The sequence below is a fragment of the Variovorax sp. RO1 genome (assembly GCF_002849325.1).
GTDB lineage: Bacteria > Pseudomonadota > Gammaproteobacteria > Burkholderiales > Burkholderiaceae_C > Variovorax.
This window is the reverse complement of the sequence record NZ_PKMT01000001.1, coordinates 1-113,524: the sequence shown is the minus strand read 5'-3', so window position 1 is coordinate 113,524 and position 113,524 is coordinate 1. Positions and strand designations below refer to the sequence as shown.

96 protein-coding genes and 1 pseudogene (1 of these 97 cut by a window edge) are annotated in these 113,524 nt (G+C 69.2%); 45 read left to right on the top strand and 52 right to left on the bottom strand.

Annotated elements, in window-relative coordinates; translation table 11 throughout:
- The 4 genes from tssK to phnD (CY658_RS00475) all read right to left on the bottom strand — a co-directional run.
- A protein-coding gene (tssK, locus tag CY658_RS00490; protein ID WP_062481388.1) for a type VI secretion system baseplate subunit TssK crosses the window boundary here: on the bottom strand, positions 1-34 show its start. Its footprint begins 1,298 nt before the window's first position; only the first 34 of its 1,332 coding nucleotides appear in the window; it begins with the start codon at positions 32-34; its stop codon lies beyond the left edge, outside the window.
- A 278-nt stretch (positions 35-312) separates the two neighbouring features.
- A complete protein-coding gene (locus CY658_RS00485; RefSeq protein ID WP_180838812.1) occupies positions 313-690 on the bottom strand; it encodes a DUF2628 domain-containing protein in 378 nt (125 codons plus the stop codon).
- A 263-nt stretch (positions 691-953) separates the two neighbouring features.
- Positions 954-1,967, bottom strand: coding sequence for a phosphate/phosphite/phosphonate ABC transporter substrate-binding protein (gene phnD / locus CY658_RS00480; RefSeq protein ID WP_101490151.1), 1,014 nt, complete (start codon positions 1,965-1,967; stop codon positions 954-956).
- Between the two features lie 11 nt (positions 1,968-1,978).
- Positions 1,979-3,019, bottom strand: coding sequence for a phosphate/phosphite/phosphonate ABC transporter substrate-binding protein (gene phnD, locus CY658_RS00475; protein WP_101488396.1), 1,041 nt, complete (start codon positions 3,017-3,019; stop codon positions 1,979-1,981).
- Positions 3,020-3,183: 164 nt separating this feature from the next.
- On the opposite strand from phnD (CY658_RS00475), the gene CY658_RS00470 reads away from it, so the two are divergent.
- The 4 genes from CY658_RS00470 to CY658_RS00455 all read left to right on the top strand — a co-directional run bounded on the left by CY658_RS00470 (position 3,184) and on the right by CY658_RS00455 (position 9,097).
- The gene (locus CY658_RS00470; RefSeq protein ID WP_101490150.1) at positions 3,184-5,088 is read left to right on the top strand and encodes an ATP-binding response regulator; all 1,905 of its coding nucleotides are present in this window, start codon (positions 3,184-3,186) and stop codon (positions 5,086-5,088) included.
- Positions 5,089-5,315: 227 nt separating this feature from the next.
- Positions 5,316-6,326: an ABC transporter substrate binding protein gene (locus CY658_RS00465; RefSeq protein ID WP_257884586.1), complete on the top strand. Its 1,011-nt coding sequence runs from the start codon at positions 5,316-5,318 to the stop codon at positions 6,324-6,326.
- Positions 6,323-8,311: a hybrid sensor histidine kinase/response regulator gene (locus CY658_RS00460; protein WP_257884585.1), complete on the top strand. Its 1,989-nt coding sequence runs from the start codon at positions 6,323-6,325 to the stop codon at positions 8,309-8,311. The genes CY658_RS00465 and CY658_RS00460 overlap by 4 nt, the downstream gene beginning before the upstream one ends.
- 6 nt (positions 8,312-8,317) lie before the next feature.
- The gene (locus CY658_RS00455) at positions 8,318-9,097 is read left to right on the top strand and encodes a hypothetical protein (protein ID WP_101488394.1); all 780 of its coding nucleotides are present in this window, start codon (positions 8,318-8,320) and stop codon (positions 9,095-9,097) included.
- Here CY658_RS00455 and CY658_RS00450 read toward each other — a convergent pair.
- The gene (locus tag CY658_RS00450) at positions 9,055-10,797 is read right to left on the bottom strand and encodes a glycosyltransferase family 2 protein (RefSeq protein WP_257884821.1); all 1,743 of its coding nucleotides are present in this window, start codon (positions 10,795-10,797) and stop codon (positions 9,055-9,057) included. The two genes, CY658_RS00455 and CY658_RS00450, sit on opposite strands and share 43 nt — an antisense overlap.
- A 47-nt stretch (positions 10,798-10,844) precedes the next feature.
- Here CY658_RS00450 and CY658_RS00445 point away from each other — a divergent pair, with 47 nt between their 5' ends.
- Positions 10,845-11,708 (top strand): glycosyltransferase family 25 protein, encoded by an 864-nt coding sequence (locus CY658_RS00445; RefSeq protein WP_180838811.1) that lies wholly within the window; start codon positions 10,845-10,847, stop codon positions 11,706-11,708.
- 13 nt (positions 11,709-11,721) lie between these two features.
- Here CY658_RS00445 and CY658_RS00440 read toward each other — a convergent pair whose 3' ends face one another.
- The 6 genes from CY658_RS00440 to CY658_RS00420 all read right to left on the bottom strand — a co-directional run bounded on the left by CY658_RS00440 (position 11,722) and on the right by CY658_RS00420 (position 24,833).
- Positions 11,722-17,193 (bottom strand): beta strand repeat-containing protein, encoded by a 5,472-nt coding sequence (locus tag CY658_RS00440; protein WP_101488391.1) that lies wholly within the window; start codon positions 17,191-17,193, stop codon positions 11,722-11,724.
- A 2-nt stretch (positions 17,194-17,195) separates the two neighbouring features.
- The gene (locus CY658_RS00435; protein ID WP_257884584.1) at positions 17,196-18,917 is read right to left on the bottom strand and encodes a ShlB/FhaC/HecB family hemolysin secretion/activation protein; all 1,722 of its coding nucleotides are present in this window, start codon (positions 18,915-18,917) and stop codon (positions 17,196-17,198) included.
- A 41-nt stretch (positions 18,918-18,958) separates the two neighbouring features.
- Positions 18,959-20,950, bottom strand: a complete 1,992-nt coding sequence (locus tag CY658_RS00430; RefSeq protein WP_257884583.1) for a CHAT domain-containing protein — start codon at positions 20,948-20,950, stop codon at positions 18,959-18,961.
- Positions 20,951-21,299: 349 nt separating this feature from the next.
- Positions 21,300-23,489 carry a catalase gene (locus tag CY658_RS00425; protein WP_101488388.1) on the bottom strand — a complete coding sequence of 730 codons (2,190 nt, stop codon included), beginning with the start codon at positions 23,487-23,489 and terminating at the stop codon, positions 21,300-21,302.
- 29 nt (positions 23,490-23,518) lie between these two features.
- The gene (locus tag CY658_RS32630; RefSeq protein WP_180838810.1) at positions 23,519-23,677 is read right to left on the bottom strand and encodes a hypothetical protein; all 159 of its coding nucleotides are present in this window, start codon (positions 23,675-23,677) and stop codon (positions 23,519-23,521) included.
- Positions 23,678-23,834: 157 nt separating this feature from the next.
- Positions 23,835-24,833, bottom strand: coding sequence for a succinylglutamate desuccinylase/aspartoacylase family protein (locus tag CY658_RS00420; protein WP_101488387.1), 999 nt, complete (start codon positions 24,831-24,833; stop codon positions 23,835-23,837).
- A 163-nt stretch (positions 24,834-24,996) separates the two neighbouring features.
- On the opposite strand from CY658_RS00420, the gene CY658_RS00415 reads away from it, so the two are divergent.
- Positions 24,997-25,230: a hypothetical protein gene (locus tag CY658_RS00415; RefSeq protein ID WP_180838809.1), complete on the top strand. Its 234-nt coding sequence runs from the start codon at positions 24,997-24,999 to the stop codon at positions 25,228-25,230.
- Here CY658_RS00415 and rpe read toward each other — a convergent pair.
- On the bottom strand, positions 25,220-25,915 hold the full coding sequence (gene rpe / locus CY658_RS00410) for a ribulose-phosphate 3-epimerase (RefSeq protein WP_101488386.1): 696 nt from the start codon (positions 25,913-25,915) through the stop codon (positions 25,220-25,222). The two genes, CY658_RS00415 and rpe, sit on opposite strands and share 11 nt — an antisense overlap.
- 60 nt (positions 25,916-25,975) lie before the next feature.
- Between rpe and apaG the strand changes: the two genes are divergently transcribed.
- The 4 genes from apaG to CY658_RS00390 are packed head-to-tail and all read left to right on the top strand — an operon-like array spanning position 25,976 to position 30,859.
- Positions 25,976-26,371, top strand: coding sequence for a Co2+/Mg2+ efflux protein ApaG (gene apaG, locus CY658_RS00405; RefSeq protein ID WP_101490148.1), 396 nt, complete (start codon positions 25,976-25,978; stop codon positions 26,369-26,371).
- Positions 26,372-26,403: 32 nt separating this feature from the next.
- Positions 26,404-28,377 carry a site-specific recombinase gene (locus CY658_RS00400; RefSeq protein WP_101488385.1) on the top strand — a complete coding sequence of 658 codons (1,974 nt, stop codon included), beginning with the start codon at positions 26,404-26,406 and terminating at the stop codon, positions 28,375-28,377.
- The gene (locus CY658_RS00395) at positions 28,374-29,645 is read left to right on the top strand and encodes a cation:proton antiporter (RefSeq protein ID WP_101488384.1); all 1,272 of its coding nucleotides are present in this window, start codon (positions 28,374-28,376) and stop codon (positions 29,643-29,645) included. The genes CY658_RS00400 and CY658_RS00395 overlap by 4 nt, the downstream gene beginning before the upstream one ends.
- Positions 29,642-30,859 (top strand): YbdK family carboxylate-amine ligase, encoded by a 1,218-nt coding sequence (locus tag CY658_RS00390; protein ID WP_101488383.1) that lies wholly within the window; start codon positions 29,642-29,644, stop codon positions 30,857-30,859. The genes CY658_RS00395 and CY658_RS00390 overlap by 4 nt, the downstream gene beginning before the upstream one ends.
- Before the next feature lie 9 nt (positions 30,860-30,868).
- Here CY658_RS00390 and CY658_RS00385 read toward each other — a convergent pair whose 3' ends face one another.
- Positions 30,869-31,846, bottom strand: coding sequence for a GlxA family transcriptional regulator (locus CY658_RS00385; RefSeq protein WP_101488382.1), 978 nt, complete (start codon positions 31,844-31,846; stop codon positions 30,869-30,871).
- A 108-nt stretch (positions 31,847-31,954) separates the two neighbouring features.
- Between CY658_RS00385 and CY658_RS00380 the strand changes: the two genes are divergently transcribed.
- On the top strand, positions 31,955-32,584 hold the full coding sequence (locus CY658_RS00380) for an isochorismatase family protein (RefSeq protein WP_101488381.1): 630 nt from the start codon (positions 31,955-31,957) through the stop codon (positions 32,582-32,584).
- A 13-nt stretch (positions 32,585-32,597) separates the two neighbouring features.
- On the opposite strand, the gene CY658_RS00375 is transcribed toward CY658_RS00380, so the two are convergent.
- The gene (locus tag CY658_RS00375; protein WP_101490147.1) at positions 32,598-33,383 is read right to left on the bottom strand and encodes an SGNH/GDSL hydrolase family protein; all 786 of its coding nucleotides are present in this window, start codon (positions 33,381-33,383) and stop codon (positions 32,598-32,600) included.
- 86 nt (positions 33,384-33,469) lie between these two features.
- Positions 33,470-34,615 (bottom strand): helix-turn-helix transcriptional regulator, encoded by a 1,146-nt coding sequence (locus CY658_RS00370; protein WP_101488380.1) that lies wholly within the window; start codon positions 34,613-34,615, stop codon positions 33,470-33,472.
- A gap of 138 nt (positions 34,616-34,753) precedes the next feature.
- On the opposite strand from CY658_RS00370, the gene thiL reads away from it, so the two are divergent.
- Positions 34,754-35,710: a thiamine-phosphate kinase gene (gene thiL, locus CY658_RS00365; protein ID WP_101488379.1), complete on the top strand. Its 957-nt coding sequence runs from the start codon at positions 34,754-34,756 to the stop codon at positions 35,708-35,710.
- Here thiL and CY658_RS00360 read toward each other — a convergent pair whose 3' ends face one another.
- Positions 35,711-36,376, bottom strand: a complete 666-nt coding sequence (locus tag CY658_RS00360) for a DUF3053 family protein (protein ID WP_225617116.1) — start codon at positions 36,374-36,376, stop codon at positions 35,711-35,713.
- A gap of 126 nt (positions 36,377-36,502) precedes the next feature.
- Positions 36,503-37,402, bottom strand: a complete 900-nt coding sequence (locus tag CY658_RS00355) for a LysR family transcriptional regulator (RefSeq protein WP_101488377.1) — start codon at positions 37,400-37,402, stop codon at positions 36,503-36,505.
- A gap of 99 nt (positions 37,403-37,501) precedes the next feature.
- Between CY658_RS00355 and CY658_RS00350 the strand changes: the two genes are divergently transcribed.
- Both CY658_RS00350 and CY658_RS00345 read left to right on the top strand, forming a co-directional pair.
- Positions 37,502-38,521, top strand: a complete 1,020-nt coding sequence (locus tag CY658_RS00350) for a Bug family tripartite tricarboxylate transporter substrate binding protein (protein ID WP_101488376.1) — start codon at positions 37,502-37,504, stop codon at positions 38,519-38,521.
- Positions 38,522-38,546: 25 nt separating this feature from the next.
- Complete coding sequence (locus CY658_RS00345) at positions 38,547-40,259, top strand: FAD-dependent oxidoreductase (RefSeq protein ID WP_219589566.1); 1,713 nt, start codon at positions 38,547-38,549, stop codon at positions 40,257-40,259.
- Here CY658_RS00345 and CY658_RS00340 read toward each other — a convergent pair.
- A complete protein-coding gene (locus tag CY658_RS00340; RefSeq protein ID WP_101488375.1) occupies positions 40,256-41,722 on the bottom strand; it encodes an MFS transporter in 1,467 nt (488 codons plus the stop codon). The two genes, CY658_RS00345 and CY658_RS00340, sit on opposite strands and share 4 nt — an antisense overlap.
- Before the next feature lie 162 nt (positions 41,723-41,884).
- Between CY658_RS00340 and CY658_RS00335 the strand changes: the two genes are divergently transcribed.
- Genes CY658_RS00335 through CY658_RS00320 form a run of 4 tightly spaced genes read left to right on the top strand, consistent with a single transcriptional unit; the run spans position 41,885 to position 43,821 of the window.
- A complete protein-coding gene (locus tag CY658_RS00335; protein WP_374221073.1) occupies positions 41,885-42,439 on the top strand; it encodes a phosphatidylglycerophosphatase A family protein in 555 nt (184 codons plus the stop codon).
- Between the two features lie 5 nt (positions 42,440-42,444).
- Positions 42,445-42,960, top strand: coding sequence for a CinA family protein (locus CY658_RS00330; protein WP_257884580.1), 516 nt, complete (start codon positions 42,445-42,447; stop codon positions 42,958-42,960).
- A 46-nt stretch (positions 42,961-43,006) separates the two neighbouring features.
- Positions 43,007-43,504 (top strand): nuclear transport factor 2 family protein, encoded by a 498-nt coding sequence (locus tag CY658_RS00325; RefSeq protein WP_101488373.1) that lies wholly within the window; start codon positions 43,007-43,009, stop codon positions 43,502-43,504.
- Positions 43,501-43,821 carry a GNAT family N-acetyltransferase gene (locus CY658_RS00320; RefSeq protein ID WP_101488372.1) on the top strand — a complete coding sequence of 107 codons (321 nt, stop codon included), beginning with the start codon at positions 43,501-43,503 and terminating at the stop codon, positions 43,819-43,821. The genes CY658_RS00325 and CY658_RS00320 overlap by 4 nt, the downstream gene beginning before the upstream one ends.
- Here the strand turns inward: CY658_RS00320 and CY658_RS00315 are convergent.
- Both CY658_RS00315 and CY658_RS00310 read right to left on the bottom strand, forming a co-directional pair.
- Positions 43,811-44,998 (bottom strand): MFS transporter, encoded by a 1,188-nt coding sequence (locus CY658_RS00315; RefSeq protein ID WP_101490144.1) that lies wholly within the window; start codon positions 44,996-44,998, stop codon positions 43,811-43,813. The genes CY658_RS00320 and CY658_RS00315 overlap by 11 nt on opposite strands.
- 94 nt (positions 44,999-45,092) lie before the next feature.
- Positions 45,093-45,887: a YecA/YgfB family protein gene (locus CY658_RS00310; protein ID WP_101490143.1), complete on the bottom strand. Its 795-nt coding sequence runs from the start codon at positions 45,885-45,887 to the stop codon at positions 45,093-45,095.
- Positions 45,888-45,956: 69 nt separating this feature from the next.
- Between CY658_RS00310 and CY658_RS00305 the strand changes: the two genes are divergently transcribed.
- Complete coding sequence (locus CY658_RS00305; protein WP_101488371.1) at positions 45,957-47,657, top strand: FMN-binding glutamate synthase family protein; 1,701 nt, start codon at positions 45,957-45,959, stop codon at positions 47,655-47,657.
- Entirely contained in the window at positions 47,654-48,568 is a 915-nt protein-coding gene (locus tag CY658_RS00300) for a hypothetical protein (RefSeq protein WP_101488370.1), read from the top strand. Before CY658_RS00305 ends, CY658_RS00300 begins: the two co-directional genes overlap by 4 nt.
- 16 nt (positions 48,569-48,584) lie before the next feature.
- Here the strand turns inward: CY658_RS00300 and CY658_RS00295 are convergent, their stop codons facing one another.
- Complete coding sequence (locus tag CY658_RS00295; protein WP_101488369.1) at positions 48,585-49,010, bottom strand: PIN domain-containing protein; 426 nt, start codon at positions 49,008-49,010, stop codon at positions 48,585-48,587.
- 54 nt (positions 49,011-49,064) lie between these two features.
- Entirely contained in the window at positions 49,065-49,964 is a 900-nt protein-coding gene (locus tag CY658_RS00290) for a LysR family transcriptional regulator (protein WP_101488368.1), read from the bottom strand.
- A 112-nt stretch (positions 49,965-50,076) separates the two neighbouring features.
- On the opposite strand from CY658_RS00290, the gene CY658_RS00285 reads away from it, so the two are divergent.
- Both CY658_RS00285 and CY658_RS00280 read left to right on the top strand, forming a co-directional pair.
- Positions 50,077-51,009, top strand: a complete 933-nt coding sequence (locus tag CY658_RS00285; RefSeq protein WP_101488367.1) for a DMT family transporter — start codon at positions 50,077-50,079, stop codon at positions 51,007-51,009.
- A 14-nt stretch (positions 51,010-51,023) separates the two neighbouring features.
- On the top strand, positions 51,024-51,338 hold the full coding sequence (locus CY658_RS00280) for a DMT family transporter (protein ID WP_101488366.1): 315 nt from the start codon (positions 51,024-51,026) through the stop codon (positions 51,336-51,338).
- Between the two features lies 1 nt (position 51,339).
- On the opposite strand, the gene CY658_RS00275 is transcribed toward CY658_RS00280, so the two are convergent.
- Positions 51,340-52,593 (bottom strand): THUMP domain-containing class I SAM-dependent RNA methyltransferase, encoded by a 1,254-nt coding sequence (locus tag CY658_RS00275; protein ID WP_101488365.1) that lies wholly within the window; start codon positions 52,591-52,593, stop codon positions 51,340-51,342.
- Between the two features lie 81 nt (positions 52,594-52,674).
- Here CY658_RS00275 and CY658_RS00270 point away from each other — a divergent pair, with 81 nt between their 5' ends.
- From CY658_RS00270 to CY658_RS00250, 5 genes are all read left to right on the top strand, one after another.
- Positions 52,675-54,492, top strand: coding sequence for an ATP-binding response regulator (locus CY658_RS00270; RefSeq protein ID WP_101488364.1), 1,818 nt, complete (start codon positions 52,675-52,677; stop codon positions 54,490-54,492).
- Positions 54,493-54,579: 87 nt separating this feature from the next.
- On the top strand, positions 54,580-55,191 hold the full coding sequence (locus tag CY658_RS00265) for a cytochrome b (RefSeq protein WP_257884573.1): 612 nt from the start codon (positions 54,580-54,582) through the stop codon (positions 55,189-55,191).
- Positions 55,188-55,766, top strand: a complete 579-nt coding sequence (locus tag CY658_RS00260) for a YceI family protein (protein WP_180838807.1) — start codon at positions 55,188-55,190, stop codon at positions 55,764-55,766. The genes CY658_RS00265 and CY658_RS00260 overlap by 4 nt, the downstream gene beginning before the upstream one ends.
- Before the next feature lie 38 nt (positions 55,767-55,804).
- Positions 55,805-56,440, top strand: coding sequence for a YceI family protein (locus CY658_RS00255; RefSeq protein WP_101488362.1), 636 nt, complete (start codon positions 55,805-55,807; stop codon positions 56,438-56,440).
- Positions 56,441-56,462: 22 nt separating this feature from the next.
- Entirely contained in the window at positions 56,463-57,107 is a 645-nt protein-coding gene (locus CY658_RS00250; protein ID WP_101488361.1) for a LysE family translocator, read from the top strand.
- A 12-nt stretch (positions 57,108-57,119) separates the two neighbouring features.
- Here CY658_RS00250 and CY658_RS00245 read toward each other — a convergent pair whose 3' ends face one another.
- The 7 genes from CY658_RS00245 to argS all read right to left on the bottom strand — a co-directional run bounded on the left by CY658_RS00245 (position 57,120) and on the right by argS (position 65,415).
- Positions 57,120-58,736: a phospholipase D family protein gene (locus tag CY658_RS00245; RefSeq protein WP_101488360.1), complete on the bottom strand. Its 1,617-nt coding sequence runs from the start codon at positions 58,734-58,736 to the stop codon at positions 57,120-57,122.
- A gap of 10 nt (positions 58,737-58,746) precedes the next feature.
- A complete protein-coding gene (rpoN, locus tag CY658_RS00240; RefSeq protein ID WP_101488359.1) occupies positions 58,747-60,339 on the bottom strand; it encodes an RNA polymerase factor sigma-54 in 1,593 nt (530 codons plus the stop codon).
- Positions 60,340-60,493: 154 nt separating this feature from the next.
- Positions 60,494-61,291: an LPS export ABC transporter ATP-binding protein gene (gene lptB, locus CY658_RS00235; protein WP_101488358.1), complete on the bottom strand. Its 798-nt coding sequence runs from the start codon at positions 61,289-61,291 to the stop codon at positions 60,494-60,496.
- On the bottom strand, positions 61,288-62,010 hold the full coding sequence (gene lptA, locus CY658_RS00230) for a lipopolysaccharide transport periplasmic protein LptA (RefSeq protein WP_101490141.1): 723 nt from the start codon (positions 62,008-62,010) through the stop codon (positions 61,288-61,290). Before lptA ends, lptB begins: the two co-directional genes overlap by 4 nt.
- Before the next feature lie 129 nt (positions 62,011-62,139).
- The gene (locus CY658_RS00225; RefSeq protein WP_101488357.1) at positions 62,140-62,784 is read right to left on the bottom strand and encodes a thiol:disulfide interchange protein DsbA/DsbL; all 645 of its coding nucleotides are present in this window, start codon (positions 62,782-62,784) and stop codon (positions 62,140-62,142) included.
- 163 nt (positions 62,785-62,947) lie between these two features.
- The gene (locus tag CY658_RS00220) at positions 62,948-63,715 is read right to left on the bottom strand and encodes an SPOR domain-containing protein (protein WP_101488356.1); all 768 of its coding nucleotides are present in this window, start codon (positions 63,713-63,715) and stop codon (positions 62,948-62,950) included.
- 14 nt (positions 63,716-63,729) lie between these two features.
- Entirely contained in the window at positions 63,730-65,415 is a 1,686-nt protein-coding gene (argS, locus tag CY658_RS00215; protein ID WP_101488355.1) for an arginine--tRNA ligase, read from the bottom strand.
- Positions 65,416-65,547: 132 nt separating this feature from the next.
- On the opposite strand from argS, the gene CY658_RS00210 reads away from it, so the two are divergent.
- Positions 65,548-65,913: a hypothetical protein gene (locus CY658_RS00210; protein WP_101488354.1), complete on the top strand. Its 366-nt coding sequence runs from the start codon at positions 65,548-65,550 to the stop codon at positions 65,911-65,913.
- A gap of 87 nt (positions 65,914-66,000) precedes the next feature.
- Here the strand turns inward: CY658_RS00210 and CY658_RS00205 are convergent, their stop codons facing one another.
- The 4 genes from CY658_RS00205 to CY658_RS00190 all read right to left on the bottom strand — a co-directional run bounded on the left by CY658_RS00205 (position 66,001) and on the right by CY658_RS00190 (position 69,604).
- Positions 66,001-66,453 carry a DUF2214 family protein gene (locus tag CY658_RS00205; RefSeq protein ID WP_101488353.1) on the bottom strand — a complete coding sequence of 151 codons (453 nt, stop codon included), beginning with the start codon at positions 66,451-66,453 and terminating at the stop codon, positions 66,001-66,003.
- Positions 66,454-66,517: 64 nt separating this feature from the next.
- The gene (locus CY658_RS00200) at positions 66,518-67,444 is read right to left on the bottom strand and encodes a LysR family transcriptional regulator (RefSeq protein ID WP_101488352.1); all 927 of its coding nucleotides are present in this window, start codon (positions 67,442-67,444) and stop codon (positions 66,518-66,520) included.
- A 41-nt stretch (positions 67,445-67,485) separates the two neighbouring features.
- Positions 67,486-68,676, bottom strand: a complete 1,191-nt coding sequence (locus tag CY658_RS00195) for a CaiB/BaiF CoA transferase family protein (RefSeq protein ID WP_101488351.1) — start codon at positions 68,674-68,676, stop codon at positions 67,486-67,488.
- Entirely contained in the window at positions 68,669-69,604 is a 936-nt protein-coding gene (locus tag CY658_RS00190; protein WP_101488350.1) for a hydroxymethylglutaryl-CoA lyase, read from the bottom strand. Before CY658_RS00190 ends, CY658_RS00195 begins: the two co-directional genes overlap by 8 nt.
- Positions 69,605-69,693: 89 nt before the next feature.
- Between CY658_RS00190 and CY658_RS00185 the strand changes: the two genes are divergently transcribed.
- Positions 69,694-70,434, top strand: coding sequence for an IclR family transcriptional regulator (locus CY658_RS00185; protein WP_101488349.1), 741 nt, complete (start codon positions 69,694-69,696; stop codon positions 70,432-70,434).
- Between the two features lie 76 nt (positions 70,435-70,510).
- Here CY658_RS00185 and hisC read toward each other — a convergent pair.
- Positions 70,511-71,494, bottom strand: a pseudogene (hisC, locus tag CY658_RS00180) (histidinol-phosphate transaminase); the annotation flags it as partial.
- Positions 71,495-71,789: 295 nt separating this feature from the next.
- Here hisC and CY658_RS00175 point away from each other — a divergent pair.
- Both CY658_RS00175 and CY658_RS00170 read left to right on the top strand, forming a co-directional pair.
- Positions 71,790-73,973, top strand: a complete 2,184-nt coding sequence (locus tag CY658_RS00175; protein WP_101488347.1) for a malate synthase G — start codon at positions 71,790-71,792, stop codon at positions 73,971-73,973.
- Positions 73,974-74,125: 152 nt separating this feature from the next.
- Entirely contained in the window at positions 74,126-75,406 is a 1,281-nt protein-coding gene (locus tag CY658_RS00170) for an MFS transporter (protein WP_101488346.1), read from the top strand.
- Positions 75,407-75,436: 30 nt separating this feature from the next.
- Here the strand turns inward: CY658_RS00170 and CY658_RS00165 are convergent, their stop codons facing one another.
- The 4 genes from CY658_RS00165 to CY658_RS00150 form a co-directional block, all read right to left on the bottom strand.
- Complete coding sequence (locus CY658_RS00165; protein ID WP_257884571.1) at positions 75,437-76,669, bottom strand: PDDEXK nuclease domain-containing protein; 1,233 nt, start codon at positions 76,667-76,669, stop codon at positions 75,437-75,439.
- Positions 76,670-76,717: 48 nt separating this feature from the next.
- On the bottom strand, positions 76,718-77,158 hold the full coding sequence (locus tag CY658_RS00160) for an EamA family transporter (RefSeq protein ID WP_101488344.1): 441 nt from the start codon (positions 77,156-77,158) through the stop codon (positions 76,718-76,720).
- A gap of 65 nt (positions 77,159-77,223) precedes the next feature.
- The gene (locus CY658_RS00155; RefSeq protein WP_101488343.1) at positions 77,224-78,006 is read right to left on the bottom strand and encodes a hypothetical protein; all 783 of its coding nucleotides are present in this window, start codon (positions 78,004-78,006) and stop codon (positions 77,224-77,226) included.
- On the bottom strand, positions 77,999-78,226 hold the full coding sequence (locus CY658_RS00150; RefSeq protein ID WP_062479749.1) for a hypothetical protein: 228 nt from the start codon (positions 78,224-78,226) through the stop codon (positions 77,999-78,001). The genes CY658_RS00155 and CY658_RS00150 overlap by 8 nt, the downstream gene beginning before the upstream one ends.
- 421 nt (positions 78,227-78,647) lie before the next feature.
- On the opposite strand from CY658_RS00150, the gene CY658_RS00145 reads away from it, so the two are divergent.
- Positions 78,648-79,217, top strand: coding sequence for a fasciclin domain-containing protein (locus CY658_RS00145; protein ID WP_101488342.1), 570 nt, complete (start codon positions 78,648-78,650; stop codon positions 79,215-79,217).
- A 25-nt stretch (positions 79,218-79,242) separates the two neighbouring features.
- Here the strand turns inward: CY658_RS00145 and CY658_RS00140 are convergent, their stop codons facing one another.
- Positions 79,243-80,169 (bottom strand): LysR substrate-binding domain-containing protein, encoded by a 927-nt coding sequence (locus CY658_RS00140; RefSeq protein ID WP_101488341.1) that lies wholly within the window; start codon positions 80,167-80,169, stop codon positions 79,243-79,245.
- Positions 80,170-80,251: 82 nt separating this feature from the next.
- Between CY658_RS00140 and CY658_RS00135 the strand changes: the two genes are divergently transcribed.
- Positions 80,252-80,608, top strand: coding sequence for a DUF2917 domain-containing protein (locus CY658_RS00135; RefSeq protein ID WP_101488340.1), 357 nt, complete (start codon positions 80,252-80,254; stop codon positions 80,606-80,608).
- 143 nt (positions 80,609-80,751) lie between these two features.
- Here CY658_RS00135 and CY658_RS00130 read toward each other — a convergent pair whose 3' ends face one another.
- Entirely contained in the window at positions 80,752-81,654 is a 903-nt protein-coding gene (locus CY658_RS00130; RefSeq protein ID WP_101488339.1) for a DUF4261 domain-containing protein, read from the bottom strand.
- 227 nt (positions 81,655-81,881) lie between these two features.
- Here CY658_RS00130 and CY658_RS00125 point away from each other — a divergent pair, with 227 nt between their 5' ends.
- Both CY658_RS00125 and CY658_RS00120 read left to right on the top strand, forming a co-directional pair.
- The gene (locus CY658_RS00125; protein WP_101488338.1) at positions 81,882-83,144 is read left to right on the top strand and encodes a 6-phosphofructokinase; all 1,263 of its coding nucleotides are present in this window, start codon (positions 81,882-81,884) and stop codon (positions 83,142-83,144) included.
- A complete protein-coding gene (locus CY658_RS00120; protein WP_101488337.1) occupies positions 83,141-83,359 on the top strand; it encodes a cysteine-rich CWC family protein in 219 nt (72 codons plus the stop codon). Before CY658_RS00125 ends, CY658_RS00120 begins: the two co-directional genes overlap by 4 nt.
- Here the strand turns inward: CY658_RS00120 and CY658_RS00115 are convergent.
- Positions 83,350-84,693: a zinc-binding metallopeptidase family protein gene (locus CY658_RS00115; protein WP_101488336.1), complete on the bottom strand. Its 1,344-nt coding sequence runs from the start codon at positions 84,691-84,693 to the stop codon at positions 83,350-83,352. The genes CY658_RS00120 and CY658_RS00115 overlap by 10 nt on opposite strands.
- 139 nt (positions 84,694-84,832) lie before the next feature.
- Here CY658_RS00115 and CY658_RS00110 point away from each other — a divergent pair, with 139 nt between their 5' ends.
- Together CY658_RS00110 and CY658_RS00105 are read left to right on the top strand one after the other, a co-directional pair.
- Complete coding sequence (locus CY658_RS00110) at positions 84,833-86,323, top strand: DHA2 family efflux MFS transporter permease subunit (protein WP_101488335.1); 1,491 nt, start codon at positions 84,833-84,835, stop codon at positions 86,321-86,323.
- A gap of 71 nt (positions 86,324-86,394) precedes the next feature.
- Positions 86,395-87,546, top strand: a complete 1,152-nt coding sequence (locus CY658_RS00105) for an ABC transporter substrate-binding protein (protein ID WP_101488334.1) — start codon at positions 86,395-86,397, stop codon at positions 87,544-87,546.
- Positions 87,547-87,558: 12 nt separating this feature from the next.
- Here CY658_RS00105 and CY658_RS00100 read toward each other — a convergent pair whose 3' ends face one another.
- Positions 87,559-87,978 carry a hypothetical protein gene (locus CY658_RS00100; RefSeq protein ID WP_101488333.1) on the bottom strand — a complete coding sequence of 140 codons (420 nt, stop codon included), beginning with the start codon at positions 87,976-87,978 and terminating at the stop codon, positions 87,559-87,561.
- 163 nt (positions 87,979-88,141) lie between these two features.
- On the opposite strand from CY658_RS00100, the gene CY658_RS00095 reads away from it, so the two are divergent.
- The 6 genes from CY658_RS00095 (at position 88,142) to CY658_RS00070 (ending at position 95,590) form a co-directional block, all read left to right on the top strand.
- A complete protein-coding gene (locus CY658_RS00095; RefSeq protein WP_101488332.1) occupies positions 88,142-89,599 on the top strand; it encodes an amidase in 1,458 nt (485 codons plus the stop codon).
- A 59-nt stretch (positions 89,600-89,658) separates the two neighbouring features.
- Positions 89,659-90,642 carry a Bug family tripartite tricarboxylate transporter substrate binding protein gene (locus CY658_RS00090; protein ID WP_101488331.1) on the top strand — a complete coding sequence of 328 codons (984 nt, stop codon included), beginning with the start codon at positions 89,659-89,661 and terminating at the stop codon, positions 90,640-90,642.
- Between the two features lie 15 nt (positions 90,643-90,657).
- Positions 90,658-91,770: a class II histone deacetylase gene (locus CY658_RS00085; protein WP_101490140.1), complete on the top strand. Its 1,113-nt coding sequence runs from the start codon at positions 90,658-90,660 to the stop codon at positions 91,768-91,770.
- 67 nt (positions 91,771-91,837) lie between these two features.
- On the top strand, positions 91,838-92,470 hold the full coding sequence (locus tag CY658_RS00080; RefSeq protein ID WP_101488330.1) for a CHAP domain-containing protein: 633 nt from the start codon (positions 91,838-91,840) through the stop codon (positions 92,468-92,470).
- Between the two features lie 20 nt (positions 92,471-92,490).
- Positions 92,491-93,258, top strand: coding sequence for a class II glutamine amidotransferase (locus tag CY658_RS00075; protein ID WP_056584331.1), 768 nt, complete (start codon positions 92,491-92,493; stop codon positions 93,256-93,258).
- A 115-nt stretch (positions 93,259-93,373) separates the two neighbouring features.
- Positions 93,374-95,590 (top strand): TonB-dependent receptor, encoded by a 2,217-nt coding sequence (locus CY658_RS00070; RefSeq protein WP_101488329.1) that lies wholly within the window; start codon positions 93,374-93,376, stop codon positions 95,588-95,590.
- Here the strand turns inward: CY658_RS00070 and gshB are convergent, their stop codons facing one another.
- The 9 genes from gshB to CY658_RS00025 all read right to left on the bottom strand — a co-directional run bounded on the left by gshB (position 95,591) and on the right by CY658_RS00025 (position 108,616).
- The gene (gene gshB / locus CY658_RS00065; RefSeq protein ID WP_101488328.1) at positions 95,591-96,544 is read right to left on the bottom strand and encodes a glutathione synthase; all 954 of its coding nucleotides are present in this window, start codon (positions 96,542-96,544) and stop codon (positions 95,591-95,593) included. It lies immediately after the preceding gene.
- Positions 96,544-97,830, bottom strand: a complete 1,287-nt coding sequence (locus CY658_RS00060) for a benzoate/H(+) symporter BenE family transporter (RefSeq protein ID WP_101488327.1) — start codon at positions 97,828-97,830, stop codon at positions 96,544-96,546. The genes gshB and CY658_RS00060 overlap by 1 nt, the downstream gene beginning before the upstream one ends.
- Before the next feature lie 41 nt (positions 97,831-97,871).
- Positions 97,872-99,740, bottom strand: a complete 1,869-nt coding sequence (locus CY658_RS00055) for a potassium transporter Kup (RefSeq protein WP_101490139.1) — start codon at positions 99,738-99,740, stop codon at positions 97,872-97,874.
- A gap of 155 nt (positions 99,741-99,895) precedes the next feature.
- Complete coding sequence (gene gshA, locus CY658_RS00050; RefSeq protein ID WP_101488326.1) at positions 99,896-101,212, bottom strand: glutamate--cysteine ligase; 1,317 nt, start codon at positions 101,210-101,212, stop codon at positions 99,896-99,898.
- A gap of 185 nt (positions 101,213-101,397) precedes the next feature.
- Entirely contained in the window at positions 101,398-102,690 is a 1,293-nt protein-coding gene (locus tag CY658_RS00045; protein ID WP_101488325.1) for a glutamate-5-semialdehyde dehydrogenase, read from the bottom strand.
- 75 nt (positions 102,691-102,765) lie between these two features.
- Positions 102,766-103,836 carry a DNA polymerase III subunit delta gene (gene holA, locus CY658_RS00040; protein ID WP_101488324.1) on the bottom strand — a complete coding sequence of 357 codons (1,071 nt, stop codon included), beginning with the start codon at positions 103,834-103,836 and terminating at the stop codon, positions 102,766-102,768.
- Between the two features lie 20 nt (positions 103,837-103,856).
- Positions 103,857-104,378, bottom strand: a complete 522-nt coding sequence (locus tag CY658_RS00035; RefSeq protein ID WP_101488323.1) for an LPS-assembly lipoprotein LptE — start codon at positions 104,376-104,378, stop codon at positions 103,857-103,859.
- A gap of 35 nt (positions 104,379-104,413) precedes the next feature.
- Positions 104,414-107,044 (bottom strand): leucine--tRNA ligase, encoded by a 2,631-nt coding sequence (gene leuS / locus CY658_RS00030; protein WP_101488322.1) that lies wholly within the window; start codon positions 107,042-107,044, stop codon positions 104,414-104,416.
- 87 nt (positions 107,045-107,131) lie between these two features.
- Positions 107,132-108,616, bottom strand: a complete 1,485-nt coding sequence (locus tag CY658_RS00025; protein ID WP_101488321.1) for a flavin-containing monooxygenase — start codon at positions 108,614-108,616, stop codon at positions 107,132-107,134.
- A gap of 130 nt (positions 108,617-108,746) precedes the next feature.
- On the opposite strand from CY658_RS00025, the gene CY658_RS00020 reads away from it, so the two are divergent.
- The gene (locus CY658_RS00020; RefSeq protein ID WP_101488320.1) at positions 108,747-110,408 is read left to right on the top strand and encodes an alpha-amylase family glycosyl hydrolase; all 1,662 of its coding nucleotides are present in this window, start codon (positions 108,747-108,749) and stop codon (positions 110,406-110,408) included.
- A 5-nt stretch (positions 110,409-110,413) separates the two neighbouring features.
- A complete protein-coding gene (glgB, locus tag CY658_RS00015) occupies positions 110,414-112,597 on the top strand; it encodes a 1,4-alpha-glucan branching protein GlgB (protein WP_101488319.1) in 2,184 nt (727 codons plus the stop codon).
- The last annotated feature ends 927 nt before the right edge of the window (positions 112,598-113,524 follow it).

Genomic DNA, 113,524 nt, shown 5'->3' with positions numbered 1-113,524 from the left:
CCTCGCTCCAGACCACTTTGGTTCGCCAACTCATCCGCACTCCGTCTACGGCAAGGGTGCCGGGAAGTAAGAAGAAACACGAAGTTTCCGGCGCGGGGGGCGGGAGGCAAATCCGCCTTAAGGCCTAGCTAATGGCCTAGGTGGCGGATGCGAGGTACGGCGAAGGGAGTAGACAGAAATTCGGAGAAAGCCAACCGGGTTGGCTTTCTCCGCGGTCTGGTCAGCCGCGAAGCGCGCGGGCCAGAGGCGTCCCGGCTTCGAGAACGCGCTCGTGGATCGACAGCGCGGCCTCTGGATTGGAGGCTGTGCTTTTCAGCGCATCCCGGGTTTCGTTGCCGCCGTCGCACGCCCCTGAATCAACGCCATCTCTACATTGGCGGCTTGCACCACCGCGATCTCCTCGTAGCCCTTGCGAATCTGTTGTCCCACGCGCAAGGCGTTGCCACCGATGCCGAACCCCACTGACACGATGAGAGAGAACACATTGATCACCCCACTCGCAGCCTCCGTTCCGATGGCGTCTTCTGCGAAGACGATGAGCGTCACCACGCCCAGAAAGCCCAGTCCCACCCACCACATGCGGTGGTAGAGAGCCCAAAAGGCCCCGAAGAAAAAAGCTGGCCAACTCCATCCGTCCTTGATGGCCTGCACACTGCCGAGGGGGTCCTTGAATATCTTGTAGGTCTTCATTGCATAACTGCCTTCCCGATAGAGATCGTTGTTGTCAGATGTGGGCTCTCGCCCCATCCTCTCTCCGGCGAGAAGCGGGCAACGTACAAAGCCGTTCGCAAGAACGCCTTCGACAGCAGCAGCCTTCACACGGAAAGAGGTCGCGCAGTGTGGAAGCCACCACGCGTTTGCATTGACAACAATGGTCGCCCGCCGCGACCTGTGTTCAGAAACCCGCGTAAAGCGAGCGATTTGTCATGGGCACGGCCTGCGCTGGCCGTGCCTCAGCGGGATGCGCTCGACGCCTTCAGCGCCTCCACCTGCGCCGCATACGCCTTCTCGATCCGCTGCAACCGCTGCTCGCGCGCCGCATCGTTGACCCACGCGGCCGACAGCGCCCGCTGCCGACCCAGCTGGTACTCGAGCTTGGCTTCCGGCAACAGCGCACTGTCGTCCGCCGCGACATACCCGTACGCTGCGCGCAGATCCTTCAACACTTCACGCTCGGCGTCCGCACGCGTCCCTTTGCCTTTGCCATAGCCGACCAGAAAGGCCTGCAGCTTCGCCTGGAACTCCGGCGGGTAATCGCGCCGCACCACCATCGGTGCGCCAGGCGGCGGCTCTGATTCCCAGATCACCTGCAGCCGCGCGGCCTCGACCGGGAACTGATCGCGGAAGCGCTCGAAGTCGGTGGTGTTGTTGGTGGCGACATCGGCGTCGCCATTCGCCACGGCCAGTGCGGTGGCCTGGTGCGTGCCGACGAACTCGCTGCGAAAGCGCGTTTCCATCTCGATCTGGTTCGGCAAAAAAAGCTGGCTCTGCGGCACGACGAAGCCGGTGACCGATCGGCTGTCGCCGCGTGCGAGCCGCCAGCGTTCGGGCTGGGCCAGCAGGCCTTCGAGCGTGTTGAGTGGCCCGACTTTGCGCGCGAGCAGCACGGCGCGGTGCTCGGGCATGCCGTCGCGCCGCGCGATCTGCGCCACCACCTTCATGCGCCGCTGCATGACGGCGTCGAGCGCCATCTTGGCGGAGAGAAAAGCCATGTCGATCTCGTCGCGGCCGATGGCACGGTCGAGCTCTTCGTACGACGGCACCGAGTACGCACTGACGGGCAGGCCCAGCGCGCGGCTCATGTCGGCCATGAGCGGTGTCCACAGCGCGCGCGACTCGACAGTGCCGCCCAGCGGCAGCACGCCGAAGCGCACTTCCTTGATCGCCGGCGTGCCCTTTGCGGAGGGCGCCGGCTGCGCGCCCGCCGGCCACGGCGCCATCAGCGACGACACGGCCAGCGCGAGCATGGTGCGGCGGTTCAAGGGCTCACATCCTTCAGCACGGCAAGCTGGTCGGCGTAGCCGTTCTCCAGCCGCTGCAGCCGCGCCTGCCGCGCCGCATCGTTGACCCACTGAGCGCTCTTCGCGTTCTGCAGCGCGAGCTGATAAGCCAGCTTGGCGGCGGGCAGCAGCGACGTGTTGTTGGCGGCGACAAAACCCGCGAGGTCGTGCAGCGACTTGAGCACCACGCGCTCGGCGTCGCCGCGCGGTCCCTTGCCGCGGCCGTAGGCGACCAGAAAAGCCTGCACGCGCAGACGCAGCTCGGGCGGGTATTCGCGGCGCACGACGATCTGCGCGTGCGGAATCAGCTCCGACTCCCACAGCACCTGCAGCCGCTGCGCCTCGGCCGGAAAACGCAGCTTGAAGCGCTCGAAATCGGCCGAGTTGTTGGTGGCCACGTCGGCCTCGTTGTTGGCCACGGCCAGTGCGTTGGCCTGGTGGGTGCCGACGGCCTCGCTGAGGAAGCGCGTCTCCATGACGATGTGGTTCGGCAAGAAGAACTGCAGCTGCGGCACGATGAAGCCCGACACCGACTGCCGCTCGCCGCGCGCGATGCGCCAGCGCTCGGGCTGGTCGATCAGTTCCTTCAAGGTGTTGAAGGGCGGCGCCTTGCGCGCGAGCAGCAGCCCGCGGTAGCCGGGCAGGCCGTCGTGCCGCACGACCTGGGCCACGACCTTCATGCGCTGCTGGGTGACGGCATCGAGCGCCATCTTTCCCGAGAGGAACGCCATGTCGACTTCGCCGCGCTGGATGGCCTGCTCCAGCGCTTCGTACGAATTGACCGAGAGCACGCTCACCGGCCGCTGGATGGCGCGGCTGAGTTCGGCCAGCAACGGGTCCCAGTCGCTGCGCGACTCGAAGGCACCGCCCAGCGGCAGGATGCCGAAGCGCACGGGCGCGTCCGCCGCCGGAGGGGCCTGCGCGGCCGCCAGCAGCGGCAACAGCCCCACGGCCAGGGCCAGGGCGGCACGGCGGCCGGTGTCGAGGAAATTGCCGAAACGACGCAAGAAGGCGTGCATGGGAGGAGCGGAAGACACGGGGCCCGCGGCGAGCCGGCGGGGTCTGACATGGGCGACGCGGACGCCATTACATCCCAAATGCGAGTCTTTCTCGTGATGTTTTTCCGGTCTTCCCTGTTCGAGGCCACGGCCCTAAGCTCGCCCCCCATGTGCTCAAGGCCTTCATGAACTGGAACTTCCGCCTCCTGCGCGGGCTGGCCCGCCTCACCTTCGCCCAGCAGTTGATCCTGCTGGCGCTGCTGCCGGCCACGGCCGCCACGCTGGTGGCCATTGCGGTGCTCACGCGCCAGCACCTGGGCAACCTGACCGAGCTGATGCGCGCCAACGCGCAGACCGTCGCCCTGCAGGTGGCCACGGTGGCGCAGGCGCCGCTGTCGCGCATGGACCGCCGCGCGCTGGCGCGCACCGCGCAGACAGGCACCTACCAGCCGCACGTGCAGCAGGTGCAGATCTGGACCGAAGACGGCGAGATCGTCGCCAACTCCGAAACCGTCGACCGCCGCCGCGGCGAGGGCCTGCAGGTGGTGGTGCCGATCGTCAGCGACGACGGCCGGCACACCGGCAAGGTGATGGTCGAGATCGGCCTCGATGCGGTGCGCAGCGCGCGCCGCGCGGTGTGGCTCAACGTGGCGCTGGTGCTGGCCGTGAGCCTGCTGGGCGTGGGGCTGGCGGGCTGGTGGGCGGCACGGCGCATCAGCGAGCCGATCCGCGCACTGGGCGAGGCGGTCGATCGGCTCGGCGCGGGCGAGGCCGCGAGCGTGGCCATCGAAGGCACCTCGGAGGTGCGCCACCTGCAGCACGGCTTCAACCAGGCGGCGCGCGCGCTCGCCGAGAGCCACCGGCTGCTGCAAAGCCGCATCAACGAGGCCACGGCCGAGCTGGCGCGCAAGAACCAGCTGCTCGAAGTGGCCAGCCAGGCCAAGACGCGGCTGCTGGCCGCCGCCAGCCACGACCTGCGCCAGCCGCTGCATGCGCTCACGCTGTTCTCCGACGGGCTGGCCAACGGCGAGACCGACCCGGTGAAACTGCAGCGCATCGGCCACATCCGCGAGTGCGTCGATTCACTCGACCGGCTGTTCTCGGAACTGCTCAACCTGTCGCAGCTCGACGCCGGCGTGCTGCAGCCGCAGTGGGCCGACTTTCCGCTCGACCGCCTGTTCGACGAGATCAGCCGCAACTTCCGCCCCGTGGCCGAGCAGCAGGGCCTGCGGCTGGTGGTGCGCAAGACCGAGCTGTGGGTGCGCTGCGACTACGTGATGCTCTCGCGCATCCTGAACAACCTGGTGTCGAACTCGCTGCGCCACACGGTCGAGGGCGGCGTGCTGATCGGTGCGCGCGCACGCGGCAAGGGCGTGCGCATCGACGTGGTCGACACCGGCGTGGGCATTGCCGCGCAGCACCAGGCGCGGGTGTTCGAAGAGTTCTACCAGGTCGAGCCGGCCAGCCGCAGCAACGTGCCCGGCGGCGCGCGCGGCATGGGCCTGGGGCTGGCCACGGTGCAGCGGCTGGCCGAGCTGCTGAACACGCGCGTCGAACTCAGCTCGCGCCTGCACAAGGGCACCTGCGTGCGCGTGCAGGTGCGCGCCGCGCCCGCTGCGCTGCCGGCGGCGGTGGCACCGACGCCCACGCTCGCCACAACCGTCGACGACAACAGCGACAGCCTCGCAGACCTGCGCATCCTCGTGATCGACGACGAGCGCACGATCCTCGAAGGCCTGAGCGTGGTGCTCGGCAACTGGGGCGCCACGGTGCTGGCCGCGCAGACGCGGGCCGAGGCGCTGGCGCTGGCCGACGGCTGGGACACGCCGCCCGACGTGGTGGTGAGCGACCTGCTGCTGCAGGGCGGCGACAACGGCCTCGATGTGATCGCCGCGCTCGAGCGCCACCCCAACGGCATCGGCCCCGGCACCGCGCGCCTGCTGGTGACCGGCGAGACCAAGCCCGACCGCCTGCGCGAGGTGGCCGCCGCCGGCATCGCCGTGCTCTACAAGCCGGTGTCGCCGCGCGTGCTGCGCCAGGCGATCCAGGCACAGCGCGCCGCCGCGCTGACGATGGCCGCAGGCCTCTGACAGAGGTACCTTCCCGGTAGGCGCCGGGTAGTGCGTCGGACATAGACCAAGCAGCCGCTGCGGTGTGATCTTCCTCACACGCGCAGGCCGTCGCGCATGCGGGCATAAGCCCTCCGCCTTATCGCGGGAAACAGGGCGCGTCCTTACATTGGACCATTGCCCCTCGCTGCACAAAGCAGTCCATGTCCGTCGCTGAGAACCTCCCCATTCCGCTTTTCTTCGGAAGAGTGCACCGCGCTGTCCACGCCCTGCTGGCCTGCGGCCTCGTGCTGTGCTTTGCCGCCGCGCCGCGCGTTGCATCGGCGGCCACGCTGACGGTGCTCGTCGGCGACGACCAGGCCGCGTCGGCGGAGTTCGTGCAGCAACTGCGCACTGACCAGTCGGCCGCCGGCAAATTCGAACTCGTGCGCATCGGGCCCGGCGCCACGGCTGCGGAGCCCGTCAGCACCGACACCGAGCCTGCGGCCAACACCGGCGTGCGCACGCGCAGCCTGCGCACCGCCGGCGATGCGGGCCTCACCGTCGCAGTGGGCACCGCCGCCGCGCGCGCCGCCCTCGAGCGTCCCAGTGCGGAGCCGCTGGTGCTCGCGATGCTGAGCCGGCTCGACTACGAGACCCTGAAGGCCGCCAGCCCGGCCGCCCTGCGGCGCGGCGACCGGCGCGTGGGCGTGCTGCTGCGCGACCCGGCCATGGCCGACCAGCTCGCGCTGGTGAACGCCGTGCTGCCGCAGAAGCGCCGCCTGGGCGTCATCGCGACGCCCGAATCCGAACCGCTGGTGCGCGAGCTGCAGCGCGCCGCGCAGAACGCCAACCCGCCCTGGGACCTGCAGGTCGAGATCGCGCCCGACGCCCGTTCGCTGGCCGCCGCGCTGCGCGCCCTCGTGCCGCGCAGCGATGCCCTCATGGTGCTGCCCGACCTGATCGGCGACAGCCAGGCCGCCACGCTCTCGGTGCTGCGTGCCGGCGCCAGCGCGGGCCTGCCGGTGTTCGGCGCCAGCGAGGGGCTGGTGCGCTCGGGCGGCCTGGCGGCGGCGGTCTCCACGCCCGGCCAGCTGGCCCAGCAGGCGCGCCAGCTCGGGCAGAAGATGGCCAGCGCCAGCGCCGCCGGCAACAGCGGTCCGCTGGTGGAGGCGGCCACGCCGGCCACCGTGCGCATCAACGCGACCGTGGCACGCGGGCTCGGCCTGCGTCCGCCGGAGGAACGGGAGCTCACCGAACGACTCGCAGCCCCGCGATGAGCACCACGCCGGTCCCCCCGAGCCCGCTGTCCCACCCGACGGCGGCGGGAGCGGCCACGGCGACCGAATCGTCACCGCCTCCCCCGCCACCGGCCACCACGTCGCTCGTCGTGCGCGGCAACCTGCAGCGCGACCTGTTCCGCCTGGGCGTCGTGCCCTGCGCGGCGGTGGCGCTGGCGCTCACCGGCTGGTTCACGCACAACCGGCTGCAGACGCTCGAAGCCGCCTTCGATGCCGAGGGCCAGGCGGTCGCCAGGCAGGTGGCGGCGATGTCCGACCTGAGCCTTTATGCGGGCGACCTGCCGGCGCTGCAGAACGTGGCCTCGGCGGCACTGCGCGGCGGACAGGTGACGCGCGTCGAAATCAGCAACAGCGCGGGCGTGTACGTCACGGCCGGGCCGAAGAACGAATCGCTCGCGCAGCTGCGCATGTTCAGCGCGCCCGTCACCTTGCGCGAAGCCTCGCGCGCCAGCGCCTTCGCGCCAGCCGGCTCCACCACCGCAGGCGACACGCCCATCGGGCTGGTGCAGACCTTCCGCGACACCACCGCCTACACGCACGAGCGCAGCCGCTCGCTCATCGCCGGCATCGGCATTGCGCTGGTCGCGTTGCTGGCGGCCTGGGCGTCGGTGCGCCACATGGCACGCACCGTGGCGCGGCCGCTGCGGCGCGTGTCGCGCACGGTGGCGGCGCTGGAGGCCGGGCACTTCGAGGTGCGCTGCGGCGTGGTCGAAGGCGGCACGCGCGGCACGCACGAGCTGGCCGTGCTCGCGCACGACATCGACCGCCTCGCCGAGCGCCTGCAATACAACCGCCAGGTCAGCGAAGAACGCGTGCGCAACGCCACCGCCGTCGCGCTGCAGCGCATGGCCGAGGCCGAGCAGGCCGCGCTGTCGCGCGCGCGCTTCCTGGCCGCCGCGAGCCACGACCTGCGCCAGCCGCTGCATGCCATGGGCCTCTTCATCGACGGCCTGCTGCCCAGCGCCACCGACGCGCAGCGCCCCGCCGTGCTGCGGCTGCAGGAGAGCACCGGCTTCATGGGCGTGCTGCTCGACGACCTGCTCGAAATTTCGCGGCTCGACGCGCAGGTGCTCACGCCCGCCATCACCCGCGTCTCGCTGGCCGCGCTGTTCGATCAGCTCGATGCGCAGCACGCCCCCGCCGCCAGTGCCGCGCAGGTACGGTTGCACTGGCGCGACCGCGGACTGGCGGTGCGCAGCGACGCGGCGATGGTGCAGCGCATCGTCGGCAACCTGGTGGCCAACGCGCTGCGCCACGCGCCCGAGGGCGGCACCGTGCTGGTGGCCGCGCGGCGCAGCCGGGCCGGCGTGCGCATCGAGGTGCGCGACAACGGCGTGGGCATCGCGCCCATCCACCAGGGCCGCATCTTCGAAGAGTTCTACCAGGTGGCCAACACCGAGCGCGACCGCCGCCGCGGCTTCGGTCTGGGCCTGGCGATCTGCGCGCGCATCGCCACGCTGCTCGGCACCCGCATCACCGTGCGCTCGGCATTGCAGGCCGGCAGCACCTTCGCGTTCACGCTGCCCCCTGCGCGCAAGGCCGACCTCGCGCCGCCCGAGCCCGCACCGGTCGCACTCGCGCCGCTCGCGGGCCTGCGCTGCCTCGTGGTGGACGACGACCCCGCCATCCTCGACGGCACGCACGCGCTGCTCACGCAATGGGGCTGCGAGGTCGAATGCGTCACCACCGGCGCCGAAGCGCTGGCGCGGCTGGGCACCGGCGACATCGTCTACGACGCCGTGCTGTGCGACCTGCAACTGGCCGGCGACGCCGACGGCGTGGAGGTGATCGATGCCGCCCGCCGCCTGCAGCCCGATGCGCTCGCCGTGCTGGTCTCGGGCGCCACCGGGCCCGAGGTGCTGCAGCGGCTGCGCCACGGCGGCGTGACGCTGTTGACCAAACCGGTGGCGCCAGCCAAGCTGCGCGCACTGCTCACCACGCGACGCCACGCGCCCGGCGCCTGAACCTGCATGCCCACTGCCATCGACCTGAAAGACATCCGCCCCTTCGTCGCCACGCCCTGCCACAGCGGCGCGGTCGGCACCGAGTGCGTGCGCAGCCTGCTCGGCCTCGTCAACCTCGCGTGGACCCACGGCTTCGCGATGCAGACGCGCTTTCTCGACGGCGACAGCCTCGTCACGCGCGCCCGCAACCGGCTGGCCGCCGAGTTCCTGGCCGACACGCGCTGGACGCACCTGTTCTGGATCGACGCCGACATCGGCTTCGAGCCCGAGGCCGCGCTGCGGCTGCTGGGCGCGGGGCGCGACGTGGTGGCCGGCGTGTACCCGCACAAGAGCGACGGTTGGCCCGACGGCGGCCTGCGCGCACCGCTGCCGGCCGGCGCCACGCGCGCGGACTTCGAGGCGCTGCATGCGGCGTTTCCGGTCAATGTGAATGACGCGGCCGCGCGTGTCGACGCCGACGGCTTTCTCGAAGTGCTCGATGCGCCCACCGGCTTCATGCTGATCGCGCGCCATGTGCTCGAGCAGATGGCGCAGGCGCTGCCCGAGCTGCGCTACACGCCCGACCGCATGGACGACCCGGCCGTCGCTGCGCGGCCGCACTACCGCTTCTTCGACGTGTTCGCCGAACCGGGCAACGGGCGCTACCTCAGCGAGGACTACGGCTTCTGCCGCCGCTGGCAGTCGATCGGCGGACGCGTGCACGTCGACACGCGCTCGCAGCTGTCGCACCAGGGCCTGCGCACCTACCGCGGCGACTTCGCGAGAACGCTGGGGTTGGGCGGCTGAGCCGGCTGCAGGTCGGGCGGCAAGGTGTTGCGGTCGTAGTCACGGTCGGGCGCGATGCGCATCAGCTGCAGGCGCGGTCCTTCTTCCGCAAGGTAGTCGTAGCCGATGGCCTGGAACTGTCGCGCCGGATCGAGCCGCGTGTACAGGTCGCGCCGCGCCACGCGGTCCGCGTGCCGGATGCTCTTCAGGTGGTAGAGCCGGTAGCGGCTGTAGAACATCGGGCCGTGGCGCTGCGCATCGTCGGGCAGCCACGTACCGTGCAGTTCCGAACTCAGTTCAAACGCGATCTGCTGCGGCAGCCGGAACAGCCGCGCGCGCGACTTGCGTCCCCACGGGCCGTCGATGCGCCAGGCATCGGCCGAGTTCCAGAGCTCGCAGGACACGAGCGACAGGCTCGCGAGCTGGTGGTCAGGCAGCGAATCGACAGTGGCATGCAGGTGACGCAGGAACAGCTGTTCGTAGCGCTCGTCGGCATCGCACACCAGCACCCAGCCAGCACCATGGCGACGTGCGGCTTCGAGCAGGCGGCGCTTGTTCTCGTTCTCGTGCCAGACGTGCGCGCCGTCGTCGCGCGGCGGGTTCGACAGCAGCTCCAGCAGCATCGGATCACGCCGCAGGATCTCGGCGGTGCCATCGGTCGAGCCGTCGTCGAGCGCGACGATGCCGTCCACGTGGCCGCGCAGGTGGTCGAGGCATCCGGGCAGGTAGCGCGCTTCGTTGCGCACCTGCAGCACGCAGACGATGCGCAGCCGCGACGTGAGACGCGGCGCGATCGGCGGGTTCGCGCACGACGGGCAATAGAAGGCGCTGGCTTCGTGGTGCAGCAGGCGCGCGCAAACCTCGCACTGGCGGCGCGATCCCATCGGCACCACGGGTGCGTTGGCCAGCCAGGTCGGGGCTTCGGCGGGCCATGTGCTGGTGCCGTCGTCGCGCGCAATGCGATGGAAGTCGCGGCCCCATTCGGCATTGCCCGCGCGCGCCTCATGCGGCGTACTTCTGATCCAGTCGACGTCGCGGTCGAACTGCTCGCCGCCCGTGCGTGTTTCGTCCGACAGGTGCAGCAGGTGCGCGCCCGGACAGGCCAGCAGCTGCCAGCCCGCCATCTCGAGACGCACGCGCAGGTTGTCGTCGTCGCCGCCCCACTCCTCGAACGATTCGTCGTAGCCGTGCACCGCATCGAAGGCCTCTCGCGCGCAGCACAGCGAACCGTAGAAGGTCTGCAGCAGCAGCTCGGGCGGCACCTCGCGCGCGAAGGCGGCGTCGAGCGTGTCCGTGAGTTCATCGAAGCGCGCGAAGCCGACGCGGCCCACCGCCACGCCGCGCGCATGCCCCATCGCCGCTTGCAGCAGCAGGGCCGGCGCATCGCCCACATAGGCGGACTCCGGCGAATGGACCAGCACGAAGCGCCCCGCGCTGCAGCGCACACCGGCGTTGATGGCCTTGCACGGCGGACGCCATGCGTGCGCGATGTCGTTCACGAGCACCTTCCAGCGGATCTGCGGAATGCGTTCGATCAGCGCCAGCACGCCGGCTTCCTCGCCGGGCTCGTCGAGCGCGAGCACGACCTCGATGCCCGGTCGCGCCCAATACCCGGCATTCATCGGCAGCACACGCTTGAACTCGGCCAGCTTGCGGTAGAAAGGGAGCACGACGCTGAGCCAAGGGCGGCCCGTGTCATTCTCCTGGTCGCCCGACGTCATGCTGTTCACTGCATCGCTCCTTCAGCGATGAAGCACCGGAGATGCCCATGCAAGGCTGCTACATCAACCTCGAGCGAAGCACCGATCGCCGCGCCGCGATGGACGCGCAGTTGCAGCGGCTCGGGCTGACGGGTGTCCGGCGCCTGGCCGCCATCGATGCGCAAACGCTCGCGCCCGGCAGCGCGCCGATCACGCCCGGCGAGCGCGCCTGCTTCCTCTCGCACACCGAAGCCCTCACCCGCGCGAACCCCGGCGAGGCGCTGCTGGTGCTCGAAGACGACGCGCAGCTCAGCGAGGCTTTGCCGGCCGTGCTGCGCAGCGGCGCGCTCGCGCAGCTCGACGCCGAGGGCTGCGACATCGCGTTTCTCGAATGCCAGCCCGTGACCTCGACGCAGCACCTGCTCGCGCTCTGGCACAGCCTGCAACGACGTCTGCCGCAAGGAAGCGATGCGCCGCGTCACGCGCTGACAGGCATCGACTTCCTCGACGCGCGCACGCTCTACAACTGGGGCGCGGTCGCCTACCTCGTGACACCGAAGGGCCTGCGCGTGCTGCCCGCGTTGCTGGAGGAGGCGCTCGCGAGCGGGCCGTTGCAACCGTACGACCTGACGCTGGGCAGCTTCCTGCGCGACGGCCGCCTGCAAGGCACGGTGCTCTCGCCCTTCCTCGCCACGCCGGCATGGGGCAGCCATGCCGACAGCACCCTCGGCAGTCCTGCGGAATCGGCGGCGCACGATGTGCTGGGGGGCGCGCTGCGGCGCTTGTTCTTCGCCGGTCCGCTCGACGGCCTCGATGCGCAGGTCGCACCGTGGCGGCACGCACCGCTCACCGACGACCCGCAGCTGCAGCTGCTCGCGGACCTGATGGCGCAGCTCTTCGTGCTCACGGCCCGCGATCACGCGCCGCGCTGACACGCCGGCCTTCTTAAAAGTCCGAACAGCCGTTGCGCCGCTCGGTGTTCACGCAGCTCAGCAGGTTGGGTCGCGAACGCACGCGCGACCATTCGCGCGCCAGCACGTCGGCGCCCTGCTGCGCGCGGTCGCCGTCGAGCGGGCCGGTGGCCAGGCAGATCGGCGCCTGGCCGATGTTCCTGTCGTACAGGTACGAGGTCAGCGGCTCGCGCACCACGTCCACCGACGGCAGCAACGGCAGGCCGCTCACGCGCAACTGGCCCGGCACCACGCGCACCGCGTAGCCCTCGGCCGAGGTGAAGGTGCCGTTGATCGGGTACAAGCCCGTCGGGCTGCCCGGCAGCGCTGCAGAGAACATCGAGCCGCTGAAGCCCGCGCCGGTGTCGCCGAGGATCAGGCCCGTGAGGCTGTAGATGAAGAACGGGTTGGGCGCCCCCACCGTGCGCGAGGCGTCGGCGATCACCACGGTGGCCGTCGGCTGCTGCGCGTAGATGAAGTGGTTGTCGCCCGGCGTCACGGTCACGGTGCACAGGCCCAGGTAGGCGCAGTGATAGAAGTTGGGCAGCGGGCCCGAGCCGGCCAGGCCGCCGCGCGTTTCGCCGATCCAGGTGTCGGCCCACACGCGCCACAGCGCGCCCGAGATGCCGAAGCCGCCCGGGTTCTGCAAGCGCGCCGCCGCCACGAGGTCGGTGCCGCTGGTGCTGCTGACGGGCGCGCCGAGCGTGAGGTCGCCGCTCAGCGTGCGCACGAACACGGTGTTCGCGGCCATCGAATCGGCCGAGGTCACCTGCGGCAGGTTGCCCGCCGCATCGAAGCCCGTGACCGACACCGGCCCGATCGTGACCGCGTTGGCGTCCACGTAGGCAAAGCCGCCGGCCGCGCCGCCGCCGACCGTGGCCACGTCGTTGGCCGGGTTGCGCAAATCGACGCTGCCGTTGCGCGAGCGCGCGAGCAGCGCACCCGCGGTGATCGTGCCGGCGCCCGACTGGCTCACATTGCCGGCCGACAGCAGCCCCAGCGTTGCGGCCGAGACCGGCGCATTGAGCGCAATGCCGCCGCCACCGCCTTCGTTCTGCAGGGTGAGTGCGCCCGAGGTCGAGAGCGCGCCCGCCACCGTGATGTTCGCGGCATGCGTGGTGCTGCCCGCGACGATGGTCGGCGCCGACAGCTGCGCAAACTCCGCGCCCGACACCGAGAAGCCGTTGACCGTCGGGCCGCCCAGCACGATGGGCGTGGCCGTGTCGTCCGATGTGGTCATGTTCACATCGACCCCGCCCGGGCGCAGGTCGATGGTGCCGGCCGCGACGACCGGCGCTTCGATCACGATCGAATCGCCGCTGCCGTCGTTGCTCGCGCGCAGCAGCACGTTGCCGCTGCTGCGGATGCCGGGCAGCGCGCCCGGCGCGGTCGGCGCGCCGCCGGCCTGCAGCACGACGCCGCGCCCGCCGTTCTGCGACCGGCCCGTGACCTCGATGTTGCCGCCGCCGGTGGTGACGAGCTGCGCGCCGTCTTCCAGCCGCACGCCGCTGTCTTCGGTGGCGCCCGGCGCCGAGGGGTCGTTGTTGAAGTTGTAGCCGCGCAGCGTGATGTCGCCGCTGCCGGTGGTGATGCTGCTGCCGCCGTTGATGAGCACGCCGTGCGCCGCCGCGAAGGTTGACGAGGCCTGGCGCCGCGCCACGCCCTGCACCGTGACGTCGCCACTGGTGGTGCTGATGGTGCTCGGCCCGATCTGGCCACTGGTGATGACCACGCCGCTGTCCCACGTGGTCGAGGTGCCGCGGATGTCCACGTTGCCGGTGGCGCTGGCGATGCGCGCGCCCTGCAACAGCACGTCGCCGCCTTCGATGCGCACGTTGCCGCCCGCGCCCGCGTCGCTCTGGCCGACGCGCGTGTCGACCTGCACGTCCTGCGTGAGGATCACGGTGCCGGTGGGCGCGCCGGGCTGGCCGCTGAGCAGCGACACGTTGCCGCCGTCGGTGATGACCTGCCCGCCGTTCAGCCGGATGAAGCCGCTGCCGGGCGTGCCCGTGCCCACCGCGTTCATGGTCACGCTGCCGCCCTGCGTGAGGATGTTGCCCCCGAAGTCGATGAAGCCGCTGTTGCCCGAAGGCGTGCCGTCGGGGTTGACGCCCGCGTTGAGCACCACGTTCAGGTCGTCGCCGCCGGTCGCGCGGATGGTGGTGCCCGTGGTTCGCGTCTGGATGCCGCTGGCGGCGTCCAACTGGAGCGTGAGCGGCCCCTTCGAGCCGGTGTAGTTGATGTCTACATCGGGTTCGAGCGTGATGACACCGCTGCCGCCCGTGCCGGTCCCGGTGGAGATCCGCACGCTGGTGCCGCCGTTGAGCGCGGTGTTGATGTCGCCGTCCTCGATGGTGGAGTTGGCGAGCGCGTCGTATGGGTTGGTGGGCAGCGTGCCGCCGGTCGTGCCGTGGCTGATGGTGAGGTCGAAGGGGTCGATGAACCACTGGCCCGCCGTACCCACAGTCGCTGAGGCATCGACGCGTGCTCCGCGCAGGTCGAAGCGCCCGGCCGAGGTCTCGATGCGTCCACCGTTGCCACCGGCCGTGCCGCCGCGTGCCGACAGCTGGCCGTAGGCGCGCAGCGTCTCGGTCGCCACCACCTTCACGCTGCCGCCGTTGCCCGTGCCCGCACCGGCGTTGGCTTCGAGGCTGGTGTTCTTTCCGATGGCGATGGCGTTGCTGGCCGCGATGTCGATGCTGCCGCCGCCGGTCGCGCCGCTGGCATCGAGGCGCGCCACCGCGGGCGAGCCGTCGAAATTCGTGGCGCCGTCGATGAGCACGTTGCGTCCTTGCACCGAGATGCTGCCGCCCTTGCCGCTGTCGCTGGCCACCGAGGCCAGCGTGCCGACGTTGGTGCCCACGCCGGAGAAGGAGGTGACCAGGCGCATCGAGATGTCGGTGCCCTGGGCGTCGATGGCGATGGTGCCGCCGCTGGTGCGCAGCGCCATGGGCCGGTCGGCGTCGGTGGTGACGGCCACGCCGTAGGTGGGCGTGGTCGAGGGCGTGATGATGATGTCGGGGCTGCCGAGCGTGGCGCTGAAGCCTTCGCTGCCCGCACGGCCGATCACGTCGATGCGCCCGCCCGCGCCGGCCGAGACCTCACCCCGGATGGCGACGCCGTTGCCGCCGCCGGCCGACATGTTCCCCGCCGCAAAGCCCGTGTCGGTGCGCAGGCCGTCGAGGTTGGCGCCCTGGCCTTCGATGCGCACGTTGCGCTCGCTGGCCACGGTGGCGTCGTCGATGACGACCGCCGTGCTGGCGCCCACGGCAGCCCCGCCGATGTTGGAGGTCCAGGTCGGGCCCTGGCCCTTGATGCCGATGTCGCCCACGGACTTCAGCACCGCGCCGCTGCCGATGGCCACGCCGCTGCGCCCGTAGCCCGCGAGGCCGTCGAGCTGCAGGCCGCCGGCGCCGGCTTCGACCGTGCCGCCCGTGATCGACACGCCGTTGCTGCCGCGGAAGATGAAGTCGCTGTTGTTCTGGTCGTCGATCCAGGTGCGGCCCTGGCCGCGCATCGTCACGCGGCCGTCCCCGCCGGTCGTGACCTTGCTGCCCGTCAGCGTCACGCCGTCGCGCCACACGTAGGCGCCGGTGTCACCGCCGAGCGGGACGATGCCGCCGATGGCGCGGCCGTTCTGCGCGTCGCCCTGCCCGAAGAAGCGCACGTCGCCGCCGTTGGCTGCGATGGTGGCGCCGGTCAGCACGATGGCGCCGGCGTAGTCGCTCTCGGCGGAAGGGTTGCCGCTGGCGTTGTTGATGTTCTTCGCGTTGGTGGCGATGAGGCCGGTGGAATCGGCGTTGAAGTCGACATGCAGCGCGCCTTGTTGCGATGTGATGGCCGAGCCCTCGTTCATCACGATGCCGCCGGCCGAATCGACGCGCAACCGCGCTGTGCCGCCTTCGCTCTTGATGACCTGCACACCGGGCGCAAAGGTCACGCCCGCGCCAAGGCCGGTGCGCCCGCTCGCCAGCGTCACGTCGGTGCCGCGGCCCAGCGTGTCGCCGACGCTGCCGGCGCTCACAGAGCCGCCGGTGAAGGCCGGCAATTTGCTGTCGTACACCGGCACGTTGCCGGCCTCGACGATGCCAAGGTCCGACTGCTTCGCGCTCACCGTCCAGCTGCCGTTGGCGCCGCCTTGCGCGCCGCCGCCCGCGTCGACGCGCACGGTCTGCACGCGCACCGCATCGGCCTCGTTCGAAATCGCACCGCCCTTGCCAGCACCCGCGCCACGTGCGGTCATCTCGCCGTAGGCCTGCAGCCGCGACTCACGCTCGGGCGCCGCGTCGGCCTCGCCCACCAGGGCCTGGCCCTTGGCGCTGGCCGTGGTGATGGTGCCGCCCGCGCCCTCGGTGGTGGCGTCGGCGCGCAGCACCGAGGTGGACGACAGCGCCACGTCGTAGCCATGCACCGACACGTTGCCGCCGCCGGCCTGGCCGCTGGCATCGATCACCGCGCGCTGGTCGCCGCCGCCCGTACCTTCGATGCGCACCTGCCCGGCCGCGATGCGGATGTTCCCGCCGCGCTGGCCCGCGCCCGCGCCGGTGGCATCGAGCAGGCCGCCGTTCATCTCGATGCGGTTGTCGCGGCCCGCGCCGAGCACGATCTCGCCGTTGACGTTCTCCAGCGTGCGCGCGCGCACCGTGCCCGACTGGTTCACCACCAGCTCGCCCGCCGTGTTGGAGCTGCCGACGAGCATCACGCGCCCGCCATCGGCCTGCAAGGTGGCGCCCGCGGCGTTCACCACCTTGGCACTGGTGGCCATGGCGTCGGCCGCGACCACGAGGTTGGTGAGGCCGTCGTTGCCCAGGTCGAAACTGATCTTGCGGCCCGAGGCCAGTGCGACGGTGCTGCGGTTGGCGGTGATGCTGCCGGTGTTGGTCACCTCGGCGCCCATCAGCACCACGGGGCCGCCGACGGCGGTGAGCACACCGGCGTTGCTTACGGCTTTGGTGTTGCCGTCGGGCCGTTCGAAAGTGAGCTGGGTGCTGCCTTCGAGGAAGGCGTTGTCGAGGGTGCTCAGGGCCAGCGTGGAAGCCACGAGGCCGCCCACGTTGACCTGTGCGCCCTGACTGAACACCACGCCGTTCGGGTTGACGAGGAACACGCGCCCGTTGGCCGTGAGCTGGCCGGCGATGGTCGAGAGCTCGTTGCCCATCACGCGGTTGAGCAGGATGCTGGACGCGCCCATCGACTGGTTGATGTTGACCGCGTCCTTGGCGCCGATGGAGAAGGCGTTCCAGTTGATGATCGCGCGCAGCGACGCCTGCGAGATCGCCAGCGCCTGTCCGCCCAGCGGCGATGCGGTGGTCGAACCCGCCACGCCCACGCTGCCCTGCGTGGTGTAGCCGCCCGGTCCGAAGCTCGGCAGGATGGTCTGGGCCAGCGCCGGCGCCAGGCCCATGCAGGCGATAGCAAGCGCCAGCGGGCGCAGCGTCGGCCGGGGTTGGAAGTTGCGTGGCTTCATGGTCAGAACGCCTTTTGCAGCTGCACGTACAGCCGCGGATTGCGCCCGCCGCCGTCGGTCTGCGCGGGCGGTGTGCCGGCGCGCCAGGCGAGCGTGGCGTTGATCGAGAAGTTGCCCGGGCGCGACCAGCTCAGTCCGATGCCGTAGCCGCGCAGGCTGTGGGAGTTCTCGCCGTCGAAGGGCGAGGGATGGCGCGCGATCTTTCCGCGTGCCGCGTCGTAGAACAGGTAAGGCGTGATCTCGTCGGTGGCGGCCCAGCGGTATTCGAAGGTGCCGATCAGGCCCTCGTCCACCAGCAGTTCGCCCGAGGGGTAGGCGCGCACCGCGCGCGCGCCGCCGAGCGCGAGCTTTTCGGAGGCGTCGAGGTTCTTGCTGGCCCACTGGCCGCCGACCGAGAAGTACAGCGAGTGGCGCGGCACGATGGACTGCAGGCGCGACACCTGGAAGCTCAGCTTGGTGAAGCCGCCTTCGGTGTGGCGCCCGCCGAACTGCTGGTCGGACTGGAAACTTTGCGGATCGCGGATCGACAGGTCGCCGTGGTACAGCGTGCCCGAGCTGGCCCAGTAGCCGCCGCCCAGCACCTCGTCGCGCCGCTCCCAGGCCCAGCCGATGCCGAAGCCCTGCACGCGTTTCTTTGCCGTGAAGTCGACGCCGCGCAGCTCGTCGGTGAGGTCTTTCACGTCGGCCGTGAGGCGCAGGAACAGGTTCTGCTGGCGCTGGCGGATCAGCGGGTAGTTGAGCGACACGTCGAGCACATCGGCGCGGCCGCGCGCGTCGAGGTCGACGAACTGGCCGCCCAGGTCGTAGCTCACGCGCGAGATGCCGATGCCGCCGCGCAGGCCGCTGGTGCCCAGCGGCGCCTCGTACGACACGCGGCCGTACTGCAGCGCATTGCTGTTGGACAGCAGCACGCGTGCGTCGAGGTTGTCGCCGATGCCGAAGGGGCTGAGCCAGCGCGCCGTGCCGCCCACGCGGTAGCGCCCCGCCTCCTTGGTGCCGTGGTTGTCGGCCTCGGCCGAGAAGGCCCAGCGCGAGCCGGCCTCGACCTCGACCGACAGGTCGGTGGTGCCGGCCTGCGCGCCTTCCTGCAGGCTCGACGACACCTTGAGGCCGGGCTGGTCCGACAGCAGCAGCATCGCGCGCTCGTAGGCCGGTGCGTTCACGGCCTCGCCCGGCTGCAGCGCCGCCAGGAAGCCGCGCACGCGCGCCTCGCTGATCGGCGCCTCGGGCGCGACCAGCACCTCGACCTTGCCGAGCCGGCCTTCGATGATGCTGATCTCGACGACGCCGTCGCGCACGGTCTGCACCGGCACCACGGCCTGCGCGAGAAAGTAGCCGCGCTCCTTGTAGCGCGTGGTGATCGCCTGCGCGAGCCCTTCGAGGTCGCCGAGCGTGACGTCGCGGCCGATGTACGGCGCGGTGATCGTTTGCAGCTCGTCGTTGCTCAGCGCCTTCACGCCGTTCAGGCGCAGGTCGGTGAGCTTGAAGCTGCCCGCGCCCGCGGCAGACCGGGGCGGTGCGGGCAGGGTTTGCGGGGCGACGGCGCCGGGGGCCTGTGCGACGGGGCGGTCGCAGCTGCCGCAGGGGTCCTTGGTGGGAAGCAGCGTGGTGGCTTCCTGCGCATGGGCGCGGGGCATGGCGATCCACAGCGTGGCACCGACGAGGGCAGTTGCTGCGATGGCGATCGGCGTCGGCCGGGGACGAAGGCGGATCGCAGGGGCCATGGCAGTGCTTCTTTGCAAGAGGGAGCGTGGCGAAGACATGGTCAGCTCCCGACAGTAAGACGCCAGTTGCCGATCAGGTTGAACGGCGCCCAGAAGAAGGGGTGGGACATCTTGGGGTCCTTCAGCACGGCCAGTTGTCCGGCCTGCATGGCCTTCTGGATGTCGCGACCCTTGGCGAGCTCGCCGTAGAGCGTGCCCATGAGCACGGCGGTGGCGTCGTCCGACACGGGCCACAGCGAGGCGATGAGGCTGGAGCTGCCGGCCGAGAGGAACGAACGCGTGAAGCCCAGCACCTCGTCGCCCTGCGCGATGCGCCCCAGGCCCGACTCGCAGGCCGACAGCGTGACCAGCGCCGTGCCTTCCATCGGCATCGCGAGGATCTCGTGCGCTTCGAGAAAGTTCTGCTTGCCGCCTTCGTTGGCCAGCAGGATGCGCGAGTACAGCGGATCGACCTCGTCGGCCTCGGCATGCGCCGCCACGTGCATCAGCGGCGAGCGCGAGGCCACGTCGCGGAACTGCGTCTTGGTGGCGGCGGCGCCCATGTACACCGTGTTGCGCGGGAAGAGTTGTGCGAGCTGCTTCACCTCGGTCTCGGCGCCGGGCAGGTCGTACTTGTCCTCGATGCGCGGATTGCCGAAGGCCACCAGCGACGCGTTCACGCGCGGCGTGCGCTGCGCCAGCTGCACCGCGATGCTGATCGACGGCGCCACCGACACCGGGTGCGTCTCGATGAGGTAGCGGCCGTCCAGGCGCAGCGCCTGGAACGGCAGGTAGTGCAGCGGCCCGTGCGGCACCACCACCACGCGCTGCCCCGGCACCAGGCCCAGCGGCCCGAGCAGCGCGGCGCCCAGCTTGTCGGCGTTGGCGATGGCGGCGCGGCGGCCACGCACGATCGAGTTGCGGAAGGTCTCGACGAGCTCGGTGAGCTCCTCGCGCTTCACCCCGATGCGCTTCTCGGTGATGCTGTCCGGGCCCACGACCCAGACCATCAGGCGGTCGGGCAGCGCGTGGAACTGCACCACGCGCTCGTCGGCTGCCAGCGTGCGCTGCAACGCGGCCACGCCGACCATGCCGGCCGACGACTCGCTGAGCTTCGCGCGGCCACGCACCGCATCGAGCAGCGCGCGCGAGCGGCTGTGCTCGCTGACCTCGAAGGCCCGCGTCGGATCGCCCGCTTCGCTGTACACCGCCACGCCGCGTTCGAACACCGACTGCAGGTCGGAGAACAGGCCCATCTTCACTTCTTCGCTGCGAAAGCGCGCGCGCACCTGGTCGACGTCGGCCAGCGCGCGGCCCGCGGCGTCGGCCGCGGCCTGCTTCTGGCCCAGCGCGAGTTCGCTGCGCGCCACGCCGTCCCAGGCCCAGAGCCGGTAGTAGGCGGTGTCGGTGCCGACCTGGCGCGTGGTGAGCGCGCGGTACTTGTCGCGTGCCTCGGCCGGCTTGTTCTCGGCCAGCAGCAGGCGGGCGCGCGTGCGTTCGAGCTGCGCGGCCAGCGGCGCTTCGCGCGGCTCGGCCATGCCGCCGAGCACCTGGCGTGCGCGCGCCGCGTCACCCGATTCGATGAGCGCGTTGACGAGCGACGCCTGCACCAGCGGCGCATAGCGCGGCGAGCTGTTGGCCAAGGCCTCGTCGTAGCTCAGCACCGCGCCGGCAAAGTCGCCGCGCCGCGTGCGCACGTCGCCGATCACTTTCTGTACCGGGCCGACCACCAGCTTCGGGTCGCGCGCGGTGTGGCGCAGCGCTTCGCGCGCGAACTCCTCGGCCTTCTCGAGCTGGCCCGAGTAGCTGTAGACGATCGCCAGGTCGCGGTTGGCCACCGCGCGCAGGTTCGGGTCGCTGGTGGCGTTGGCCAGATGCAGCGCCTTGCTCGCGGCGCGCACGCTCTGGCGGAACTCGCCCGCCTCGGCCAATGCGACCGCCTGGCTGCAGTACTGATAGCCCGAGAGCTTGACCGCGTCCTGCCCGTAGAGCACCGCGCCTTCGCTGGTCAGCGCCAGCAGCGTGTCGGTGTCCGCAAGACGCGCCTGCGCCATCCGGTCGGCCGCCGCCTCGGCATTCGGGCCGCCCGCTGAAGCAGCAGGAGCCGCAGGTGGTGCTGGCGCGGGTCGTTGCGCCAGGGCTGAAGGACCGCCGGGGCCCAGTAGCAAGACACCCACCAGGCCGACCGCACCGGCAAGACCGGCACGGCGACGCGCCGGATGCGTACATCCCCATCTCGAAAACCACGCCATTGAACCCCCTCGACCCATGCACTCGCTGCCGCGAACGCTCGACGCCGCGGGAGTGCGCGCCGTTCAGGCCTCGAGGGAAAGTCTAGGAGCGGGTGTTCACCTCGCCTATTCGCAAGACGGTCTAGCGCGAATGGCGTAGAGCCTGTTCACGCTAGGCCGGCACGCTGTCGATGTTCAGCCGGTCCCAATGCCGGTGCTTCGCGATCGCCGCAATGAAATCCTGCGCGATCTGGGTCGCCGCCGTGGCGTCGCCCAGGTTGGTGACAGGCGTTTCGGCCACCACCACGCCGGCCGGTGCCTCGCCCTCGGGCGTGACGCCGAGCGATGCCAGCAACTGCACGCCCTCGCCCACCACACAGATCGCCTTGCAGTGCTTGTACGCCTCGAGCACAAAGTGCACGGCATCGCCCTGCGCCGCAAGCGCAGCCGCACCTTCAGCACCCGCCGGCACGAGCACGGCGTCGAACATCACCGAGGCGGTGTTCGTGAAGGTCATGTCGATGTCGATCTGGCGTTTGGACGCACTGGCCACGGTGCCGAGCTTGGGGCCCACCACCTTGCACTGCGCGCCCGCCTGTTCGAGCGCATCGCGGATCGGCTTGAGTGAGGCCGAGTCGACGCCGTCCGCCACGAGGATCGCGACCTTGCGCGTGCGCACGACGCCGTCGGCGCTGCCGTCGCTCATGCGCAGCGCGGGCGATTCGTCGATGGGCAGTTCGATGCGGTGCTCGCGAAAGCCCGCGTACCCCGCCGCGGCCTTCGCATCGGGCTCGCCGATGCCCAGCGGCTCGGCCACGCGGCGTGCGAGTTTTTCGTCGACGTGCGCAAGGTTGTCGACCATGCGCTGGCGGATGGCGGGCACTTCGAGCTTCGAGAGTTCGAAGCGGAAGGCCGCAACGATGTGTTCCTTCTCGGCCGTGCTCTGGCTGTTGAAGAACAGGCGCGCCTGCGTGAAGTGGTCGTCGAACGACGGGCTGCGGCGCCGCACCTTGGGCGACTCGATCTCTTCGGGGAACGACTGGAAGCCGTGGCTGCCGCCGTCGACGCGGAACTCGGTGCCGCTGCCCAGGGTGTTGGGTTCGTAGGCGACCTGGCCGCGCGCGATGGTCTGGCGGTGCATGCCGTCGCGCTGCATGTTGTGGAACGGGCACACGGCCTTGTTGATCGGCAGCTCGTGGAAGTTGGCACCGCCCAGCCGCGAGATCTGCGTGTCGGTGTAGCTGAACAGGCGGCCCTGCAGCAGCGGGTCGTTGCTGAAGTCGATGCCGGGCACGACGTGGCCCGGATGAAACGCCACCTGCTCGGTCTCGGCGAAGAAGTTGTCGGGGTTGCGGTTGAGCACCAGCTTTCCGATGCGCTGCACGGGCACCATCTCTTCGGGGATGAGCTTGGTGGGGTCGAGCAGGTCGAAGCCCAGCGACTCGGCCTTGTCGGGCGCGATGAGCTGCACACCGAGTTCCCATTCGGGAAAGTGGCCCTGCTCGATGGCCTCCCAGAGGTCGCGGCGGTGAAAGTCGGGGTCCTTGCCGGCGATCTTCTGTGCCTCGTCCCACACGAGGCCGTGCACGCCGAGCTTGGGCTTCCAGTGGAACTTCACGAAGTGGCTCTCGCCGCGCGCGTTCACGAAGCGGAAGGTGTGGACGCCGAAGCCTTCCATCATGCGAAGGCTGCGCGGAAGGGCGCGGTCGCTCATGGCCCACATCAGCATGTGGGTGCTCTCGGGCATGAGCGAGGCGAAGTCCCAGAAGGTGTCGTGCGCGCTCGCGGCCTGCGGCATCTCGTGGTGCGGCTCGGGCTTCACGGCGTGGATGAGGTCGGGGAACTTCATCGCGTCCTGGATGAAGAACACCGGGATGTTGTTGCCCACGAGGTCGTAGTTGCCCTCGCGCGTGTAGAACTTGACGGCAAAGCCGCGCACGTCGCGCACGGTGTCGGCCGAGCCGCGCGAGCCGGCCACGGTGGAGAAGCGCACGAACACGGGCGTTTTGGCATCGGGGTCTTGCAGGAAGTCGGCGCAGGTGTACTGCGACATCGACTGGTAGACCTGAAAGTAGCCGTGCGCCGCCGAGCCGCGCGCATGCACGGCGCGCTCGGGAATGCGCTCGTGGTCGAAGTGCGTGATCTTCTCGCGCAGGATGAAGTCTTCGAGCAGCGTCGGCCCGCGCACACCCGCCTTGAGCGAGTTGTGGTTGTCGGGAATCTGCAGGCCCTGGTTGGTCGTCAGGTGCGTGGGATGCTCGGTGGTGAAACCGTCGAGCTGCAGCTGCTTGGCGTTGGCGCCGTCTCCGGCCTTGGCGGTGCTGGCGCGGCGGCCGGCGGCGGCCTTGTTCTGGGGGGACATCGGGGTTCTGGGCATCGATGCGGGCCGGCTCAGCCGACCTCGTTGCTGTTGCCGCTGCCGATGAAGATGTCGAGCACGTTCACCACGGCGATCAGGCCGATGCAGGCGGTCACGGCGGCCACCGCCCAGATCAGGATGTCGTCGTCCCAGGTGCCCATGAGCGAATCGAACAGTGCTGAGATTTCCATGGTGTCTTCCCTCCGAGAAAAGCGGGGCCGCATGCCGGCGAATCCGCAAAAGGGAAGCTTAGGGGCGGCCCGGCGCGCGGGCCGTAGTGGGCGCCCCTCCCCGTCTGTGGGAGAAGGTGGGCGTCCCCGGTAGGAGGGCGCCGACAGCGCCGAGGCTTCAGAGGCCCGGGTCGAGCACGCGCTCGCTGGGCCTCGCGAAGTAGAACCACTCGGCGCCCGGCAGCGCCATGGCGTTCGGGAACACGATGAAGCCGTCTTCGGGCGCGCTGACCAGCGTGCCGTCGTGCCGCATGCCGACGGGTTCGCCACGCTGCACGGCATCGAAGGTGGCCCAGTCGCGCACGAAGCTGTCGTCTTCGTGCAGGCGGTCGGTCACGCTCGCCAGGCGCAGCAGTTGGGGCGGTTGCGCAGGCGCGCCCGACAGGCCCGGCGGCAGCGCCGCCATGCCCAGCAGCGCGAGCGTGCGGCGAATGGCGCGCCACGCCACCTCGGGCGCCTGCGGGTCCTGGTGCTGGCCGCATTCGAGCGTGACGCCGTAGCCGCCGCAGCTGCGGATGTATTCGTTGGTGCCGCGGCCGAAGTCGATGGCGGCCTCGTCGACCGCCGCGCCGCGCTGCGCGAGGCCGGCGGCGTAGATGTCGAGCCAGCCCTCGACGACGATGGGCGTGCCGATGTGCAGCGCGAGCCGGCCTTCTTCCTGCGCGCGCGCAAAGGGTTCGAGGGGGCCGCTGTTGTCGCGAGGACCGATCATGGCGAAGGCCTCGCCCTCGCTCTGGAAGGAATGCAGGTCGAGCAGCACGTCGTGGCGCGCGATGACGGGCGCCAGCCGGTTGGTGATGCGGGCTTCGTAGTCGGCGGGCGTGTCGCTCGGGCGGAACAGGCGGTTGAGGTTGCGCTGCCCCTCGCGCTGCAGGCGGCGGCGCGCGAGCGGGTTGGCCACGGGCACGAGGGTGAGTTCGCCGCACAGCAATTGCAGCGCGCCGCTGTCGAATTCGGCCAGCACACGCGCGATGCCCTCGGTGCCGCAGGTCTCGTCGCCATGCACGCCGCCGATCACGAGCAAGCGCGGGCCTGGGCCCGGGTTCAGCGACGCGAACGTGTGCAGGCGCAGGCTGTCGGTGGCGGTCGCGGCGTCGTCGAAAAGGGCGTTGGACATGCGGGCGATTATGCGGAGGCGACTCCCGCCGCGCAAAAGACAAAACCCCGGGATGGAGCGAGCGCGCAGCGCGAACCTACAGCCGCGCCCTGGCCTGTCCTACCGCCCTCTCGCGGGGCACCGCGCAAGCTGGCGCCAGACCCGAACTTTGAAGGAGCACACGATGGCCCAGCCGCCGCGCAAGGACAAGAAGGACACCACCCGCGTCGAAAAGGACGGCGAGCCGGCGCCGCGCCTGCCGCACGAGCGCGACCAGTCGTCGGACAGCCAGGTGATGCAGGACGGCCAGCCGCCCGAAAAGGGCCGGCGCGGCTACGAGGACGTGGAACGCGGCGTGGTCGACACCGACCGCGGGCTGACGCCCGAGCGCACCGCCGACGGCAAGGTCAGACCTTGACCGTCGCCAGCTGCTGGCGCATGTCGCGGATCACCGCGCCGTAGTCCTTGGCGTTGAAGATCGCGCTGCCCGCCACGAAGGTGTCGGCGCCGGCCGAGGCCACGCGCGCGATGTTGTCGGCCTTGATGCCGCCGTCCACTTCGAGGCGGATGTCGCGCCCGCTCTGCGCGATGCGCTTGCGCGCCTGCTCGATCTTGCGCAGCGCCGAGTCGATGAAGCTCTGGCCGCCGAAGCCGGGGTTCACGCTCATGATGAGGATGAGGTCGATGTCGTCGATGGCCCAGTCGAGCGCTTCCAGGCCCAGCCCCGGGTTGAACACCAGCCCGGGCTTGCAGCCCGCGGCCCGGATGGCCTGGATGCTGCGGTGCGTGTGGGGCGATGCGTCGGGGTGGAAGCTGATGTAGTCAGCGCCCGCTTGCGCAAAAGACGCGGCCAGCGCGTCGACGGGCTGCACCATGAGGTGCACGTCGATCGGCACGGGCGTGCCGTCGGCGGTCTTGGCGTAGGGCTTGAGGGCCTGGCAGATCATGGGGCCGAAGGTCAGATTCGGCACGTAATGGTTGTCCATCACGTCGAAGTGGATCCAGTCGGCGCCGGCCGCGATCACGTCGGTCAGTTCCTGGCCGAGGTGCGCGAAGTCGGCGGAAAGAATGGAGGGCGCAATGCGGAACGGGGTGCTGCTCATAACCCCGGATTCTCGCAGCCGATGGAAATCCGAGGAAAGGCCTCCGTTACCATGCGCCCCATGTCACACAGCCCCTTCAGCGTACAGGTCGAACCGCGTTACCTGGCCGACCAGTCCTCGCCCAAGGACAACGTCTACACCTTCTCCTACACGATCACCATCACCAATGTGGGCACGGTGGGCGCGCAATTGATCGCGCGCCACTGGCTCATCAACGACGCCTCGGGCCATCCGCAGGAGGTCAAGGGCCTCGGCGTGATCGGCCAGCAGCCGCTGCTGGCGCCCGGCGAGTCGTTCCGCTACACCAGCGGCTGCCGCCTGCAGGCCGCCAGCGGCACGATGCACGGCAGCTTCTTCGTGGTGACCGAGGAAGGCGAGCGCTTCGACGTGCCCGTGCCCATGTTCGTGCTCGAAGCCGACATTGGCGGTGCCCCGGTCTCCCGCGTGCTGCACTGAGCGCACGGCCCTTCCCTTTTCTACGCTCCCCCATGGCTGCCGCATCGCGCGACTTGCAGGGGCTGCTTGCCGGCCTCGACCCCACGGCCGATGTGGCGCAGCGCCACATCTGGCTCATCAACCTCTTCGACTGGCTGCGCGGCGACCGTGCCTCGCCGCAGGCGGCCATCGGCCGTGTGCAACTGCTGCTCGACGCCGTCGAGGCACGCCCCGAGCTGTGCGAACGGCTGCGCGCCTGGTGGCGCGCGTTCACGCAGGCGGTCGACCTCACGGCGCTGCTGGCCGACTATGGCTTTGCGCCGCGCACCGCCTTCCTGAGCGAGTTCGGCGAGCGCATGCGCCGCAAGATATTGCCGGGCACGCCCGAGACCACCGACGCCTCGGACCTGTTCCGGCTGGTGCTGCCGGGCGTGTTCGACGCCGGCTGGATCGCGCTGCTCGACGACACCCAGCTCGCGCGCATCGGCGCGCTGCTGGCCGACGCCGCGCCCGCGCACGACGGCTCGCCGCGCTGGCGTCACACGGTGATGGACGCCGTCACCTACTGCTGCAGCCAGGTGGTGGCGACGGGGTTTTCGCCCGAGCTGCGGCTGCGCATCAGCCCCGAAGCGGGCGAGGCGCGCCCTTTTCATGCGCTCATGTCCGACCTCGACGCACTGCGCGAGCAGATGTTTGTGCAGCCGCGCAATGAAGACGCCCTGCAGGCGGCCTTCGTAGCGTTTCGCGACCGGCTCGACGCCTGCCGCTCCAGCGCCTCGTCGGTCTACACGCACCTGGAGGACAACGGCATCTCGGTCGGCCTGGTGTTCCGGCTGCGCCAACTGCGCGAGCGCGTGCTGCGCATCCGCGAGCTGCTCGACTGCCTGATATCGCCCGTGCCCGGGCCGAGCATGGCGCGGCTGGTCGGCAAGCTGGTGCTGGCGGGCGGGGAGCGCAACAGCATCCGCGCGCTGATCGCCTCCAACTCGTCGATGCTCGCGGCCAAGGTGACCGAGCGCAGCGCCGAGACCGGCGAGCACTACATCACCCGCGACCGCCGCAGCTACCTGCAGATGATCAAGCAGGCCGCTGGCGGCGGCGCCTTCACGGCGCTGACGGTGCTGGCCAAGTTCGGCATCTACGCGCTGGCACTGTCGGCCTTCTGGAGCGGGCTGGCCTCGGGCCTCATGTATGCGGCCAGCTTCGTCGCGATCCAGCTGCTGCACCTCACGCTGGCCACCAAGCAGCCGGCCATGACCGCGCCCGCCATGGCGGCGCGGCTGCGCGACATCAAGTCGGACGGGGCCGTGGACCAGTTCGTCGACGAAGTGGCCAACCTCGTGCGCTCGCAGGTGGCGGCCGTGCTGGGCAACGTGCTGCTGGTGGTGCCGGCGGTGGGCCTGCTGGTGTGGGGCTGCCAGGCCGCGCTGGGCCGGCCGCTGCTCGACGCGGCCCATGCCGCGGCCACGCTGCACGGGCTGTCGCTGCTGGGACCGACCGTGCTTTTTGCGGCATTCACCGGCATCCTGCTGTTTTCGTCCAGCATCATCGCCGGATGGACAGAAAACGCCTTTGTCCTGCATCGCCTGGACTCCGCCATGCGTTACAACCCTCGCATCGGCGCCTTTCTCGGTGCCGCCCGGGCCCGTCGCTGGGCCGCCTTCATGCGCACACACATCTCAGGCTTCGCCTCCAACATCTCGCTGGGACTCATGCTCGGACTGCTGCCTGCGTTCGCGAGCTTCTTCGGGCTCGGGCTGGATGTGCGCCATGTCACGCTGTCGGCCGGCCAGATTGCGGCCGCGGCAGCATCCATCGGGTTGCCGGCACTGCACCAGCCGGCCCTGTGGTGGGCGGTTGCGGCGATCCCGGTGATCGGCGCGCTCAATGTGAGCGTGAGTTTTTATTTCGCTTTCCGGCTGGCGCTGCGCGCGCACAGCGTGAGCCTCGGTGACCGCGCCCGCATCCGCAGCGCGATCTGGGCCCGCTGGCGCAGCCGGCCGGTGAGCTTCTTCCTGCCTACATGAACCTGACCGAATTCATCGCCGAACTCCAGGGCTTCTGGGCCGAATGGGCGCGCCCCTCGGCCGGCCTGCCCACCGTGCTCTGGGCCCTTCTGGTGGCCGTCGCCGCCGCCTCCGGTCACCTGGTGCAGCGCTACCTGGGAATGCCGAAGGTCATCGGCTATTCGGTGGTGGGCGCGGTGGTGGGTTTTGCGGGCTTCGAGGGCGCGATCTGGCCGCTGCGCGGCATCAGCCTGTTCCTGCTGGAGCTGGGTGCGGCCGTGGTGCTGTTCGAGGCAGGCGGGCGGTTGCCGCTGCGCTGGTTCCGCCACAACCCGATGGTGCTGGTGCAGAGCCTGCTCGAAGCGACGCTGACCTACTTCGGCGTGTACTGGATCTTGATTCTTCTGGGCCTGCCCGACCCGGTGGCCAACCCCATCGCGCTGATGGCGATCGTCGCCTCACCGGCCGTGCTCAGCCGCGTGATCATGGACACCCGCGCCGCCGGCCCGGTGACCGAGCGCGCCATGACGCTGGCCACGCTCAACACTTTCTACGCGCTCACGCTGGGCTATGCGCAGGCCGGCCTGATCGAGCGCGCGCCGCAGTCGCTGATGCTCAAGCTCTACCCGGTGGCGGTGGTGCTCGGCATGTCGTTCGTGGTCGGCGCGATCATGGCGCTGGCGCTGCGCTCGGCGCTGCGCGTGATGAGCCCGAACAGCGAGAACACGTCGATCCTGCTGCTGGCGATCATCGCGGCGGGCGCGGCGCTCACGGCCCACATCGGCGGCTCTGCGCCGCTGGCGGCGCTCATCGGTGGCGTGCTGCTCAAGACGCTCAACCCCAAGCCCTGGGCCTGGCAACGCCAGCTCGGCACCGCCTCCTCGCTGCTCACCATGCTGATGTTCGTGCTGGTGTCGATGGTCGCGGCCCAGGCCGACTGGACCCTGCCCGTGGCCAGCGTCGTGCTGGCCGTGATCGGCGTGCGCCTGGTCACCAAGATCTCGGGCGTGGCCATTGCCAACCCGGGCAGCGGCGCCAGCTGGAAGCAGGCCTTCTGGGTCGGCTGCGCGATGACGCCGCTGTCGTCGATCGCCCTGCTGATCGCCTCCAATTTCGCATCGGCCTCGCCGCTCCTGGGCACCATGATCACGCAGGTCGCCCTGCCCTCGATTCTGCTGATGGAAGTGCTGGGCGCCGTGCTCGCCACCGTGGCGATCCACGCCGTGGGCGAGAGTTCGGTCCCCTGGACGCCGCAGGCCTTCAGCACCACGGAAGACACGCAGCGATGAGCAGCAACAGCAACTCCACCCTTCCCCCGATCGATCCGGACAGCGACGACGTGCGCTCCGCGCCGCTGCCCGCCGATCCGGCGAGCCGCGCCGTCAAGCTCGAGCCCTTCAACAAGTCGGAAGCGCTGTCGCTCGGCGTGGAGCTCGAGCTGCAGCTCGTCAACACGCACGACTACGACCTCGCGCCGTATGCCGAAGACATGCTGCGCCTGATGGCGCAGACGCCGCTGCCCGGCAGCGTGGTGCCCGAGATGACGTCGAGCATGATCGAGATCTCGACCGACATCTGCCATTCGGCGCAGGACGTGATCACGCAGCTGTCGCCGATCCGCGAGGCGCTCATCAAGAACGCCGACAAGCTCAACATCGCGGTGGTCGGCGGCGGCACGCATGCGTTCCAGCAGTGGCACGAGCGGCGCATCTACGACAAGCCGCGCTTTCGCGAGCTGTCGGAGCTGTACGGTTACCTGAGCAAGCAGTTCACCATCTTCGGCCAGCACGTGCACATCGGCTGCCCCGACGCCGACTCGGCCTTGCTGATGCTGCACCGCATGTCGCGCTACATCCCGCACTTCATTGCGCTGTCGGCCTCGTCGCCGTTCGTGCAGGGGCAGGACACGCAGTTCGACTCGGCGCGCCTGAATTCGGTGTTCGCCTTTCCGCTCTCGGGCCGCGCGCCCTTCACCACGAGCTGGAAGGAATTCGAGGCCTACTTCGAGCGCATGACCCGCACCGGCGTCGTGCGCAGCATGAAAGACTTCTACTGGGACATCCGTCCCAAGCCCGAGTTCGGCACCATCGAGATCCGCGTGTTCGACACGCCGCTCACCATCGAGCGCGCCGCCGCGCTCGCGGGCTACGTGCAGTCGCTGGCCGCGTGGTTCCTGCAGGAGCAGCCCTTCGAGCCCTGCGAAGACGACTACCTCGTCTACACCTACAACCGTTTCCAGGCCTGCCGCTTCGGGCTCGATGCGGTGTATGTCGACCCGGCCAGCGGCCAGCACATGCCGCTGCGCGACCACATCCTGATGACCATGACCCAGCTCGAATGGCACAGCGAGGCGCTCAACGCCACGCAGGCGCTGGGCGAGCTGCGCACCAGCGTGGAGGCCAACCGCAACGACGCGCGCTGGCTGCGCGAGAAGCAGGGCAAGGAACGGCTGCTGGCGGAAGTCGTGCGGCAAGCCTCGCTGCGCTTTCGCGGCGCGGCCTGAGCCCGTCGGTCAGGCCGTCACCGCCTCCTGCGAGAACTGCCGGCGGTACACCGTCGGCGACACCTTGAATGCCGTGGCGAAGTGCTTGCGCAGCAGCACGGCCGAGCCGAAGCCTGCATCGGCCGCCACGCGCTCCACGGAGCGGTCTGTCGTTTCGAGCAGCCGCTGCGCCAGCGCCAGGCGCTGGTTCTGCAGCCACTGGCCGACCGTCGTGCCCGTCGATTCGCGAAAGCGCCGCGTGAAGGTGCGCCGGCTCATGAGCGCGCGCTTGGCGAGCTCATCGAGTTCATGCGGCGTCTGCAGATGCCGCCCCAGCCATTCGAGCAGCGGCGTGAGCCGGTCGCGTTCGGCCGCCGCCGGCATGGGCTGCTGGATGTACTGCGCCTGACCGCCCTGCCGGTGCGGCGCGACGACCATGCGCCGCGCGGCGCGGTTCGCGGTCTCGGCGCCGTAACGCACGCGCAGCAGATGCAGGCAGCAGTCGATGCCCGCGGCCGTGCCCGCCGAAGTGAGCACATCGCCGTCGTCCACGTACAGCACCTCGGGCTGCAGAACGACCTGCGGGTACTGTTTGGCAAAAGCCGCGGCCAGGTGCCAGTGCGTGGTGGCGGGGCGCCCGTCGAGCAGGCCGGCCTCGGCCAGCACGAAGGCGCCCAGGCACAGCCCGACCACGGTGGCGCCGCGCCGGTGCGCCGCCTGCAGCGCACGGATGAGCGCGGGCGGCGCGGGCCGGCCGTCGTCGCGCCATGACGGCACCACCACGATCTGCGCGCGGCGGATCGCCTCCAGGCCGTGCGGCACCCCGAGCGTGAAGCCCGCGTTGGTGGCGAGCGGCCCGGGCTCGGGCGCGCAGACCTGCACGCGAAAGCGCGGCGCGCCGGTGTCGGTGCGGTCTTCGCCGAACACCATGCAGGGCACGGAGAGGTGGAAGGGGCTGATGCCGTCGAAGGCCACGACGGCAATGGTTTCGGCAGCAGATTGACGCATGGCCCGATCTTATCGATGAATGGCTTTCGGGCCACTGTCGCAAAACCCGCGGTGCATGAAGAATCGAGCCATTCCACACACGACAACCACCACCGAAGGAGAGACCCCATGAGCCAATCCGCACCGCGCCGCGCCCTCGTCGTCATCGACGTGCAGAACGAATACTTCGAAGGCGGCGGCCTGCCGATCGAATACCCGCCGGTCGAGAGCTCGCTGCCGAAGATCGCGCAGGCCATGGACGCAGCCCGTGCGGCCGGCGTGCCGGTGGTGGTGGTGCAGCACCACGCCCCGAAGGGCGCACCGATCTTCCAGGCCGACAACTTCTACGGCCAGCTGCACCCCGAGATCGCCCAGCGCCCGCGTGACCACCTGGTCACCAAGGCCTTCCCGAGCGTCTTCACCGGCACCGACTTCGCCGACTGGCTCGCGCGCCACGAAATCGACACGCTGAGCGTGACCGGCTACATGACGCAGAACTGCGACGCCTCCACCGTGTTCGAAGCCATGCACCGCGGACTGAACGTGGAGTTCCTGTCGGACGCCACCGGCGCGCTGCCTTACGAGAATGCGGCCGGCCGCGTGAGTGCCGAGGAAATCCACCGCGTCTTCAGCGTCGTGTTCCACAGCAACTTCGCGGCTGTGGCAACGACCGAAGCCTGGATTGCGGCGCTGAAGAGCGGCGCGGCGATCGAGAAGGACAACGTGGTCATGTCCAACCGCCGCGCGCGCGGCGTCTGAACTTCACAAGAGGTCAGGCTAAGTTCAGCGGCTGCAGCACGGGCTTCCAGCGCTCCACCGCGATCTTCTTGAAGCCGCGGCCGTTGGGGTGCAGCTCGTTGGCCCAGTCGCTCGGGCCCAGCGTGCCCCGGCTGTCCACCACGTGCAGATGCTGCGGGTCGCCCTTGGCGATGTTCAACAGCATGCCGTGGAAACCGTCGATGAGATGGTCGACACAAGGCTTGAACAGCTCGGGCACCACGCCCGCGTCGACCAGTGCCGGGCGCAGCCAGCCTTCGCGCCCGAACAGCGCCTCGCCGGTGGGCGGGGCGTAGTCATAGCTGTGCATGACGATGTGGCAGTCGACGCTCGTGCGGGTGTAGATGAGGCCGATGAGCGCGCGGTACTGCTCGTCCATCTCGACAAGGAACTGGTCGAAGCCGCCCGTGCCGTTGCGAAAGCACTGCGCGGCCAGCGTCTCGGCGGAGCAGTCGGTCTTGAGCAGCGGGCGCAGGTCGTTGAAGCCTGCGAAGTCGTTGCCGCCGCCGCTGATGAACACCGCCGACAGCGTCGGGCCGTACAGGCGCAATGACTCGCGCACGGCGTTGCGGTACTTGCCGTCGACGTAGTCGTGCGTTTCCGCGCCGTTCATGCCCTTGGCCAGAATCACATGGCCGCGCGCGCCGACCACATCGCCCAGGTAGTTCAGCAGGCAGCCGCCCGGCAGCGGGTACCAGAACCACGAATCGCCGAACGCGAGGATCGTCGCGGTGCCGTGCGGGCCCATCTGCATCTTGGTCTCGTCCCAGTAGACAGCCATGGCGAACTCCTCGTTGTCGGTGTATCGGGCGCCATGGTTCTCGCAAGCGCCGCGAGGCGCCATCCCTCGTTCGCGGTAGACCCTGCTCAGCCGCCCAGCCGCAGCGACTGCACCAGCAACACCAGTTCGGCCTGCCGGTGGCAGTCGGTCTTGCGCATCACGTTGCGCAGGTGGCTGCGCGCCGTGTGCTCGGAGCAGTGCTGCGCGGCGGCAAAGTCCTTCACGGTCTTGCCGCTCGCGATAAGCAGCGCGAGCCGCGCCTCGGTCGGGCTCAGGCCGAGCAGGCTTTCCATCTGCCGCGGATCGGTGGCGGCAGCCTCGGCCGGATGGGCGAAGACCACGAGCGCGCGGTGGCGCTGGCGCAGCACGGCCAGCGGGTGCGAGGGTTTCAGCGGCAGCACGGTGATGCGGACCACGCCGCCCGCCACGGGCAGGTGCAGCACGCCGGCCCGCGCACCGCCGGACGCGGCACAGGCCTCGCGCACCCGCTGTTCGAAGGCCGACTGCAACGCCGGCGACGCGAGCCGCAGGCGCCCCTGCGCGCTGTCGAACAGGCCGCCGCGGCCTGCGCACGCGGTCGCGCGGGCATTCAGGTGGTCGATGCGGCAGGCCTCGTCGAGCACGGCGATGCCCTGCGGCAGCGCGTCGAGCGCCGACAGCCCGGTCGCCGCGTGCTCACCCAGTTGCGCCATGCGGGCGCGCAGCTCGCTGGCGCGCACGAGGTGCGGCGACAAGCGCCGGCAGAAGGCCTCGCTCTCGGGGCCGTAGGGCGCCTCGGCGCGGGGGCGGATGAACCCGAGCACTTCGCGCGTGTCATCGTCGGTGCGCAGCCCCATGGCAAGCGTGTGGCGCAGGCCGAGCGGCGCGAGCCAGTCGACATAGATCGGGCTGCGCGACAACGCACGCGCGCCGAAGTAGGTGTGGTCGGTCACCGGTGTGCCCAGCGGGGCCTTCACCGGCATCTGCATGCGGATGTCGTCGCGCGCATGGTGCAGTTCGTACTCGCGCACCTTGTCGGGCGGGCTCTCCAGGTTGGCGAGCCCCGCGCCCACCACCGAGAAGTCGGCGCGCCGCACCGTGAGCGTGTGGAAGCAGGCGGCGCCGAGCGTTTCGCGCATGGCATCGAGCGCGTCGTACCAGTCGCCGGGACAGGTGATCCCGTCGTACAGCAAGGCCACGACCTTGTCGGTGTCTGCCTCAGCGGACACGCCTCCCTGCACGATGGCTGTCATGGCGACCTCCTCCCTGTTTGGACTTTCGGCGTATCCGTTTGCTGCACGGTATTACAAAATGCTTCCAGTGTCAGCCCCCATTTCCCGTGGGCGCCGCGGCGAGCGGCCCCCGCGCCAGATCGTTATGCTCTCGCACCCATGGGTGAATTCGACCTGATCACACGCTATTTCAAACGTCCCGCCACGCGCTCGCCGCTGGGCGTGGGCGACGACTGCGCCTTGCTCGCGCCGGCCGCGGGCATGCAGCTCGCCGTGTCCTCCGACATGCTGGTGGAGGGGCGGCACTTTCTGTCGACCGTGGAGCCGGCCCGGCTCGGCTACAAGGCGCTGGCCGTGAACCTCAGCGACCTGGCCGCCTGCGGCGCGAAGCCGCTGGCCTTCACGCTCGCGCTGGCACTGCCCGGCGTGGACGAGCCCTGGCTCGAAGGTTTTTCGCGCGGCCTGTTCGCGCTGGCCGACGCCCATGGCTGCGAGCTGGTGGGCGGCGACACCACGCGCGGCCCGCTCAACATCTGCATCACCGTGTTCGGCGAAGTGCCGGCCGGCGCCGCGCTGCTGCGCTCGGGCGCGCGCGCGGGCGACGACCTGTGGGTGAGCGGCTCGCTCGGCGATGCGCGGCTGGCGCTCGAGGTGTTCCGCGGCACGCTGAGCCTGCCCGCCGACGCCTTCGCGCAAGCGCGCACGCGCATGGAACAGCCCACGCCGCGCGTGGCGCTGGGCCAAGCACTGCGCGGCATCGCGACGTCGGCGGTGGACGTGAGCGACGGCCTCATCGGCGACCTCGGCCACATCCTCGCGTCGAGCCGCGTGGGCGCCACGCTCGACGCCGATGCAACCACCGCGCTGATCGCGGTCGACACCACCGGCCTGCCCGCCGAGGCGCTGCGCACCTGCGCGCTCTCGGGCGGCGACGACTACGAGCTGGTGTTCACCGCGCCGGCCTCGGCATGCGATGCGGTCCTGCAGGCCGGCGTGAACAGCGCCACGCGCGTGACGCGCATCGGCCGCATCGAGGCGGACGCGGGGCTGCGCATCGTCGATGCGGGCGGCGCGCCGGTGTCACAGCGCTTCGGCTCGTTCGATCACTTCGTCTGATCAGGAGCCGCGCATCACCGCGCGCATCTTGTCCTGCGCGGCGTTGATGGCAGCCGACTGTTTGCCCAGTTGCTGCGCCATCTTGTTGAGCTCCGCCGCCACCGCCGGATCGGTCACGGTGAGCGTGGCGCCGGAGACCTGAAGCTTCGACTTGTTCTTCTCCATGAAATCGGCGATGGCCAACGCACTGTCGAAGACGGCGTCGACCGGAGGGAACACCTCCTTGAACGTGGTCGCGGGCGTGGTCACGGTCTTCTCGTAGGCCTTGGCATAGACCTGCTTCAGGTCGTCGGGCTGCTTGAGTTGCGCGCGCGCCGCATCGGCCTTGGCCAACTGCTGGTCGAGCGCGGTGCGCAAGCCGCCCAGGCCCTCCTTGGCGGCCTTGAGATCGTCACGGCGTGCCGGCAGGTCGGCCATCGAGCGCAGCGCGCCCTTGGCCATGATCTGCGTCATCGGCTTGCTCACCGACTGGTTCATGCCTTCGTTGAAATCGGTGATCACCGCGTAGTGCTGCGCGTAGTCGCCGAACGAGGCTTTCTCTTCGGCGGTGGGTGTAGGCACGCGCAAGCCGGGCTTGTCGAGCACACGGGTCTGCAGATAGGTGATGAAGGCGGTGCGCTGTTCGGCCTCCTTGTTGCCGCAGGCGACGAGCAGCATCGACAGCATCAGGCCGAATGCAAGGCACAGCCATGCGGAAGAGAAACGGGATCGGGTTGTTGTTGTCATGGGCACCTGCTTTCACACGAAAAAAGAAGGCAGAAGGATAGTCCTCCCAACCGTGCGCGCCCACGGCTACTGCAGGCTCTGCTTCAACGCCTCGATGAACGCCCGCGCCGCCGCCGACAGCGAATGGCCGCGCTTGGTGACGATCGAAATGTCGCGCGCCACGCGCGGCGCGCTGAGCACCTTCACCACGAGCACCGGGTTCTTCTCGGCGCGCGCAAAGGCCGACGGCATGATCGACGCGCCCATGCCGGCCGCCGTCATCCACAGCGCCGTGGACAGGAACGACACCTCGTTCACCACGTCGAGCGTCACGCCGGCTTCTGCCGCCGTGCCGTCGATCAGCGGGCGCACGCCGTAGCCGGGGCGCACGGTGATGACCGGGTGGCGCCCCAGGTCCGACCAGCGCACCACGCGCGCCTTGGCCAGCGGATGGTCGGTGCGGCACACCACCGCGAGGTGGTCACGCAGGAGCCGCTGCACCTCGACCTCGGGGCCGGGCCGCTCGGGCGTGCCGATGCCGAAGTCGACGTGCTCGCCGAGGATGCGCGACAGGAACTGGTCGGGCGCGCAGTCGTTCACCAGCAGGCGAACTTTCGGGTGCTGTTCGCCGAAGACGCGCAGCGCATCGGGCAATAAAAACCCTGCCAGCGTGGGCGTGATGGCGAGCGTCACGCGGCCGCGTTCCAGCGTGGCGAGTTCGCGGAAATCGGCCGACAGCGAATCGACGTCGCGCAGCACGCGCTCGACGGTGGAAACCATCTGCTCGGCTGCGGCCGTGGGCTTGAGCGAGCGCGTGGTGCGGTCGAACAGGCGCGTGCCCAGGCCTTCTTCGAGCTGGCGGATCAGCATGCTCACGGCCGACTGCGTGACGAACAGCCGCGTGGCCGCCGCGCCGAGCTTGCGCAGCTGGTAGACCGCGAGGAACGCACGCAGCTGGCGCATCGTAGGACTGAAGTTCGTATTCATCAGAAAAATTGAAAAATCATTCGGAATTTCTTGATTTACGAATGAATCCTGCCATCGTTCAATCCCCAATCAAAGCACCGGATTCAAGGAGAGGCCCGAATGACAGCACCCATCGCCCGCGGCATGCGCGCGTTTCGTGAGCGACGCAGGCGATTGCTGTGGGGCGCGGCGGGTTCGCTGCTGCTGGCCGGCCCGGCCCTCGCACAAGCCCCCGCGGGCGACTTCCCCACCAAACCGATCCGCATGGTCGTGACTTTCCCGCCCGGCGGCAGCGCCGACGGCGTGGTGCGCATGCTGGTGCCGCGCTTGAACGAGAAGCTCGGCCAGCAGGTGGTGGTCGACAACCGCCCCGGCGCGGGCGGCAACGTGGGGCTCGCGCTGGTCGCCAAGGCGCCGGGCGATGGCTACACGTTGGGCGTGGGCGCGGCGGGCGCGCTGGCGGCCAACGTGAGCCTGTACCCGCAGATGCCTTTCGATCCGCAGAAAGACCTCAAGCCCGTGGGCATGCTGGCGGCCATTCCCTTCGTGCTGGTCGGCCATCCGTCGGTGGCCGCGAAGACGCAGCGCGAACTCATCGCGCTGGCCAAGGCGAAGCCGGGCACGCTGTCGATCGGCCATGGCGGGAACGGCACGGCCATGCACCTGTCGGCGGCGCTGTTCAACCAGATGGCCGGCACGCGGCTGGTCGAGGTGCCGTACCGCGGCTCGGGCCCGGCGGCGCTCGACGTGCTCGGCGGGCAGATCCCGCTCGCGGTGGTCGACCTGCCGTCGTCGCTGCAGCAGATCCGCGCCGGCAAGCTGATCGCCTTTGCCGTGACCAGCCCGCAGCGCCTGCCGATGCTGCCCGAGGTGCCGACCGTGGCCGAGGCCGGCCTGCCGGGCTACGACTCGACCGGCTGGTTCGGCGTGGTCGCACCGGCCGGCACGCCCGCGCCGGTGGTGGCGCGGCTCAATGCCGAGCTCAACGCCGCGCTCGGCGACGAACAGGTGAAGACCGCGATGCGCGCGCTCGGCGTGGAGCCCGCGCCGGGCTCGGTCGAGGCCTTCGACAGCTACATCCGCGCCGAGACGAAGAAGTGGGCCCAGGTGATCCAGGACGCCCACATCAAGCTCGACTGAACGACAGACACGCCCACAGAGAGACATGACGACGACTGCCGACACCCCGATGCAAGCCGACGTGCTGATCGTCGGCGCCGGCCCCGTGGGCCTCACGCTGGCGATGGACCTGGCCTCGCGCGGCGTGCGCGTGATCCTGTGCGAGACGCGCCGCTTTGCCGAGCCGCCGAACGTGAAGTGCAACCACGTGGCCTCGCGCACCATGGAGCAGTTCCGCCGCCTGGGCGTGGCGCAGCAGCTGCGCGATGCGGGGCTGCCGGCCGACCATCCGAACGACGTGGTGTTCCGCACCACGGTGACGGGCACCGAGCTCACGCGCATTCCGATTCCGTGCCGGCGCGACCGCTACACCGAGACCGAGGGCCCCGATGCGTGGTGGCCCACGCCGGAGCCGCCGCACCGCATCAACCAGATCTACCTCGAACCGATTCTGCTGAAGCACACGGCCGCGCTGCCGGGCGTGACGCTGCTCAACCGCACGCAGTTCGAGCGCTTCACACAGGACGCCGACGGCGTGAGCGCCCTCGCCACCGACATGGACAGCGGCGCCACGCGCAGCATCCGCTGCCGCTACATGGTCGGCTGCGACGGCGGCAGCTCGCCGGTGCGCAAGCAGATCGGCGCGAAGCTCGAAGGCACGGCCGTCATTCAGCGCGTGCAGTCGACCTTCATTCGTGCGCCGCAGCTGCGCGAGCTGATTCCCGGCAAGCCCGCGTGGTCGTACTACGCGATGAACCCGCGCCGCTGCGGCACGATGTTCGCCATCGACGGCCACGAGACCTGGCTGGTGCACAACCACCTGAACGCCGAAGAGCCCGAGTTCGATTCGGTCGATCGCGACACCTCGATCCGCGACATCCTGGGCGTGGGGCCCGACTTCCCCTACGACATCATCAGCAAGGAAGACTGGATCGGCCGGCGCCTCGTGGCCACGCGCTTCCGCGAGGGCCGCGTGTTCCTCGCGGGCGACGCCGCGCACCTGTGGGTGCCCTACGCGGGCTACGGCATGAACGCCGGCATTGCCGACGCGCTCAACCTCTCGTGGCTGCTCGGCGCCTGCGTGCAGGGCTGGGCCGACGAGGCCATCCTCGACGCCTACGAGGCCGAGCGGCTGCCGATCACCGAGCAGGTGTCGCAGTTCGCGATGGACCATGCGCAGAAAATGATCCGCGCGCGCCGCGCCGTGCCGCCCGACATCGAGGCGCCCGGCCCCGCAGGCGACGCACAGCGTGCCGACATCGGCCGCGAGGCCTATGCACTCAACGTGCAGCAGTTCTGCTGTGGCGGGCTCAACTTCGGCTACTTCTACACCGGCTCACCGATCATCGTGCCCGACGGCGAGCACCGTGCGCCGCCGTACTCGATGGGCGAGTTCACACCCTCCACCGTGCCCGGCTGCCGCGCGCCGCATTTCTGGCTGGCCGACGGGCGCTCGCTGTACGACGCCTTCGGCCCGGGCTACACGCTGCTGCGCTTCGACCGCAGCGTGGACGTGCGCCCGCTGGAGCGCGCGGCCGCCGCGTACCGCATGCCGCTCACGGTGCTCGACATCGAGACCGCGAGCCTGCCCAAGGCCTATGCGCACCGCCTCGTGATGTGCCGCGCCGACCAGCACATCGCGTGGCGTGGCGCGCACCTGCCGGCGGATGTGTACGACCTCGTCGCCACCTTGCGCGGCGAATCGCGACGCGAGCGCGGACGCCGTCGCGCGCTCGCCTGGGAAGGCGTGCTGGCTTAACGCTGGCGCAGCGCCACCGCACGCGACGCCAGCCAGGCCGCGACTGCAGGGGCCAGCGCGAAGACCGTGAACAACCAGATCGCAGCGGAGCGCGCACCCTCCACACCGCCGGGCACCGTGAGCCCCGCAGCATTCGCCACCAGCCCCGCCACAGCCGCACCGACGGCCATGCCGTAGAGCTGCACGGTGGTGATCGACGCCGACGCCAAGCCTTCTTCGCCGCGCGGCGCCAGCGCCATCACGCGCGTCAACAGGTGCGGCCAGCCGATACCCACACCGAAGCCGACGGCCGCCAGCGCGAAGGCCACGAGGGTGGTCTCGACGTTGGCGCCGAGCGCCCCCGGCGTCGGCAGCAGCCACGCAAGCGCCAGCAGGCCTGCTGTGCACACCACCGGCCCGGCGCGCAGCATGCGGTCGGCGCCCGCGCCGTTGCGGCCTGACGAGAGCAGCGAGCCGATGCTCCATCCGCCCGCCATCGCCGCCGTGAGGTAGCCCGCCATGAGCGGCGTGTGGCCATGCAGCAGCTGCAGAAAGTAGGGCACGAAGATCTCGGTGGTGGTGCCGATGAGCAGCAGCGCCACGCTCGCGTAGATGGCGCCCAGCGGCGTGCCGAGCGCATAGGCGCCGCTCGGCAACAGGCGCACGGCGCCGGCGCGGCGGTCGATGCGGGTGGCGGCGAAACCGATCGCCAGGCCCAGCGCCACGCCCACGGCCTGCCCCGCGAGGCCAGGCCAGAAGCCGCTGGCGGCAATCACCAGCACCGACAGCGCCAGCAGCGCGATCTGCGGCGCCGGCACGCGCGGCAGCTGTGCCGGCCGGTCATGCCGGATGCCCGCCGCGGGACGCAGCTGCACCGTCACCAGCAGGGCCTGCGCCGCCGCCACCGGCAGCAGCGCCCAGAAGGCCCAGCGCCAGTGGCCGGCCTGCGCGAACAGCCCGCCCACGGCCGGCCCGCACAGCGTGGCCACGCCCCACATGCCCGACACCAGGGCCACCGCGCGCGGCCAGAGCCGGGGTTCGAACACGCGCTGGATCAGCCCGTAGCTCAGCGCCCCCAGCAGGCCGCCGCCCAGGCCCTGCACCGTGCGCCCCGTGAGCAGCCACGGCATGGCCGGCGCCAGCGCGCAGCCCACCGAGCCGGCGGTGAACACAGCCAGTGCCACGAGGCAGGCGCCGCGCGGCCCGCGCGCAGCCAGCAGCCGCACCGAGAGCGTGGCGCCGAGGATCGAGCCGACCACGAACAAGGTCGTGCTCCAGGCGTACCAGTCGAGCCCGCCGATCTCGCGCACCACCGAGGGCAGCACGGTGGTCACGATGTGGACGTTGACCGCGTGCAGCGCGACGCCGCCGGTCAGCGCCAGCGCGCGCCAGCCGTTGCGCCCGCTGAACAGGTCGCGCCACGCGGCAGTGGGTGGCGGCGCGCCAACGGCGGCAGCGTCGAGAGAGGATGAGGAAGACGACATGGGAACGAAGGAGAACGCAAAAGGAGCCTGGATACTAGGCGGCGCCCCTCAATTAAACAAGCTATTGCTTTGATAAATAGAAACTTCGGCGCGCAGGCGTAGAGCGGGATGCGCGACACTTCAAGACCGATGCACGCTGCCTCTTCCTCCTCTTCTTCTTCGATGGATTCCTCTCCCGCTACCGGCGCCCTGCCCCGTCCCCCGATGCGTCGCCCCACCCTGCACTTCCTGCTCTCGCACCCCGCGCACTTCATCGCGCTGGGCTTCGGCTCGGGGTTGTCGCCCTTCGCGCCCGGCACCGTGGGCACGCTGTGGGCCTGGGCCGCCTTCGTGGTGATGCAGCTGTGGTTCACGCCCGCGACCATCGGCTGGATCATCCTGGCCGGCCTGCCGATCGGCTGGTGGGCCTGCACGGTGGCTGCGCGGAACATGAACGTGTCCGACCCCGGCGCCATCGTGTGGGACGAAATCGTCGCCTTCTGGCTCGTGCTCTGGCTGGTGACGCCGGCCGGCCTGTGGGCGCAGGTCGTGGCCTTTGCGCTGTTCCGTTATTTCGACGCCGCCAAGCCCGGCCCGGTGGGCTGGGCCGACGCCGTCTTCAAGCCGCGCGACCCCGCGCGCGTGCAGTGGTGGCGCGCCGGCTTCGGCATTCTTCTGGACGACCTGGTGGCGGCCTTCTGCACGCTGCTGGTCATTGCGCTGTGGCGCGCATGGTGAACCCGATGGAACCCTCCGCTTCCTCTGCATTGGCCGAACAGGACACCCCCGCGCTCGTCGCGACGCTGGCCGAGCGGCTGCAGGCCCTGGGCTGGATGATGGCCACCGCCGAAAGCTGCACCGGCGGCCTGATCGCCGGCGCCTGCACCGACCTCGCAGGCTCCAGCGTGTGGTTCGAGCGCGGCTTCGTCACGTATTCGAACGCCGCCAAGACTGAGATGCTGGGCGTGGACGCCGCACTCATCGACGCCCACGGCGCGGTCAGCGAACCCGTGGCGCGCGCGATGGCCGAGGGCGCCATTGCCCGCGGCGCACCGGCGCGCGCGGCCGTGGCCGTGACCGGCGTGGCCGGCCCGGCGGGCGGCTCGCCCGACAAGCCCGTGGGCACCGTGTGGTTCGGCTGGTCGGTCAACGGGCAGGTGCGCACCGAGCGCCGCCGCTTCGACGGCGACCGTGCCACGGTGCGCGCGGCCACGGTGCACTACGCGCTGCAGACGCTGATCCAGCTGCTGCCGCGCTGATTCCGCCACATCCGGCGATGATCCGACACCACCACCGCGAGGCCCCATGACCGCAGCCACCCACGCCCCGACCATCGAGCGCTTCTACAGCGCGTTCTCGCAACTCGACGCCGCCACCATGGCCGCCTGCTACGCACCCGACGCGGTGTTCGACGACGAGGCGTTTTCGCTGCGCGGCCAGCGCGAGATCGGCGGCATGTGGCGCATGCTCTGCGACGCCACCAAGGCCAAGGGCGCCGACGTGTGGCGCCTGAGCTGGCGCGACGTGCAGGCCGACGGCCGCACGGGCAGCGCGCACTGGGACGCCCACTACCGCTTCAGCGCCACCGGCCGGCTGGTCGACAACAGCATCGACGCGCGCTTCACCTTCACGCCCGACGGCCTGATCGCCACGCACCGCGACCGCTTTCCGTTCTGGACCTGGTCGCGCCAGGCACTGGGCACGCCGGGCCTGCTGCTGGGCTGGACGCCGATGCTGCGCAACAAGGTGCGCGCCACGGCCGCCGCCAACCTTGCCACTTTTCTTGCACGCCAACCCTCATGACCACCACTTCGACCGCACTCACCTTCACCAACAACGAAGCGCAGCACCGCTACGAGGCTGCGCTCGACGGCAAGCTCGCGGCCTATGCCGAGTACAACCTGCTGACCGACGCGATCCTGTTCACGCACACCGAGGTGCTGCCCGAGCATGAAGGCAAGGGCGTGGGCTCGGGCATTGCGAGGCACGTGCTCGACGAGGCGCGCGCCAACGGGCGGCATGTGATTCCGGTGTGCCAGTTCATCGCGGGCTACATCCGCAAGCACCGCGAGTACGCCGACCTCGTCCGGCCGGACATTCAACGCGCCTTCAAGATCTGACGGAGGCCGCCTTCGGCGCGGGCAGCCACGCGAAGGCTGCAATGCCGACGACCAGCAGCACGGCAATGACCGCCAGCACAGCGGTCAGCGGATCGCCGCCATGCGCCGCAGCCACCGAGGCCGCCACGCCCGTGCCCCACTGCATGAACGCGACGCCCAGGAACATCGCCATGGTGAAGACCGCCATCGCGCGGCCGGTGAGCGCGGCCGGGTAGGCCACGCGCACGTCGGCGTACTGCCAGACGATGAAGCCCGAGAGCACGCCGATGAGCACCATGCCCGCGATGTCGAGCCATGCGGAATGCAGCACGGCGATGAGCGCGAACAGGCCGGCGTAGACGAGGCCGCAGGCCACGATCCAGCGGCGGCGCGCGGCACCGTCGCGGTCGAAGCGGCCGAACAGCGGTGCGCCGAACAACGAGATCACCGACACCACGAGCGCGACGTTGCCGCTTTGCACCAGCGAGTAGCCGTGGCGCTCCATCATCAGCGGGCCCAGCCACAGCCCGCGCAGCGAGATGAAAGCCGCATACGTCACCGCGCCCAGCACCATGATGCCGAGCGTGTGCGGCATCGCGAACAGCGCGCCGAACTGGCGCACCGCGGCGGGAATCGACTCCTTCTTCTGCGGCACCGCCGATGCGGGCTCGTGCACCCAGCGCCAGATCGCGAGCCAGGCCAATGCAGACGCCAAGGCGAGCACCAGGAAGCCCGCACGCCACGAGTACGCCTGCACCAACCACGCCAGCGGCGTGCCGGTGGCGAGCATGCCCAGGCCGCCGATGGCCAGCACCATGCCCGACACGGTGGCGAAACGCGCCGCCGGAAAGTGCCGTGCGATGAACACCGTGCACACCAGGAAGGCCGGCGCGCAGCCGATGCCGATGAGTGCCTGCCCGGCCACCAGCACGAGGTAGCTCGACGACATGGCCGACAGCAGTGCGCCCGCGATCGCGACGGGAAAGGCCACGAGTACGGTGCGGCGCACGCCGTGCAGGTCGATGCCGATGCCCATGAAGAGCTGCATCGCGCCGAACGCAAAGTGAAAAGCCCCCGAGAAGATGCCGAGGGCTTGGGCCGAAAGGTGAAAGTCCGCTTGAAGCGGGCTTGCCATGATTGCGCCGACGGTGCGGAAGGCCTGGCTCAGCGCGACCCCTGCGCAGAGCGCGAGGACCATGACCCATGCCGCCTGCGGCGTCAGGGGTTGCGCGGCAGAGCGCTGCACCGGCGCGACGGCACTCATGCCGGGACTATCGCGAACAAAGGCGAGCTCATGCGCCGTGGCACTTCTTGTACTTTTTTCCACTGCCGCAAGGGCACGGGTCGTTGCGGCCGGGTTCGGCTTCCTTGCGGATCGTCTCGACCTTCGGGCCCAGGCTCTTCCAGAGCTGGCGCAGGTCGTACACCGCCCAGATCGCGGCGCCGAAATCGTCCAGGCGCTGCTGGCTCACGCTCGGTGGGCCGTTCTCGTCGTACATCGACAGCGTGGGCTTGGCGGTGTCGTCCTCGGTCAGCGCGACGAGGTTGTCGAGCGCGTCGTCGAGCATCTGCGCGGCTTCCTTGTCGCGCGGGGCGGCCCAGTCTTCGGGCCAATTTTCGACCGCGTACATGAAGCCGAGCGCCCAGACCTGGGCGAACGAGGGAATTTCTTCGCCGGCCATTTCGGCACGCTCTTCCTCGGGCAGCGAGGCGATGGCGCCGCGCGTGTCGAGCACTTCGGGCTGCCAGCTGCGCTCGTCTTCGAGCGATTCGACCGGAGCGTCGAGGCCTTCCTCGATCTCGCGCCAGCGGCGCTTCCAGTTCCAGACGAACTCCATGTGCTGGGCCGGCACGAAGTTGTCGCCCAGCAGCACGGGCCAGTATTCGGTGGGGTCGATGGGGCGGCGCGTGCAGATCAGCGCGGCCATGAAGCCTTCGCAGAACTCCCACTGGGGAATTTCCTCGTCGTGCTCGCGCATGGCGTCGAGCGCGGTGTCGAGGGCGTCGAAGTCGTCGGGGCCCAGGGGTTGTGAAGGGGTGGCCGGGGCGGTGTCAGGGGTATCGGGGGTGTCTGGAGTGGTCGTCATGGCAAGCGTCATGGCAGGTTGGGAGCAGCCCTCTATGATGCAGCAGGCTCCTGCCGACATCTGATGACTATGCCCACGATTATTCCGTTTCCCGCACGCTACAGCGCGTTCGCCCTGTGCGTGCTCGGTCTGGTCGCCTGCCTGGCGATGGTTCTGGCCTCTCCGCACCTGTGGCTTGCCTGGATCGGCGTGGCCGTTTTCGCGGTGCTCACGGGCACCGGCGTGCACGACCTGCGCCAGCCGCGCCACGCCATTTTGCGCAACTACCCGGTCATCGGGCACCTGCGCTTTCTGCTCGAATTCATCCGCCCCGAGATCCGCCAGTACTTCATCGAAAGCGATGCCGAGGCCGCGCCGTTCTCGCGCGCCCAGCGCTCGCTGGTGTACCAGCGCGCCAAGGGCGAGCCCGACAACCGGCCCTTCGGCACGCAGCTGAACGTGTCGGCCGCGGGCTACGAGTGGATCAACCACTCGATGCAGCCCACCAAGCTGGCGAACCACGATTTCCGCATCGTGATCGGCGGGACGCCACAGTCGGCCGATGCGAACCTGGCGCAGGTCTGTACCCAGCCTTACAGCGCGAGCGTGTTCAATATCTCGGCGATGAGCTTCGGCGCCTTGTCGGCCAACGCCATCCTCGCGCTCAACCAAGGCGCCAAGATGGGCGGCTTTGCGCACGACACCGGCGAGGGCTCGATCTCGCAGCACCACCGCGTGCACGGCGGTGACCTGATCTGGGAAATCGGCTCGGGCTACTTCGGCTGCCGCAACGACGACGGCAGCTTCAACGCCGAGCGCTTCACCGCCAATGCACGCGACCCGCAGGTGAAGATGATCGAGATCAAGCTGAGCCAGGGCGCCAAGCCGGGCCACGGCGGCGTGCTGCCTGCGCCCAAGGTCACGGCCGAGATCGCGGCGGCGCGCGGCGTGCCGGTGGGCGTGGACTGCATCTCGCCCGCGTCGCACAGCGCGTTCTCCACGCCGACGGAGATGATGCATTTCATCGCGAAGCTGCGCGAGCTGTCGGGCGGCAAGCCGACCGGTTTCAAGTTCTGCCTGGGCCATCCGTGGGAATGGTTCGGCATCGTCAAGGCGATGCAGGCCACCGGCATCACGCCCGACTTCATCGTGGTCGACGGTGCCGAGGGCGGCACGGGCGCGGCACCGGTCGAGTTCAGCGACCACGTGGGCGCGCCGCTGCAGGAAGGCCTGCTGCTGGTGCACAACACGCTCATCGGCGTGAACCTGCGCCACCGCATCAAGATCGGCTGCGCGGCCAAGGTGATCACCGCCTTCGACGTGGCCCGCATGATGGCGCTGGGCGCCGACTGGTGCAACGCGGCGCGCGGTTTCATGATGGCGCTGGGCTGCATCCAGGCGCAGAGCTGCCACACCGGCCACTGCCCCACCGGCGTGACCACGCAGGACCCGGTGCGCCAGCAGGCGCTGGTGGTGCCGACCAAGGCCGACCGCGTGCGCAACTTTCACCGCAGCACGCTGCATGCGCTGCAGGAGCTGGTGCAGGCTGCCGGCCTGGACCATCCGCAGCAGATCACCGCGCACCACATCGTGCGCCGCATCTCCGACACCGAGGTGCGCCTGTTGAGCAACCTGGTGATGCAGGTGCAGCCCGGCGCGCTGCTCGGGCCGCTCGACAACCAGCACACCGTGTTCCGCACCTACTGGCCGCTGGCCAGTGCACAGAGTTTCCAGCCCCTGACGCAGGGCCCGCACGGGCTGCTGGCGCCGGGCTTCGCCATGGCCGCATGAATCCACTGAGACGAGGAGGCGCCGCGACGCGCCTGTACAGCCAACGGGGCGCCGCATCGGCGCCCGCGCCGCTTGACGACGCCCCGGGCTCGACGCCCTCAGCGCCCGGCGACTACGCCGAGTTCCTGCGCGTCACGCTGCCCAGGCAGGCCAAGAACGTGGCCAGCCACCGTTTCGGCAGCGAACGCGTCTGGCTCAAGAAGGCCGGCCCACGCCACGGCAAATGGGGCTACCGCGTGATGGCGCTGGCCGCCCGGCTCGCCGGCCTCGACGTGATCAAGCCCGTGCCCAACCCGGGCGGCGAGGCCGCCATCGCCACCGAGGCCCGCCGCCTGAAGCAACTGGCCGCCGCAGGTTTGCGCGTGCCCGTGGTGCTGGCGCAGCAGGCCGACGGCCTGTTGATTTCCGACCTCGGCGCAAGCGGCCGTGCCACCGTGGTGCTGCAGGAGCGCATCGACCAGGCCGCCGCCGCCGGCCCGGCCGCCCTGCTCGCCGTGTGGCGCGAGGGCCTGGCCGCCATCGCCGCCGTGCACCTGTGCGGCCAGCACCTGAGCCAGGCCTTCGACCGCAACCTCGTGCAGTGCCCCGACGGCGTGATCGGGTATATCGATTTCGAAGACGACCCCTCCGAGGTCATGACCCTGGCCGAATGCCAGGCCCGCGACTGGCTGAGCTACCTGCACTCCACGGCCATGATGCTCGAGGCCGCCGCGCCACAGGCCGCGGGGCAGCACTGGCATGCGGCACTGAGCGGCGTGAACGAGGAAGTGCGCGAGCGCATCGCGAACGCGGCGCGGCGCATGAAATGGGCGCAGAAGCTGCCGGCCAGCCGGCGGTGGGGGCGGGATACGCAGCGCGTGCGGGCCGTCGCGCGGTTGCTGGGGCAGTGGTACGAGGTGAACAAGGCCTGAGACGGATCGGCGTGGCCTATGCCAGCGCCGCCCGCACCGCCACGCCCTGCAGCGCCAGCCGCTTCTTCATCGACAGCACGGCCTTGTCCTTGCTGTACAGCTGGGCTCCATGCGCGACAGACAGATCGATGAACACCTGGTCGTCCGGATCGCTGCACACGCACGGCGCACGCGCCGGCACCTCGGTCACCAGCTGCACGCGCGCATCGAAATCGGCGAGCACGACGGGGATCGTCAGTTCGCGCTGCGCCATGCGCCGGGCGATCAGCGGGTAGCCGAGCACGCGTTCCAGTTCGTTGCGCATCGCGGGCGTGGCCAGCCAGCGCAGCGCGCCACGCGCGAGGTCGTCGACCAACGGCGCCCAGGCGGGGTCTTCGAAGACCAGCAGGTCGAGGGCGATGTTGGTGTCGATGACGACAAGGTCGGGGGCGGGCAAGGTCATGGGTCGCGTGAAATCTGTCTATCGCCGATGTTGCACCATGCGGCGCCGGGGCTTCTAGCGCCCTGACGGCATCGCCAGCACCTTCGTGTCGGCGACGAGCCGCGCGTAGGCGAAGTCGGTGAAGGCCTTGATCCGCGCGACCTCCTTCAGGTCGGGATGCGTCAGCACCCAGACCTGCGTGTCGAGCGCCTCCCTCGGCGGCTCGACCTGCACCAGCTCGTCTTCCGCATCGGCAAGCATGCACAGGAGCATGCCCAGGCCCAGGCCGCGCTTCACGAGCTGCGTCATGCCGACGAGGCTGTCGACGCGCGCCGCGATCCGGGCGGGCGGCACCTGCTCGCCCAGCCACTTCGCCTGCATCAGGTGCGACAAACCTTCGTCGGGCGCGACCCAGTCGTACGCAGCGAGCGGGGTCTTCGCCGGGTGCTTCGCGAGGTAGGCCTTCGACGCGTACACCGCCGTCTGCAGGCGCCCCGCCCGGCGCCCGACCAGGTGGTCCGGCGGGGCGTTGGTCGGGCGGATCGCCACGTCGGCCTCGCGTTTGGTGAGGCTCAGGAAGAGGTTGTTCATCACCACCTGCAACTCGATGCCCGGGTGCAGCGCGCGAAAGTCCGCCAGGATCGGCCCGAGCAGCCCGGCCATGAAGGTGTCGGTGCTGGTGATGCGGATGACGCCGGTCAGCCGCAGGTCGAGCCCCATGAGGTGGCGCTGCGCGGCGTCGATCTGCTCGCCCACGCCCCGCAGGCGCTCGCGCAGCGCCTCGCCGGCCAGCGTCATCGCGTAGCCGGCGGGCAGGCGGTCGAACAGGCGCACCGCCATGCGCGCCTCGAGCGCGCCCAGGCGCCGCAGCACGGTGGAGTGGTTGACGCCCAGCTGGCGCGCGGCGCCGGAGAGCGAGCCGGCCTGGCCCACGGCCAGGAACACGCGAAAGTCGTCCCAGTCTGTGTCCTGCATTTGTGCATACCCCGGATGCGATTTTTTCGAATGGCTTTGCAAACGTGCCGATCCTACAGTCGTCCGCAGGGGGCCGCCGCCCCGCACTCACACCACACGGAGGTCGAACCCCATGGACGCGTTTTTCATTCCCGCCTCGCTCGTCGCCGGTGGCCTGCTCGCGGTGCAGGCCGGCGCCAATGCCCAGCTCTCCAAGGCCACGGGCAGCCCTTTCACGGCCACGACGCTGCAGCTGTCGGTCGGCACACTGGCCCTGCTGGCGGTGGCGCTCGCCACCGGCACGCTGACGGCGCTGGCCGGCCTGCCGGGCGTGCCGTGGTGGCACGTGATCGGCGGCACGGCCAGCGCCTTCTACGTGGTCTCGACCATCACGCTGTTCCCGCGCCTGGGCGCGGTGGTGGCGGTCGGCCTGTTCATCGCGGGGCAGATGCTGGCCTCGTTCGCGCTCGACACCTTCGGCCTGCTCGGCGTGGCACCGAAGGCGCTGACACCGGCCATGGCCGGCGGCACGCTGGCGGTGCTGCTCGGGGCCGGGGCCATCGTCGCTGGGCAGGTCGGCAGCCTGCGCCAGGCGCTGGCGGGCAAGACCGGCTGGATCGTGCTGGCGCTGCTGGCCGGCGCTGTGCTGCCGGTGCAGGGCGTGGTCAACGGGCTGCTGCGGCAGGACCTGGGCGCGCCGTTCGCGGTGGGAGCGGTGAGCTTCTTCGTGGCGACGCTGGCGATGGCCCTGGCGCTGCTGCTCGTCACGCTGTGCCGGCGTGCGCCCGCGGCCCCGGCACCGCAAGGCACCGCGCTGCGCGGCATGCCGTGGTGGGGCTGGCTCGGCGGCTTTGCGGGCGCGGCCTATGTGACGACGGTGTTCACGGCGATCCCGGCCATCGGCGCCGCGGCCGCGGTCGGGCTGACGGTGGCGGGGCAGCAGGTGGCGTCGGTGTTCGTCGACCGCTACGGCTGGCTCCGGCTGCCGCAGCGCCCGGTGTCGGGCCTGCGCATGGCGGGCGTGGCCGTGCTGCTGCTCGGCGTGGCCATCATCAAGCTGCTGTGAAGGGAGCGAACGCCATGGCCTGGTTTCTTCTGCTTGCCGCCGGACTGGTGGAGATCGTGATGGCCCTCGCGCTGAAGGCCGCGGCGGGCTGGGAGCGCCCCGGCGCCGGCGCGCTGGGCCTGGGTGCCGCGCTGGCGAGCATCGTGCTGCTCACCGCCGCGATGAAGACACTGCCGGTCGGGACGGCCTACGCGATCTGGACCGGCATCGGCGCCATCGGCGTCACGCTGATCGGCATCTTCTTTTTCCAGGAGAGCGCGGCGCCGCTGCGGCTGGTGTGCATCGGGCTGATCTTCCTGGGGATCGCGGGCCTGAAGCTGCAGGGCTAGTTCAGGTGGCGGCGTCTGGCGGCGCGGCCCGGTTCGAGCCCCGGACCATGTCGAAGCGGAACAGCCGGCATTCGATGGGGCCGTTCCACATCGGCACGCGGCGCGACTCTTTCAGGCGCATCTGCTTGGGCAGCTTCAGGTCGGGCGTGAGCACCCAGGCGGTCCAGCCCGGATAGTTTTTCTTCCAGTGGGTGGCGAGCTGCGGAAAGAAGTCGCCGCCATCGCCGCCTTCACCGTCACCCGGGGTCTGGGCCGCCTCGCGCGCGCCGAAGCGGGCCACGCCGCCGACCTCGATGCGCTCGCCGTACGGCGGGTTGAGCATGATCACACCGCCTTCGGCCGGTGGCATGCGCTGCAAGGCATCGCCGCCGCGGAACTCGATGGCGCCCGCCACGCCCGCGCGTTCGGCGTTGCGCTCGGCAAAGTCGACCATGCGGTGCGACACGTCGGAGCCGAAGACGGCGATGTCGCTCGCATGCTGCGCGTTGGCCGCTTCCTTCTGGATGGCCGCCCAGACGTGCGGCTGGAACGGCAGCAGCTTCTCGAAGCCGAAGCGCCGCAGCGAGCCCGCCGCGATGCCGCTGGCGATCTGCGCGGCCTCGATGGCGATGGTGCCGCTGCCGCAGCAGGGGTCGTACAGCGGGGCCTTGGCGACCTCGCCGGTCTCGGGGTTCCACCAGCCGCTGGCGGCCAGCATGGCGGCGGCCAGGGTTTCCTTCAACGGGGCGTCGCCCTTGTCCTGGCGCCAGCCGCGCTTGAACAGCGGCTCGCCCGAGGTGTCGATGTACAGCGTGCAGTTGTCGGTGGTCAGGTGCGCAAAGATGCGGCAGTCGGGCCACTGGGTCTCGATGCTCGGGCGCACACCGTTCGCCTTGGCGCGGAAGCGGTCGGCCACGGCGTCCTTGATGCGCAGGGTGGCGAAGTTCAGGCTCTGCAGCGGGCTGTGCTGGGCCGTGGTCTCGATCTTGAAGGTCTGCTTGGGCGTGAACCAGATCTCCCAGGCCACCGCGTTGGCGATGGTGTACAGGTCGTTCTCGTTGCGGTACGGCGCGTGGGCCAGCTCGACCAGCACGCGCTGCGCGAGCCGGCTGTGCAGGTTGAGCTTGAGGCCGTCGCGCCAGTCGGCGCGCACGCGCACGCCGCCACGCAACGTGAGCAAGTCTTGCCCGCTGCGGCCGGTCAGGCCATGCACCTCCTGGGCAAGGTATTCCTCGACGCCGGCGGCGCAAGGCAGGAAAAATGAGAGATCGTTCACGGAAAGTCGGCCATCGGGAAGCCCGCTAAGGGCTCCCATTGTCGCCGCGTCGCGGGGCTTCTCTATATAGTCGATTTGCCCATGACGCCCACCCCCGCCTCCGCGGCCCCCCCGGCAGACGCCCGCGACGGCGACCACCGCTTCGCGATCCAGTGCGAAGTGCTGCGCTTGTCGATCCGCCCGCTCGGGCCGGTGCTGCTGGTGCAGTACCTGCTCAACTGCGGCGTGGCGGCGCTTTTTGCCTGGCAGTTCTCGCCGGCGCGCGCGCTGGTGTGGCTGGCGCTTGTTACCGGCGTCACGGTGATGCGCGGTTTCTTTCCGCAGCGCCTGCCCGAGCCTTTCACGCCCACCAACCTGCGCGAAGCGCAGCGCCAGCACACGCTGCGCACGGCCATCTGGGAGCTGGCGCACGGCCTGGCAGGCGTGCTGCTGTTCAACCCCGAGCGCCCCGAGCTGCAACTGCTGCTGGGCCTGATCCTCATGGGCATGACGCTGTCGTCGGCGTTCTCGGTGTCGTTCTACACGCCGGCCACGCAGCTGGCCATCACGCTGCTGCTGGCGCCGGTGATCGTCACTGGCCTGTGGCTCGGGGCGCCGGTGATGATGGCCGTCGCGGTGATCGGCATCGGCCTGACCGCGATGATGTGGAAGCTGGTGGCCGACCATTCGCGCCAGCTCGAGGAAAACATCGGCCTGCGCCTGAACGAGCGCACGCTGCGCGAACAGGCGCTGGCCGGCCTGCGCGCATCCGAGCAGGCCCAGGCCGAGCGGCTGCGTTTCTTCTCGGCGGCCAACCACGACCTGCGCCAGCCGGTGATGGCCATCGGGCTGCAGGCCGAGGTGCTGCGCCAGCAGTTGCAACACGGCACCGACAGCGCGGCGGTGCAGCACACGGTGGCCTCGCTCTCGCGCGCGCAGCAGGCGCTCGAGGCCCTGACCAACCAGCTGCTCGAAATCGGCCGCATCGAGGCCGCGGTCGATCCGCTGCGACCGGCGGCCGTGGCGCTCGCGCCGCTGCTGCACGAGCTGGCGCGCCAGGCCGGCGCAGGCCGTGTTGCGGTGCGCTGCCCTTCCGATGCCATCGCCTGGACCGACGCCGTGGCGCTGCGCCGCGTGCTCTCCAACCTGCTGGACAACGCCCTGAAGTTCACGCCGCGCGGACGCGTGCTGCTGGCGGTGCGCGCGCGCCGCCGGCCCGGCACCGACACTGGCCGCGCATGGCGCGTCGAGGTGCGCGACAGCGGCATCGGCATCGCGGCCGAGTCGCAGGCGCGCGTGTTCGACGACTTCGAGCAGGTCGGCAACGTGGAACGCAACCTGCAGCACGGCCACGGCCTGGGGCTGGCGATCGTGCGGCGGCTGGCGGGGCAGCTCGGCATCGAGGTCGCGCTGCGCTCGGCGCCGGGCAAGGGCTCGGTCTTCAGCTTCGAGCTGCTGGCGGCCCGGCCCGGTGCGGCGGCGGTGCCGGCGCCTGCGCCCTCGGTGGCGATGGACGACCTCGACGCGAACGCCGTGCTGCGCCCCGGCCTCGCCGTGCTGGTGGTCGAAGACAACATCGTCGTGGCCGACAGCCTCTCGGCGCTGCTGCGGCACTGGCAGGTGGCGCCGCGCGTCTACGCCAGCGCCGCCGAAGCGCTCGCGCTGGCCGACCTGGACGCGCTCGACGTGGCGCTGTGCGACATCCGCCTGCCCGGTGCGTTCAACGGCATCGCGCTGGCCGAGCGGCTGGCGCAGCGCAAGCCCACGCTGACGATCGCGCTGATCTCGGCCGACATCACCGAAGCCACGCAGCAGCTGGCCGCCACGCGCGGCTGGCACGCGCTGCGCAAGCCGGTGCAGCCGGACGACCTGCGGCGCGTGCTGCTGCGGGCGCAGCAGCAGCAAGCCCCGTCGTCGTAGCAGGCTCTTGGCACGGGGCCCGCCCCGCTGCGGTGTCATCGCTTCCGAGCTATGCTCCGCGCACAGGCCGCCGCCGCCCCTGCCCCGATGCCCGTCGAACCCTTTCCCGCTCCTTCCGTTGGCGCCGCCGCCCTGCGCGAGCCCCGCTACGGGCGGGTCGCGATGCTGCTGCACTGGCTGCTCGCGGCGATGATCGTCGGCTCGCTCGGCGTCGGGCTCTACATGACGGGCCTGCCCTTCTCGCCGCAGCGCCTGAAGCTCTACAGCTGGCACAAGTGGGCCGGCATCACCATCCTCTTGCTGTCGGCGCTGCGGCTGCTGTGGCGCCTCACGCACCGCCCGCCGCCGCTGTCGGCGCGGGTGCTGGCGGCCATGCCGACCTGGCAGCGGGCCGCCCACCGCATCAGCCATGCGCTGATGTACCTGCTGTTCTTCGCGGTCCCGCTGTTCGGCTGGGCCTACAGCTCGGGCATGGGCGTGCCGGTCGCGTGGTTCGGCCTGCTGCCGCTGCCCGACCTGGTGGCGGTCGACAAGGATTTCGCCGAGGCTGTGCTCAAGCCGCTGCACCAGCGCAGCGCCTACCTGCTGGCCGGCGTTACGCTGCTGCACGCGGCGGCGGCGCTCAAGCACCATTGGATCGACCGCGACGGTCTGTTGCAACGCATGTGGCCCGCGCCACGCAAGGAATCCGCCGGATGACGACGCGTCTTTTGTGGGGCGCCGCCCTCTTCAGCCTCGCGCTGCACGCAGCGGCCGAGCCGATGCCTGCCACCGCGAAGCTGGTGCCCGAGAAGAGCCAGATCGCCTTCGTCAGCAAGCAGATGGGCGTGCCGGTGGAAGGCAGCTTCAAGCGCTTCGACGCGCAGGTCGCCTTCGATCCGAAGAAGCCCGAGGGCGGCTCGGTCGTGCTGCAGATCGACACCGCCAGCGCCGGTTTCGGCATCCCGATGAGCGATGCCGAGCTACCCAAGCCGACCTGGTTCGACACCGCGCATTTCCCGCAGGCCAGCTTCCGCTCGACCGCCATCAAGGCGCTGGGCGAGGGCCGCTTCGAGATGGCCGGCAAGCTCACCATCAAGGGCGTCAGCAAGGCCGTGACGGTGCCCGTGAGCATCACGTCGTCGGGCGGCGCCTATTCGGTCGCCACGGGCACGCTGACGATCCAGCGCCTCGACTACAAGGTGGGCGACGGCGAATGGACCGACACCTCCGTGGTCGGCAACGAGGTGCAGGTGCGCTTCAAGCTGACGCTCGCGGGCCTCGGGCCGCTGTGATGACGATCCTCTTTCCCATGCATCCTTCTTCTTCCGCCATGAACAAGTTTTTCTTTGCTGCGGCCCTGTGCGCGAGCGCGGCCCTGCCGCTGGCCGCGACGGCCCAGGAATACACCGCGCCGCCGCTGGCCGCCAAGCCCGCGGGCGGGCCGGTCAAGAACGCCAGCTACGTGATCGACCCGACCCACACCTTCGTGATGTACGAGATGGGCCACTACGGCACCACCACCAACCGCGGGCGCTTCAGCACCAAGGACGGCTCGGTGCAGATCGATGGCAGCGGCACCGGCGGCAAGGTCGACATCACGATGGACATCAGCTCCATCAACACCGGCGTCGACCTGCTCAACCGCCACGTGCAGAGCAAGGACTTCTTCAACGTGGCCGAATTCCCCACCGGCCGCTTCGTGGCCGAGCGCATCGACATCAGCGGCGACAAGGTGACCGACGTGCCCGGCACCCTCACGCTCATGGGCCAGACCAAGCCGGTGACGCTGAAGGCGGTGCGCTTCAACTGCTACCTGAACCCGCTCATCAATCGCCAGGTCTGCGGCGGCGACTTCGAAGCCACCGTGCAGCGCAGCGACTGGGGCATCACCTGGGGCCTGAACTTCGGCTTCGAGAACAAGGTGAAGCTGCTGGTGCAGGTCGAAGCCGTGAACGTGCAGCAATGACGACGACGCAAGGAGCCGCTCGATGATGGACACCACCCTTTCCCTGCTCGGCATCGCCGGCGCCATGGCCGTCGGCGCGATGAGCCCGGGCCCGAGTTTCGTGATGGTGGCGCGCACCGCCGTGGCGTCGCGCAGCGACGGGCTCGCTGCCGCACTGGGCATGGGCGCCGGCGGGCTGGTGTTCTCGATCGCGGCGCTGGCCGGGCTGCAGGCGGCGTTCCTCGCGGTGCCGGGGCTGTACCTCGCGATCAAGGCCTTCGGCGGCGCCTACCTGATCTACCTGGGCTTTCGCATCTGGCGTGGCGCGCGTCAGCCGCTCGCGATCACGCCCGACACGGACGCCTCGCCCCGGGGCCAGGGCCGCGGCGGACGCACCTTCCTGCTCGGCCTGGCCACGCAGGTCAGCAACCCGAAGACGGCGGTCGTGTACGCGAGCATCTTCGCGGCCTTCCTGCCACGCGAGGTGCCGCTGGTGCTGGCGCTCGCGGTGCCGGCGGTGATCTTCTGCATCGAGACGGGCTGGTACGCGATCGTCGCGCTGGCGCTGTCCTCGGCCGCACCGCGCGCGGCCTACCTGCGCTACAAGACCTGGATCGACCGCGCGGCCGGCGGCGTGATGGGGCTGCTGGGCCTGCGACTCGTGTGGTCCGCGGTGCGCGGCACCTAGGCCACCCGACCGCTACAGCAGGCTCTCCGGCGTGAGCGGCGCCAGCAGCTCGAGCATGGTGCGGTCCCAGAAACCCGAGTCGGGTTCTTCGTGCAGCACGGTGGTCTTGCCGCCTTCCTCGCTGACCCACTCGATGCGCCGCGAGCCCCCTGCCGCTGCATCGCCGCCCTCGGCAAAACGCAGCCGGTAGGCGCCCTGCTGCTTGAGCACGTCGAGCAGCTTCAGGGTCTGCTGCGCCATCTCGGGGCTGCGGATGAACAGGCCGATCTCGGTGTTGTGGACCTCGGAGCGCGGATCGAAATTCATCGAGCCGACGAACAGGATGCGCTGGTCGATCACCGCCGACTTGGCGTGCAGCCGGCCCACCGACGTACCGAACAGACCCAGCCGCACGCTGCGCCGCGTGCGCGCGGAACTCAGCTCGTGCAGCTCGGCGCCCAGCGCGAGCATGTCGGCGCGGTAGCGGCGGTAGGCCGTGTGGACCAGCGGCTCGTCGGTGGCGGCGAGCGAGTTGGTGACCACGCTGATCTTCACATTGCGCCCGCGGATCTCGCGCATCACCTCCAGCCCCGACACGCCCGGGATCAGGTAGGGCGAGACCAGCGTCACCTCGCTGCGCGCGCGGCGCATCTGCTCGACCACGTTGTAGCGCACGCTGTCGACGTCGAGCAGCGGCACGCCGCCGTACGACGCGGTCTTGCCGATCACGCGGTCGGGCGAATCGGCGTACGCCTCGGCGGTGGTCCAGATCAGGCCGAGCTTGCCGGCGTCGAGGTCGTCGGCCACGGGGCTGTAGCCCAGCAGGTCGTTGGGCGCGGGCTTGGGCGGCGGCGGCGTGGTGTCGGGGCCGGTGGCGGCATCGAAGCGGCGCTGCAGCTCTTCGCGCGGCAGGTCGGTGCGCACGACCGAGCCGATCGGGCGCACGTGCGGGCTGTTCCAGTACTGGTCGAACAGCACGCCCAGGCGCGGGATCAATGCACCCGTGACGAAGGTGTCGAGATCGATGAAGTTCTGGCCCGAGGTGCGCCGGAAGTACTGGTTGCCGATGTTGCGCCCGCCCGCCACCGCCATCGCGCCGTCGGCGATGAAGAGCTTGTTGTGCATGCGGCGGTTGACGCGGCTGAAGTCGAACAGCGACGCGGTGAAGCGCCTGAGCAGGCTGCCGCGCCCGGCCGGAAACGGATTGAACAGGCGCAGCTCCACGTTCGGCGTGGCGGCCAGCCCCAGCAGGAGTTCGTCTTCGCCGGACGTGTACAGGTCGTCCATCAACAGGCGCACGCGCACGCCGCGCTGGGCCGCATCCCGCAGGGTGCGCAGCAGGTAGCGGCCGGTCTCGTCGTTCTCGATCTGGTAGTACTGCACGTCGAGCGTGCGCTGCGCGCGGCGCGCGAGCTGCAGGCGCGTGTCGAAGGCGAAGTCGCCGCCGGGCATCAGGCGAAAGCCGCTGAGGTCGGGGTCGGGCTGCGAGGCCAGCGCGATCTTGCCGAGCGCAGTGTCGGCCGAGACGGCGATGGCCTTGGTGGGTGCGCGCGGTGCTTCGTCGGGCAGCGTGGCGCAGCCGGTGAACAGCAACGCAGTTGCGATGACGACAACCCAATGCCCACAGCGCGACAGCAGGCGATGGGTCATCGTGAGCTTTCTACAGGGCCTTGCGCAGGTTGGCCGGCGCGATGCGCAGGGCTTCGCGGTACTTGGCCACGGTGCGGCGCGCGCACTCGATGCCCTGCTCCTTCAGCATCTCGGAAATCTGGCTGTCGGACAGCGGCTTCTTGATGCTCTCGGAACTCACGAACTGCTTGATGAGCGCGCGCACCGCAGTGCTCGACGCGTTGCCGCCGGTCTCGGTGCCTAGCGCCGAACCGAAGAAGTACTTGAGCTCGACGGTGCCGAAGGGCGTCGACATGTACTTGGCGGTGGTCACGCGCGAGATGGTCGATTCGTGCAGGCCCAGCTCGTCTGCAATCTCGCGCAGCACCAGCGGGCGCATCGCGAGTTCGCCGTGCACGAAGTAGCTCTTCTGCCGTTCGACGATGGCGTTGCTCACGCGCAGGATGGTGTCGAAGCGCTGCTGGATGTTCTTGATGAACCAGCGCGCCTCCTGCAGCCGCTGCGACAGCGCCTGGCTGCCCTCGCCCTTGTGCGCCTTGAGCGCGCCGGCGTAGATGTCGTGCACGCGCAGGCGCGGCATGACCTCGGGGTTCAGCATGACGCGGAACTTGATGTTGGTGCCGCGGCCCGTCTTGGTGACGATCACGTCGGGCACGACGATGTTGCGTTCGACGTCGACAAAACGGCGGCCCGGCTTGGGCTCCAGGCGCGCAATGATCTGCAGCGCCGAGCGCACCAGCTCTTCGTTCGTGCGCGTGAGCGTGGCCAGGCGCTTGAAGTCGCGCCGCGCGAGCAGCTCCATCGGCTGCTTGCAGATCGCGATGGCGGTCTTGCGCACGAGCGCTTCGGCCTCGGTCTCGTCTTCGTTCGCGAGCGCCTTCAGCTGGATGCTCAGGCATTCGCCGAGGTCGCGCGCGCCGACACCGACGGGCTCCAGGCTCTGCAGCAGGCCGAGCGCCACCTGGAAGTGGTGCACGAGGTCGTCGAACTGGTCGTTGTCGTCGCCTGCCAGGCCCGAGGCCAGCGCGGGCAGCGAGTCTTCGAGGTAGCCGTCGTCGTTGAGCGATTCGATCAGAAAGCGCAGCGCGGCGCAGTCGTTTTCGTTGAGCCGCAGGGTCAGCGCCTGGCGGTGCAGGAACGATTGCAGCGACTCCTGGCTGCGCGCGAGTTCGGTGGCGTCGGCACGCTCGTCGTCGCCGAGGTTGTTCTGGCGCGCGGGCGCATCGCTGCCCCACTCGCTGTCGTCGGGCGCCATCTCGACGGTACCGTCGCCTTCCCAGTCGGGCTCGCGCTCGGTGATCTCGGCGGCAGGGCCGTCGGATTCCGGTGTGGACGTGGTCGCTTCGCTGGAAGCGGTGGAGGCACTGGGGGCGGACGGCGCGAAATCGCCCTCGCCGGTGTCACCGCCATCGTCGCGTGGCACGGGCGTGTCGACAGCATCGAGCCCGAACTCTTCGCGCGCCGCTTCTTCCGCGGTGCGTTCGAGGAACGGGTTCTCGTCCAGCATCTGCTCCACCTCCTGGCTCAGTTCGAGCGTGGAGAGTTGGAGCAGGCGAATGGACTGCTGCAGCTGCGGCGTGAGCGCCAGATGCTGCGAGACGCGAAGGGACAGCCCTTGCTTCATGAAAAGATGGCTCCCCCCCAGGCTGCGCGCTTCGCGCTACGCCAACCCCCTACCGGGGGCGGGCCGACCGCTTCGGGCGGCCGTGCGCGGCGCCCCCCGCGAGGAAGTTCCGCGCGGACGGTGGCCACGTTGATCCTTGACCCTCGCCGCACGGTCACATCCGGAAGTGCTCGCCCAGGTACACCCTGCGTACCTCGGCGTTGTCGACGATCTCCGAGGGTGTGCCTTGTGCCAGCACGTGCCCGTCGCTGATGATGAACGCGTGATCGCAGATGCCCAGCGTTTCACGCACGTTGTGGTCGGTGATGAGCACGCCGATGCCGCGCTCTTTCAGGAAACTGATGATCCGCTGGATCTCGATCACCGCGATCGGGTCGATGCCGGCAAAGGGCTCGTCCAGCAGGATGAAGCGCGGCTGCGTGGCCAGCGCACGCGCGATTTCGACGCGGCGGCGCTCGCCGCCCGACAGTGCGAGCGCGGGCGAATCGCGCAGGTGGTCGACGCGCAGGTCGGACAGCAGGTCGGCCAGTCGCTCTTCGGTGGCCTGCTTCGACAACGGCACCATGCGGCCGTTGGCGTCGGGCTCGCGCTGCAGCTCGAGCACGGCACGCACGTTTTCCTCGACCGTGAGCTTGCGGAAGATCGACGCTTCCTGCGGCAGGTAGCTCAGGCCCATGCGCGCGCGGCGGTGAATGGGCATGTGGGCGATGGGCTCGCCGTCGATGGTGATCTCGCCGGCATCGGCACGCACCAGCCCCACGATCATGTAGAACGAGGTGGTCTTGCCCGCGCCGTTGGGGCCGAGCAGTCCGACGACTTCGCCCTTCTGCACATCGAGCGAGACGTCTTTGACGACCGTGCGGCTGCCGTAGCTCTTCTTGAGGCCGCGCGCCACGAGGCGGCTGCCGGGGACGCCGTCGGCGGTCGTCTGGGTTCCTGCGGTTTCGATCACTTGCGCCCTTCCCCTTCGGTGCTGCCGCCCAGCGTGGTGCTCGGGCGCAGCCCGGCGCCGGGCGCGGGGGTGGGTGCCGGAGCGGCGGGCTTCTTGCCGCCGGCTGCCGGTGCGGAGCCGCCCGCCGCCGGGGCCGCGGCGGCCTTCGGCGTGAGAATGGCCTTCACGCGGCCACCGCTGCCCCCCGAGACGCCGGCGTTCGGCGGCACGAGGGAGCCGTTGACGGTGTAGGTGTCGTTGCTCTGGTCGTAGACGATCAGCGCGCCGCTGCTCTCGTCGTTGGCCGTGGCGCCCACCAGCCGGCGCATGACGGCGCGGCGGATGAACTTGACGTTGTCGGCGCGGCTGTCGTACTCGATGACTTCCGACTCGCCCTCGATCCACTCGTCGCCGGCGTTGCGCTTCTGCTTGTAATAGGCCAGCTTGCCGGGCGCCGCCGTGACCACGCCGTACTGGTAGCCCTCGGCGTCCTGGCGCACGTCCAGCCGCGCACCGCGGATGATGATCGTGCCCTTCGTGACCAGCACATTGCCGGTGAACACGCTGGTCTGTTTCAGGTCGTCGTAGCGCATCGAGTCGGACTCGATGTTCATCGGCTTGGTGCGGTCGGCGGTTTCAGCCAGGGCGCCGGAGGCGGCTCCGGCCAGCAACAGCGCGCCGAAAGCCAGGCGGCCGAGGCGACGAAGGGTGGGGAATGTGGGGATGGAGGGCAATGTCATAAAGGCACGAAACTTGCTCTGAAACATTGTATGCGTGGGACGGTGATTGCCCACCGCCGCCAATGAAAAAGCCCGCCGGAGCGGGCCTTGCATTCGACCCAAAACCAGGTCGTCAGGTCGCGGGATCGGTCAGCCCTTCTTGGCTTCGCCGGTCAGGAAGGTCGCCACTTGCAGCACCTTGGACATGCTGCCGGCGGTTTCGCCGTCGACATACCAACGGCCCGCCACGGCCAGGGCCGGCACGCCGGCGACCTTGTAGGCCTCGGTTTGCTGCGCGGCGCGGCGGGCCTTGCTGGCCACGCCGAAGGACGCAAAGGTTTCCTTGAACTTGGCGCCGTCGAGGCCGGCACGTTCGGCCCAAGCCTGGATGTTGGCTTCGCCGTTCAGGTTCTGGCGCTGCGCGTGGATCGCGGCGAACACCTTCGAGTGGTATTCCTCCAGCTTGCCCATGGCTTCGAGCGTGAAGTACAGGCGCTGCTTGGCTTCGACGTCGTTGCCCACGAAGGGCACCGGGATGCGGCGGAACGCCACTTCTTTCGGAGCTGCCTTGACCCAGGCTTCGAGCGAGGGCTCGAAGTCGTTGCAATGCGGGCAGTTGTACGAGAAGAACTCGACCACCTCGATCTTGCCGGCCGGTGCATCGACCGGCACGCGCTTGTCGAGCACGAGGAAATCGGTGCCGGCCTTGGGGGCGCGCTGGGCGTGTGCCGGAACGGCAGCCAGCGAAAGCAGCCCGATCGAAGTGGCGGCCAGCGAAAAGTCACGACGTTTCATGGAAAAGGTTCTCCTGTGGGTACCGCAGACAGAGCCGGCGCGCCGCAGGGAGTTCCCCGTCGGCGGCGCGCCCGAGGCGCTGGAATTGACAAAAACAGCGTGCGGCAGATGCCGCGCGGGCGAGAGCTTAAAGGCTGTTCAAGAAAGAGACCGCCGACCAGGGTCAGCGCTGCACGCGCACCAGCGCCGATTCGAGACCGCCGCCGTCGAGCCGTTCCTTGAGCCGGTCGGCGTCGTCCTTCTTGTTGAACGGGCCGGCGCGCACACGGTAGACCGTGCGACCGGCCTGCTCGCGCTCGGTGACTTTGGCCTCGACGCCCATGAGCGACAGCTTGGCGCGCTGCGCCTCGGCGTCGTCGGTGGTGCGGAAGGCGCCGGCCTGCACGAAGTACATGAAGGGGTCGGCACCCGACGGCGACGGCGCGGCGGCCGTGTGGCTTGGCGCGGCGGACGCGGTGGTCGTGCTGCCGCCACCTGAACGGGCCCGGGCGAGGTCGCCCAGCGGATCGTTCGACGACGGCAGGGCGTTGGCTTCGGCCGGCACCGGCGCGGGGCGCGCCGGCTTGGGCGCCACCACCACGGGGGCGGGGGCAGTGACCGGCGCGGTCGCGGTGGGCGGCGTGCCCGGCGCCACGGCGACGGGGGCGCCGGTGATCGGGTTCACCGGGCCGGTGGCCGTGGCGGCCGGCGGCGTGGCGGCGGGCTTGGCCGCGCCGGCCTTGCCGGCCAGCGGTGCGTTCGGGTCCCAGTCGCGGTTCTTGCGGGCTTCGGCTTCGTCCTGCTCGGCACCGCCGCGTTGCGTCTTGTTGACGAACGGGATCGGCACCTTGGTGACGTAGACCGCGATGCCCAGGGCGACGCCCAGACCGAGCACCAGGCCGATGATGAGCCCGATGACGATGTTGCCGCGTTGTCTGCTTGTCTTCTTCATGTTCAGAGGGTGATTCACATCTTGCTCGGCGCACTGACGCCGAGGATCGCGAGGCCATTGTGCAGCACCTGCGCAGCCGCTGCGACGAGTGCAAGACGCGCCAACTTGACCGGCTCGTCGTCCACCAGGATGCGCTCGGCATCGTAGTAGCTGTGGTAGCTGGCCGCGAGTTCGCGCAGGTAGAAAGTCACGTCGTGCGGGGCGAAATCCTTCGCCGCGGCCGTCAGCATGGCCGGGTACTTGGCCAGCAGCAGCATCAGCGCCTGGGCCGCCGGGCTGTCCAGCGGCGACAGGTCGACCGCCTTGAGCGTGGCCACGTCGCCGCCCCAGGCCGCGAGCACCGAGCAGATGCGCGCGTGGGCGTACTGCACGTAGTACACGGGGTTGTCGTTGTTCTTCGTGACCGCGAGGTCGACGTCGAAGGTGTATTCGGTATCGGGCTTGCGGCTGAGCAGGAAGAAGCGCACGGCATCGGTGCTGGTCCACTCGATCAGGTCGCGCAGCGTGACGTAGCTGCCGGCGCGCTTGCTGATCTTGACCTCTTCGCCGCCCTTCATCACGCGCACCATGGTGTGCAGCACGTAGTCGGGGTAGCCCTCGGGAATGCCTTCGCCCGCGGCCTGCAGGCCGGCGCGCACGCGCGCAATGGTGCCGTGGTGGTCGGTGCCCTGGATGTTCACGACCTTGTGGAAACCGCGCTCCCACTTGGCGATGTGGTACGCCACGTCGGGCACGAAGTACGTGTACGTGCCGTCCTGCTTCTTCATCACGCGGTCTTTGTCGTCGCCGTAGTCGGTCGACTTCAGCCACAGCGCGCCGTCTTGTTCGTAGGTCTTTCCGGCGGCCACGAGCTTGGCCACGGCCGCCTCGACGCGGCCGCTGGTGTAGAGGCTGGACTCAAGGTAGTAGTTGTCGAAACGCACGCGGAAGGCCTGCAAATCGAGGTCCTGCTCGCGGCGCAGGTAGGCCACGGCGAATTCGCGGATGCTGTCCAGGTCGTCGATGTCGCCGCTGGCGGTGTACTCGCGCTCATGAGACTTGACGGTCTTCCTGGCCTTGAAGTCTTCGGCGATGTCGGCGATGTAGTCGCCGTTGTAGGCCGGAGCTTTTTCACCGCTGGGCCACTCGGGGTCGCCGGGCTTGAAGCCCTTGGCGCGCAGCTGCGTGCTGTTGGCCAGCGTCTGGATCTGCACGCCGGCGTCGTTGTAATAGAACTCGCGCCACACGCTCTCGCCCTGCGAGGCCTGCAGGTTGCAGATGGCGTCGCCCAGCGCCGCCTGGCGGCCGTGGCCGACGTGCAGCGGGCCGGTCGGGTTGGCCGACACGAACTCGACCAGCACCTTCTGGCCCGTGGCCGGCTGGCGGCCGAAGGCTTCGCCCGCGTCCAGCACTTCGCGCACGATCTGCTGCTTGGCAGCGGCCTTGAGGCGGATGTTGAGGAAGCCGGGGCCGGCGATCTCGATCGCCTCGACCCATTGGCCGAAAGCGGGGGTAGCGAGCAGCGCAGCGCTCAGTTCGTCGGCCAGTTCGCGGGGCTTGCGCCCCAGCGGTTTGGCGAGTTGCATGGCGGCGGTGCTGGCGAAATCGCCGTGCGCCGCCACCTTGGGCGACTCGAACGCGGCTTTGGCGCCAGCGCCGGGAGAGAGGGTTTCGAGCGTGTTCGCGAGCGCCGCGAGCAGCTCCTGTTTGACCAATAGCATCTGTGAATTTTACCGGGGGCAAACCCGGACCCAGTTAACGATCGTCATCCGATGGGCGATGTCGCCCGTTAGGATGGTCGGCCCCAAGGCGGGGCGTCTGTCACAACCCAACCTTGCAAGGACATATCCATCATGAAGAAGCTCCTTTCCCTGGTCGTCTCCACCGTCGCACTCGGCGCCTGCCTGTCGTTCAGCGCCTACGCGCAGGACAAGGCACCCGCACCGGTCGTGGCCCCCGCAGCCGCCGCCGCACCTGCGGCAGCCCCTGCCGCCGCGGCCGCGCCCGCCGGTGGCGCCAGCTGCGACGCCAAGGCGATCGACAAGAACGGCAAGCCCCTGGCCGGCGCCGCGAAGAACAGCTTCATGAAGAAGTGCACCAAGGAAGCCGCCGCGCCCGCCTGCGCCGCCAAGGCCATCGACAAGAACGGCAAGGCCCTGGCCGGTGCCGCCAAGAACAGCTTCATGAAGAAGTGCGAAGCCGGCGCCGCCAAGGCCTGATCCGGCGCAGCGCCGCACGGCGCTGACATTTGTTACTCCCGAAGGGCCCGCTCATGCGGGCCTTTTCTTTTGTCTTTGAGGGATCGGTTACTTGCCGAAGCCGCGCGCCAGGAACACCGCGACCAGCGGGATCAGCGCGATCAGGTGCGCCTGGACCATCACCAGCTTGCGCGTCTTCAGGATGTCGGCCTCCGCGGGCAGCTTGCCCGTGGACCGCAGCGTCTTGCGCCAGCGGAAGTAGGTCAGCGTCGGAAAGATCGACAGCACGCCCACGATGATGAACAGCGTGAGCTTCACGTGCAGCAGCGGGTTGGTCCAGTACCAGGCCGTGCCCTTCACGCCCCACCAGGTGCGCGCAATGCCGGTGGCCAGCACCGCGATGGCGGCGATGCCGTAGACCATGTCGACCTTGGCCAGCCGCTCGACCACGGCGGCATTGAGCCATTGCACGCGGCACAGCGCGGCTTCACTGGAAATGAACACGACCATCGTGAGGATGGCCAACAGATGCAGGTAGGCGAGGATGGCTTCGAGGGTCATCGGAAACTTTCTTCATCGGGGTTGCAAGCAAATGCAAAAAGCATTGTGCCGCCCGGTCACGATTTCAGGACCGCCCGCCCCAGAATTCCGGCTGCCCGTACTGCGCTTTGAGGAAATCAAGCCACAGTCGCACGCGCAGCGGCAGGTGCTTGGTGCCCGCGAACACCGCGTAGATGCCATTGGGCGGCGCGGCGAAGTCGTCGAGCAACGGCACGAGCAGGCCGGCGTCGATCTCCGCCTCGACCTCCCAGGTGCTGCGCCAGGCGATGCCGTGGCCCGCGAGGCACCAGTCGTGCAGCACCTGGCCGTCGGAACAATCGAGCGGACCGCTGGGACGCAGGTGAATCAGCTCCTGCGCGCCCTCTTCGTTGGTAATGCGAAAGGCCCAGCCGCGCGTCTGCGAGGCGTCGCTCGACAGCGTGAGGCAGGCAAAGCGCGACAGCTCGCCCGGGTGCTTCGGCGTGCCGTGTCGGCGCAGGAACTCCGGCGTGGCGACGCAGCGGCGGCGGTTGTCGGCCAGGCGCACGCTCACCAGCGACGAGTCGGGCAGGTCGCCCACGCGCACGGCGCAGTCGAAGCTCTCGCCCGTGACGTCGACCACGCGGTCGCTGAGGTTCAGCGAGATCGTCACCTCGGGGTGCAGCGCATGAAAGCGCGGCACCAGCGGCGCGACGTGGCGGCGGCCGAAGCCGGCCGGCGCCGTCACGCGCAGGTGGCCGCTGGCCTTCACGCCGCCGGCGCTCACGCTGGCCTCGGCGTTCGCGAACTCGGTCAGCAGGCGCTGGCAGTCTTCGAGAAAGGCGCTGCCTTCGTGCGTGAGCGTGATGCGGCGCGTGGTGCGCACCAGCAGCTTGACGCCCAGGCGCTCCTCGAGCGCGTCGATGCGCCGGCCCATGATCGCGGGCGCCACGCCTTCCGCCTTGGCCGCCGCGGTGAGGCTGCCGCGGGTCGCGACCGAGACAAAGGATTCGAGCTGCTTGAGGCGGTCCATGGCGCGGGAACTATATCGCCCGCCACCGCGTTCTCGCCTTCTCAGTCGCCGGCCGTGACGCCCTGCGCCCGAAGCGCGGCGATGTCATCGTCGCTGTAGCCCACTTCTTTCAGCAGCGCTTCGCTGTGCTCGCCGATGTGCGGCGGCTGCAGCCGGATGCCGGGGCGCTCGCCGCCCAGCGTGAACGGCGCGAGCGGCACCTTCGCCATGTGGCCGTCGTTCATGCGCACGGGCGCGAGGCCGCCGGTGGCGTTGAGGTGCGGGTCGTCGAACAATTCTTGCGGCTTGGTGATGGGTGCGAAGGGCAACTCGTTCTGCTCGAACACCGCGCTGAGTTCGGCTGCGCTGTGGTTCGCGAGGTGCGAGCGCAGGATCGGCATCATCCAGTCACGCGCCCGCACGCGGTCGTTGTTGGTCTTCAGGCGCGGGTCGGCCAGCATCTCCTCGAGGCCGAAGGCCTTGCAGAAGATGGCCCATTGCTTGTCGCTCACGGCCGCCAGAAAGATCTGCTCGCCGTCTTTCACCGTGAACACGTCGTACACGGCCCAGGCCGAGATGCGGCTGGGCATCGGGTCGGCGGCCTTGCCCGTGGCGGCGAACTGCATCATGTGCTGCGCGACCAGGAACACGTTGTTCTCGAACAGCGCCGACTGCACCTCGCAGCCCTTGCCGGTGAGATCGCGCTGGCGCAGCGCGGCCATCGCGCCGATGGCACCGAACATGCCGCCCATGATGTCGTTCACGCTGGTGCCCGCGCGCAGCGGATCGCCCGCGCGGCCGGTCATGTAGGCCAGGCCGCCCATCATCTGCACCACCTCGTCGAGCGCAGTGCGGTGGTCGTACGGGCCGGGCAGAAAGCCCTTGTGGCTCACGTAGATGAGGCGCGGGTTGAGCTTGGCCAGCGTGTCGTAGTCGAGCCCCAGCTTCTTCATCGTGCCGGGCTTGAAGTTCTCGCTCACGATGTCGGCGGTGGCGATGAGACGCAGCGCGGCTTCGACGCCTTCGGGCTTCTTCAGGTCGAGCGCGATGCTCTTCTTGTTGCGGTTGAAGGTCGGGAAAAAGCCCGCGCCCGAGCCCAGCAGACGGCGCGTGTTGTCGCCCTCGATGGGCTCGACCTTGATGACTTCAGCGCCCAGGTCGGCCAGCAGCAGGCCGCAGGTCGGGCCCATGACCATGTGGGTGAACTCGACGACGCGAACGCCCGCGTAAGGCAGAGGATTGGCTTCAGACATGTGCAATGTGTTCCTGGACAAAACCCTTGGGCAGACCGGCCTCGGGCGTCATGCCGTAGACCGGTTCGCCGGGCAGGCCGGCCTTGAGCGGTGCGCGCGCCGCGATGAGTTTTTCGAGATCGATGCCGGTGCGCACGCCCATGGCCTCGAACATGAAGACGAGGTCTTCGGTGACCGCATTGCCGGAGGCGCCGGGCGCATACGGGCAGCCACCGAGTCCGCCGAGCGAAGCGTCGAAGGTGCGCACGCCCTCGTCCCATGCGGCCAGGCAGTTCGCGATGCCAAGGCCGCGCGTGTTGTGCATGTGGGCCGCGCCGGCGTGCACGCCGATCTCGGCGCGCAGCCGCTGGAAGAGACGGCGCACCTGCGCGGGGTTGGCGTAGCCCACCGTGTCGGACAGGCCCGATTCGTCGGCGCCGGCCTCGATGCATTGCGCGGCGAGGCGGATCACGTCGTCTTCCGGCACCAGGCCCTGCAGCGTGCAGCCGAAGGCGGTGGAGATGCCGGCCTCGAGCTTCACCTGCGGCGCGATGGCGCGGCGCAGCTCGGCAATGGCGCGCACCTCTTCGACCATCTCGGTCGGCGTCTTGCGCACGTTGGCCAGCGAATGCGCCACGCTGGCCGACACCGGCATCGTGAGCTTGTGCACGCCGGCTTCGAGCGCGGCCTGCGCGCCCTTGCGGTTGGGCACCAGCGCCATCACCACGAGGCCGGGCAGCGTGACGGCGTGGCGCACCACTTCGGCAGCGTCGGCCATCTGGGGCAGCAGCTTCGCGGGCACGAACGAGGCGACCTCGATCTCGCGCACGCCGGCGGCGTACAGCGCGTCGATCCAGCGCAGCTTGTCGGCCGTGGGCATGGTGGCCTTCACGGATTGCAGGCCGTCGCGCGGGCCGACCTCGCTGATGAGGACGTCGGGGGAGGTCATCGGGTGCTTCCTTGACTGTTCTATCTTGCAGAACTATATTCTGTTAAACAGAATTAAATCGGCAAGCCTGCCGACTGTCAAGCCACGCCATGCCCCGCAAAGCCCAGAACGAATCGGTGCCCGACCTCAACGCCGCCCCCGGCGGCGCCGCCGCGGTGGACCGTGCGCTGAGCCTGCTGTCGGCCTTCCAGCCCGGCGACGAGGCGCTGTCGCTCGCCCAGTTTGCCGAGCGCACGCAGCTCTACAAGAGCACGGTGCTGCGGCTGCTGGCCTCGCTGGAGCATGCGCGGCTCATTCGCCGGCAGGACGACGGGCGCTACGCGCTGGGGCTGGAGATCGCGCGGCTGCACGGGCTGTATGCGGCGTCGCAGTCGCTCGACCGCCTCGTGCTGCCGGTGCTGCGCACGCTCGCCGCGGCCACCGGCGAGAGCGCGGCGTACCACGTGCGGCAGGACCAGGGCGACAGCTGGGTGCGGCTGTGCCAGTTCCGCGTCGATTCCTCGCATGTGGTGCGCGACCACGTGCGCGCGGGCGACCTGCTGCCCAACGACCGGGGCGCGGGCGCGCGCGTGCTGATCGCCTTCGGGCCCGAGGCCGAACGGCCGCGCGGCGCGAAGGAGCGCAAGTTGTACGACGCGATCCGCGCGCAAGGCTATTGCGCGCTGGTGGGCGATCGCACGGCCGAGCTGGCGGGCATCTCGGCGCCGGTGTTCCATGCGGATGGGCGACTGGCCGCGGCGGTCACGCTGACGATGCCGACGCATCGGTATGACGAGGGCTACGTCGGGCCTGTGCGCGCGGCAGCGAAGGAACTCAGCGGGCAGGTCTGACGGTCTTGCTCCTTCCCCTTCCGGGGGAAGGCGGGGATGGGGACACGCGGCCTTAAAAAAGCCGCAGCGCATTCGATCAGCGCAACGCCGCCAGCAACGCCTCGTTCTGCGCCGGCAGCCCGACGCTCACGCGCAGCCATTGCGCCAAGCCATACGGGCCGAGCAGCGAAACCTCGATGCCGGCGGCCAGCAGGCGCGCGTGCACGGCGGGCGCATCGCCGACCTGCACCATCAGGAAGTTGCCCGACGACGGAACGTACGGCAGGCCCAGCGCGGTGAAACCTGCGGCGAGCTGGTCGCGCCCGGCGGTGTTGAGTTCGTAGGTGCGCGCCAGAAAGTCGGCGTCGCCCAGCGCCGCCACGGCCGCGGCCTGGGCCGGCGTCGTCACGTTGAAGCGCGGGCGGTGCGCGTTCATGCGCGCCGTGAGCGCCGGCTGCGACACGCCGTAGCCGATGCGCAGCCCCGCCAGGCCGAAGGCCTTGGAGAAGGTGCGGGCCACGATCAGGTTCGGCAGGCGGCGCACCCACTCGATGCTGTCGTAGCGCTGCGCGGGCGCGAGGTACTCGGTGTAGGCCTCGTCGAGCAGCACCGTCACGTGCGCGGGCACCGATTGCAGAAAGTCGCGCAGCGGCGCAGCATCGATGAAGGTGCCGGTCGGGTTGTTCGGGTTGGCGACAAAGACGAGCTTGGTGTCGTCGCCGATGGCGGCGCGCATCGCATCGAGGTCATAGCCGAAATCGCGCGAGGGCACGACGGTGGCGCGCGCGTGGGCATGCGCCGTGGCCGCCGCGTAGACGATGAAACCGTACTGCGAATAGACGACGTTCTCGCCCGGCTTCAGGCTCACTTGCGCCGCCAGTTCGAGAATCTCGCTCGATCCGCTGCCCAGCGTGAGCCATTCGGGCGGCACGTCGAGCCGCGCGGCCAGCGCCTGTTTGAGCGCCGTGCCATTGCTGTCGGGGTAGTTGCCCGCGCCTTCGAGGGCGGCGGCGGCGGCGCGGCGGGCCGACTCGGGCATGCCGAGCGGGTTTTCGTTGGAAGCCAGGAGGATCATTGCGGCAGGAGCTGATTATTTAAGAAGTTAAATATATACAGCTGCCACCGCCCCGGCCTCAGGGCCTACCCTTTGACGCGGGGCGCGGGCCTTCGCGGGCCGCCATCAATTACATGCATTTTTGTCACAGATAAATCTCACTTTCGGCTCTTACTGGCTCGCAAAGTATCGAATACAGTTCTCGCATGGCTTCACCTGGGGCAGTTCCCTTTGACGCTTGCGGCACCCCGTTCGACGTCCGTTTCGCCGCCCCGCCCCCCGATTTCCTGTTTTTTGCATTGCGTTCCCAAGGAGAAAACACATGACCGACCGCACCACCGCCCACCGACTCCAGGTCGCGACCGAACTGCACCGCTTCGTCGAAGAAAAAGTCCTGCCCGCCAGCGGCGTGGCCAGCGACCTGTTCTGGAAGGGCTTCGACGCCATCGTCCATGACCTCGCGCCCAAGAACGTCGCCCTGCTCGCCGAGCGCGACCGCCTGCAGAGCGAACTCGACGCCTGGCACCAGAAGAACCCCGGCCCGATCGCCGACATGCCGGCCTACCGCGCCTTCCTGGAAAAGATCGGCTACCTGCTGCCGCAGCCCAAGGGCGTGAAGGCCACCACGGCCAACGTCGACTCCGAACTCGCGCTGCAGGCCGGCCCGCAGCTGGTGGTGCCGATCCTGAACGCGCGCTACGCCCTGAACGCCGCCAACGCGCGCTGGGGCTCGCTGTACGACGCGCTGTACGGCACCGATGCCATCCCCGAAACCGGCGGCGCCGAAAAGGGCAAGGGCTACAACCCCGTGCGCGGCGCCAAGGTCATCGAGTTCGCACGCAACGTGCTCGACCAGGCCGCCCCGCTGGCCAACGGCTCGCACAAGAACGCCACCGGCTACAGCGTGAAGGACGGCCAGCTCGTCGTCGCGCTGCAGAGCAGCACCACCGGCCTGGCCGATGCGTCGCAGTTCATCGGCTACCAGGGCGACGCCGCCGCACCGTCGTCGGTGCTGCTCAAGCACAACGGCATCCACCTGGACATCCGCATCGACCGCAGCACCGCCATCGGCAAGAGCGACGCGGCCGGCGTGAGCGACCTCGTGCTCGAAGCCGCGCTCTCGACCATCCTCGACCTGGAAGACTCGGTGGCCGTGGTCGACGCGGCCGACAAGGTCGTCGCGTACGCGAACTGGCTGGGCATCGTGCAGGGCACGCTGACCGAAGAAGTCGCCAAGGGCGGCAAGACCTTCACGCGCGGCCTGAACGCCGACCGCGAATACACCGGTGCCAACGGCCAGCCGCTGAAGCTGCACGGCCGCTCGCTCATGTTCCTGCGCAACGTGGGCCACCTGATGACCAACCCGGCCATCCTGTATGCATCCGGTGAGGGCGACAAGGAAATCCCCGAAGGCATCCTGGATGCCGTGGTCACCACCACCATCGCGATGATCGACGTCAAGCGCAAGGGCAACTCGCGCACCGGCAGCATCTACATCGTGAAGCCCAAGATGCACGGCCCGGCCGAGGTCGCCTTTGCCAGCGAGCTGTTCGGCCGCGTCGAGCAGCTGCTCGGCCTGCCCGCCAACACCGTCAAGCTCGGCATCATGGACGAGGAGCGCCGCACCAGCGTGAACCTGCAGGCCTGCATCGCCGAGGCCGCTGCGCGCGTGGCCTTCATCAACACCGGCTTCCTCGATCGCACCGGCGACGAGATGCACACCGCCATGCAGGGCGGCCCGATGATCCGCAAGGGCGACATGAAGTCCAGCGCGTGGATCGGCGCCTACGAAAAGAACAACGTGCTCGTCGGCCTGAACTGCGGCCTGCGCGGCAAGGCGCAGATCGGCAAGGGCATGTGGGCCATGCCCGACCTGATGGCCGCGATGCTCGAGCAGAAGATCGCGCACCCCAAGGCCGGCGCCAACACCGCCTGGGTGCCCTCGCCCACCGCCGCCACGCTGCACGCGCTGCACTACCACCAGGTCAGCGTGACCGCCGTGCAGCAGGAGCTGGAAAAGATCGACGCCGAAGGCGAGCGCGAGAACATCCTGAACGCGCTGCTGCAGGTGCCGATCGCTGCCGAAGCCAAGTGGACCGACGCCGAGAAGCAGCAGGAGATCGACAACAACGTGCAGGGCATCCTGGGCTACGTGGTGCGCTGGGTCGACCAGGGCGTGGGCTGCTCGAAGGTGCCCGACATCCACAACGTCGGCCTCATGGAAGACCGCGCCACGCTGCGCATCTCGAGCCAGCACATCGCCAACTGGCTGCTGCACGGCGTGGTCACGAAGGCGCAGGTCGACGAGGCCTTCCAGCGCATGGCCAAGGTGGTCGACGAGCAGAACGCCGGCGACGCGCTGTACCAGCCGATGGCCGGTCACTTCGACACCTCGGCCGCCTACAAGGCCGCGCAAGACCTCGTGTTCAAGGGCATCGAGCAGCCCAGCGGCTACACCGAGCCGCTGCTGCACGCCTGGCGCCTGAAGGTCAAGGCCGCGGCCTGACGCGCGCCCTGCGCAGTGCCGGCAACCGCTGGCGCTGACGCCTCGGAGACAGCAAACGAACGGCGCCCTCGGGCGCCGTTCTGCATGGGGCGCGACATGCCGGTAGCATCGACGCCGCCTTCCTTTTCTCTCTCCGGTCTCCGTCTCTTTCGATGAACAAGCACGCGGCATCGCCGCCCCCGACCCGCTGGTCGACCTCGGCCGCCGGCATGCTGGTCGCACTGGCCACCGCCTTCGCGCTGAGCCAGGCCTTTCGCACCGTCGGCGCCATGATGGCCACGCCGCTCACGCAGCACTTCGGCCTCACGCCGCAGGCGCTCGGCACCTGGGCCGGCACCTTCCATTTCACCTTCGGCATCATGCAGCTCGCGATGGGCGTGTCGATCGACCACTTCGGCGTGCGCCGCACCGTGCTCACCGCCTTCCCGCTCGCCATTGCGGGTGCCGCGCTGTGCACCGTGGCACCGGGCTTCGGCGCGCTGCTGCTGGGGCAGGCGCTGATCGGCGTGGGCTGCGCGCCGGCCTTCCTGGCCTGCACCGTGTTCATCGCGCGGCACTTCGACGCCTCGCGCTTCACCGCCATGTCGGGGCTGGTGATGAGCCTTGCGGGCCTGGGCATCGTGTTCACCGGCACGCCGCTGGCGCTGCTGATCGAGGCCGCGTCGTGGCGCGCGGGCTATGCCGTGCTGACCGCCTTCGCCGTGCTCTCGTGGATCGTCATCTTCTGGCGCGTGCACGAGCCCGCGCGCACGACACCAGCGGTCGCACCGGACGGACCCGCGCCCGAACGCCAGTCGCTGCGCCAGGCGGTGCGCGACCTGCTGCCGCTGTTCGCCATGCCGCACACGCTGGGCCTGCTGTGCTTCGCCTGCGTGTCGTACGCCGCCTTCATCACGCTGCGCGGCCTGTGGCTCGGCCCCGTGCTGCACGACCGCCACGGCCTCTCGCTCGTGGCCAGCGGCAACGTGGCGCTGGTGATGACCGTCGCCGGCATGGCCAGCCCCATGCTGTTCGGCCGCCTCGACCCCGGCGGTGCACGCCGCACGCGCTGGATGATGCGCTGCGCCTTCGCCGGCGCGGCGATGTTCGCCGCCATGGCCCTCACGCAATCGCGCGCCATCGACATCGGCCTGCCGATCGTCTACGGCCTGTTGTCGGGCTACAGCGTGCTGCTGTACGCGTACACCAAGAACGCCTACCCGGCGGCCGTGACCGGCCGCGCGATGGCGCTGCTCAACATGGCGATGTTCCTCGGCGTCTCGCTGATGCAATGGACCACCGGCGTCGCTGCCTCCTGGGCCGTGGCCCACGGCACCGAGCCGTTCCGCGCGGTGTTCCTCACGGTGAGCGGGATGCTGGCGGCGGGGACGTTGGCGTTTTGGGTGTTGCCGCGGGCGCGTGAGCGTCAGCGGCCGGTGTCGGCCGATCTCTGACGGGGCGCGCGGCACCTTCGCGTGCCGCTGTCACGCCTTTCGCTTCGCGCTTTTCTTGGCGGGGACACGAACGGGCAAGGTCGTCGACAGCTGCCGGATCTCGCGGCGAATCTCCCGCTCAAGTTCCTGCTCGGTCGGCAGATGCAACTGGTAGCGGCTCGCAAAGATGTTGCGTTCCTGTTGCTCACCCAGGGTGTACTTCACCACCGCGTCGTTCTTGTCGGGACACAGGATGACGCCCAGCGTCGGGTTGTCGCCTTCGGTGCGGCGCTCGCGATCGAAGTAGTTCACGTAGAACTGAATCTGGCCGAGGTCGGCGTGGGTCAACTTGCCCACCTTGAGGTCGATCAGCACATAGCACTTCAGCACCGCGTGATAGAAGACTAGGTCGATGTAGAAGTGATCGCCATCGATCGTGATGCGCTCCTGGCGCGACACAAACGCGAAGCCCTTGCCAAGCTCGAGCAGGAAGGTCTGCAGGTTGTCGATCAACGCCTGCTCCAGCGTCGACTCGACGAGCCTGGGAGACTCCGGCAGCCCGAGGAACTCGATCACCATCGGGTCTTTCAACGCATCAAGCGGCTGCGCCACCTCCTGCCCGTGCGTCGCTAATCGCATCAAGCCCTTCTTGTCCTTGCTCTTGGCCAGGCGGTCGTACAGCAGGCTCGCCGTCTGACGCTGCAACTCGCGCACCGACCATGCATTGCGGATGGCCTCGATCTCATAGAAGGCGCGAGCCTCTGTCCGCGTCACACGCAACAGCTGCCGGTAGTGGCTCCAGGACAGCGAGGGATGCAGCACGCCGGGAAGCCAGTCCGGTTCGGGCGTCGATTTCCGAGACGGTGTCGCGGAAATCGGCTGCATCAGCAATTTCCGAGGCACTGTCTCGGAAATCAGCTGCGGGTAGTCCAGATAGAACTGCCGGAATGCCTCGAGGTTGTCCACCGAGTAGCCGCGACCGAACGCCGTGTTCAGGCGCGCCGACAACTCGGCCAGCAGCTTTGCACCGTAGCCGGCACGGCGCTGCCCGCGCTGTTCTTCCTCGACGATCTCGCGCCCGATCAACCAATTGGCGGCCACCTGTGTCGTGTTGACCGTCCGCGCCACGCCGGCACGCGCGGCCTCCAGAATCTCGCGCACCCGACCGAAAAGAGGACGCACGGAAGGTGCGGCCTTGGTGCGCGCTGGTGTCGTCGCACGGACGGGGGATTTTTTGGAAGCAGGCAATTCGGCGCCCTGAAAAAGTTCGTCGGAATTATGCAAGGGTGGTGCGGCCGCGCACGGCTGCAAGCCTCACCGAACGGGTACACCTCAGCGTTTGATCGCCAGCATCAGCACCCCGCCCGCGATCATCGCCACGCCACCCCACTCGCGCACGGACGGCCGCTCGCCGAGGAACATCACGGCGAACAGCACCACGAGCACGACGCTGAGCTTGTCGACCGGTGCGACCTGCGAGGCATTGCCCATCTTGAGCGCCCGGAAGTAGCAGACCCACGACGCGCCGGTTGCCAGCCCCGACAGCACGAGAAAAGTCCAAGTGCGCGGCGACAGTTCGAAGGGGTTCGTCCATTTGCCCGTGGCCTTCACGAAGGCCGCGAGCACGACGAGGATCACCACCGTGCGCACCAGCGTCGCCATGTCGGCATCGACACCGGCCAACCCCAGCTTGACCAGGATGGCCGTCAGCGCGGCGAAGACGGCCGACAGGATCGCCCAGACGAACCAGTTCGACGATGCAGCGAGGGTCATGGCGCGCTCCTTCACAGGGGATGGCAGTCCGCCCGATCATCGCGCGAACCGCCGTGCTGAGGTGCTCACGCCGCATCCCCCAACCGCGCCCGCACCTCGCGCCGGCTCAGCTGGCGCTTGGCGACGGCATAGACATCGTGACGCCCATACATGTCGAAGTGCGTGGGCAGGCCCGGCGCGGAACGTCGCGCCGCACCGCAGCGCGTGACCATGCAGCGGCGCAGCACGTCGTAGCACTTGGGCTCTGGCTGCGCCGCGCTTGTGCGCTCGGGAAATTGCGCCAGCACGACCTCGAACCAGCAGCCCTCGACGCAGTGCCACTGCGTGGTCTCGTCGATCACGTGGTAGACCGCATACGGCGTGTCGCCGCGCCGCCCGGCCCGGTCCGCACGGCGCGCCGCACGCGCCTCGCGCAAGCGCCGGTTCGGCAGCAGGATGCCGGTGAACGGATGCACGAACAGCTCGACGCCCGGCGCTTCGTGCAGCGGTACGCCGGGCCGATCTCCCCAGCGGTAGGGCCGCACCCGCACTTCGCCGTCGCACAGCACCGCGTCGCGCGCCACGAAATCGTCGACGTGCAGGAAGATGTGCGCCTGCACCGTGCTGCGGCGATCGATGCCCGCGCACAGCTCGGCGTACACCTTGTCCCACGGCCGGTGCACCTGCTTGTGCAGCCAGCGCTTGAGCGGCTGGAGGTTTTCGCTCAGCCACTTCGGATGCTGCAGGCCGCGCTTCATGCCCAGGTGCGAACCGCGCTCGGGGCTGTTGCGCCACGGGCGGCCATCGCCCTGCACGCGCCAGCCGCCGCGCGGACGCTCGACGATCACCTTGTCCATGTCGTCACGCATCGTCGGCCCTCCGTCCGAAATCGCGCGCGGCCTTCTGCAGCGCCACCTTCTGCGCGCGCCGCTCGGCGCGGTGGGTGCGCAGGTGGCGGCCTGCGCCCTGGCTGGATTCGCGGCGGGCCATCGCGGCCACCACGGGATTGCGCGGTGCCGACGCGGGCACCGCAAAGTAGAACCGGCCCAGACGCTTGTCGTCGTCACGGGCCTTTCGTTGAGCACTCATGTGCACACACTCCGAAAAACAAAAAGGCCCCGGCGAATGCAATTGCGCGCGGGGCCCTTGTCGATTCGGCCGCGGCGGATGCGAAGGTGCACATCCGGCCGGGGCGGTCGGTGTGCGTCAGGTGTTCAGTGAACGGTTCATTGGTTGGTGTTCTCGCCCGGGAGGTTGATCGTCGCCGGGCGTGGTGTCGGAAAAAACTGTCGCTGAAAAAGGAAGGGCGGATTCTGGCGAGGGCTCGCGCCGCGCGCAAGCGGGGCGCGCAGTGCTGTGGCGCAAAGCTGACACGGCCGCGTGCATGGCGTGCGTTGAATCCGCACCGTTTGAATCCGCTTGGCGCATCGCGCCGTATGGCATCTCAAGCGCATCGCGCCTCCGAGCTGTTGGCGGTTCCCACAGAGCCCTTTCTTTCCAGGAGACATCCATGAAAAAACTCGTGATCGCACTCGGCGTGTCGGTGTTGCTCGGCGCGTGCGCCGGCAGTGGCATGAGCAATGCCAGCAGCAGTGCCGCGACCCCCATGGTCGGCGGCGCGCCGATGTACCCGACGAAGGACATCGTCGACAACGCGGTGAATTCGAAGGACCACACGACGCTGGTCGCCGCGGTGAAGGCGGCCGACCTCGTGGCCACGCTCAAGAGCCCGGGCCCGTTCACGGTGTTCGCGCCCACCAACGCCTCGTTCGCGGCACTGCCGGCCGGCACGGTCGACACGCTGCTCAAGCCCGAGAACAAGGCCACGCTGACCAAGGTTCTGACCTACCACGTGGTGCCCGGGCGCATGGACAGCGCGGCGCTGATGAGCGCGATCAACGCGGGCGGCGGCAAGGCAATGCTGAAGACCGCCAGCGGCGGCACGCTCACGGCCACGATGAGCGGCGGCACGGTGTGGGTGACCGATGCCAAGGGAGGCACGGCCGCGGTGACGATCGCCAATGTCTACCAGTCGAACGGCGTGATCCACGTCGTCAACAAGGTGCTGCTGCCGGGTTGATCGGCAGGCGGGCCGCGGCCCTTCGTCAGCTCCGCTGCGCGGCCTCGGCTTCGTCGCGCAGCCATTGCGCGAAGTCCTGCGCGTCGCGGTTGCCCGCGGCGCGCCGCGACATCTCGATGAAGTAGCCGCGGTGCGATGCCGCGCCCTCGCCGAGCGGCGCCACGAGCCGGCCGTCGCGCATCAGTTCGCGCAGCAACGGCAGGCGCCCGATCACCACGCCCTGCCCCGCCACCGCGGCGGCCACGGCATCGGCGTACTGCGTGAAGCGCACCGTGCTCTTCATGCGCAGGTCTTCCAGCCCCATCACCTTGAGCCACGGCTCCCAGTCGGCGGTCGGGGCTTCGCTGTGGTCCGGGTATTCGATGGTCAACAGCGTGAGCTTGGAAAAGTCGGACAGCTCGCGCAGCGACGCGGCCACCTGCGGCGCGCACAGCGGGATCACCGATTCCTCGAACAGCGCCGGTCCCACACCGCGGCCGATGGGCACGAAGCGCACCGCCACGTCGATGCGGCTGCGTTCCATGTCGAGCACGTCGAGCGTGGCCGACACGCGCACGTCGACCTGCGGATGCGTGCTGGTGAAGCGCGCCAGTTTGGGAATGAGCCACAGCGACGCAAAGCCCGGCGTGCTGGTGATCGACACCTGTCGCGGCGCGGCGCTGGCCCGCACGCGCGCGGTGGCGTCGCGCAAACGCTCCAGACTGTCGGTGACGGCGCGCTGCAGCACGCCGCCGGCCTCGGTGAGCGCGAGCGCGCGGTGGCGGCGCTCGAACAGCAGCACGCCCAGGCTGGCTTCGAGTTGCTGGATCTGCCGGCTCACGGCCGACTGCGTGAGGTGCAGTTCGCCGGCCGCCAGCGTGAAGCTCAGCCGGCGCGCGGCGGCCTCGAAGCTGCGCAGCAGCTCGAGCGGCGGGAGCTCGCCGGCAGGGGGTTTCGCATTCTCTGTAGGCATGCAACGAGTTCCGAATGACCGCGTGTAAGAGCGGGTTCGGCTCACTATATTCATTCGTATCACGAATGCAATGGAGCTTCCCATGAGCACCGCCACCACCCCGTCTCCTTCCGCCTTTTCTTTCTCCTCGTCGACCTCGCGCTTCCACGTGAGCCTGCCGAGCCGCGCCGTCTTCGCCGTGCCCGACGGCGCGGGCGTGGGCATCGAGTGCCGCAGCGGCGCCGTGTGGATCACGCTCGACCGCGACCCGCGCGACATCGTGCTCGGGCCGGGCGAGCGCTTCGAAAGCACCGAGCACCGGCGCGTGCTGGTGTCGGCGCTGGAGTCGTCGTGCATTTCGGTGTCGGACGCGCAGCCCGCTGCGCTGCCGAACCCGGCGTCGCGTGCACGCGCGCGGTCGCCCTGGCGACTGCCGCTGCACGGCTTGTCCCCGGCTTGACCACGGGCGCCATGGCCCCGTGACGCACGCTTTCAGCGGAGCGCTCGCATGACCGCGCCGCAACGGACACCGCAGCCCTGCGTGCGGTGCGCGCTGAACCCGAGCAAGCCCGTGCGCAACCGCACGACCGGCGAGCCGTTCAGTCAGTGCGGGCGCGCGTTGATCTCATGGGCGCCGATCAGTTCGGCCACCAGCACGGCCTCGGGGCCGTCGAGAAAGTATTCCGCCTCGAGCGGCTCGCGCAGCCGCAGGAACTTGTCCTCGCCGACCTGCATGGTGTGGCCGGCGCCCATTTCGGCGCCGCTGTCGATCAGGTAGCGCAGCACGTTGCCGAACAGCTGGAAGTATTTCTCCCCTTCGTGGTGGCCTTCGGCCAGGGCCGCGAAATCGGGCTGCCCGAAGTGGTGCGCGCCATAGGTGCGCATCCAGACGCCCTGCACGCCTTCGACCTCGTACTTGACGAAGCCGCAGTACAGGGCCGGCAGGTCGAGGTCCCGCAGCAATTCGATGCTGTCGCCTTCGATGTCGGCGTCGAACACGGCCGCGGGGAGCGAGGTGTGGGCCGATTCGTTCAGCACCACCAGCGCACCGAGCCGGGCCAGCGCGCCGGCCACGGTCGCCAGGGCCACGTACTGTTCGAGCACCGAGGCCTCGTAGCCCGCGTAGTAGAGGATGACGTGGCTGCGGTGCGCGCGCACCCGGGCCTTGAGCTCTTGCGGATAGTGCGCCGGCGCCACGCAAACCTCGACCGATTCGGCCGGCATCGGCACATCGAAGCCGACCATCCGGACCACGTGGTTCTTCCAGCCCGCCAGCGCCAGAAAAGGGCCGGGTTCTTCGGTGATCTCGCAGCGCGCGTCGCCGGTGGAGCGGTGGTAGGCGCGCAATGCCCGCGCGAGCGCGGCGACATCGATGGTCAGCGCATCCGCGAACAAGACCGTCAGCGCGACGGTGTCGCCGGCCTCACCGGCCTCGGGGTTGGCGACCAATGCGCCGGTATCGCCCGGCTCGTCCTTGCGGCCAAAAAAACGGGAAAAAATGCTCACGCGCGGACTCCTTGGATGATGGGTGTGCCTGCAAATGGAGGGGGACGGCGCGGACCGGGTCGCACGCCATGGGCGTTGCCTTCATGGCCGACGCACAGCAACGAACTGTAATCGCGCGAGATTGGCCAAAAGGCCATTGGCCTGCGGCCGGCGACTGCGCCAGAATGGCCCTTTCCGCGAAGCGTTGCCACCCTGCGCCGGTCGCGTACCCGCACGGAGATTGCCCCATGAGCACTGCCATCCTCAACGCCTTCTACGCCCAGTCGGGCGGTGTCACCTCGGTCATCAACGCCTCGGCCTGCGGCGTGATCGAGACGGCGCGCCGGCACCCGGACCGCATCGGCACGCTCTATGCCGGGCGCAACGGCATCCTCGGCGCGCTCACCGAGGACCTGATCGACACCAGCGCCGAGCCGGCCGAGGCGATTGCAGCGCTGCGCACCACGCCCTCGGGCGCGTTCGGCTCGTGCCGCTACAAGCTCAAGTCGCTCGAAAAAAACCGTCGTGAATACGAACGCCTGATCGAGGTGTTCAAGGCGCACGGCATCGGCTACTTCTTCTACAACGGCGGCGGCGATTCGGCAGACACCTGCTTCAAGGTGAGCCAGCTGTCGCAGTCGATGGGCTACCCGCTGCAGGCCATCCACGTGCCCAAGACCATCGACAACGACCTGCCGCTGACCGACTGCTGCCCGGGCTTCGGCTCGGTCGCGAAGTACGTGGCGGTGTCCACGCTCGAGGCCTCGTTCGATGTGCGCTCGATGGCCGCCACCTCCACCAAGGTGTTCGTGCTCGAGGTGATGGGCCGCCACGCCGGCTGGATCGCCGCGGCCGGCGGGCTGGTGGCCGACCATGGCATTCCGGTGGTGGTGCTGTTCCCCGAGATCGAGTTCGACGCAGCCCGCTTCCTGGCGCGCGTCGATGCGCTGGTGCAGCAGCACGGCTACTGCTCGGTGGTGGTGTCCGAAGGCTGCCACCACCCCGACGGCACCTTCCTCGCCGAACAGGGCGCGCGCGATGCCTTCGGCCATGCGCAGCTTGGCGGCGCGGCGCCGGTGGTCGCGCAGATGGTGAAGGAAGCGCTGGGCCACAAGTTCCACTGGGCGGTGGCCGACTACCTGCAGCGCGCGGCGCGGCACATCGCCTCGGCCACCGACGTGAAGCAGGCCTACGAGCTGGGCCAGCGCGCGGTCGAGCTCGCGCTCGAAGGCCGCAACGCGGTGATGCCGACCATCGAGCGCACGAGCGACGTGCCCTATGCGTACACACTGGGTGCGGCGCCGCTCGAAGCGGTCGCCAATGTCGAGAAGCCGATACCGCGCGATTTCATTTCGGACGACGGCTACGGCATCACCGAGAAGTGCCGCCGCTACCTGCTGCCGCTGATCGCGGGCGAGGACTACCCCGCCTACCGCGACGGCCTGCCGGTGTACGCGACGCTGCGCAACGTCGCAGTGCCGAGGAAGCTGCCGGCTTTCACGCTCGCATGACCGTTGTCATCGACACCGCGCACTGTCCGCTGTGCGGCGAGGCGAATCGCTGTGCGATGGAGGTCGAGCGCGAGACCGGGCAGGCGCAGCCGCCCTGTTGGTGCATGGCCGCCGATTTTTCGCTGGCCCCGCTCGACACGCTGCCGCCGGCACTGCGCGGGAAGGCCTGCATCTGCGCGCGCTGCGCCGCGGGCCTGCCGCCGCCTCAGGACTGAGCGACGTCGCCCTGCGACTGGGATTGAGATTGGGATTGCGGCTGCACCGGTGCAGGCTCAGCAGCTTCCGCCGCAGGCGCCGCCACATCCCCCGCCATCACCATCGTCGGCGCCGTGCCGCTGCGCTGCGCGGTGATCACGCCGTGGATGAACTGCAGCTTGCCCACGGCCGCGCGCGGCAGCACGAAGGGGTAGTAGTCGGGCTGGCCCATGCTGCGCGACAGCTCGTTGAGCATGCTGGTCAGCAGCACCCAGCCGTTGATGAAGTCCAGGAATTTCGCGGCGTCGGGATGCTCGGGCTGCCACAGGTCGGCGGCAGTGAACAAATCGTTCTGCAGCTCGACATTGCTCGCGTCGATGCCGAAGCTCATCGCCGTGTCGGCCGTGTCGGCCATGTGCAGGTAGTGGGCCCAGGTCTCGGCCCAGTCTTCCCACGGATGCATGCTCGCGTAGCTGCTGACGAAGCGCTGCGACCAATCGGGCGGCGGGCCCTGCTCGTAGTGCTGCTGCAGCGCGGCGCCGTAGTCGGTGCGCTCGTCGCCGAAGAGCGCGCGGTAGTCGTCGATCCACGGCGTGGGCAGCACCAGCAGGTCCCAGTAGTAGTGGCCGACCTCGTGGCGGAAGTGGCCCAGCAGCGTGCGGTAGGGCTCGTGCATCTCGGCGCGGATGCGCTCGCGCACGGCGTCTTCGGCCTCCTCGGCGTTGAGCGTGATCAGGCCCTGCTCGTGGCCCGTCATCACGTGCGGTCGGCCCGGCACGTTGCTGAGGAAGTCGAAGGCCAGCCCGTGCACCGGATCGGCGTGGCGGCTCACCACCGGCAGGCCGAGCGCGAGCAGCTGCGAGATCAGGCGGCGCTTGGCCTGCTCGAGCTTGCACCACAGCTCGCCGTTGGCCGCCACCGACAGATCGGGAATCGTGCGCGTGACGCTGCACGACAGGCAGTAGCCGGGCGCGTGGCCCTGCGTGTCGGCGGGAATGGTTTCGCCTTCGCGCGGCTGCGCCACCATCCAGTTGCAGGCGGCCGGCGTCATGAGGTTGGCGCAGCGGCGGTAGGTGGGACCGTGGGGGTCGCCGAAGACGGTGAAGGTGTCGGGCAGCGCGCCCTCGCCTTCGGCCGGCGCCAGCGGCACCACGCCGAGCCGGTCGATCACATAGCCCAGCGGCGTGAGGCAGGCCAGGCATTTGCTGTTGCGCAGGAACACGGGGCGCCCGCACTGGCAGCGGTAGGCGCGGCTGACGGTGGGCGCGGCGAGTTCGGTCGCGAGCGGGGGGGCGGCATCCGGCACGGCCGGGTCGGCCGGTTCATGGGCGGGTTCTTGGATCGACGGATTCATGGCTTGTTTGTTCTTTTGATGATGGCTTGACGCACGGGGGACAGCCGCCGCATTGTGCGACCCGCGCGTGTGGCGTCGGCCGCGCAAACACCGATATGCTTGTAGGACGACGGACCCGCGACCGTCCCTGCGCCGCCCCATGACCTTCCCACACACACCCGACACGCCGCCCTCCATGGGTGTCCTTCGCGCCCGCTACGGCGAGCGCTACCGCTGGTACCTGCTGCTGTCGGTCATGGTCGGCACGATGGCGTCGATCATGTCGTCGACCATCGTCAACGTGGCGATCCCCGACATGAGCCACCACTTTGCGTTGGGCCAGGAGCGCGCGCAGTGGGTGAGCTCGGGCTTCATGGTGGCGATGACGGTGTCGATGCTCACCACGCCGTGGCTGCTGTCGCGCTACGGCTACCGGCGCACCTATGTCGGCACGATGCTGTTGCTGCTGGCCGGCGGCATCGTCGGTGGGCTGGCCAACCACTACCCGCTGGTGCTGATGGCGCGCGTGGCCGAGGGGCTGGCGGCGGGCGTGGTGCAGCCGATTCCGGCCATCATCATCCTGCGTGCCTTCGAGCCGCACGAGCAGGGGCGCGCCAGTGGCATCTTCGGCATGGGCGTGGTGCTGGCGCCGGCCATCGGGCCGAGCATCGGCGGCGTGCTGGTCGACCTGTTCGGCTGGCGCTCGATCTTCTTCATGGTGGTGCCCTTCTGCCTGGCCTCGATCTGGCTGGCCTACAAGTTCGTGCCCAAGACCGCACCCGGCGGCGTGGCCGCGACGCGAGGCAGCGGGCTCGATGCGCGCGGGCTGGCGCTGGGCACCGTGGGCACGCTGTGCCTGCTGAACGGGCTGGTCGAGCTGCGCGGCGATTCGCCGCTGCAGGCCGCGCTGCTGCTGGCCGGTGCGCTCATCGCCTTTGTCGCCTTCGTGTGGTGGCAGCGCCGGCTCATGGCCTCGGGCGGCGCGCCGCTGATGAACCTCGCGCTTTTTCGCTACCGCCAGTTCGCGATGGGCAGCCTGGTCGCCTTCATCTACGGCACCGCGCTGTTCGGCTCGACCTACCTGCTGCCGGTGTACATGCAGGTGGGGCTGCACCTGTCGGCCTCGCACGTGGGCACGACGCTGCTGCCGGCCGGCATCGTGCTGGCCTTCACCATCGCGGGCGTGGGCCGGCTGGCCGACAAGCAACCGACCTGGCTCCTGGTGAGCATCGGCCTGGCGCTGCTGGCCGTGTCGTTCGCGCTCATGGCCGTGCTGCGGCTGGACAGCCCGCTGTGGCTGCTGGTGGTGTTCGCGATCGTCGGGCGCATCGGGCTGGGCTTCATCCTGCCCTCGCTCAACTTGGGGTCGATGCGCCCGCTGGCCAAGCCGCTCATCCCGCAGGGCGCGAGCGCGATCAGCTTCGTGCGCATGCTCGGCGGCGCGGTCGGCGTGAGCCTGTGCGCCATCATTCTCGAATGGCGCCTGGCCGCGCACGGCGACTCGCTCGCCAACCCGGTGAGCACCCCGGCGCGGCTGGCGGCGTTCGACGAGGTGTTCCTGATGCTGGCCGGCCTGTGCGCGCTGGCCGTCTGCGCGGCCTGGCAGCTGCGCGAGAAACCCGACGAGGACACGGCGCAACACAGGGGGTAAACCCCGGCGGCGCAAAGAGCCGCTTTCGCTTTCAATTGTTATCAGTTGTATCTAAAAGCGGAATCGGTTCCATGCATCGCAGACGTTTTCTCGCCGCCTCGGCCGCGGCGACGGCCGGACTCGGCCCCCTCCTTTCCTTGCCTTCCACCGCACTGGCAGCCGAGAACGGCGTCAGCGACGGCGAAATCGTCCTCGGCCACACCGGCATCCTGAGCGGGCCGCTGGGCGCGCCGATCAAGGTCGTGATGGCCGGCGCCGGGCTGGCCTTCGACGCGGTCAATGCGCAGGGCGGGCTCGCGGGCCGCAAGCTCAAGCTGGTCTCGCTCGACGACGAGCTCAAGCCCGAGAAGGCCGTCGCCAACTACGAGAAGCTGCTCGCCGAGCACCGCGCCTTCGCCTTCTTCGGCTGCGTGGGCTCGGGCACCACGGCCGCCGCGGCCAAAGTGCTGGGTCAGAGCGGCGCGCCGATGGTCGGCGGTTATGCGGTGTCGGACTCGGCGCGCGAGAAGGTCGCGGGCGCCGGTTATTTCGTGCGCGCCACCTTCGCGCGCGAGGCGCAAGCGCTGGTGCAGCACCTGACAACCATCGGCGTCTCGCGCATCGCGGTCGCCTACCTGGACAACCCCGGGGGCGCCGAAGTGGCGCGGCTGGTCGAGGCGGCGCTCGACACGCTCAAGCTCAAGCCCGTGGCCGCGGTGCCCGTCAAAGGCGACGGCACGACCAACGAGGCCGCGGGCAAGGCACTGGCCGACAGCCAGGCGCAGGCCGTGCTCATGTACCTGGGCGGCGGCATCGGCGGCGAGGTCATGAAGAGCGCCTGGAGCGCCGGCGGTCGCCAGATGTTCTACGGCATGTCGATCGTGCCGGGCGACGTCACCGCCAAGCTCGTCGGCGACAAGACCAGCGGCCTGGCCATCTCGCAGATCGTGCCCTACCCCTGGAGCGAGGTCGACGCCACCGCGCGCGAATACCGTCAGCTGGCCGAGCGCGCCAAGGTCGACATCGGCTACCTCAGCTACGAAGGCTATGTGAACGCGCTCGTGATGATCGAAGCCCTGCGACGCACCGGCCGCGACCTCACGCGCGCAAAGCTGCACGCCACGCTGAAGGCGATGAAGCTGCGCATCGGCAACATGGAGATCGACTTCACAGGCGCGAGCAACACGGGCTCGCGCTTCATCGAGATGGTGCGGGTGACGAAGGAAGGGCGGTTCCTGCGATAGCGGTTGTGCCGCTCACAGCCCCAGCTGCGTGAGTGCCCAGGCCACCGTGCCCAGCTGCATCACGTTGAGCACCATCCCCGCGATGTGCAGCTTGCGGAACTGCACGATCGACGTGCCCGTCGCCGGGATCGTGTGGCGCAACACGTCCATGCGCGGAATGATGAGCCAGCGGCGCAGCGCGAAGGCCAGGCCGGCGATGAGGGCCATGCCGACTGCGAAGACGGGCTTGCCGCACCACGCGTAGCTGAGCGCCGCCGCGCTCGCGGTCAGCACCACGGCCACGTAATAGACGTTGAACAGGCCGCGGATGAAGCGCGAATCCAGCGGGGTGTCGTGCGAGAGCACGAGCAAGGGCAGCGAGCCCATCATGAAGAACCCCATCCAGACCAGCAGGATGACGGTCGCCATGAGCGCAACGACGATGGGAAGCATCTTTGAAAACCCTCCGCGGCGCGCAAGCATACGCCCGGGCTGGCGCTCGTGCGGCACCGATCCGGGGCCTGCCGGCCAAGGGGAATCCCTCGGTTCCCCGTGCACCCGTTTTGCCATTTTTTGATAACCGCTTGCGGGCGCGATCGCTATCGTCGATCGCCATATGTCCGCCACCCTGCCACCCCTTCCCAGCGCCCGTTCGCTCGCCGCCGCCCTGCAACGCCGCGAGCTCTCGTGCCACGAACTGATGCAGACCTGCCTCGCGCGCATCGAGCGCCTCAACCCGCAGGTCAACGCGCTCGTGTCGCTGCAAGCGCCCGAAGAGATGCTGCGCCAGGCCGATGCCTGCGATGCGCAACGCGCGCGCGGCGACGCTGTGGGCCGGCTGCACGGCTTCCCGATGGCGCCGAAGGATTTCGTCGCCACCGCCGGCCTGCCGACCACCATGGGCAGCCCGGTGTTCGCGAAGCAGGTCACGCCGCACGACGCGATCATGGTCGAGCGCCTGCGCCGCGCCGGTGCCGTGTTCGTGGGACGCAGCAACACGCCCGAGTTCGGCCTGGGCTCGCACACCTACAACACGGTGTTCGGCACCACGCGCAACGCATGGAACCTCGACCATGCGGCCGGCGGCAGCAGCGGCGGTGCCGCGGTGGCGCTCGCGCTGCACATGCTGCCGGTGGCCGACGGCAGCGACATGATGGGTTCGCTGCGCAACCCCGCGGCCTGGAACCACGTCTACGGCCTGCGCCCGTCGCTGGGCCGCGTGCCCACCGGGCCGGGGCCGGAGCTGTTCTTCCAGCAACTGGGCTGCGAAGGGCCGATGGGCCGCACGCCCGAGGACGTGGCCTGGCTGCTGTCGGTGCAGGCCGGCTATGACACGCGCTCGCCGCTGAGTCTGGCGGGCGACGGCGAGGCCTTCGCGCAGCCGCTCGATGCGGAACTGCGCGGCCAGCGCATCGCGTGGCTCGGCGACCTCGGCGGCCACCTGCCGATGGACCCGGGCGTGATGGCGCTGTGCGAATCGGCACTGCGGCATTTCGACACGCTGGGCTGCAGCGTTGCGCCTGCTGTGCCCGCTTTCGATTTCAACGCCCTGTGGACGGCCTGGCTGCGCCTGCGCGGCTTCATCGTGGCCGGCGCGTTGCGCGGGCTGCATGCCGACCCGGCCACGCGCGCGCAGCTCAAGCCCGAGGCCTGCTGGGAAATCGAACAGGGCGAGCGCCTGAGCGCCGCCGCGCTGCACGAGGCCGCTGTCACGCGCACGCAATGGCATGCCGCGCTGCTGCAGCTCTTCGAACGCTTCGACTTCCTGGTGCTGCCCGCCGCGCAGGTGTTCCCGTTGCCGGTCGACACGCACTGGCCGCGCGAGGTCGGCGGTCGCGCCATGGACACCTACCACCGCTGGATGGAAGTGACCATCGGCCCCTCGCTCGCCGGCCTGCCCGCGATGGCGATCCCGGCCGGCTTCTCGCAAGCCGAGGGCACGCGCGGCCTGCCGATGGGCCTGCAGCTCATCGGCCGCCCCGGCGCCGACCTCGACGTGCTGCGCATGGCGCACGGCTGGCACCAGGCCGTGCCCTTCGCGAACGTGCAATCGCCACTGCTGCTGCAGCCGTAGCAATAGCAAGCCCCGTTTCCGTACTCCCACACATCACACACAACCCGAGGAGAGAACCCATGCGCAGACGTTCGTTGATGGCTGCCGGCCTGGCCGCCGGCCTGTCCCCCTTTGCCCTGTCCGCCATGGCCCAGGGCCTGGGGGGCAAGACCCTGAACCTGATCGTGCCCTACCCCGCGGGCGGCGGCTCCGACATCAATGCGCGGCTGGCCGCGCCCGAGCTGTCGCGGCTGCTGGGCCAGCCGGCCATCGTCGACAACGTGCCCGGCGCCAGCGGTTCGCTCGGCGTGATGAAGGCGGCGAACGCACCGGCCGACGGCTCGGCGCTGCTGCTGGGGTCGCCGATGGAGCTGATGCTCACGCCGCTCACGCTCAGCAGCGCGCGCTACAAGGCCGAAGACTTCCGCCCCATCGGCGTGATGGCCGTCACCTCGATGGTGCTGCTGGCGCGCAAGGACCTGGGCGAAGGCAGCGTCGACGAACTCATCGCGCTGCTGCGCCGGCCCGGCACGAAAGAGCTGAGCTACGGCAGCATCGGCCCGGGCTCGCTCTACCACCTGCTGGGCGAGCGCTTCATGCAGCAGACGGGCACGAAGATGCTGCACGTGCCCTACAAGGGCTTCGCGCCGCTGGTGAACGACCTGCTGGGCGGCCAGATCGACCTGGTGTTTGCACCGCTGGCCGGCAACGTGCCCGACCTGCTGGACGCCGGCAAGATCAAGGCGCTGGGCATCGCGGCCTCGGCGCCGCACGAGCGCTTCACGGCCATTGCGCCGATCCGCAACAGCAAGGGCCTGGAAGACTTCGTCTACAGCCTGTGGGCGGGCATCCAGGTGTCGCACCGCGTGCCCGAGGAAGCGCAGCAGCGGCTGCACGCGGCCTTCAACCAGATGATGCGCAAGCCCGAGCTGCGCCGCGCGCTCGAACTGGGCGGCGCCAAGGTCGCGCCCGAACAGTCGCTGGCCGAACTGCGCCGCGACTACCAGGCCGACATGGAGCGCTACCGCGCCATCGCCAAGTCCGTCCAACTTCGTCCGGAGTAAAGAGAGATGAAAGACATGAAGACCACCGCCTTCTTTCACGACGAACGCACCTTCTGGCACGTGCCCGGCGGGCTGCATGCCCTGTTCCTGCCGGTGGGCGGCTGGGTGCAGCCCATGGCCGGCAGCGGCATGGCCGAGTCGCCCGACTCCAAGCGCCGCATCAAGTCGCTGATGGACGTGTCGGGCCTCACCGCGCAACTCGATGTGTTGAGCGCACCGATGGCCAGCGAAGAAGATTTGCAGCGCGTGCACCCCACCAGCTACCTGCAGCAGTTCAAGGCCGCCAGCGATGCCGGCGGAGGTGACCTGGGCGAGTTCGCGCCCTTCGGCCCGGGCAGCTACGAGATCGCGAAGCTCTCGACCGGCCTGGCCATTGCCGCGATGGACAGCGTGCTGCAGGGCCGTCACCGCAACGCCTTTGCGCTCACGCGCCCGCCGGGCCACCACTGCCTGCGCGAGCACAGCATGGGCTTCTGCCTGTTCAACAACATCGCGGTCGCCATCGAGACCATGAAGGCGCGCCACGGCCTGGGCCGCGTGGCCGTGATCGACTGGGACGTGCACCACGGCAACGGCACGCAGGAAATCTTCTACGACCGCCCCGACGTGCTCACGTTGTCGCTGCACCAGGAAAACTGCTTTCCGCCCGGCTACAGCGGCGCCGAAGACCGCGGCACGGGCGCGGGGCTGGGCTTCAACGTCAACATTCCGCTGCAGCCCGGCGGCGGGCACGCGGCGTACATGCACGCCTTCGAGCGCATCGTGACGCCGGTGATCGACCGCTACCGACCCGAGCTGATCGTGGTGGCGAGCGGGCTGGACGCCAACGGCGTCGATCCGCTGGCGCGCATGCAGCTGCACTCCGAGTCGTTCCGCCAGATGATGCGGCAGGTCAACGCGCTGGCCGCGAAGCACTGCGACGGGCGCGTGGTGGTGGTGCACGAGGGCGGCTACGCGGAGGCCTGCGTGCCCTTCTGCGGGCTGGCGGTGGTCGAAGAACTGTCGGGCCACCGCACCGAGGTGGAAGACCCGTTCAGCGAGCTCCTCGGGCTGCAGCAACCGTCGGCGCGCTTCGATGCGTTCCAGCGTGAATTGATGGGCGAGATGGCGGCGTTGCACGGGCTTTGATCCGGTCGCATGGACTAAGCTCGTCGGCGACGGCCCGTGGGGGGCCGCGCTTTCTGCTTCATCGTCCATGCCCCGTTTCATCACCCGTCGCGCCGTCGTCGTTCTCGCTGCCCTCGTCCTCGTCGCCCTGCTCGGCCTGTGGGGCGCGAGCCGCTTCAACGTCAACCCGACGCACGCACCCGGCGAGGTGATCGACCAGTTCGAGGGCGTGCCGGTGTACTACAACGGCGCCATCAACCACGTCGACGGCCGCAGCCTCGCGCCCGACGGCTACAACATCGGCCTGCGCTGGCAGTGCGTCGAGTTCGTCAAGCGCTACTACTACGAGCGGCACCAGCACCGCATGCCCGAAGCGCGCGGGCATGCCAAGGCCTTCTTCGACGCGGCCGTGGCGGACGGCGCGTTGAACGCCGCACGCAACCTGGTCCAGCACCGCAACGGCGGCGCGAGCGGGCCGGCGGTGGGCGACATCGTCGTGTTCGCGCCGTGGCTCTTCAATCCCTACGGCCACGTGGCGATCGTGTCGCGGGTGGACGCCGACGCGGTCGAGATCGTGCAGCAGAACCCCGGGCCCTTCGGCACCTCGCGCGAGCGCCTGCCGCGGGTGCTCACCACCGACGGGCGCACGCAGCTGGGCACCGAGCGCGTGCTGGGCTGGCTGCGGCTGCCCGCCGCCGCTGCCGCCTCCCCGAAACTCTGAATCGCGGTCTAATCACAGCCATGTGCCAATTGCTAGGGATGAACTGCAACACGCCGACCGACGTGACCTTCAGCTTCACGGGGTTCGCGCAGCGCGGTGGCCGCACCGACCACCATGCCGACGGCTGGGGCATCGCGTTCTTCGAAGACCGCGGGCTGCGCCACTTCGTCGACCACCAGCCGGCCTGCGAGTCGCCGGTGGCGGAGCTGATCCGGCGCTACCCGATCCAGAGCCGCAACGTCATCGCGCACATCCGCAAAGCGACGCAGGGCGAGGTCAACCTGCAGAACTGCCACCCCTTCGTGCGCGAGCTGTGGGGGCGCTACTGGGTGTTCGCCCACAACGGCGACCTGAAGGACTTTCGTCCGCGCCTGCACGGCAACTTCCACCCGGTGGGCAACACCGACAGCGAGCACGCCTTCTGCTGGATCATGCAGGAGCTGGCCAAGTCGCATGCGGGCGTGCCCAGCGTCGAGGAGCTCACGCTCACGCTGCGCGAACTGGCGCCGCAGCTCGCGGCGCACGGCACCTTCAACTTCATGCTGTCGAACGGGCAGGCGCTGTGGGCGCATGCCTCCACCAACCTCTGGTACGTGGAGCGCCGCCACCCCTTCGTGACGGCGCAGCTCTCGGACGAAGACCTGGAAATCGACTTCGCCCAGCACACCACGCCCACCGACCGCGTGGCCGTGGTGGTGACGGCGCCGCTCACCACCAACGAGACCTGGACGCCCTTCACCTCGGGCGAGTTGCATGTGTTCGTGGACGGCCAACGGATGCCACGCTGAGACCCAAAACTCAGTCTTTTGGCTGACACTTTTTTGCAACAGTGCAAGAAAGTACCGACCAGTAAGTGCAAACTATGAACAATAACTGTTCTCATTTGCAAACGGTCGATCTTTCATGCCCGCACCTCGTTTCTTCCTCCGCCCGACCGTGGCCGCCTCGCTGCTGGCCCTTCACGCCCTGACGGCCCTGGCCCAGACGCCGCCCGCCGAACCGGCGGCCCCCGCCAGCGGCACGCTGAGCACCGTCACCGTCGAAGCCAGCGCCGACGCCTCGGCCGAAGGCCTGACCAAGCCCTTCGCGGGCGGGCAGGTGGCACGCGGCGGGCGCGTGGGCATCCTGGGCAACCAGGACATGATGGATTCGCCCTTCTCGAGCACCAGCTACACGCACGAGCTGATCCAGAACCAGCAGGCCAAGAGCGTGGCCGACGTGCTGCAGAACGACCCGTCGGTGCGCGTGGCGCGCGGCTTCGGCAACTTCCAGGAGTCGTACTTCATTCGCGGCTTCGTGGTGAATTCGGACGACATCGCCTACAACGGGCTGTACGGCCTGCTGCCGCGCCAGTACATCTCGTCGGAGCTGTTCGAGCGCGTCGAGGTGCTGCGCGGCGCGAGCGCCTTCCTGAACGGCGCCACGCCCACGGGCGGCGGCATCGGCGGCAACATCAACCTGCTGCCCAAGCGCGCGCCGAACGACCCGCTGACGCAGGTCACGCTCGGCACCGCCAGCGGCTCGCAGAGCTATGTGTCGACCGACATCGCGCGCCGCTTCGGACCCGACCAGAGCCTGGGCGTGCGCCTGAACGCGGCGCACCGCGACGGCGGCACGGGCGTGAACGCCGAGCAGGTGAAGCTCGACGTGGCCTCGGTCGGCTTCGACTGGCGCAGCCGCAACGCGCGCATCTCGGCAGACCTCGGCCACCAGGAACACCGCCTCTCGCGCACGCGCCCGAACGTGACGCTCGGCGCCGGCGTGACGCGCGTGCCGTCGGCCCCCGACAACCAGCTCAACTACGCGCAACCCTGGACCTACTCCAACGAGCGCGACACCTTCGGCTCGCTGCGCGGCGAGTACGACATCACCGACAGCGTGACGGCCTGGATCGCCGGCGGTGCGCGCAAGAGCCATGAAGGCAACTCGCTGGCCGGCCTCACGCTCACGAACAACCTCGGCGCGGGCAACATGTCGCGCTTCGAGAACCAGCGCCAGGACAACACCCGCACGGCCGAAGCCGGCGTGCGCGGCAAGTTCACGACCGGCCCGGTGAACCACACGGTGGTGGCCTCGTACGCGTACTACCAGCTCAAGGAGAAGAACGCCTACAAGTGGGACTTCTTCAACAACCTGAAGAGCAACCTGTACGCGCCCATCGGCTACCCGATTCCGGCCTACACGGCGAGCGCGTTCCGCGGCAACGACATGGACAACCCCGCGCTGCTGACGCAGACGCGCCTGAGCAGCCTGGCGATCGGCGACACGCTGTCGTTCCTGGACGACCGCGCGCAGCTCACGCTCGGCGTGCGGCGCCAGAAGCTCGAAAGCACCGACTTCGCCTACGACACCGGCAAGCCCACCGCCTATGAGAAGAGCCGCACCAGCCCGATGGCCGGCTTCGTGTTCAAGCTGCAGCCGCAGGTGTCGCTGTACGCGAACTACATCGAAGGCCTGAGCAAGGGCGATACCGCGCCCACGGTATCGACCAGCGGCGCCGTGCGCAACGCGGGCACGCAGCTCTCGCCCTATGTGTCGAAGCAGAAAGAGATCGGCATCAAGTTCGACGGCGGCCGCATCGGCGGCGGCCTGGCCTTCTTCACGACCGACAAGCCGCGCGCCCTCATCAACAGCGCCGGCTACTACGTGGCCGAAGGCCGCGACCGCCACCAGGGCCTGGAGCTGACTGCGTTCGGTGAAGCGACCAAGGGCGTGCGCCTGATGGGCGGCATCACCTTCCTGGACGCCAAGCAGCGCGCCACGGGCGACGCCTCGACGGACGGCCGCCGCGTCATCGGCATCGCGAAGACGCAGGGCACCTTGGGTCTGGAATGGGACGTGCCGGGCGTGCGCGGCCTGTCGCTCGACGGCCGCGTGGTGTCCACGGGCCCGAGCTATGCCGACGCCACCAACACGCTGCGCGTGCCGGGCTGGACGCGCTTCGACCTCGGCGCGCGCTACCTCACCGAGGTGGCCGGCAAGCTGGTGACGGTGCGCGCACGCATCGACAACCTGACCAACCGCAACTACTGGGCTTCGGTGGGCGGCTACCCGAACAACGGCTACCTGGTGCTGGGCGCGCCGCGCACCTTCACGCTGTCGGCGTCGGTCGACTTCTGATCAGGCCGAGGCCAGGTGCGCCTCGAGCGCATCGATGAACATCTTCGGCACGTCGAAGCCGGTCTGTTCGGTGATCTCCTGAAAGCACGTGGGGCTGGTCACGTTGATCTCGGTGACCGCATCGCCGATCACGTCGAGGCCGATCAGCAGCAGCCCGCGCGGGGCGAGCACCTTGCCGATCGCTTCGGCGATCTCGCGGTTGCGCGCCGTGAGCGGCTGGGCCACGCCCTTGCCGCCGGCCGCGAGGTTGCCGCGCACCTCGGTGCCCTGCGGAATGCGCGCCAGCACGAAGGGCGCCGGCTCGCCCGCGATGATCAGGATGCGCTTGTCGCCCTGCGTCACCTCGGGCACGAAGCGCTGCACCATGATGGTTTCGGCGCCGTCCTTGTTGAGCGTCTCGACGATGGAGCCGAGGTTCAGCGCGTCCTGCTTGACGCGGAAGATGCCCATGCCGCCCATGCCGTCGAGCGGCTTCAGGATGATGTCGCCGTGCTCGGCATGAAAGTCGCGCACGGCCTGCGCGCTGCGCGTGACCAGCGTGGGCGTGACGAACTGCGGAAACTCCATGATCGCGAGCTTCTCGGGGTGGTCGCGCAGCGCGCGCGGCGAGTTGACCACCCGCGCACCTTCGCGCTCAGCCTGCTGCAGCAGGTGCGTCGAGTAGATGTACTCGGCGTCGAAAGGCGGGTCCTTGCGCATCAGCACGGCGTCGAAGTCTTTCAGCGCCTTCGACTCGATGATGTCGACGTGGTACCAGTCTTTCGCGTCGCCCGTGAGCGTGATCTGCTGCACCACGGCCGAGACGAGGCCGCCCGAGGTCCACTGGATGTCCTGCGGCAGGCAGGCCGCGATGCGATGCCCGCGGCGCTGGGCCTCGCGCATCATCGAGAAGGTCGTGTCCTTGTAGATCTTGAAATGATCGAGCGGATCGGCGACGAAGAGGATGTTTTTCATCAGGCGTTCTTTCCGGCGCCGGGAACGGCGGCTGTGGAGGGGGTTTCTGGCGGCATGTTGCCGGAAGCGGCGATGTCCTTGTCGGCCGGGGCCTTTTCCTTTGGCACCTGTGCGCTGCGCGCGCGGCCGAGCTGCTGCACCGCCAACGCCACCGCGCCGGCCACCACGCCCCAGAAGGCGGAGCCGATGCCGGCCAGCGTCACGCCCGAGAGCGTGACCAGGAAGGTGATGAGCGCGGCCTCGCGGTGCGCCTCGTCGCGCACCGCCGCCGCCAGCCCGCCGCCGATGGTGCCCAGCAGCGCCAGCCCGGCGATGGCCGCGACCAGCTCTTTCGGAAAGGCCGTGAGCAGGCCCGTGACGGCCGCGCCGAACAGGCCGATCACCACGTAGATAGCGCCGCAGCTCACGGCCGCCGTGTAGCGCCGCGCCGGGTCTTCGTGCGCCTCGCGGCCCATGCACATGGCGGCCGTGATCGCGCTGAGGTTGAGCGCAAAGGCGCCGAAGGGCGCGAGCACCAGCGTCGCGAGGCCGCTGATGGTGATGAGCTTGCTGACCGGCAGATCGCTGAAGCCGCTGGCGCGGATCGCTGCCACGCCGGGCAGGTTCTGCGAAGCCATCGTCACGACAAACAGCGGCAGCGCCAGGCTCACGATGGCCTGCCAGGTGAAGACCGGCGCCGTGAACACCGGCCAGGTGAGCGAGAACTGCACAGCCGACCACGCCAGCTCGCCGCGCGCGGCCGTGAAGGCGATGGCCACCAGCAGCGTGAGCGGCACCGCGTAGCGCGGCAGCAGGCGCTTGCCGATGAGGTAGGTGCCGAGCATCAGCAGCACCAGCGGCAATGCGGTCTGCGCCGCCGTGAAGGCCGACATGCCGAAACGTGCGAGCACGCCGGCCAGCAGTGCCGAGGCGATGGCCATCGGGATCTTGTTCATCACGCGCTCGAACCAGCCGGTGGCACCCGCGAGCACGATCAGCACCGCGCTGACGATGAAGGCGCCCACCGCCTCGCCCATGCCGTAGCCCGCGCCGGCCACGGCCAGCACGGCCGCACCGGGGGTGCTCCAGGCAATCATGACGGGCTTGCGCCACCACAGCGAGGGCAGCGCCGAAGCCAGCCCCATGCCGATGCCCAGCGCCCACATCCACGAGGCCGTCATTTCGGGCGTGGCGCCGAAGGCCTGGGCGGCCTGGAACACGATGGCCACCGAACTCGTGAAACCCACGAGCACGGCGACGAAGCCCGCGGTGAAGGCCGAAAGGCTCAGGTCTTTGAAGAATCGCATAGCGCGATTTTGCCGGGGCACGCGGCGCGGCGCCGCGGGCCTCAGATCTCGATCTTCGAACCCAGTTCGACCACAGCGTTATTGGGCAGGCCCAGGAAGGCCGCCGCGCCGCTCGCGTTGTGGTGCATCTGCGCGAACAGCTTCTCGCGCCACGGCGCCATGCCGCTGCCCAAGGTGGGGATCACGACGTCGCGCGAGAGGAAGTAGCTGGTCGTCATCGGCTCGAGCTGGCAGCCGCGCATGCGCGCGTTGTCGAGCGCGCGCGGCAGGTCGATGTCGTTCTTGAAGCCGTAGTGCACGATGACCTGCCAGCAGTGGTTGCCCAGTGCATCGATCTCGATGCGCTTGTCCATCGGAATCCAGGGCACCTCGTGGTTGCGCACGGTGACGAACATGTTCTGCTCGTGCAGCACCTTGTTGTGCTTGAGGTTGTGCAGCAGCGCGTTGGGCACCACGCCCGGCTCGGCCGTGAGGAACACGGCCGTGCCGTCGACGCGCGCGGGCGGGCTCATGAACACCGAGCCGAGGAACGACTTCAGGTCGATCGCGTCGGCGTGCTGCGCCTCGCCCATGAGGCGGCGGCCTTCCTTCCAGGTGATCATCAGCGTGAACACGGCGCCGCCGATCAGCAGCGGGAACCAGCCGCCTTCGAACAGCTTGAGCAGGTTCGAGGCGAAGAACAGGAAGTCGACCACGAAGAAGACGGCGGTCGAGGCGATGCACAGCGCCAGCGGCAGCTTCCACGCGTAGCGGATCACGAAGAAGGTCAGGATGGTGGTGATCAGCATGTCGGTCGTCACCGCGATGCCGTAGGCCGCGGCCAGGCTGCTCGAGGTACGGAACATCACCACTGCCAGCACGATGGCCACGAACAGGCCCCAGTTGACCAGCGGGATGTAGATCTGCCCGGCCGTGCGCACGCTGGTGTGCTCGATGTTCAGGCGCGGCAGGTAGCCCAGCTGGATCACCTGGCGCGTGACGCTGAAGGCGCCGGTGATGAGCGCCTGCGAGGCGATCACCGTGGACAGCGTGGCCAGCAGCACCAGCGGAATGAGCGCCCATTCAGGCGCCATCATGAAGAACGGGTTCTTCACGGCCTCGGGGTTCTCCAGCAGCAGCGCGCCCTGGCCCAGGTAGTTGAGCGTGAGCGCCGGCATGACGACCGAGAACCATGCAATGCGGATCGGCTTCTTGCCGAAGTGGCCCAGGTCGGCGTACAGCGCCTCGGCGCCGGTCACGCACAGCACCATGGCGCCCAGCAGGATGAAGCTGGTGCCCGGGTTGTCCCAGATGAACTTCAGCGCGAACCAGGGGTTCAGCGCCTTGATGATTTCGGGGTGGTGCGCGATCTGCCACACGCCCAGCACGGCGATGGCTGCGAACCACGCCAGCGTGACCGGGCCGAAGAACTTGCCGATGCCTGCGGTGCCGCGCTTTTGCACCGCGAACAGGCAGAACAGCACGACCAGCGTGATCGGGATCACGTAGTGCTTGAAGTGCGGCGACACCACCTCCAGGCCCTCGACCGCCGACAGCACCGAGATGGCCGGCGTGATCACGCCGTCGCCGTAGAAGAGCGAGGTGCCGAAGATGCCGACGACCAGCAGCAGCTGGCGCAGCCTCGGCTTGTCGGTCACGGCCTGGGAGGCCAGCGCGAGCATCGCGACCAGTCCGCCCTCGCCTTCGTTGTCGGCGCGCAGCACGAGCACGACGTACTTGATCGACACGATGACCGTAAGGGTCCAGAAGAACATCGACAGGATGCCGTAGACGTTCTCGACGGTGAACGGCACATGGCCGTGACCGAAGACTTCCTTGACCGCATAGAGAACGCTGGTGCCGATGTCGCCATAGACGACGCCGATGGCGCCGACGATGAGGCCGGCAGAGATGTTTTTGGGGGCTGACACGAGGTCGATGGGAAAAGGGCGGCTCGCAATGATCGACGCGTCAGTCACGCCGGGGTACCGCGGCCGCGCCGCGCATCCCTCCGCCCTTTGGGTTCCTTTGCTGTGGGGCCGCTATTTTGCCGTTGCCCGCCCGCGCCGCAACCCGCCCCCGCCGCTCATTCGTAGATTTCGGCGTCCGGATCGGTCGCTTCCATCTCGTAACTGGCCGCGACCATGGCCAAACGGCCCACCACGCCATACATGTAAAAACGATTGGGGGCGCTGGCACCGGGCTTGGCGCCCGGCTGCGGCAGCTGCGCGCTTTCCGAGAAGGCCAGCGGCACGTAGCTGGCGCCCGGCTGCTTGAGGTTCTCGTCGGCGGCGCGCTCGGCGTGCACGCGGTAGAAGCCGCCCACCACGTAGCGGTCCATCATGTAGACGACCGGCTCGGCCACGCCGTTGTGCACGCGCTCGTTGGTGAGCACGCCTTCCTGCACGATCAGCTCGGTGGGCTCGCGCAGGTCGCGCCCGGCGCTGGTCTTGGCCGGCGACGAAGTCGCGGTGCGCGACTTGCCGATGAGCGCCTCGACCTCTTTCGCGTCGCGCACGGTCACGACGCCGGGGCTGCCGCTGCCGCTGTGGCCGCCCTTGACGACCACGAACGGCTTCTCGTTGATGCCGTATTCCTTGTACTTGCGGCGCACCTTGGTGAGCACCGCGTCGACATGGCTGGTGAGCACGTCGATGCCGCGGCCCTCGGCCACGTCGACGCCTTCGGCGCGCGCGTAGATCGGGTTGATCAGCCAGGGGTCGATGCCCAGCAGCTTGCCGAAGCGCTTGCACAGCTCTTCATAGCTGTGCAGGTGGTTGCTCTTGCGGCGCACCGACCAGCCCGCGTGCAGCGGCGGCAGCAGGTACTGCTCGTGCAGGTCTTCGAGGATGCCGGGCGTTCCTGCAGAAAGCTCGTTGTTAAGGAGAATTGTGCAGGGATCGAAGTTCTTCAGGCCCAGGCGGCGCTTGGAACGCACCACCGGTTCGAGCGTCACGGTCTCGCCGTTGGGGAGCTCGATCTTCTTGGTCGACTTGATGGCCGGATCGACGGAGCCGATGCGCACATTGAGGCCCGCCATGTGGAAGATGCGAACCAGTTGCGCGATGTTGGCGAGATAAAAGGTGTTTTTTGAGTGATTTTCAGGAATGACGAGCAGGTTGCGCGCCTCCGGACAGATCTTCTCGATGGCCGCCTGCGCGGCCTGCACCGCCAGCGGCAGCATTTCCTTGGTGAGGTTGTTCCAGCCACCCGGGAACAGGTTGGTGTCGACCGGAGCCAGCTTGAAGCCCGCGTTGCGGATGTCGACGGCGCTGTAGAACGGCGGCGTGTGCTCCATCCACTCGAGGCGAAACCAGCGCTCGATGGCGGGCGTCGAGTCGAGCACCCGCTGCTCCAGTTCGTTGATCGGGCCGGTCAGGGCAGTGACGAGATGCGGAACCATGCAGCGGCCTTGTTGGTTTTGTGCTTAAAGGTGGAGTGGAATTGTAGGATTTGGGGATGGCCGCCCCGATGACAAGCAGCCAAAGAGAACAAAGCACCCCAATCCACAACACACGTTGCAAGAACACCGCGGCACGGGCCTCGCCGCGCCGCCGGCCCGATGGCCCCGGCCCTTCGGACCCCCGACTAGCTGCGGACTTCGCCCTGACCCAGCACCACGTACTTGAGCGAGGTCAGGCCTTCGATGCCGACCGGGCCGCGCGCATGGAACTTGTCGGTGCTGATGCCGATTTCGGCGCCCAGCCCGTACTCGAAACCGTCTGCGAAGCGCGTGCTCGCATTCACCATCACGCTGGCCGAATCGACCTCGCGCAGGAAGCGCTGGGCGTTGATGTGGTCGCGGGTGACGATGGCGTCGGTGTGGTGGCTCGAGTAGCGGTTGATGTGCGCAATGGCCTCGTCGACCCCCGCCACCACCTTCACGCTGATGACGGCGGCCAGGTATTCCTCGGACCAGTCGGACTCGACCGCATCGAGCACCTTGGCCTGCGGATGGTGCGCCTCGCTGGCGCGCAGGATGGCGGCAGCGGCCGGGTCACAGCGCATTTCGACGCCCTTGGCGGCGAAGACGGCGGCAATCTCGGGCAGGAAGTGGTCGGCCACCGAGGCCGACACCAGCAGGCCTTCGGCGGCGTTGCAGGGGCTGTACTTCTGGGTCTTGGCGTTGTCGACGATGCGCAGCGCCATGTCGAACTCGGCCGTGTCGTCCACGTAGACGTGGCAGTTGCCGTCCAGGTGCTTGATGACGGGCACCTTGGCGTCGCGGCTGATGCGCTCGATGAGGCCCTTGCCGCCGCGCGGAATGATCACGTCGACGTACTCGGGCATGGCGATGAGCTGGCCCACGGCTTCGCGGTCGGTGGTCTGCACCAGCTGCACCGCCTCGACCGGCAGGCCGGCTTCGGCCAGCGCCTCGGACACCAGCAGCGCCAGCGCCTTGTTCGACTCGATGGCCTCGGAGCCGCCGCGCAGGATGGCGGCGTTGCCGCTCTTGATCGCGAGGCTCGCGGCCTCGATCGTCACGTTGGGGCGGCTCTCGTAGATCATGCCGAAGACGCCGATCGGCACGCGCATCTGGCCCACGCGGATGCCGCTGGGCTGCTGCTTCATGCCGATGATCTCGCCGATCACGTCGGCCATGCCGGCCAGCTGCTCGCAGCCCTCGGCCACGGTTTCGAGGACCTTGGGCGTGAGCTTGAGCCGGTCGACCATCGGGGCCGACAGGCCGGCGGCCGTGGCGCGCGCCAGGTCTTTCTCGTTGGCCGCAGCCAACTCGGGGCCGACTTCGCGCAGGCGCCGGGCCAGCGCTTTCAGTGCTCTGTTTTTGGTAGCTGCATCCGCACGGGCCATGAGGAATGCAGCGGCTTTGGCTTGCAGACCGAGGGTCTGCATGTGCTCGCTGACGTTGAACGCGTTCATAGCGGCCATTTTCCCACGCGGACCTTCGGCCCGGCTGACGCGGGCCTTTTGCCGCCTACAGACGGCACGTGGAGGTCAGGCGCGACGTGGCGCCGAGGCCGTGCTGCAGGCCCGGCACAGCATCAACGCCAGCCGCTGCAGCGCCTGCCAGCCGCTGGCGGGCCAGTCGGGCTGCTTCAGGCCTTTGCAGATGCCGTCGACCAAGTGGGCCGCGCGCAGCAGGCGGGTCAGCATGCGGTCGTCCAGGCGCGGCAGCACACGCTCGAAGGCGCGCTCGCGCGGGCCCCAGATGCGGTTCTCGCGCAGCGCCATCGGCAGCGGGCGGCCGGCGGCCATGGCGTCCTTCACGCGCTTGAGGGCGCGGATGTCCTCGGCGATCGTGTAGTGCACCAGCACCTCGGCCTCGCCTTCGGCCTGCAGGCCGTCGAGCATGCGCGCTACGCGCTGCGGGTTGCCGGCCAGCACGGCCTCGGAGAGCTTGAACACGTCGTAGCGCGCCACGTTGTTGACGGCGCCCTCGACCTGCTCCCAGCTCAGCTCGCCCGCCGGGTGCAGCAGCGCGAGTTTCTGGATTTCCTGGTGCGCGGCGAGCAGGTTGCCTTCGACGCGGTCGGCAAAGAACTGCAGCGTGCGCTGGCCTTCGTCGCCGGGCATCACGCGCTGGTTCTGCAGCCCGAGGCGCTGCGCGATCCATTGCGGCAGCGCGGCGCGCTCGATCGGGTCGACCTGCAGGCTCACGCCGTTGTTCTCGAGCGCCGAGAACCACGCGCCGGTGCGCGTGGCCTTGTCCAGGCGCGGCAGCATCACCAGCGTGAGCGTGCTGTCGTTGCCGGGCGCGGCCTCGGCCAGCTGCTGCAGCGCGACGCTGCCGTCCTTGCCGGGCTTGCCCGAGGGAATGCGGATCTCGACGATCTGCTTGTCGGCGAACAGCGAGAGCGAGCCCCCGGCCGCGAGCACCGCGCTCCAGTCGAAGTGCGCGCCAGCCACGGTGTACGAGCTGCGCTCGGTGTGGCCTTGGGCGCGCGCAGCGGCGCGGATGGCGTCGGCCGCCTCCTGCGCGAGCAGCGGCTCGTCGCCGTGAATTGTGTAAAGCGGCTTCAGGCCCTTTTGCAGGTGGGCGCCGAGCTGGGCACTGGCAAGTTGCATTGAAAAAACGGAAGCGACGCTTACAGGGACTGCACCGCCGCCAGCCGGCGCATCAGCTGCTGCGCGATGTCGGCCTGCATGTCGCGGTACAGCAGCTCGGCCTCGCCTTCCTTGGCCAGCGCGTTGGTTTCGTTGAAGCTCAGGTCGCGCGTCTGCGAGACCTCGGAGGGCGGCAGCAATTCCTTGCCGCCCGGCGTGCGCAGGCTGAAGCGGATGCGCAGGCGCAGCTGCAGCTCGCGCAGCAGGCCGGCAGAGTTGGTCGAGATGACGAAGCGGTCGCGGTCCTCGCCCAGCACGACGAGCACGGCGTCGGCGGTGCTGGCCTCTTCCTTGGGCACCAGCCGCACGTTGCCGGCCGCGCGCAGTTCGCGCCGCAGCTGGTTGATGAGCGCCGTGTTGCCTTCGAGAGACAGCGTCTTGAACGCGAAGTTCGGCGCCTGGCGCAGTGCGAAGCCGCAGCCGGAAAGGGCCAGCGAAGCGCCCACGACGCCGAGGCCCAGGAGAAAGCCGCGGCGCGGCTGCGAGGCATTGCGAATGTTCATGCGTCTGTCGTTTCCGTCGTTCTGCAGTGTCGTGTTCAGATGACCACGTTGACCAGGCGCCCGGGCACCACGATCACGCGCTTGGGCGGTGCGCCTTCGGCGAAGTTGACGAAATCGTCGCAGGCGAGTGCCAGCCGCTCGATCTCGTCCTTCGAAGCACCGGCGGGCACCAGCAGCTTGCCGCGCAGCTTGCCGTTGACCTGCAGCATGAGCTCGACCTCGTCCTGCGCCAGCGCAGCCACGTCGACCACGGGCCAGGGCGCGTCGAGCAGGTCGCCCGAGGCCTTGTCGTAGCCGAGTTGTTGCCAGAGCTGGTGCGCGATGTGCGGCGTGGCCGGGTAGATGCAGCGCAGCAGGATGCCGAAGCCTTCGCGTGCGGCGGCCGCGTCGCCCGCGCTGCCGTCGGGCTTGAAGCCTTCGAGCGCGTTGAGCAGCTTCATCGTGCCCGACACCACCGTGTTGTATTGCATGCGCTGGTAGTCGTAGTCGATCTGGCGCAGCACGGTGTGCACCTCGCGGCGCAGGGCCTGGGCGGGCTTGCCGAAGCTCTGGCCGGCGAGCGCCACCGGCGCCACGTCGGCCTGGGCCACACCGTAGTTCCACACGCGGCGCAGGAAGCGGTAGCTGCCTTCGACGGCCGCGTCGTTCCACTCGAGCGTGGCTTCGGGCGGCGCGGTGAACATGGTGTACAGGCGCGCGGTGTCGGCGCCGTACTTCTCGATGAGGTCCTGCGGGTCGACGCCGTTGCGTTCGGTCTTGCCCATCTTGCCCACGCCGCCGTATTCCAGCTTCGTGCCGTCGGCCAGCGTGCCGCCGGTGATGCGACCTTGTGCGTCGAGCACCGGCGTGACGTCTGCGGGCGGGAAGTAGTTCTTACCGCCCTTCTCGCCACGGTTGTAGAAGATGTGGTTGAGCACCATGCCCTGCGTGAGCAGCTTGGCGAAGGGCTCGTCGGCCTTCACGAGGCCCAGGTCGCGCATGACCTTGGTCCAGAAGCGCGCGTACAGCAGGTGAAGAATCGCATGCTCGATGCCGCCGATGTACTGGTCCATCGGCATCCAGTAGTCGGCGCCCTCGGCGACCATGGCCTTGTCGTTGGTCGGGTCGCAGTAGCGCATGAAGTACCACGACGAATCGACGAACGTATCCATCGTGTCGGTCTCGCGCCGCGCGGCCTTGCCGCACACCGGGCACACCACGCCGGCGTGGAAGCCTTCGTGCTTGTTCAGCGGGTTGCCCGAGCCATCGGGCACGCAGTCGGTCGGCAGCACCACGGGCAGGTCCTTCTCGGGGACCGGCACCGCGCCGTGTTCGTCGCAATGGATGATCGGGATCGGCGTGCCCCAGTAGCGCTGGCGGCTCACGCCCCAGTCGCGCAGGCGCCAGGTGGTCTGCAGCTCGCCCAGGTCCTTCTGGCCCAGGGCATGCGCCACGGCGGCCACGGCCTCCTTGTAGGTCATGCCGCTGAAGTTGTCGGAATTGATGGTCACGCCGCGCTGCTTGTCGCCGTACCAGTCCTGCCACTTGTGATAGTCGAAGTGCGGTTCGTCGTCGACCAGAACCACCTGGATGATCTCGATGCCGTACTTGTTGGCGAAGGCGAAGTCGCGCTCGTCGTGCGCGGGCACGCCCATCACGGCGCCGTCGCCGTAGTTGATGAGCACGTAGTTGCCCACCCACACCGGCACCTGCTCGTCGGTGATCGGGTGCTTGACGGTCAGGCCCGTGGGCACGCCCTTCTTCTCTTGCGTGGCGAGCTCGGCCTCGGTCGTGCCGCCACCCTTGCATTCCTCGATGAAGGCCGCGACCTTCGGGTCGAGCGTGGCGGCGTGCGCGGCGAGCGGATGCTCGGGCGCGACGGCGCAGAAGGTGACGCCCATGATGGTGTCGGCACGCGTGGTGAACACGTACATGCGGCCGTCTTGAATGAGCTTGCCGCTCGCGTCCCGGATGTCATGCGTGAAGGCGAAGCGCAGGCCCTCGCTCTTGCCGATCCAGTTTTCCTGCATCAGCTTGACGCGCTCGGGCCAGCCCGGCAGCTTGTGCTGGGTGTGCTCGAGCAGCTCTTCGGCGTAGTCGCTGATCTTCAGGTAGTAACCGGGGATCTCGCGGCGCTCGACCGTGGCGCCGGTGCGCCAGCCCTTGCCGTCGATCACCTGTTCGTTGGCCAGCACGGTCTGGTCGACCGGGTCCCAGTTGACGACCTGGGTCTTGCGGTAGGCAATGCCCTTTTCGAGCATCTTCAGGAACAGCCACTGGTTCCACTTGTAGTAGCTCGGGTCGCAGGTGGCGATCTCGCGGCTCCAGTCGATCGCCAGGCCCATGGCCTGGAGCTGGCCCTTCATGTAGGCGATGTTCTCGTAGGTCCACTTGGCCGGCGGCACACCGTTCTTCAGCGCCGCGTTCTCGGCCGGCAGGCCGAAGGCGTCCCAGCCCATGGGCATCAGCACGTTGTAGCCGCTCATGCGCAGGTAGCGCGTGAGCATGTCGTTGATCGTGTAGTTGCGCACGTGGCCCATGTGCAGCTTGCCGCTGGGGTACGGCAGCATCGAACAGGCGTAGTACTTCTTGCGACCCGTGTCCTCGGTGACACGGTAGACATCGGCGGCGCGCCATTGCGCCTGGGCAGCGGACTCGACGTCGCTGGGTTTGTAGCTGGGGTTCATGACATCTCGGCAGGGCCCGGCTCGACGGCGGCCGGGAAGGCGGATTATCGCGCCGTGCGTGATCGTCTCCCCGGCCCCGAGCCGGAATCAGGCCCTTTCCTGCGGCGGCGGGGCGGGCGTCCACTCGTCGCCGAACAGTTCCGGCTCGCTGTAGGCCTCCAGATTCGCCCAGTGGTGGGCCGCGTCTTCCCGGTAGAACAGGCTGGCCAGCCCCGCCGCCAGGCGCCGCGCGCCGTCGCTGATGGCCGGGATGTCGCCCGACACCGTGCCGTGCGACAGCGCCGCCGGGTAGCAGAAGCAGTGGATGCGATCCAGCCCCGGGCAGGCGCCGGGCGCGCTTTCCTGGAATTCGAAGGCCGGCCCGAGGTCGGGCGAATCGGTCAGTTCGCGGTCTTCGTCGCCCGGTGCGGGCGTGAAACGGTCTTTCCAGGTGCGAATGTGCGCGGCAATGCCCGCGAATTCGGGGCGGGCGGCCCAGTCGACCTGGAAACCGGTCGACACAATTAAAAAGTCGAATTCAAAGTCGCCCTTGGGCGTGGTGACGCGCAGTGCCTCGCCCTGCGGCGCCACGGCCCCAATGGGGCAGCCGAAGTTGAAAAAAGCATTGGCGTGCCGCGACACCCGCAGCGTGCTGCCGTGCGGCGGCGGCACGTTCAGCACGTTGATGTAGTGGCGGATGCGCCATTTGAGCTCGTCAGGCAGGTCGTAGTGCCCCTGCGTGAGCCCCGGCACGCCGGCGCCCTTGCCCTTGTTGACGCGCGGCAGGTCGGGCCGGCGGATCAGCAGCTCGACGCTGTGCGCGCCGGCCTCGAGCGCCGTGGCAGCGCTGTCCATGGCCGAGGAGCCCGCGCCGACCACGCCCACGCGCAGGCCTTTCAGGCGGCCGTAGTCCATCTCGTCGGAGGAATGCGCCCACCTGGCGCGCGGCAGGCCGTCGACAAAGGCGGGCACGGCCGGACCGCCGAGGCCGTCGCGGCCGGTGGCCAGCACGACGCGGCGCGCCAGCACGCGGCGTTCGCCGTCGGGCGTGCGCAGGTCCAGGCGCACGGCGCTGGCGTCGGGCAGCGGCTGCAGGCCGGTGACGGTGGTGTCGTTGCGCACGTCCACGCCCATCACGCGGCGGTACCAGACCAGGTAATCCATCCATTGCAGGCGCGGGATCTTGTCCATCGCGGCCCAGGCCTCGGTGCCGAACTGGGCCTCGAACCAGGCACGGAAGGTCAGCGAGGGCAGCCCCAACGCGGGCCCTGTGAGCTCCTTGGGCGAGCGCAAGGTTTCCATGCGCGCCGTGGTGGCCCAGGGGCCTTCGCGCCCGGCCGGCGCGCGGTCGAAGACCACGGCACGGATGCCTTGCTGCGCCAGCGCGCCCGCCGCCGCCAGCCCGGCCTGGCCGCCGCCGATGATGGCCACGTCGAGCACGGGCTCGCCGTCGATCTGGCGCGGCGGCACCCAGGCGCGGGCGGGCCAGCCGAGGTAGTCGAGGTCCTGGGCGAGCCGGCGTTCGAGCGCGGCGAGGCCGATGGGTCGGGCGGAAGGAGCGGAGGGGGAGAAAGCGGTGTCGTCGGTGGTCATCGGTCGGGGGGCGGGATGGCAGCGCCCCGCCCTGCTGAATTTACCCACTTCTGCGCGGCCCCCGCCCGCATCAGCGTACCGCTGGCCCGGATTTCGCATGCCACAATGAATTTCGACCACAGGGGCAGGCATGAGCGGCAGCAACAGCGAATGGTGGCGGGGCGCGGTGATCTACCAGATCTACCCGCGCAGCTTCATGGACAGCAACGGCGACGGCGTCGGCGACCTGCCCGGCATCACGTCAAAGCTCGACCACGTCGCCAGCCTCGGCGTCGACGCGGTCTGGGTCTCGCCCTTCTTCCGCTCCCCTATGAAAGACTTCGGCTACGACGTGGCCGACTACCGCGCGGTCGATCCGCTGTTCGGCACGCTGGCCGACTTCGACGCCATGCGCGCACGCATGCACGCGCTGGGCCTGAAGCTCATCATCGACCAGGTGCTCTCGCACACCTCCGACCAGCACGCCTGGTTCGTCGAAAGCCGCAGCTCGCGCGACAACTCCAAGGCCGACTGGTACGTCTGGGCCGACCCCAAGCCCGACGGCACGCCGCCCACCAACTGGCTCTCGGTCTTCGGCGGTTCGGCGTGGCAGTGGGATTCGCGCCGGCGTCAGTACTACCTGCACAGCTTTCTCACCGAGCAGCCCGATCTCAACTTCCATTGCGCCGCCGTGCAGGACGCGCTGCTCGGCGAGGTGCGCTTCTGGTGCGAGCGCGGCGTGGACGGTTTCCGCTTCGACGCCTGCAACCACCAGTTCCACGACGCGCTGCTGCGCGACAACCCGCCGGCCACGACCGCGTCGATCGACGAGGTCAGCACCGTGCGCGCCGACAACCCGTATGCGATGCAGCAGCACCTGTACGACAAGAGCCAGCAGGAGAACCTCGTGTTCCTCGAGCGCCTGCGCCAGCTGCTCGACGGCTACGGCGCGGTCGCGCTGGGCGAGGTCGGCGACGAGAACGCACCGCCCGTCATGGCGCAGTACACCGAACTCGGCAAGCGCCTGCACTTGGCCTACAGCTTCAGCCTGCTGACGGCCGACCACAGCCCGAAACACCTGCGTCACCAGGTCGAGACGCTCGACGCCGCGCTGGCGCCCACGGGCGGCTGGGGCTGCTGGGCCGTGTCGAACCACGACGTGCCGCGCGTCGCCACGCGCTGGAGCGACGGCAAGGGCCCCGACACGCGCCGCGACCGGCTCTGGTTCGCGCTGCTGCTCGCGCTGCGCGGCAGCGCCAGCCTCTACCAGGGCGAAGAGCTGGGCCTGCCCGAGGCCGACGTGCCCTTCGAGTTGCTGCAAGACCCCTACGGCCGCGCCTTCTGGCCCGAGTTCAAGGGCCGCGACGGCTGCCGCACGCCGATGCCCTGGACCCCCGACGCGCCGAACGCCGGCTTCAGCAGCGGCACGCCCTGGCTGCCGGTCGACGGCGCGCACCTGCCACTGGCCGTCGCGCAGCAAGAGCGCGACCCCGACTCGATGCTCGCTTTCAGCCGCGCGCTGCTGCACTGGCGCCGCACGCAACCGCTGCTGCGCACGGGCGCGCTGGCGTTCGTCGATGCGCCCGAGCCGCTGCTGCACCTCGTGCGAAGCGAGGGCGGTGCAGTGCTGCATGCGATCTTCAACACGGGCTCTGAACCTGTCTCGATCCCCTTGTCTCAGCCATTGGTGCCACTGCCCGGGCACCCGCTCGTGCCGACCGCGACCGTCATCACCGATCCAATAAAACCCCTGCTGACACTGGCGCCTTATGGCGTGTTCTTCGGCACGCCTGCCGAAGCAGGAGGACGCTGAACCCCATGCCCCCTTCTTCTCCTTCCCTCAAGCCGGCCGACATCCACGCGCTGATGCGCGCCGAGCACGGCGACCCGTTCGCCGTGCTCGGCCCCCACGAGACGGCCGACGGCCTCGAGGTTCGCGCGCTGATGCCCGGCGCGCGGCAGGTGGCCGTGGTGCATTCGCGCACCGGCTGGCCGCTGTCGATCCTCGTGCGGCACGAGGGCAGCGACCTGTTCAGCGGCCTCGTGCCCGCGGCCGAGGCGCGCATGGGCTATTCATTCCAGGTCGACTGGGACGCGGGCCACGCCACGCAGCTCGACGACCCGTACCGCTTTCCTTTCGTGCTCGGCGAGACCGACGTCTGGCTGCTGGCCGAGGGCACGCACCTGCGGCCGTGGGAACGGCTGGGCGCGCACCTGCGCGAGATCGACGGCGTGAAGGGCGTGGCTTTTGCTGTCTGGGCGCCGAATGCGCGGCGCGTGTCGGTGGTGGGCGACTTCAACAACTGGGACGGCCGTCGCCACATGATGCGGCTGCGTCGCGAATGCGGCGTGTGGGAAATCTTCGCGCCGCACGTCGCCGTGGGCGACAGCTACGAGTTCGAGATTCTGTCGGCGCAGGGCGAGGTGCTGCGCAAGGCCGACCCCTTCGCGTTCTCGTCGCAACTGCGGCCCGGCACCGCCTGCGTCGTGGCACCGCTGCCCGCGCCGGTGCCGATGCCCGCCGGTCGCGCCGAAGCCAACGCGCGCCATGCGCCGATCAGCGTCTACGAAGTGCACCTGGGTTCATGGCGCCGCAAGCACCACGGCCAGGAGTGGCTCGACTACCGCGAGCTGGCCGACACGCTCGTGCCCTATGTGCGCGACCTGGGCTTCACGCACATCGAGCTGTTGCCCATCACCGAGCATCCCTTCGACGGCTCGTGGGGCTACCAGCCGATCGGCCTTTATGCGCCGACCTCGCGCTTCGGCACGCCCAGCGACTTCCGCCACTTCGTCGAAGCCGCGCATGCCGCGGGGCTGGGCGTGATCCTCGACTGGGTGCCAGCGCACTTCCCCACCGACGCGCACGGCTTGGGCAACTTCGATGGCACCGCGCTGTACGAGTACGCCGACCCGCGCGAGGGCTTTCACAACGACTGGCAGACGCTGATCTTCAACTACGCGCGCACGGAGGTGCGCAACTACCTGGTCGGCAACGCGCTGTACTGGCTGGAGCGTTATGGCGTGGACGGCCTGCGCGTGGATGCGGTGGCGTCGATGCTGTACCGCGACTACAGCCGCAAGGCCGGCGAGTGGGTGCCGAATGCGCAGGGTGGACGCGAGAACCTGGAGGCCATCGATTTTCTTCGCCGCATGAACCGCGTGGTGGGCGTGGAGCGGCCAGGTGCAGTCACGATCGCTGAGGAGTCGACGAGCTTTCCTGGCGTGACGCGACCGCCGGAAGACGGCGGGCTGGGGTTTCACTACAAGTGGAACATGGGGTGGATGAACGACACGCTGGCGTATGCGGGGACCGATCCGGTCTATCGCAAGCACCATCACCAGCAGGTCACTTTCGGGCTGATGTACGCGCACAGCGAGAACTTCGTGTTGCCGCTGTCGCATGACGAGGTGGTGCATGGCAAGGGGTCGATGATCGGTCGCATGCCTGGGGATGAATGGCAGAAGTTTGCGGGGTTGCGCAATCTGTATGGGTATCTCTGGGGTTATCCGGGGAAGAAGTTGCTGTTCATGGGGGGGGAGTTTGCGCAGTACGCGGAGTGGAATGCGGATCGCGGATTGGATTGGCATCTGCTTGAGCATGCGGCGCATCAGGGGGTGCGGCGGTTGGTGCGTGATCTGAACAATGTGTATCGGCACTTTCCTGCTTTGCATGAGTTGGACCATGAGGGCTCTGGGTTTGAGTGGCTCGTGCATGACGATGTGGCGCAGTCGGTGTTTGCGTTTGTTCGTCGGGGTCGGGATGGGGCGTTTGTTTTGGTGGTTTGCAACTTCACGCCTGTGGTTCGGGAGGGGTATCGGCTTGGCGTTCCTGTCGCGGGGGCTTATCGCGAAATCATCAATACCGATGGGTCGGTGTATGGCGGTAGCGGGGTGGGGAATGGGGTGGTTGAGAGTTCTTCTGTGGCTTGGCATGGGAAGGGCGACTCGATCGTGATCAGCGTGCCGCCACTCGCTACTTTGATGTGGGTGTTGGCTTGAAACGCTCTGGGCTTTTTTGCTTTCCGAGGCCGGGTCTCGCCCCGGCGGGCGACCTACTTTTCTTTGCTTCGCCAAAGAAACGTAGGCAAAAGAAAGGCGACCCTGCTGTCTGCGTCCCTCCGCTTCGCTACGGGCAACCTGCGGTGCTCACGTTTCGCGGGGTCTCGCCCAAACTCGCTTCGCTCAAACAAGGGCGAGCCCTGATCCGCGAAACGCTGCGCTCCTCGGCGCATACAGAAGGGGTTTGGGGTCCAGCAGGCCTTCGCTTCGCTCGGCCAGTCCACGGGCCTTCGCTTCGCTCGGCGGGGATGGGCGCCTCTGGGCTTGAAGACACGCCGGGCTTCGCTTCGCCGTTTGACTGGCTCCCTCTCCCTCTGGGAGAGGGTTGGGGTGAGGGCCGACGACACAGAAACATCGCCTGGCCGGCACAAAGGCCGATGCCCTCACCCCCGCCCTCTCCCCAAGGGGAGAGGGAGCCAGTCCAGCCGCCGAACGAAGCAGCGGCCCAACCACAACAAGGCCGAGCGAAGCAAAGGCTCGATTGCAAGCCGAGCAAAGCGATGGCCCGTTCGGTGCCCACCCCCTCTGTATGCGCCGAGGAGCGCAGCGTTTCGCGGATCAGGGCTCGCAGCTGTTTGAGCGAAGCGAGTTCTGCGAGACCCCGCGAAACGCGAGCACCGCAGGTTGCCCGCAGCGAAGCGGAGGGTCGCAGACAGTGGGGTCGCCTTTTCTTTGCTTACTTTCTTTTGGCGAAGCAAAAGAAAGTGAGTCGCCCGCCGGGGCGAGTCCCGGCCTCGGAAAACAAACCCGCAGGGAAGCCAACAACATGCTGAGCCCAGGCAGCCCCCTCCCTTTGGGCGCAATCCCATCGCAGCAAGGCGTCAACTTCGCAATCGCAGCCGTCAACTTCGCAATCGCAGCCCCATC

Bases quoted from the DNA above. Each gene is read 5' to 3' on its own strand.
- CY658_RS00330 (WP_257884580.1), top strand. From the start codon at position 42,445: ATGGAACCCTCCGCTTCCTCTGCATTGGCCGAACAGGACACCCCCGCG.
- lptA (WP_101490141.1), bottom strand. From the start codon at position 62,010: ATGACATTGCCCTCCATCCCCACATTCCCCACCCTTCGTCGCCTCGGC.
- CY658_RS00195 (WP_101488351.1), bottom strand. From the start codon at position 68,676: ATGTCTGAAGCCAATCCTCTGCCTTACGCGGGCGTTCGCGTCGTCGAG.
- CY658_RS00400 (WP_101488385.1), top strand. From the start codon at position 26,404: ATGGCTGCCGCATCGCGCGACTTGCAGGGGCTGCTTGCCGGCCTCGAC.
- CY658_RS00485 (WP_180838812.1), bottom strand. From the start codon at position 690: ATGAAGACCTACAAGATATTCAAGGACCCCCTCGGCAGTGTGCAGGCC.
- CY658_RS00035 (WP_101488323.1), bottom strand. From the start codon at position 104,378: ATGAACATTCGCAATGCCTCGCAGCCGCGCCGCGGCTTTCTCCTGGGC.
- CY658_RS00440 (WP_101488391.1), bottom strand. From the start codon at position 17,193: ATGAAGCCACGCAACTTCCAACCCCGGCCGACGCTGCGCCCGCTGGCG.
- rpoN (WP_101488359.1), bottom strand. From the start codon at position 60,339: ATGAAGCAAGGGCTGTCCCTTCGCGTCTCGCAGCATCTGGCGCTCACG.
- leuS (WP_101488322.1), bottom strand. From the start codon at position 107,044: ATGAACCCCAGCTACAAACCCAGCGACGTCGAGTCCGCTGCCCAGGCG.
- CY658_RS00145 (WP_101488342.1), top strand. From the start codon at position 78,648: ATGAAAAAACTCGTGATCGCACTCGGCGTGTCGGTGTTGCTCGGCGCG.
- CY658_RS00340 (WP_101488375.1), bottom strand. From the start codon at position 41,722: ATGTCGTCTTCCTCATCCTCTCTCGACGCTGCCGCCGTTGGCGCGCCG.
- CY658_RS00310 (WP_101490143.1), bottom strand. From the start codon at position 45,887: ATGACGACCACTCCAGACACCCCCGATACCCCTGACACCGCCCCGGCC.
- CY658_RS00060 (WP_101488327.1), bottom strand. From the start codon at position 97,830: ATGCGATTCTTCAAAGACCTGAGCCTTTCGGCCTTCACCGCGGGCTTC.
- CY658_RS00085 (WP_101490140.1), top strand. From the start codon at position 90,658: ATGAAGACCACCGCCTTCTTTCACGACGAACGCACCTTCTGGCACGTG.
- CY658_RS00190 (WP_101488350.1), bottom strand. From the start codon at position 69,604: ATGACCTCCCCCGACGTCCTCATCAGCGAGGTCGGCCCGCGCGACGGC.
- CY658_RS00315 (WP_101490144.1), bottom strand. From the start codon at position 44,998: ATGGTCCTCGCGCTCTGCGCAGGGGTCGCGCTGAGCCAGGCCTTCCGC.
- gshB (WP_101488328.1), bottom strand. From the start codon at position 96,544: ATGAAAAACATCCTCTTCGTCGCCGATCCGCTCGATCATTTCAAGATC.
- CY658_RS00160 (WP_101488344.1), bottom strand. From the start codon at position 77,158: ATGACCCTCGCTGCATCGTCGAACTGGTTCGTCTGGGCGATCCTGTCG.
- CY658_RS00105 (WP_101488334.1), top strand. From the start codon at position 86,395: ATGCATCGCAGACGTTTTCTCGCCGCCTCGGCCGCGGCGACGGCCGGA.
- CY658_RS00175 (WP_101488347.1), top strand. From the start codon at position 71,790: ATGACCGACCGCACCACCGCCCACCGACTCCAGGTCGCGACCGAACTG.
- CY658_RS00385 (WP_101488382.1), bottom strand. From the start codon at position 31,846: ATGCGTCAATCTGCTGCCGAAACCATTGCCGTCGTGGCCTTCGACGGC.
- CY658_RS00220 (WP_101488356.1), bottom strand. From the start codon at position 63,715: ATGAAGAAGACAAGCAGACAACGCGGCAACATCGTCATCGGGCTCATC.
- thiL (WP_101488379.1), top strand. From the start codon at position 34,754: ATGGGTGAATTCGACCTGATCACACGCTATTTCAAACGTCCCGCCACG.
- CY658_RS00270 (WP_101488364.1), top strand. From the start codon at position 52,675: ATGACGCCCACCCCCGCCTCCGCGGCCCCCCCGGCAGACGCCCGCGAC.
- CY658_RS00150 (WP_062479749.1), bottom strand. From the start codon at position 78,226: ATGAGTGCTCAACGAAAGGCCCGTGACGACGACAAGCGTCTGGGCCGG.
- CY658_RS00210 (WP_101488354.1), top strand. From the start codon at position 65,548: ATGAAGAAGCTCCTTTCCCTGGTCGTCTCCACCGTCGCACTCGGCGCC.
- CY658_RS00325 (WP_101488373.1), top strand. From the start codon at position 43,007: ATGACCGCAGCCACCCACGCCCCGACCATCGAGCGCTTCTACAGCGCG.
- CY658_RS00300 (WP_101488370.1), top strand. From the start codon at position 47,654: ATGAATCCACTGAGACGAGGAGGCGCCGCGACGCGCCTGTACAGCCAA.
- apaG (WP_101490148.1), top strand. From the start codon at position 25,976: ATGTCACACAGCCCCTTCAGCGTACAGGTCGAACCGCGTTACCTGGCC.
- CY658_RS00395 (WP_101488384.1), top strand. From the start codon at position 28,374: ATGAACCTGACCGAATTCATCGCCGAACTCCAGGGCTTCTGGGCCGAA.
- phnD (WP_101488396.1), bottom strand. From the start codon at position 3,019: ATGCACGCCTTCTTGCGTCGTTTCGGCAATTTCCTCGACACCGGCCGC.
- CY658_RS00255 (WP_101488362.1), top strand. From the start codon at position 55,805: ATGAACAAGTTTTTCTTTGCTGCGGCCCTGTGCGCGAGCGCGGCCCTG.
- gshA (WP_101488326.1), bottom strand. From the start codon at position 101,212: ATGGTTCCGCATCTCGTCACTGCCCTGACCGGCCCGATCAACGAACTG.
- CY658_RS00290 (WP_101488368.1), bottom strand. From the start codon at position 49,964: ATGCAGGACACAGACTGGGACGACTTTCGCGTGTTCCTGGCCGTGGGC.
- CY658_RS00070 (WP_101488329.1), top strand. From the start codon at position 93,374: ATGCCCGCACCTCGTTTCTTCCTCCGCCCGACCGTGGCCGCCTCGCTG.
- rpe (WP_101488386.1), bottom strand. From the start codon at position 25,915: ATGAGCAGCACCCCGTTCCGCATTGCGCCCTCCATTCTTTCCGCCGAC.
- CY658_RS00390 (WP_101488383.1), top strand. From the start codon at position 29,642: ATGAGCAGCAACAGCAACTCCACCCTTCCCCCGATCGATCCGGACAGC.
- CY658_RS00025 (WP_101488321.1), bottom strand. From the start codon at position 108,616: ATGACCACCGACGACACCGCTTTCTCCCCCTCCGCTCCTTCCGCCCGA.
- CY658_RS00100 (WP_101488333.1), bottom strand. From the start codon at position 87,978: ATGCTTCCCATCGTCGTTGCGCTCATGGCGACCGTCATCCTGCTGGTC.
- CY658_RS00435 (WP_257884584.1), bottom strand. From the start codon at position 18,917: ATGGCCCCTGCGATCCGCCTTCGTCCCCGGCCGACGCCGATCGCCATC.
- CY658_RS00245 (WP_101488360.1), bottom strand. From the start codon at position 58,736: ATGACCCATCGCCTGCTGTCGCGCTGTGGGCATTGGGTTGTCGTCATC.
- CY658_RS00470 (WP_101490150.1), top strand. From the start codon at position 3,184: ATGAACTGGAACTTCCGCCTCCTGCGCGGGCTGGCCCGCCTCACCTTC.
- CY658_RS00420 (WP_101488387.1), bottom strand. From the start codon at position 24,833: ATGTCCAACGCCCTTTTCGACGACGCCGCGACCGCCACCGACAGCCTG.
- CY658_RS00450 (WP_257884821.1), bottom strand. From the start codon at position 10,797: ATGACGTCGGGCGACCAGGAGAATGACACGGGCCGCCCTTGGCTCAGC.
- CY658_RS00305 (WP_101488371.1), top strand. From the start codon at position 45,957: ATGCCCACGATTATTCCGTTTCCCGCACGCTACAGCGCGTTCGCCCTG.
- phnD (WP_101490151.1), bottom strand. From the start codon at position 1,967: ATGCTCGCGCTGGCCGTGTCGTCGCTGATGGCGCCGTGGCCGGCGGGC.
- CY658_RS00225 (WP_101488357.1), bottom strand. From the start codon at position 62,784: ATGAAACGTCGTGACTTTTCGCTGGCCGCCACTTCGATCGGGCTGCTT.
- CY658_RS00445 (WP_180838811.1), top strand. From the start codon at position 10,845: ATGCAAGGCTGCTACATCAACCTCGAGCGAAGCACCGATCGCCGCGCC.
- CY658_RS00155 (WP_101488343.1), bottom strand. From the start codon at position 78,006: ATGCGTGACGACATGGACAAGGTGATCGTCGAGCGTCCGCGCGGCGGC.
- CY658_RS00095 (WP_101488332.1), top strand. From the start codon at position 88,142: ATGTCCGCCACCCTGCCACCCCTTCCCAGCGCCCGTTCGCTCGCCGCC.
- CY658_RS00280 (WP_101488366.1), top strand. From the start codon at position 51,024: ATGGCCTGGTTTCTTCTGCTTGCCGCCGGACTGGTGGAGATCGTGATG.
- CY658_RS00120 (WP_101488337.1), top strand. From the start codon at position 83,141: ATGACCGTTGTCATCGACACCGCGCACTGTCCGCTGTGCGGCGAGGCG.
- CY658_RS00460 (WP_257884585.1), top strand. From the start codon at position 6,323: ATGAGCACCACGCCGGTCCCCCCGAGCCCGCTGTCCCACCCGACGGCG.
- CY658_RS00200 (WP_101488352.1), bottom strand. From the start codon at position 67,444: ATGGACCGCCTCAAGCAGCTCGAATCCTTTGTCTCGGTCGCGACCCGC.
- CY658_RS00205 (WP_101488353.1), bottom strand. From the start codon at position 66,453: ATGACCCTCGAAGCCATCCTCGCCTACCTGCATCTGTTGGCCATCCTC.
- CY658_RS00455 (WP_101488394.1), top strand. From the start codon at position 8,318: ATGCCCACTGCCATCGACCTGAAAGACATCCGCCCCTTCGTCGCCACG.
- CY658_RS00260 (WP_180838807.1), top strand. From the start codon at position 55,188: ATGACGACGCGTCTTTTGTGGGGCGCCGCCCTCTTCAGCCTCGCGCTG.
- CY658_RS00320 (WP_101488372.1), top strand. From the start codon at position 43,501: ATGACCACCACTTCGACCGCACTCACCTTCACCAACAACGAAGCGCAG.
- CY658_RS00375 (WP_101490147.1), bottom strand. From the start codon at position 33,383: ATGGCTGTCTACTGGGACGAGACCAAGATGCAGATGGGCCCGCACGGC.
- CY658_RS00110 (WP_101488335.1), top strand. From the start codon at position 84,833: ATGACCTTCCCACACACACCCGACACGCCGCCCTCCATGGGTGTCCTT.
- CY658_RS00380 (WP_101488381.1), top strand. From the start codon at position 31,955: ATGAGCCAATCCGCACCGCGCCGCGCCCTCGTCGTCATCGACGTGCAG.
- CY658_RS00075 (WP_056584331.1), top strand. From the start codon at position 92,491: ATGTGCCAATTGCTAGGGATGAACTGCAACACGCCGACCGACGTGACC.
- CY658_RS00250 (WP_101488361.1), top strand. From the start codon at position 56,463: ATGATGGACACCACCCTTTCCCTGCTCGGCATCGCCGGCGCCATGGCC.
- CY658_RS00370 (WP_101488380.1), bottom strand. From the start codon at position 34,615: ATGACAGCCATCGTGCAGGGAGGCGTGTCCGCTGAGGCAGACACCGAC.
- glgB (WP_101488319.1), top strand. From the start codon at position 110,414: ATGCCCCCTTCTTCTCCTTCCCTCAAGCCGGCCGACATCCACGCGCTG.
- CY658_RS00170 (WP_101488346.1), top strand. From the start codon at position 74,126: ATGAACAAGCACGCGGCATCGCCGCCCCCGACCCGCTGGTCGACCTCG.
- CY658_RS00045 (WP_101488325.1), bottom strand. From the start codon at position 102,690: ATGAACGCGTTCAACGTCAGCGAGCACATGCAGACCCTCGGTCTGCAA.
- CY658_RS00020 (WP_101488320.1), top strand. From the start codon at position 108,747: ATGAGCGGCAGCAACAGCGAATGGTGGCGGGGCGCGGTGATCTACCAG.
- CY658_RS00335 (WP_374221073.1), top strand. From the start codon at position 41,885: ATGGATTCCTCTCCCGCTACCGGCGCCCTGCCCCGTCCCCCGATGCGT.
- CY658_RS00135 (WP_101488340.1), top strand. From the start codon at position 80,252: ATGAGCACCGCCACCACCCCGTCTCCTTCCGCCTTTTCTTTCTCCTCG.
- CY658_RS00430 (WP_257884583.1), bottom strand. From the start codon at position 20,950: ATGGCGCAGGCGCGTCTTGCGGACACCGACACGCTGCTGGCGCTGACC.
- CY658_RS00350 (WP_101488376.1), top strand. From the start codon at position 37,502: ATGACAGCACCCATCGCCCGCGGCATGCGCGCGTTTCGTGAGCGACGC.
- CY658_RS00125 (WP_101488338.1), top strand. From the start codon at position 81,882: ATGAGCACTGCCATCCTCAACGCCTTCTACGCCCAGTCGGGCGGTGTC.
- argS (WP_101488355.1), bottom strand. From the start codon at position 65,415: ATGCTATTGGTCAAACAGGAGCTGCTCGCGGCGCTCGCGAACACGCTC.
- CY658_RS00415 (WP_180838809.1), top strand. From the start codon at position 24,997: ATGGCCCAGCCGCCGCGCAAGGACAAGAAGGACACCACCCGCGTCGAA.
- CY658_RS00345 (WP_219589566.1), top strand. From the start codon at position 38,547: ATGACGACGACTGCCGACACCCCGATGCAAGCCGACGTGCTGATCGTC.
- CY658_RS00080 (WP_101488330.1), top strand. From the start codon at position 91,838: ATGCCCCGTTTCATCACCCGTCGCGCCGTCGTCGTTCTCGCTGCCCTC.
- CY658_RS00090 (WP_101488331.1), top strand. From the start codon at position 89,659: ATGCGCAGACGTTCGTTGATGGCTGCCGGCCTGGCCGCCGGCCTGTCC.
- CY658_RS00185 (WP_101488349.1), top strand. From the start codon at position 69,694: ATGCCCCGCAAAGCCCAGAACGAATCGGTGCCCGACCTCAACGCCGCC.
- CY658_RS32630 (WP_180838810.1), bottom strand. From the start codon at position 23,677: ATGGAAATCTCAGCACTGTTCGATTCGCTCATGGGCACCTGGGACGAC.
- CY658_RS00355 (WP_101488377.1), bottom strand. From the start codon at position 37,402: ATGAATACGAACTTCAGTCCTACGATGCGCCAGCTGCGTGCGTTCCTC.
- CY658_RS00140 (WP_101488341.1), bottom strand. From the start codon at position 80,169: ATGCCTACAGAGAATGCGAAACCCCCTGCCGGCGAGCTCCCGCCGCTC.
- CY658_RS00115 (WP_101488336.1), bottom strand. From the start codon at position 84,693: ATGAATCCGTCGATCCAAGAACCCGCCCATGAACCGGCCGACCCGGCC.
- CY658_RS00295 (WP_101488369.1), bottom strand. From the start codon at position 49,010: ATGACCTTGCCCGCCCCCGACCTTGTCGTCATCGACACCAACATCGCC.
- CY658_RS00425 (WP_101488388.1), bottom strand. From the start codon at position 23,489: ATGTCCCCCCAGAACAAGGCCGCCGCCGGCCGCCGCGCCAGCACCGCC.
- CY658_RS00285 (WP_101488367.1), top strand. From the start codon at position 50,077: ATGGACGCGTTTTTCATTCCCGCCTCGCTCGTCGCCGGTGGCCTGCTC.
- CY658_RS00360 (WP_225617116.1), bottom strand. From the start codon at position 36,376: ATGCTGTCGATGCTGCTCGTCGCCTGCGGCAACAAGGAGGCCGAACAG.
- CY658_RS00265 (WP_257884573.1), top strand. From the start codon at position 54,580: ATGCCCGTCGAACCCTTTCCCGCTCCTTCCGTTGGCGCCGCCGCCCTG.
- holA (WP_101488324.1), bottom strand. From the start codon at position 103,836: ATGCAACTTGCCAGTGCCCAGCTCGGCGCCCACCTGCAAAAGGGCCTG.